This window comes from Salegentibacter sp. Hel_I_6 (genome assembly GCF_000745315.1).
Taxonomy (GTDB): Bacteria; Bacteroidota; Bacteroidia; order Flavobacteriales; family Flavobacteriaceae; genus Salegentibacter.
The window spans coordinates 1671929-1787271 of the sequence record NZ_JQNQ01000001.1; the positions used below are offsets into that span (position 1 = coordinate 1671929).

The 115343-nt window shown below is 37.2% G+C and carries 109 protein-coding genes and 1 riboswitch (2 of these 110 running past the window's edge); of the genes, 32 read left to right on the plus strand and 77 right to left on the minus strand.

What is annotated here, in order from left to right; translation table 11 throughout:
- The 6 genes from FG27_RS07355 to FG27_RS07380 form a co-directional block, all read right to left on the minus strand.
- Nucleotides 1–205: the 5' portion of an energy transducer TonB gene (locus FG27_RS07355; protein WP_037317470.1), read on the minus strand. Its footprint begins 518 nt before the window's first position; the window shows 205 of its 723 coding nt (coding positions 1–205); the start codon lies at nt 203–205; its stop codon lies off the left edge, out of view.
- Nucleotides 206–249: 44 nt separating this feature from the next.
- The gene (locus FG27_RS07360) at nt 250–678 is read right to left on the minus strand and encodes a VanZ family protein (protein WP_369794102.1); all 429 of its coding nucleotides are present in this window, start codon (nt 676–678) and stop codon (nt 250–252) included.
- Entirely contained in the window at nt 644–1024 is a 381-nt protein-coding gene (gene gcvH, locus FG27_RS07365) for a glycine cleavage system protein GcvH (protein WP_037317473.1), read from the minus strand. Before gcvH ends, FG27_RS07360 begins: the two co-directional genes overlap by 35 nt.
- 61 nt (nt 1025–1085) lie before the next feature.
- The gene (gene sprA, locus FG27_RS07370) at nt 1086–8204 is read right to left on the minus strand and encodes a cell surface protein SprA (protein ID WP_369794136.1); all 7119 of its coding nucleotides are present in this window, start codon (nt 8202–8204) and stop codon (nt 1086–1088) included.
- Nucleotides 8205–8268: 64 nt separating this feature from the next.
- On the minus strand, nt 8269–8850 hold the full coding sequence (ruvA, locus tag FG27_RS07375) for a Holliday junction branch migration protein RuvA (protein WP_037317479.1): 582 nt from the start codon (nt 8848–8850) through the stop codon (nt 8269–8271).
- 196 nt (nt 8851–9046) lie between these two features.
- Nucleotides 9047–11332: an NADP-dependent malic enzyme gene (locus FG27_RS07380; protein ID WP_037317482.1), complete on the minus strand. Its 2286-nt coding sequence runs from the start codon at nt 11330–11332 to the stop codon at nt 9047–9049.
- Nucleotides 11333–11502: 170 nt separating this feature from the next.
- Between FG27_RS07380 and FG27_RS07385 the strand changes: the two genes are divergently transcribed.
- Complete coding sequence (locus tag FG27_RS07385) at nt 11503–11964, plus strand: TonB family protein (RefSeq protein WP_037317484.1); 462 nt, start codon at nt 11503–11505, stop codon at nt 11962–11964.
- A 53-nt stretch (nt 11965–12017) separates the two neighbouring features.
- Here the strand turns inward: FG27_RS07385 and queG are convergent, their stop codons facing one another.
- The 12 genes from queG to FG27_RS07445 all read right to left on the minus strand — a co-directional run bounded on the left by queG (nt 12018) and on the right by FG27_RS07445 (nt 28259).
- The gene (gene queG, locus FG27_RS07390) at nt 12018–12947 is read right to left on the minus strand and encodes a tRNA epoxyqueuosine(34) reductase QueG (protein ID WP_037317487.1); all 930 of its coding nucleotides are present in this window, start codon (nt 12945–12947) and stop codon (nt 12018–12020) included.
- Nucleotides 12948–13045: 98 nt separating this feature from the next.
- On the minus strand, nt 13046–13531 hold the full coding sequence (locus tag FG27_RS07395) for a nuclear transport factor 2 family protein (RefSeq protein WP_231563297.1): 486 nt from the start codon (nt 13529–13531) through the stop codon (nt 13046–13048).
- Nucleotides 13532–13784: 253 nt separating this feature from the next.
- Nucleotides 13785–15119 carry a cytochrome P450 gene (locus FG27_RS07400; RefSeq protein ID WP_037317490.1) on the minus strand — a complete coding sequence of 445 codons (1335 nt, stop codon included), beginning with the start codon at nt 15117–15119 and terminating at the stop codon, nt 13785–13787.
- A 10-nt stretch (nt 15120–15129) separates the two neighbouring features.
- Nucleotides 15130–16152, minus strand: a complete 1023-nt coding sequence (gene ruvB, locus FG27_RS07405; RefSeq protein ID WP_037317493.1) for a Holliday junction branch migration DNA helicase RuvB — start codon at nt 16150–16152, stop codon at nt 15130–15132.
- A 149-nt stretch (nt 16153–16301) separates the two neighbouring features.
- A complete protein-coding gene (locus tag FG27_RS07410) occupies nt 16302–18128 on the minus strand; it encodes a cbb3-type cytochrome c oxidase subunit I (RefSeq protein ID WP_037317496.1) in 1827 nt (608 codons plus the stop codon).
- 29 nt (nt 18129–18157) lie between these two features.
- Complete coding sequence (locus FG27_RS07415; protein ID WP_037317499.1) at nt 18158–19225, minus strand: cytochrome c oxidase subunit II; 1068 nt, start codon at nt 19223–19225, stop codon at nt 18158–18160.
- Between the two features lie 35 nt (nt 19226–19260).
- On the minus strand, nt 19261–20643 hold the full coding sequence (locus FG27_RS07420) for a hypothetical protein (RefSeq protein ID WP_037317502.1): 1383 nt from the start codon (nt 20641–20643) through the stop codon (nt 19261–19263).
- Nucleotides 20644–20668: 25 nt separating this feature from the next.
- Nucleotides 20669–21382 (minus strand): cytochrome c, encoded by a 714-nt coding sequence (locus FG27_RS07425; RefSeq protein ID WP_081912604.1) that lies wholly within the window; start codon nt 21380–21382, stop codon nt 20669–20671.
- Between the two features lie 5 nt (nt 21383–21387).
- Nucleotides 21388–21915 (minus strand): DUF3341 domain-containing protein, encoded by a 528-nt coding sequence (locus tag FG27_RS07430; protein WP_037317506.1) that lies wholly within the window; start codon nt 21913–21915, stop codon nt 21388–21390.
- Between the two features lie 5 nt (nt 21916–21920).
- On the minus strand, nt 21921–23732 hold the full coding sequence (nrfD, locus tag FG27_RS07435) for an NrfD/PsrC family molybdoenzyme membrane anchor subunit (RefSeq protein WP_081912605.1): 1812 nt from the start codon (nt 23730–23732) through the stop codon (nt 21921–21923).
- Between the two features lie 33 nt (nt 23733–23765).
- Nucleotides 23766–26834, minus strand: a complete 3069-nt coding sequence (locus FG27_RS07440) for a TAT-variant-translocated molybdopterin oxidoreductase (RefSeq protein ID WP_037317509.1) — start codon at nt 26832–26834, stop codon at nt 23766–23768.
- Between the two features lie 54 nt (nt 26835–26888).
- The gene (locus tag FG27_RS07445) at nt 26889–28259 is read right to left on the minus strand and encodes a c-type cytochrome (RefSeq protein ID WP_037317512.1); all 1371 of its coding nucleotides are present in this window, start codon (nt 28257–28259) and stop codon (nt 26889–26891) included.
- 222 nt (nt 28260–28481) lie between these two features.
- On the opposite strand from FG27_RS07445, the gene FG27_RS07450 reads away from it, so the two are divergent.
- Nucleotides 28482–28871 (plus strand): SPOR domain-containing protein, encoded by a 390-nt coding sequence (locus FG27_RS07450; RefSeq protein ID WP_037317515.1) that lies wholly within the window; start codon nt 28482–28484, stop codon nt 28869–28871.
- An 83-nt stretch (nt 28872–28954) separates the two neighbouring features.
- Here FG27_RS07450 and infB read toward each other — a convergent pair whose 3' ends face one another.
- From infB to rimP, 3 genes are read right to left on the minus strand one after another with little or no spacing between them, the layout of a single operon-like run.
- Nucleotides 28955–31726, minus strand: coding sequence for a translation initiation factor IF-2 (gene infB / locus FG27_RS07455; protein WP_037317518.1), 2772 nt, complete (start codon nt 31724–31726; stop codon nt 28955–28957).
- 55 nt (nt 31727–31781) lie between these two features.
- A complete protein-coding gene (nusA, locus tag FG27_RS07460) occupies nt 31782–33014 on the minus strand; it encodes a transcription termination factor NusA (protein WP_037317521.1) in 1233 nt (410 codons plus the stop codon).
- A 12-nt stretch (nt 33015–33026) separates the two neighbouring features.
- Nucleotides 33027–33488 carry a ribosome assembly cofactor RimP gene (gene rimP / locus FG27_RS07465; RefSeq protein ID WP_037317524.1) on the minus strand — a complete coding sequence of 154 codons (462 nt, stop codon included), beginning with the start codon at nt 33486–33488 and terminating at the stop codon, nt 33027–33029.
- Nucleotides 33489–33647: 159 nt separating this feature from the next.
- Between rimP and FG27_RS07470 the strand changes: the two genes are divergently transcribed.
- Nucleotides 33648–34478, plus strand: a complete 831-nt coding sequence (locus FG27_RS07470) for a universal stress protein (protein ID WP_037317527.1) — start codon at nt 33648–33650, stop codon at nt 34476–34478.
- On the opposite strand, the gene FG27_RS07475 is transcribed toward FG27_RS07470, so the two are convergent.
- Nucleotides 34475–35992, minus strand: coding sequence for a hypothetical protein (locus FG27_RS07475; RefSeq protein ID WP_037317530.1), 1518 nt, complete (start codon nt 35990–35992; stop codon nt 34475–34477). The two genes, FG27_RS07470 and FG27_RS07475, sit on opposite strands and share 4 nt — an antisense overlap.
- 182 nt (nt 35993–36174) lie before the next feature.
- Here FG27_RS07475 and FG27_RS07480 point away from each other — a divergent pair, with 182 nt between their 5' ends.
- The 8 genes from FG27_RS07480 (at nt 36175) to FG27_RS07515 (ending at nt 40934) form a co-directional block, all read left to right on the plus strand.
- The gene (locus tag FG27_RS07480; protein ID WP_037317533.1) at nt 36175–36387 is read left to right on the plus strand and encodes a hypothetical protein; all 213 of its coding nucleotides are present in this window, start codon (nt 36175–36177) and stop codon (nt 36385–36387) included.
- A 69-nt stretch (nt 36388–36456) separates the two neighbouring features.
- Nucleotides 36457–37089, plus strand: coding sequence for a metallophosphatase domain-containing protein (locus tag FG27_RS07485; protein WP_037317536.1), 633 nt, complete (start codon nt 36457–36459; stop codon nt 37087–37089).
- Nucleotides 37090–37285: 196 nt separating this feature from the next.
- Nucleotides 37286–37621: a hypothetical protein gene (locus tag FG27_RS07490; protein ID WP_037317539.1), complete on the plus strand. Its 336-nt coding sequence runs from the start codon at nt 37286–37288 to the stop codon at nt 37619–37621.
- A gap of 158 nt (nt 37622–37779) precedes the next feature.
- Nucleotides 37780–38031, plus strand: a complete 252-nt coding sequence (locus tag FG27_RS07495) for a DUF3098 domain-containing protein (protein ID WP_037317543.1) — start codon at nt 37780–37782, stop codon at nt 38029–38031.
- Nucleotides 38032–38037: 6 nt separating this feature from the next.
- The gene (locus tag FG27_RS07500) at nt 38038–38832 is read left to right on the plus strand and encodes an undecaprenyl-diphosphate phosphatase (RefSeq protein WP_037317546.1); all 795 of its coding nucleotides are present in this window, start codon (nt 38038–38040) and stop codon (nt 38830–38832) included.
- A gap of 51 nt (nt 38833–38883) precedes the next feature.
- The gene (gene truB, locus FG27_RS07505) at nt 38884–39597 is read left to right on the plus strand and encodes a tRNA pseudouridine(55) synthase TruB (protein WP_037317550.1); all 714 of its coding nucleotides are present in this window, start codon (nt 38884–38886) and stop codon (nt 39595–39597) included.
- Nucleotides 39598–39627: 30 nt separating this feature from the next.
- The gene (locus FG27_RS07510) at nt 39628–40338 is read left to right on the plus strand and encodes an energy transducer TonB (RefSeq protein WP_037317553.1); all 711 of its coding nucleotides are present in this window, start codon (nt 39628–39630) and stop codon (nt 40336–40338) included.
- A 2-nt stretch (nt 40339–40340) separates the two neighbouring features.
- Complete coding sequence (locus FG27_RS07515) at nt 40341–40934, plus strand: DNA-3-methyladenine glycosylase I (RefSeq protein WP_037317555.1); 594 nt, start codon at nt 40341–40343, stop codon at nt 40932–40934.
- A 14-nt stretch (nt 40935–40948) separates the two neighbouring features.
- Here FG27_RS07515 and aat read toward each other — a convergent pair whose 3' ends face one another.
- The 3 genes from aat to FG27_RS07530 all read right to left on the minus strand — a co-directional run bounded on the left by aat (nt 40949) and on the right by FG27_RS07530 (nt 42962).
- Complete coding sequence (aat, locus tag FG27_RS07520) at nt 40949–41587, minus strand: leucyl/phenylalanyl-tRNA--protein transferase (protein ID WP_037317557.1); 639 nt, start codon at nt 41585–41587, stop codon at nt 40949–40951.
- A gap of 120 nt (nt 41588–41707) precedes the next feature.
- Nucleotides 41708–42082: a DUF3127 domain-containing protein gene (locus FG27_RS07525; RefSeq protein WP_037317559.1), complete on the minus strand. Its 375-nt coding sequence runs from the start codon at nt 42080–42082 to the stop codon at nt 41708–41710.
- Nucleotide 42083: 1 nt separating this feature from the next.
- Nucleotides 42084–42962 (minus strand): flavin reductase family protein, encoded by an 879-nt coding sequence (locus tag FG27_RS07530; protein WP_037317562.1) that lies wholly within the window; start codon nt 42960–42962, stop codon nt 42084–42086.
- 112 nt (nt 42963–43074) lie between these two features.
- Here FG27_RS07530 and FG27_RS07535 point away from each other — a divergent pair, with 112 nt between their 5' ends.
- On the plus strand, nt 43075–44229 hold the full coding sequence (locus FG27_RS07535; RefSeq protein WP_037317565.1) for a HAMP domain-containing sensor histidine kinase: 1155 nt from the start codon (nt 43075–43077) through the stop codon (nt 44227–44229).
- Here the strand turns inward: FG27_RS07535 and FG27_RS07540 are convergent.
- From FG27_RS07540 to greA, 3 genes are all read right to left on the minus strand, one after another.
- On the minus strand, nt 44226–44636 hold the full coding sequence (locus FG27_RS07540) for a thioesterase family protein (RefSeq protein WP_037317568.1): 411 nt from the start codon (nt 44634–44636) through the stop codon (nt 44226–44228). The two genes, FG27_RS07535 and FG27_RS07540, sit on opposite strands and share 4 nt — an antisense overlap.
- Nucleotides 44636–45025, minus strand: coding sequence for an HIT family protein (locus FG27_RS07545; protein ID WP_037322037.1), 390 nt, complete (start codon nt 45023–45025; stop codon nt 44636–44638). Before FG27_RS07545 ends, FG27_RS07540 begins: the two co-directional genes overlap by 1 nt.
- 102 nt (nt 45026–45127) lie before the next feature.
- A complete protein-coding gene (gene greA / locus FG27_RS07550) occupies nt 45128–45604 on the minus strand; it encodes a transcription elongation factor GreA (RefSeq protein WP_037317571.1) in 477 nt (158 codons plus the stop codon).
- Nucleotides 45605–45723: 119 nt separating this feature from the next.
- Between greA and FG27_RS07555 the strand changes: the two genes are divergently transcribed.
- Nucleotides 45724–46155 (plus strand): hypothetical protein, encoded by a 432-nt coding sequence (locus tag FG27_RS07555; RefSeq protein ID WP_037322038.1) that lies wholly within the window; start codon nt 45724–45726, stop codon nt 46153–46155.
- A 47-nt stretch (nt 46156–46202) separates the two neighbouring features.
- On the opposite strand, the gene FG27_RS07560 is transcribed toward FG27_RS07555, so the two are convergent.
- Entirely contained in the window at nt 46203–48584 is a 2382-nt protein-coding gene (locus FG27_RS07560; protein WP_037317574.1) for a TonB-dependent receptor domain-containing protein, read from the minus strand.
- 113 nt (nt 48585–48697) lie between these two features.
- A riboswitch (TPP riboswitch) is annotated at nt 48698–48792 on the minus strand.
- 84 nt (nt 48793–48876) lie between these two features.
- Here FG27_RS07560 and FG27_RS07565 point away from each other — a divergent pair.
- Nucleotides 48877–51294 carry an ATP-binding protein gene (locus FG27_RS07565; RefSeq protein WP_037317577.1) on the plus strand — a complete coding sequence of 806 codons (2418 nt, stop codon included), beginning with the start codon at nt 48877–48879 and terminating at the stop codon, nt 51292–51294.
- Here the strand turns inward: FG27_RS07565 and FG27_RS07570 are convergent.
- The 9 genes from FG27_RS07570 to FG27_RS07610 all read right to left on the minus strand — a co-directional run bounded on the left by FG27_RS07570 (nt 51284) and on the right by FG27_RS07610 (nt 58822).
- The gene (locus FG27_RS07570; RefSeq protein ID WP_037317580.1) at nt 51284–52636 is read right to left on the minus strand and encodes a sigma-54 dependent transcriptional regulator; all 1353 of its coding nucleotides are present in this window, start codon (nt 52634–52636) and stop codon (nt 51284–51286) included. The genes FG27_RS07565 and FG27_RS07570 overlap by 11 nt on opposite strands.
- A gap of 423 nt (nt 52637–53059) precedes the next feature.
- Nucleotides 53060–53398, minus strand: a complete 339-nt coding sequence (locus tag FG27_RS07575) for a hypothetical protein (RefSeq protein WP_037317583.1) — start codon at nt 53396–53398, stop codon at nt 53060–53062.
- Nucleotides 53399–53837: 439 nt separating this feature from the next.
- Nucleotides 53838–54239, minus strand: a complete 402-nt coding sequence (gene arfB / locus FG27_RS07580) for an alternative ribosome rescue aminoacyl-tRNA hydrolase ArfB (RefSeq protein WP_037317587.1) — start codon at nt 54237–54239, stop codon at nt 53838–53840.
- Nucleotides 54240–54245: 6 nt separating this feature from the next.
- Nucleotides 54246–55799, minus strand: a complete 1554-nt coding sequence (locus FG27_RS07585; protein WP_037317591.1) for a DUF4301 family protein — start codon at nt 55797–55799, stop codon at nt 54246–54248.
- 2 nt (nt 55800–55801) lie between these two features.
- Nucleotides 55802–56368, minus strand: a complete 567-nt coding sequence (locus tag FG27_RS07590) for an AAA family ATPase (RefSeq protein ID WP_037317593.1) — start codon at nt 56366–56368, stop codon at nt 55802–55804.
- Complete coding sequence (gene pnuC / locus FG27_RS07595; RefSeq protein WP_037317596.1) at nt 56329–56961, minus strand: nicotinamide riboside transporter PnuC; 633 nt, start codon at nt 56959–56961, stop codon at nt 56329–56331. Before pnuC ends, FG27_RS07590 begins: the two co-directional genes overlap by 40 nt.
- On the minus strand, nt 56945–57205 hold the full coding sequence (locus tag FG27_RS07600) for a YkoF family thiamine/hydroxymethylpyrimidine-binding protein (RefSeq protein ID WP_037317598.1): 261 nt from the start codon (nt 57203–57205) through the stop codon (nt 56945–56947). The genes pnuC and FG27_RS07600 overlap by 17 nt, the downstream gene beginning before the upstream one ends.
- A 277-nt stretch (nt 57206–57482) precedes the next feature.
- Nucleotides 57483–58175 carry a geranylgeranylglyceryl/heptaprenylglyceryl phosphate synthase gene (locus FG27_RS07605; RefSeq protein ID WP_037317605.1) on the minus strand — a complete coding sequence of 231 codons (693 nt, stop codon included), beginning with the start codon at nt 58173–58175 and terminating at the stop codon, nt 57483–57485.
- The gene (locus FG27_RS07610; protein WP_037317607.1) at nt 58175–58822 is read right to left on the minus strand and encodes a 4'-phosphopantetheinyl transferase superfamily protein; all 648 of its coding nucleotides are present in this window, start codon (nt 58820–58822) and stop codon (nt 58175–58177) included. Before FG27_RS07610 ends, FG27_RS07605 begins: the two co-directional genes overlap by 1 nt.
- Before the next feature lie 65 nt (nt 58823–58887).
- On the opposite strand from FG27_RS07610, the gene ahcY reads away from it, so the two are divergent.
- On the plus strand, nt 58888–60204 hold the full coding sequence (gene ahcY / locus FG27_RS07615; RefSeq protein ID WP_037317610.1) for an adenosylhomocysteinase: 1317 nt from the start codon (nt 58888–58890) through the stop codon (nt 60202–60204).
- 174 nt (nt 60205–60378) lie between these two features.
- Here the strand turns inward: ahcY and FG27_RS07620 are convergent, their stop codons facing one another.
- From FG27_RS07620 to FG27_RS07635, 4 genes are all read right to left on the minus strand, one after another.
- Nucleotides 60379–60726, minus strand: a complete 348-nt coding sequence (locus tag FG27_RS07620) for a DUF2007 domain-containing protein (protein WP_037317613.1) — start codon at nt 60724–60726, stop codon at nt 60379–60381.
- Nucleotides 60727–60836: 110 nt separating this feature from the next.
- Complete coding sequence (gene rpmA / locus FG27_RS07625; protein ID WP_037317616.1) at nt 60837–61097, minus strand: 50S ribosomal protein L27; 261 nt, start codon at nt 61095–61097, stop codon at nt 60837–60839.
- Nucleotides 61098–61125: 28 nt separating this feature from the next.
- Nucleotides 61126–61617: a 50S ribosomal protein L21 gene (rplU, locus tag FG27_RS07630; protein WP_037317619.1), complete on the minus strand. Its 492-nt coding sequence runs from the start codon at nt 61615–61617 to the stop codon at nt 61126–61128.
- 101 nt (nt 61618–61718) lie between these two features.
- On the minus strand, nt 61719–62183 hold the full coding sequence (locus FG27_RS07635) for a DUF4199 domain-containing protein (RefSeq protein WP_037317622.1): 465 nt from the start codon (nt 62181–62183) through the stop codon (nt 61719–61721).
- 282 nt (nt 62184–62465) lie between these two features.
- Between FG27_RS07635 and FG27_RS07640 the strand changes: the two genes are divergently transcribed.
- The 3 genes from FG27_RS07640 to FG27_RS07650 all read left to right on the plus strand — a co-directional run bounded on the left by FG27_RS07640 (nt 62466) and on the right by FG27_RS07650 (nt 66338).
- Nucleotides 62466–63794 carry a pitrilysin family protein gene (locus tag FG27_RS07640; protein ID WP_197051674.1) on the plus strand — a complete coding sequence of 443 codons (1329 nt, stop codon included), beginning with the start codon at nt 62466–62468 and terminating at the stop codon, nt 63792–63794.
- Nucleotides 63795–63806: 12 nt separating this feature from the next.
- A complete protein-coding gene (locus tag FG27_RS07645; protein WP_037317625.1) occupies nt 63807–65867 on the plus strand; it encodes a pitrilysin family protein in 2061 nt (686 codons plus the stop codon).
- Nucleotides 65868–65942: 75 nt separating this feature from the next.
- Complete coding sequence (locus tag FG27_RS07650) at nt 65943–66338, plus strand: hypothetical protein (protein ID WP_037317627.1); 396 nt, start codon at nt 65943–65945, stop codon at nt 66336–66338.
- A gap of 46 nt (nt 66339–66384) precedes the next feature.
- Here FG27_RS07650 and FG27_RS07655 read toward each other — a convergent pair whose 3' ends face one another.
- The 5 genes from FG27_RS07655 to mutY form a co-directional block, all read right to left on the minus strand.
- Complete coding sequence (locus tag FG27_RS07655; RefSeq protein ID WP_037317629.1) at nt 66385–67290, minus strand: DMT family transporter; 906 nt, start codon at nt 67288–67290, stop codon at nt 66385–66387.
- 103 nt (nt 67291–67393) lie between these two features.
- On the minus strand, nt 67394–67957 hold the full coding sequence (gene gldD, locus FG27_RS07660) for a gliding motility lipoprotein GldD (RefSeq protein WP_037317631.1): 564 nt from the start codon (nt 67955–67957) through the stop codon (nt 67394–67396).
- Between the two features lie 12 nt (nt 67958–67969).
- Nucleotides 67970–69298, minus strand: a complete 1329-nt coding sequence (locus tag FG27_RS07665; protein WP_037317634.1) for a gliding motility-associated protein GldE — start codon at nt 69296–69298, stop codon at nt 67970–67972.
- Between the two features lie 21 nt (nt 69299–69319).
- Nucleotides 69320–69790, minus strand: a complete 471-nt coding sequence (locus FG27_RS07670) for a single-stranded DNA-binding protein (RefSeq protein ID WP_037317636.1) — start codon at nt 69788–69790, stop codon at nt 69320–69322.
- Between the two features lie 102 nt (nt 69791–69892).
- The gene (gene mutY, locus FG27_RS07675; RefSeq protein ID WP_037317639.1) at nt 69893–70948 is read right to left on the minus strand and encodes an A/G-specific adenine glycosylase; all 1056 of its coding nucleotides are present in this window, start codon (nt 70946–70948) and stop codon (nt 69893–69895) included.
- Nucleotides 70949–71074: 126 nt separating this feature from the next.
- Between mutY and FG27_RS07680 the strand changes: the two genes are divergently transcribed.
- From FG27_RS07680 to FG27_RS07690, 3 genes are all read left to right on the plus strand, one after another.
- Complete coding sequence (locus tag FG27_RS07680) at nt 71075–71383, plus strand: HU family DNA-binding protein (RefSeq protein ID WP_255351554.1); 309 nt, start codon at nt 71075–71077, stop codon at nt 71381–71383.
- Between the two features lie 306 nt (nt 71384–71689).
- Nucleotides 71690–73228 (plus strand): ribonuclease E/G, encoded by a 1539-nt coding sequence (locus FG27_RS07685; RefSeq protein WP_037317645.1) that lies wholly within the window; start codon nt 71690–71692, stop codon nt 73226–73228.
- A gap of 171 nt (nt 73229–73399) precedes the next feature.
- The gene (locus FG27_RS07690) at nt 73400–73825 is read left to right on the plus strand and encodes a regulatory protein RecX (protein ID WP_051935950.1); all 426 of its coding nucleotides are present in this window, start codon (nt 73400–73402) and stop codon (nt 73823–73825) included.
- A gap of 241 nt (nt 73826–74066) precedes the next feature.
- Here FG27_RS07690 and FG27_RS07695 read toward each other — a convergent pair whose 3' ends face one another.
- From FG27_RS07695 to FG27_RS07770, 16 genes are all read right to left on the minus strand, one after another.
- The gene (locus FG27_RS07695) at nt 74067–74948 is read right to left on the minus strand and encodes a cupin-like domain-containing protein (RefSeq protein WP_156101215.1); all 882 of its coding nucleotides are present in this window, start codon (nt 74946–74948) and stop codon (nt 74067–74069) included.
- Nucleotides 74945–75814 carry a cupin-like domain-containing protein gene (locus tag FG27_RS07700; RefSeq protein WP_037317651.1) on the minus strand — a complete coding sequence of 290 codons (870 nt, stop codon included), beginning with the start codon at nt 75812–75814 and terminating at the stop codon, nt 74945–74947. The genes FG27_RS07695 and FG27_RS07700 overlap by 4 nt, the downstream gene beginning before the upstream one ends.
- 13 nt (nt 75815–75827) lie before the next feature.
- A complete protein-coding gene (gene bioB / locus FG27_RS07705) occupies nt 75828–76919 on the minus strand; it encodes a biotin synthase BioB (protein ID WP_037317654.1) in 1092 nt (363 codons plus the stop codon).
- Nucleotides 76920–76997: 78 nt separating this feature from the next.
- Entirely contained in the window at nt 76998–78164 is a 1167-nt protein-coding gene (locus FG27_RS07710; RefSeq protein WP_037317657.1) for a beta-ketoacyl synthase N-terminal-like domain-containing protein, read from the minus strand.
- A gap of 198 nt (nt 78165–78362) precedes the next feature.
- Nucleotides 78363–78947, minus strand: a complete 585-nt coding sequence (locus FG27_RS07715) for an SET domain-containing protein (RefSeq protein WP_037317659.1) — start codon at nt 78945–78947, stop codon at nt 78363–78365.
- A gap of 67 nt (nt 78948–79014) precedes the next feature.
- A complete protein-coding gene (gene bioA, locus FG27_RS07720; protein WP_037317662.1) occupies nt 79015–80280 on the minus strand; it encodes an adenosylmethionine--8-amino-7-oxononanoate transaminase in 1266 nt (421 codons plus the stop codon).
- Between the two features lie 161 nt (nt 80281–80441).
- A complete protein-coding gene (bioD, locus tag FG27_RS07725; protein ID WP_037317666.1) occupies nt 80442–81059 on the minus strand; it encodes a dethiobiotin synthase in 618 nt (205 codons plus the stop codon).
- Nucleotides 81060–81084: 25 nt separating this feature from the next.
- A complete protein-coding gene (locus tag FG27_RS07730; RefSeq protein WP_037317669.1) occupies nt 81085–81495 on the minus strand; it encodes a DUF2007 domain-containing protein in 411 nt (136 codons plus the stop codon).
- A gap of 92 nt (nt 81496–81587) precedes the next feature.
- Complete coding sequence (locus tag FG27_RS07735) at nt 81588–82736, minus strand: pyridoxal phosphate-dependent aminotransferase family protein (protein ID WP_037317672.1); 1149 nt, start codon at nt 82734–82736, stop codon at nt 81588–81590.
- A gap of 138 nt (nt 82737–82874) precedes the next feature.
- A complete protein-coding gene (gene mnhG, locus FG27_RS07740) occupies nt 82875–83285 on the minus strand; it encodes a monovalent cation/H(+) antiporter subunit G (RefSeq protein WP_037317674.1) in 411 nt (136 codons plus the stop codon).
- Nucleotides 83282–83557 (minus strand): cation:proton antiporter, encoded by a 276-nt coding sequence (locus FG27_RS07745; RefSeq protein WP_037317677.1) that lies wholly within the window; start codon nt 83555–83557, stop codon nt 83282–83284. The genes mnhG and FG27_RS07745 overlap by 4 nt, the downstream gene beginning before the upstream one ends.
- Nucleotides 83554–84030 carry a Na+/H+ antiporter subunit E gene (locus FG27_RS07750; protein ID WP_037317679.1) on the minus strand — a complete coding sequence of 159 codons (477 nt, stop codon included), beginning with the start codon at nt 84028–84030 and terminating at the stop codon, nt 83554–83556. The genes FG27_RS07745 and FG27_RS07750 overlap by 4 nt, the downstream gene beginning before the upstream one ends.
- Nucleotides 84030–85550 carry a proton-conducting transporter membrane subunit gene (locus FG27_RS07755; protein WP_037317681.1) on the minus strand — a complete coding sequence of 507 codons (1521 nt, stop codon included), beginning with the start codon at nt 85548–85550 and terminating at the stop codon, nt 84030–84032. The genes FG27_RS07750 and FG27_RS07755 overlap by 1 nt, the downstream gene beginning before the upstream one ends.
- A complete protein-coding gene (locus FG27_RS07760; protein WP_037317683.1) occupies nt 85547–85900 on the minus strand; it encodes a Na+/H+ antiporter subunit C in 354 nt (117 codons plus the stop codon). The genes FG27_RS07755 and FG27_RS07760 overlap by 4 nt, the downstream gene beginning before the upstream one ends.
- Nucleotides 85901–85903: 3 nt before the next feature.
- The gene (locus FG27_RS07765; protein WP_037317686.1) at nt 85904–86314 is read right to left on the minus strand and encodes a Na+/H+ antiporter subunit B; all 411 of its coding nucleotides are present in this window, start codon (nt 86312–86314) and stop codon (nt 85904–85906) included.
- Nucleotides 86315–86354: 40 nt separating this feature from the next.
- Nucleotides 86355–88664 carry a putative monovalent cation/H+ antiporter subunit A gene (locus FG27_RS07770; protein ID WP_037317689.1) on the minus strand — a complete coding sequence of 770 codons (2310 nt, stop codon included), beginning with the start codon at nt 88662–88664 and terminating at the stop codon, nt 86355–86357.
- 250 nt (nt 88665–88914) lie between these two features.
- On the opposite strand from FG27_RS07770, the gene FG27_RS07775 reads away from it, so the two are divergent.
- Both FG27_RS07775 and FG27_RS07780 read left to right on the plus strand, forming a co-directional pair.
- On the plus strand, nt 88915–89424 hold the full coding sequence (locus FG27_RS07775) for a DUF2975 domain-containing protein (protein ID WP_037317692.1): 510 nt from the start codon (nt 88915–88917) through the stop codon (nt 89422–89424).
- 2 nt (nt 89425–89426) lie between these two features.
- Nucleotides 89427–89633, plus strand: a complete 207-nt coding sequence (locus tag FG27_RS07780; RefSeq protein WP_037317695.1) for a helix-turn-helix transcriptional regulator — start codon at nt 89427–89429, stop codon at nt 89631–89633.
- Between the two features lie 47 nt (nt 89634–89680).
- Here the strand turns inward: FG27_RS07780 and FG27_RS07785 are convergent, their stop codons facing one another.
- The 5 genes from FG27_RS07785 to FG27_RS07805 form a co-directional block, all read right to left on the minus strand.
- Nucleotides 89681–89974 carry a F0F1 ATP synthase subunit epsilon gene (locus FG27_RS07785; protein ID WP_037317698.1) on the minus strand — a complete coding sequence of 98 codons (294 nt, stop codon included), beginning with the start codon at nt 89972–89974 and terminating at the stop codon, nt 89681–89683.
- Nucleotides 89975–90052: 78 nt separating this feature from the next.
- Complete coding sequence (atpD, locus tag FG27_RS07790) at nt 90053–91567, minus strand: F0F1 ATP synthase subunit beta (RefSeq protein ID WP_037317700.1); 1515 nt, start codon at nt 91565–91567, stop codon at nt 90053–90055.
- Between the two features lie 263 nt (nt 91568–91830).
- Entirely contained in the window at nt 91831–93678 is a 1848-nt protein-coding gene (glmS, locus tag FG27_RS07795; RefSeq protein WP_037317703.1) for a glutamine--fructose-6-phosphate transaminase (isomerizing), read from the minus strand.
- 16 nt (nt 93679–93694) lie between these two features.
- The gene (locus tag FG27_RS07800; RefSeq protein WP_037317706.1) at nt 93695–95260 is read right to left on the minus strand and encodes a DUF4270 domain-containing protein; all 1566 of its coding nucleotides are present in this window, start codon (nt 95258–95260) and stop codon (nt 93695–93697) included.
- 13 nt (nt 95261–95273) lie between these two features.
- Nucleotides 95274–96086 (minus strand): glycogen/starch synthase, encoded by an 813-nt coding sequence (locus tag FG27_RS07805; protein ID WP_037317708.1) that lies wholly within the window; start codon nt 96084–96086, stop codon nt 95274–95276.
- A gap of 109 nt (nt 96087–96195) precedes the next feature.
- Here FG27_RS07805 and panC point away from each other — a divergent pair, with 109 nt between their 5' ends.
- The 6 genes from panC to FG27_RS07835 all read left to right on the plus strand — a co-directional run bounded on the left by panC (nt 96196) and on the right by FG27_RS07835 (nt 102159).
- Nucleotides 96196–97053, plus strand: coding sequence for a pantoate--beta-alanine ligase (panC, locus tag FG27_RS07810; RefSeq protein WP_037317711.1), 858 nt, complete (start codon nt 96196–96198; stop codon nt 97051–97053).
- Nucleotides 97054–97056: 3 nt separating this feature from the next.
- Nucleotides 97057–97407 (plus strand): aspartate 1-decarboxylase, encoded by a 351-nt coding sequence (gene panD / locus FG27_RS07815; RefSeq protein WP_037317714.1) that lies wholly within the window; start codon nt 97057–97059, stop codon nt 97405–97407.
- Between the two features lie 4 nt (nt 97408–97411).
- The gene (locus tag FG27_RS07820; protein WP_037317717.1) at nt 97412–98377 is read left to right on the plus strand and encodes a lysylphosphatidylglycerol synthase transmembrane domain-containing protein; all 966 of its coding nucleotides are present in this window, start codon (nt 97412–97414) and stop codon (nt 98375–98377) included.
- A gap of 37 nt (nt 98378–98414) precedes the next feature.
- Entirely contained in the window at nt 98415–99563 is a 1149-nt protein-coding gene (locus FG27_RS07825; RefSeq protein WP_037317720.1) for an alpha/beta hydrolase, read from the plus strand.
- 19 nt (nt 99564–99582) lie between these two features.
- The gene (gene radA / locus FG27_RS07830) at nt 99583–100947 is read left to right on the plus strand and encodes a DNA repair protein RadA (protein WP_037317722.1); all 1365 of its coding nucleotides are present in this window, start codon (nt 99583–99585) and stop codon (nt 100945–100947) included.
- Between the two features lie 78 nt (nt 100948–101025).
- A complete protein-coding gene (locus FG27_RS07835) occupies nt 101026–102159 on the plus strand; it encodes a M23 family metallopeptidase (RefSeq protein WP_037317725.1) in 1134 nt (377 codons plus the stop codon).
- Between the two features lie 105 nt (nt 102160–102264).
- Here the strand turns inward: FG27_RS07835 and FG27_RS07840 are convergent, their stop codons facing one another.
- From FG27_RS07840 to FG27_RS07870, 7 genes are all read right to left on the minus strand, one after another.
- Nucleotides 102265–103302: an NADP(H)-dependent aldo-keto reductase gene (locus tag FG27_RS07840; RefSeq protein WP_037317728.1), complete on the minus strand. Its 1038-nt coding sequence runs from the start codon at nt 103300–103302 to the stop codon at nt 102265–102267.
- A gap of 25 nt (nt 103303–103327) precedes the next feature.
- Nucleotides 103328–104275 carry a flagellar motor protein MotB gene (locus tag FG27_RS07845; RefSeq protein WP_037317731.1) on the minus strand — a complete coding sequence of 316 codons (948 nt, stop codon included), beginning with the start codon at nt 104273–104275 and terminating at the stop codon, nt 103328–103330.
- A gap of 121 nt (nt 104276–104396) precedes the next feature.
- Nucleotides 104397–105167, minus strand: coding sequence for an exodeoxyribonuclease III (locus FG27_RS07850; protein ID WP_037317734.1), 771 nt, complete (start codon nt 105165–105167; stop codon nt 104397–104399).
- A 52-nt stretch (nt 105168–105219) separates the two neighbouring features.
- Nucleotides 105220–105759 (minus strand): DinB family protein, encoded by a 540-nt coding sequence (locus FG27_RS07855; RefSeq protein WP_037317737.1) that lies wholly within the window; start codon nt 105757–105759, stop codon nt 105220–105222.
- 26 nt (nt 105760–105785) lie between these two features.
- Nucleotides 105786–108764 carry a GEVED domain-containing protein gene (locus FG27_RS07860; RefSeq protein WP_037317740.1) on the minus strand — a complete coding sequence of 993 codons (2979 nt, stop codon included), beginning with the start codon at nt 108762–108764 and terminating at the stop codon, nt 105786–105788.
- Nucleotides 108765–108881: 117 nt separating this feature from the next.
- Nucleotides 108882–110420, minus strand: coding sequence for a glycine--tRNA ligase (locus FG27_RS07865; protein ID WP_037317743.1), 1539 nt, complete (start codon nt 110418–110420; stop codon nt 108882–108884).
- A gap of 63 nt (nt 110421–110483) precedes the next feature.
- A complete protein-coding gene (locus FG27_RS07870; protein ID WP_051935787.1) occupies nt 110484–111368 on the minus strand; it encodes a hypothetical protein in 885 nt (294 codons plus the stop codon).
- Between the two features lie 61 nt (nt 111369–111429).
- Between FG27_RS07870 and FG27_RS07875 the strand changes: the two genes are divergently transcribed.
- A complete protein-coding gene (locus FG27_RS07875) occupies nt 111430–112110 on the plus strand; it encodes a ComF family protein (RefSeq protein WP_037317749.1) in 681 nt (226 codons plus the stop codon).
- A gap of 58 nt (nt 112111–112168) precedes the next feature.
- Nucleotides 112169–113782 (plus strand): Ig-like domain-containing protein, encoded by a 1614-nt coding sequence (locus FG27_RS07880; RefSeq protein ID WP_037317752.1) that lies wholly within the window; start codon nt 112169–112171, stop codon nt 113780–113782.
- On the opposite strand, the gene FG27_RS07885 is transcribed toward FG27_RS07880, so the two are convergent.
- On the minus strand, nt 113769–114548 hold the full coding sequence (locus tag FG27_RS07885) for an amidohydrolase (protein WP_037317754.1): 780 nt from the start codon (nt 114546–114548) through the stop codon (nt 113769–113771). The two genes, FG27_RS07880 and FG27_RS07885, sit on opposite strands and share 14 nt — an antisense overlap.
- A 101-nt stretch (nt 114549–114649) precedes the next feature.
- Here FG27_RS07885 and FG27_RS07890 point away from each other — a divergent pair, with 101 nt between their 5' ends.
- The gene (locus FG27_RS07890; RefSeq protein ID WP_037317757.1) at nt 114650–115159 is read left to right on the plus strand and encodes a DUF1440 domain-containing protein; all 510 of its coding nucleotides are present in this window, start codon (nt 114650–114652) and stop codon (nt 115157–115159) included.
- Here FG27_RS07890 and FG27_RS07895 read toward each other — a convergent pair.
- Nucleotides 115156–115343 carry the end of a ligase-associated DNA damage response DEXH box helicase gene (locus tag FG27_RS07895; protein WP_037317758.1) on the minus strand. The gene runs 2287 nt beyond the window's last position, so the window shows 188 of its 2475 coding nt (coding positions 2288–2475); the start codon falls outside the window, past its right edge; it ends in the stop codon at nt 115156–115158. The genes FG27_RS07890 and FG27_RS07895 overlap by 4 nt on opposite strands.

Consider the following 115343-nt stretch of genomic DNA (forward strand, 5'->3'; position numbering starts at 1 on the left):
GAGGAGTATTCTGCATCTCAGTAATTGGGATTTCTTCATCATCTAAGTCATCCATATTTAACTGCCCGGTATCAATGGCATCCTTGTCATAAGTCTTCCATTCAATAGCACGCCAGGTGATTAGCAGGACCAGGATAAGCCCCAGTTGAAGAAACAGTACGCTCTTTCTCTTCAAATCGGCTTTTGGATTTTTCTTTGGTTCCATAATAAGTTATTGATTAATAAGGATTGCTAAATTAAAATTTTTTTCTAAAAAATTAAATTAATCTTACTATTTAACCTTTTTAGACTCTTTTCAAAGACGAGAAAGATAATAACAGCAAGTAAAACTCCAGTAGAATTGGCTAAAACATCATACCAATCTGGCTTTCGGTAACTGGTGAGAACACCCTGTAAAACCTCAATTAACATACCAAACAGTATTGCGAGGCCTGCTAATTTAAGCAAATTACTTTTATATTGGCTTTCAGGTTTACTTTTTAATATAAAATATACCTTCCACAATAGTAGCAATCCGAAATAGGCAACAAAATGTAAAAGCTTATCTGTAGGGTTAAAACTGCCAACACTAATTTTGCCGAGTTTCACTAGAGAGGAAACTGCAAGTAAAACAGTATAAAAACCAGCTACGAATAATGCTATTCTAGCTACCAAGAATTTCTTTGTAGGATTCGGCACTTAAAAGATCTTCCAGTTGAGATTCGTCAGAAAATTTTATTTTTATCATCCAGCCTTCTCCATAAGGATCTGAATTCACTTTTTCCGGCTCGTCTTCAAGACTTTCATTAAATTCAATTATTTCGCCAGAAAGGGGCAGGTATAGGTCTGAAACTGTTTTTACAGCTTCTACCGTTCCAAAAACTTCTTCTTTGTCTAGAGTTTCATCTACGGTTTCTACTTCTACATATACGATATCTCCCAATTCGCCCTGGGCGAAATCTGTAATACCTATTGTAGCTGTATCACCTTCTACCCTAATCCATTCGTGGTCTTTGGTGTACTTTAAATCTTGTGGAATGTTCATTAGTTCTATTTTATGTTTGGCAAAGTTAATTTTTTAAAGCAATACTTCAAATAAGCCTCAATTAATTTCCGAAATTATATCTAAGGGTTATTCCTGATCTTATGGTTGTTTGTGGAAACGCAGTAGAAACCGCATATTCAGAGAAATTATGTTCATAATAGAGGATCGCGGTTAAATTACTGGAAATTGCATAATCAGTTGTGAAATTTATTCGCCATATATCCTGTCCCGCAATTACCTGGCTGGTTTCTAAATCTAAATATCTAATAATGCTTTTATTTCTTCTAAAAGAAATATCTGCTTTAAAATTAAGGTCACTACTTAATATTCGATTAGTTCCTCCAAGGCCAGTGGCGATTCTTAAATCCCTGATCCTGTAACCGGTCCCAAGAATATATTCATTCCCAGTGTTTTCAGTTAAAAGGTTATTATCGAAGCTTAAAGAAAGCATTCTATCTTTTCTAATTTCAGCTAAAAGTTGAATCGCATTTTTTGTTTCCAGGTCTAATCTAAATAAAGGTGTGAATAATTCAGTTAGCACAATATTAGAATACAACATCTGGTTTTTAAAATCCCCGGCCTGGTTGGTTTCAAACTCGTTTTCAGGATCGTAATCCAGGTTGGTTTGAAATTGATTGATGGTATAATTAGACTGATATCCGTGATTTATGGAAATTCTTCTGAATTTATCCCTAAACCAACCTATTCGCATTAAACCGGTATATTTTATATTCCAGTTGGGCAAAGGCATATCTCTAAAAGCACCCAGTTTAACATTATCACTATCCTTTCCTCCGTAAGCCGAAACAAACGCAGGCAATAAAACAGCCTGGTTGGTTTTACCAATTCCTACGGGATACCCATCTTCATCGGTATTATTAGGATCCAGACCACGTTCCCGTGCAATTCGCTGTGCTATGCCCAAACGATTCTCTCTAAAACTTTCAAAAGTTTCTGACGACTGCTCGTTAGATTGACTAAAAGCGGTTTTAATTAGTATAGTAGAAATATTAAAGTTACCGTAGTTATACGGAGTTAAAGAAACATATTCAAGAGTATTAGGGTCTACTCTAAAATTTTCTGAAAAGTTTTCAGAATAATTACGATTTGCACTTATATCTATAGTTAAGTCTGGAACAATATCTAAAGAAGCCTGCACGTCTAATTGTTCATTTTTTAGAGTAGAATACTGCTGATTAAAATTTTGGAATAAAGTTAACCAACCTCGTCTAGCGGCAGTATACCTTACCTCATCCTGCCATCCAAAGGTGAATGCCGTGCTAGGTTGTAAAGTTCCCATAAAACCTACACTTCGTGTATAACCGGGAAGAAAAGTTCCTTCATTTTGGCGATAGTTTATTTGTAATCTACTCAAGATGGTTACAAAATCTACAAAGGTATTAAAGGTTTTACTCGTTTTTTCAACCGCTTGTGTGTTTTGAGTTTGTTGCCCATCTTGCTCTGTCCCGTCTAAAGTAGGCACACCCGCACTACGTTGTTTTATAGTTTGCCCTCCTCTACCTTCCTTCTTTTCGAGGCCCAGGTAGGAATAGAGACTTTCCATATCTAAACTGGCGTTTATCTGATGAGAACTGGAGTTTTGCACGCTATTTCCAATATCAGGAATACCTTCGAGGTTTTCGTAAATCCTGGAGCCACGTTGCCATTGGAAGTCCCCTGTGTAAGAATAAGTCGCTTTTATGAATTCTAATACCGGAATTTTATCAAAAGGAAGGTCATAATTTACCTGTAGATTTTGAAAGTGTAAATCTGGAGTACCTATACTAAAGAAGTTATCCCAAACACCAATACTATTATTAGCAAACCCATCTTCATCTATATAATTTCTAATAATTCGATTATTAGATGCATTAAAAGCAAAACTCAACGAATTCGTTAGGTTATAATTCACACCATATTCCCAATTAAATAAATAGTTTCGCTGATATAAAGTTGGGATACCCAAATCATCTTCTGAAAGCTCCAGCGATCTAAATTTTTGCTCGTTGTATTGCCTTAAAATAGTAGAGCTTGCATTTATATTTGAAGGAAGCAAATTCACATTAAAATCTCTTACCAGCGAATAATAATCACTGCTATCCAGGGCTGAAATATTTTTAAAAGGCTCTACTTGTTTAGGTTCAAAATTAAACTCGTAAGTAGCCCCTGCACGCACATTTTGATTTAAAGATTCTTCAATTTCGAAATCGCGATGATCCACCTGATTATACGAAGTGGTGAATACGAAATTCTCGATATCATATGGCATAGGTTTCACTTCCCCCGTACGTTCCTTCCGCAAACCTATAATATTTACACTTTGCCGCTTCGTATAAGACTGCGATTGTCTTTTAACTCGTTCGCGCTCTATAGGATCTACTATATCTGCCAATCTCGTCTCCAGCTCCAGGTCCAGGAATTCCTGATCAAATTTAGGGGTGATTAGTTCTTCCCCCCTACTGTAATTAAAAGGAATTTTCACACCCCATTTCTGCGGAAGCACCTGCCCTACATTCACGTTAGTAACCACATCATATTGTTGAGAATTCTCTCTACTACGCTGATTTGGACCCTGTTCTAATGTTCCAAATCCTACGGTACTTTTTCTCCCGGTAGCTGCTACTGTTGCAAAATCGGCTAAATTGGTATCCATATTAATGATGCTTGCCCAGCCTCCTTCATTATCCAATTCTGAAAGTCGCAGCTCATTAAACCAAACTTCCCCGCATAAATCCTGAACTCCATTGGTAGGGGTTCCGTTTTTTAGCCCTAACATTAACACCCGAACATTTCCAAAACTAGGATTCCCTTTTATCCCAAGCCTTAATTGATCCATCTCATAGGAATCTTCCTCATCAATTACATCTAGGTTTTCTGTAAAGAAATTAAGTTCTCCAGAGTTTAAAGAAGGATCTCCTAACACGCTTGTTTTTATTCTTTGCAATAATTCCAGCGGAAGCTCCATACTGTTCACAGCCGGCCAAATTTCATCTGCGCTCATCGCACCAAAAGCGGTTGGGGTTAAAGGCACTTCAACCTGATAATAATTATCGGTAAAATCGGTTCCTATTCTTAGAAAAGCAACTAATTGTCCTTCCTTCAACGGCGTTCTATTAGGTAAGGATTCGGCGTGTAAAAACATTTCCAATTTCTTATACTGCCGCATATCTATCTGGAAATTTTTATAAACGGCCCTTGCATCCTGTGGCTCTAAATCGCAAACTCTTAAAGATAAAGATTGTTCATTTTGCCTAATATTAGTATTATTTTCAAAAAGCTCTTCCCTAATTACTCCGGGCGGCAATACATAGGGTATCGGTTGGCGGTTTTCGTTTTCCTCAATATTCACTGCGGAAACTTCAAAAAGAGTATTTTGATTTTCCGGAAGTATATTTCTATCTCTTAAGCCACGATTATACCTTCGGTAATCTCCCCTTACGAGCTCCATAGTTCCAAATCTCAACAGGGTTTCGTCTTCAAAATCACTAAGGAACATTCGCATAAAGCGTATCGATCTATAATCTGCAATTCCTCCTTTTGTATCTGTGGGCTCAAAAATTGGAATTTTAAACTGAAGCCAACGTACCGGCAACTCATTTCCATTTCTTAAGGTGGTGTTTAGCTCCTTCTCATCAGTAATATACTGATTGTTTTCTACGCCCATTCCAGGAAAAAATGGTATTTCGTATTCAAAATAGCTATCTATAGTATTCATCGTGTTGTCACGATTAATATCTTCTGTAGTTGGTAAAGTGGTATTTCCCCTATTGGTATCTCCAACTTCTGGAGGCGAATTCCCATCTACGCCATTATAGTTTTTATAGCGATTAACAATACCTCCATCGGTATTTAGAAAATACTGATAATTATCCGCGGCTGGATCATTTAAATTACCGAAATCAGGAAATTTAACAGCTTCCTGTGCGTCTGAAAGGCCATCGTACCCCACATCCTGACTTCTACGTTCATCTCCTTCTGAATCAAAAGCATAAATCAGAGATTGATCTGCCGGAACTCTTGCTACCTGGGTTTCTATAGTGTTTTCAATGCCACCGGTGCGAGGCAGGCCATTTTCGTATTGCTTACGACCATCCTTTAAAACGTCTTCTGAAATATTCCCTAAGTTAAAATTGATAGTTCCCGCCGAGTTACCGCTGTTTTCCGAATAGATATAGGGATCCATCACCCAAAACTCTATAAATTCTACATTGCTTTGTTCAAAATTGGTAGTATTAATTCCCCGCATAATTCCGCCAAAATTACCTGAAGGATTTGGCAATGTTCCAGATGTAGCCGCCGGGTTAAAATTGTAAGGACCTCGTTCTTCCGGAAAATAAGCCACATCCATGGTATAAACCACCTGCGGCTGCCCCTGAACTACATCGGTATTCGGAAAAATCTCATTAAGCGCTACCCTTCTCGTAGCATATGTTGAAATATCATTATCTGAAATTCCATCGGGACGATTGCTACTGTAAAATATTGGATCTATCGTGTACCAGGACATCTTTGCCCGCTTATCTCCCACTTTAATATCTCCGTTAGAAAGCTCTCCTCCATAACCTAATGGTACACTACTTAATTCCCAACTAAGCGGCGAACTGATATCTATAGTAGTTTGTGCTGCTTCAAAATCGTCTATATAAGTTGTAGCCTCCCCCTGAAAATCATTAACTGCGGGAGCTCCAGGCTGGAGATAAGCAAATTCCCCCGTTACTGAAAAGTTAGAAGGCACATCGGTATCTACATTTGGAAGTTTGTTTACCAACCTTGTGAAGAAGGGAACCTCGGTAGAGTAATTTAAATTAAAGCCAATTATAGAATTGTTTATTGGCTCATAACTATAATTAGCTTTTTGAGTAAGTGGGCGTTCCCTAAGATTAAGATAAGTAGCTCCAACTAAAAAGTTTTCACTAAACTGATGCTCTACATTTAAACCGGTAAAGCGCTTGGTTTGCTGTCCAAATAAAGCGTTATTCTCAGTATTTACCTGAATAGGAATGTCTGAGGCAAGCAGGGCCTCGTCTATAATTTGCACCCTTCCAAGTTCGTAATTCACCACGTAATCTACGCCTTCTTGTAGCAGTCTACCTCCCGCCGTAACGGTTACCGAGCCTGGCGGAAGATTAAACCCGATTGGAATTCCCTCAACTTCACCTGATTTATATCTTCCTTTTAACTGAAATTTATTTTTATCGGTATCCTCCTGCTCGGCCTGAATTTTAGTGGTTCGGTATAAAGACTTAAAGACATATTTCTCCTGATTGGCATTCCAGGTTTCAGGATTATCGTAATCCTCAGTACCAGTATTTGGAGTATTATCCAATTGTTCAAACAAATAACGTCCAAAAGGTTCTACGCTTGTAAAAATAATATTCCCATTTTCGGGGTCTATGGTAATGCCGGGAACGTAATCAAAAAAGCCATCTCCGCCATTTATGGGGTCGTTATTATTGTTTAGCTTATCTAGATTAAATACCCTCAGTAAAGGTGTTTCAGCTATATCTTCCGGCAAAGGCACCGATCCATCTCCCGAAGGTTTTATATAATTTAAAGGCTGGGGATCTGTATATAAAATATTCATTCTAAAGTCTTCCCGCTCTAATTGATAGGCTCCAAGACTATAAATATTCTTCATCATTAAATCCCAAACAGGCTCATCTACATTGGTAATAGTGCTTTTAAGCATTTTGACCACAAGATTTTGGTTAACCCTTAAATTGGCGTTTGGCTCCTGATTTGGGTTTTGCCCGGGATTTTGACCCGGGTTAGCATCTCCGGTAGCATTAACCCCATCGTTAGCAAACTCTCCAACCTGGTAGACTTCCCCATTTACAGTATATTGAAAAGCTACTGCAAGAATCTCATCATTACTTAGCCTTTGATTTAAAGAAATATAACCAAGCTGGGTATTTAATTTATATTCGTTAGGCTGTAATTGCCTGGCGTTTTCCAATTTCACATAATCTAAACCTTCAGAAACCTGAACTCCTCCAAAACCATTATCAACGGTAGCGACATCGCGTATAGCAGATGATAAAACAGATTCAGCTGTGCCATTTATACCAAACGGGTTAAAATCGTTATTGGCATTATCTGGAAAACTTCCGGCAGGCTGATTAAAAAAACCGGCAGGAACGTTATCCAAACCTATATTTCCGGGGTTATTGGTCTCTCCAAGATCCTGGATCCCTACTATATTCCTTGTATCGGTAAGGTTTTGCACATTGTTAGTACGGTTGGTTACCCAAACCTGTATCCTTTTAACCTGAATATTAGTGTTTATAAACGGGTAATCTCTTAGGGCATCGTCATAATTATCCCTAAAATAATGGGCAAGGAAAAAGTGCCTGTCCTGATCATAATCAATAGCAAATTTCTCAAATTCTTCAACGGTAGAACCGCCTTCCACGTTTACGGTTCGTCGCTCAGATTTTTGTTCAGAGAAAACCCCGGTAATCCGGGTTTTTCCAAATTGCAGCTCGGTTTTAAATCCGAATAAGCTTTGAGCCCCCTGCATAAGTGCATTATTAAGGGGCATATTTACATTACCCACTTCAATTTTTCGAACAATATCATCCTCAGTAGGAGTGTATTCCAGTTTTAACTGGTTTTGAAAATCGAAAGTAGATTCTGTATCGTAGTTGGCCGTTATTTGCAGGCGCTCCCCTATTTGCCCAAGCAAACTAAGACTTATTCGCTGATCAAAATCAAAGGTTAGATTTCGCCTATTCCGGGGTGAAAAAGCGGGATTATCCTGTTTAGTGTAAAGCAAACCAAGATCCATCTCTACTGTTCCCTGCGGAACAATATTGATTTCTGAACCTCCAAAAATACTTTCAAAGAAATTATTGTTTACATAAAAATCTGGAAGTAAATCACGCTGAATCTCCTCTGTTCCTTCTTTACGTCCAGCTTGAGCATCAGCTTTCAGCTTAAAATAATTACGCATTTCTTCATCTAAAACCAGGTTTTCGTATTCTTCTGGTGTTAAAATCAAAGGGATAGCAAGATCTAAATCGCCTAATTTTTCGCGATAAAAATAGCGGTCTAAAATAGGATCGTATTCATAAAAGGAAGAGATTAATTGAGAATCTGGCAGGGAAATTTCACCCAAAGCATACCCCGTTTGGGTGGTATCCTGAGGGGTTTCCTGTGCAGTGGAACTCAATGAAATTATCAGTGACAACAACAAGCTGAGCCTAACCGAAGTTGACAATTTCCAGTAATTGTGCCTCAATTCTTTACAAATTTTTAAGAGCCATTTTTATAATAGATTCTACTGTAGGGTTAGCTGAATCTTTCATTATTTTATCTACCACCCTGGTAGCTTGCTTTCTTGCGAAGCCGAGTGTCTCTAATGCAGATAACGCTTCTTCCTTCATTGTATTGTCCTGAGGAACAAAAACTTCATCATCTCCATAGACTTTCAATATTTTGTCTTTTAAGTCTAAAATTACTCGTTGGGCTGTTTTAGCTCCAATGCCTTTTACACTTTGTATTGTAGGCACATCAGCATTAGCAATGGCTTCCCTAACCTGGCCAGGCTCTAAAGAAGACAGCATTGTTCGCGCTGTGCTGGTTCCCACACCTGAAACTGATATCAATAACCTAAAAATATCCCGTTCAGACTTTTGGTAGAATCCATAGAGGGTATGGGAATCTTCCTTCACGTGCAAATGGGTATAAATACTTATATTTTCTGAATCTGGAATGAGGGAAAAGGTGTGCAGCGAAATATTAACCATATACCCAACGCCATTGCAGGCGATTACTAAGTATGTTGGATTCTTCTCTATTAATTGCCCCTTAAGATGATGAATCATAAAATTTTAACTTAATGAGCCAAATGTAACAAATAAAAGTTAAGCCCGAAATCTTTGTCCCGGGCTTAACTACTGTATATGCAACTTATTTTAATTCTAATCGAGATTTACATTCATTAACCCAATACTTTAGAGAATTTTCAATATGAGAACGCTGATTTGTTATGAATTCACCCCGAGCTATCGCGAGAGAAATTTACTTCTTTTGCTTCTTTTCTTTTTCCTGGGCATCTACTACAGTTACTGCTGCCATATTCACAATTTCTTCTACACTGGCTCCAAGCTGAAGTATGTGTACAGGCCTGCGCATTCCCATCATTATCGGCCCAATAGAGTCCACCTTATTCAGCTCCTTTATTAGTTTGTAAGTACTGTTTGCTGAATCAAGATTAGGATAAATTAAAGTATTCACTTTTTTACCGGCAAGCTTTGAGAAAGGAAATTTATTTTGAAGCATTTCCCGATTTAAAGCAAAATCTGCCTGTAACTCCCCATCAACATTTAGATCTGGATGGTAACGATGTAAATAAGAAACCGCATCTTTTACTTTTGTGGCATGCGGATTTTTGGAAGAACCAAAATTTGCATAAGACATCATGGCAATTACTGGTTCCAAACCAAATAATTTTACCGTTCTAGCCGTCATTTGGGCAATTTTAGCAAGATCTTTTGCCGGCGGATCTATATTGATAGAGGTATCACTTATAAAAAGTGGTCCTCGAGATGTATTCATAAGATTGGTAGCTGCTACACGGGTAACTCCTGGCGCCATTCCAATAAGTTCCAACATGGGTTTCACCACCGCCGGGTATGCTCTTGAATACCCCGAAAGCAAGCCATCGGCATCACCCTCATTTACCATCATCGCTGCGAAATAGTTACGTTCGCGCATCAGTTTTTCAGCATCATATAAGGTTACACCGCTTCTATTTCTTGTATCCCAATAAACCTGCGCATAAGCTTTTCTATGTTCTTCTTCCTCATCAGATTTAGGATCGATGATAGGCACGTCTTCATTAAAGTCTATTTCGGCCATCAATTCTTTAATCACTTCTCTGCGACCAAGCAAAATAGGAATTGCAACACCTTCATCATGTACAATTTGCGCTGCTTTGAGCACGTCAAGATGATCGGCTTCAGCAAAAACAATTCGCTTAGGATTCATTTTTGCGCGGTTAAGCAATAACCTAGTAATTTTGTTATCGCTTCCCATTCTCTCCAGCAACTCTTCTTCATATTTATCCCAATCCTGGATAGGCTGTCTTGCGACCCCACTTTCCATAGCAGCTTTAGCTACTGCAGGCGGTACCTTAGCAATTAGCCGCGGATCAAAAGGCTTCGGAATTATATAGTCTGAACCAAAATTAAGCCTGGTTTCACCATATGCGATATTTACCTGTTCTGGCACGGGTTCTTTAGCCATTTCAGCCAGGGCCTTTACCGCTGCCATTTTCATTTCTTCATTAATCTTCGTTGCCCTAACATCTAGAGCGCCGCGAAAAATAAATGGGAAACCAAGCACATTGTTCACCTGGTTAGGATGGTCACTTCTTCCTGTAGCCATAATCACATCCTTTCGGGTATCCATGGCCAACTGATAATCAATCTCGGGATTTGGATTAGCCATGGCAAAAACGATAGGGCGTTTGGCCATACTTTTCAGCATTTCAGGGGAAACAATATCTGCAATGGAGAGACCCACAAAAACATCGGCATCTTTCATGGCTTCCTCTAGCGTGTCTATTTTTCTGGAAGTAGCAAATTCTACTTTCTCTCCAGAAAGGTTTGGACGATCTTTTCTTATAACGCCCTTACTATCGGTCATTACTATATTTTCGGCCTTTGCACCAAAAGCTTTGTAAAGTTTAGTACAAGAAACTGCAGCAGCACCAGCACCACTTACTACAATTTTCACCTTAGACATCTTCTTTTTGGCAAGTTCCAGGGCATTTAAAAGCGCAGCAGCCGAAATAATGGCCGTCCCGTGCTGGTCATCATGCATTACGGGAATATCTAGCTCAGCTTTTAGTCTTTTTTCAATCTCAAAAGCTTCGGGAGCCTTGATGTCTTCAAGGTTAATTCCACCGAAGGTAGGTGCAATATTTTTTACGGTTTCAATAAATTTTTCTACGTCTTTGGTATCTACTTCAATATCAAAAACATCTATATCTGCAAAAATTTTAAAAAGCAAACCTTTACCTTCCATCACCGGTTTCGAGGCTTCAGGACCTATATCTCCCAGCCCCAAAACAGCTGTCCCATTAGAGATCACGGCAACTAAATTTCCTTTGGTAGTATATTTATAAGCGTTTTCCTTATCTTTTTCTATCTCCAGGCAAGGTTCTGCAACCCCGGGGGAATATGCGAGGGAAAGATCCCTTTGAGTTGCATATTTTTTAGTGGGTACTACTGCTATTTTGCCTGGTTTGGGTTTAGCGTGGTAAACCAGTGCTTCTCTTCTCTTTCTAGGATTATTGCTCATAACTTAATTTTTCTACTAAACACAAAGGTAGCAAGCTTAGCTGCAATATTGAACTTCTACAGTTAAAAGAAAGTTTAAAATTTTGAAATTGAAAGCTTTTAAAAGTATTCATTAAATAGTTCTATTTTTTTGAAATATGTATATATTGGAGGCCAAAAAAATTATAATTCTTGAAACATTCTATCTTCACCACCTGTTTTTTCCTTCTATTTACTATCCACATACAAGCTCAATCTGAAATATTTAGCCTGGCAGAAGTTGATAACGCTCCTATTATCTCTAAATGCACAAACAGTCTTAGCTCTAAAGATTGTTTTATTGAAAAACTGAATAACTATATCAAATCGAATATTGATATAATGAAGCTGGTTAAAAGAAAGGATTTACCCGGGAAAGCTTATGTGCAATTTGAAGTTAACGCAACAGGGGAAATAGAACAGGTAAAAGTTAGAACAAGAAATAAGTTTTTAGAAAAGGAAGCTTTGAGATTGTTTGCTCAATTAAAAATTAAAGAGCCTGCTACTAAAAATTCTAAAAAAGTAGCTATAAAACATACCATTCCGATTACTTTTAATTTATTAAAATTTGAAAGTTATGAGGAATTCGGGAGAGAAATTAAAAACAAAAATTAACTTTTAATCAATTAAAGAACCTGGAGATTTACTCCTGAAAAATGCAAGGGCATTCATTTCTCCAGAAATTTTATGTTTCGTTTTAAACCTTCGAATTTGGTTCTTTTTACGGCAGATTTTCTAAAGATTTCATTAAAAGTTTCTTTGGTAAGTTCTTCCCAACCTTGCTTGTCTTTTTCCAGTAATTCCGGATGCGGGTTAAACAAAGGTTCATTATGCGGTTTTGAAAATCGATTCCAGGGGCAAACATCCTGACAAATATCACAACCAAACATCCAATCTTCAAACTGGTTTTTATAGGAGTTAGGCAGTTCATCTTTTAACTCTATCGTGAAATACGAGATACATTTGCTACCATCTACTTTGTAAGGATCTACAATCGCATCAGTTGGGCAGGCGTCTATGCAGGCAGTACAACTTCCGCAGTGATCGGTTACGGGAGTATCGTATTCGAGATCCAGATCTACTATTAATTCGGCAATAAAATAGAAGGAACCGGTTTGTTTAGAGAGCAAATTAGAGTGTTTTCCAATCCAACCAAGTCCGCTTTTTGCAGCCCAGGCTTTATCCATTACCGGTGCTGAATCTACAAAAGCACGGCCCTGAATTTCCCCAATTTCATCTTGCATAAATTGTAATAGTTGCTTCAATTTGTCTTTAATCACAAAATGATAATCCCTACCATAAGCGTATTTGCTGATTTTATAAGAATCTTCCCTTTGAGTTTCTCCGGGATAATAATTCAGTAATAAGGAAATCACACTTTTTGAACCTTCTACCAGTTTGGTAGGATCCAGCCGCTTATCGAAGTTATTTTCCATCCACCGCATTTCGCCGTGATGGTTTTTCTTGAGAAATTCTTCTACACGCGGTGCTTCCTTCTCAAGAAATTCTGCTTTAGAAATTCCACAAGATAAAAATCCGAGGCGTTTGGCTTCGGATTTTATCATATTTGTGTAAACTTCCTTCAGAGTATCCTTCATAGTTTTACAAAGATGCGATTTTTAAAACATTTGAAGAATTTAAAAACCAAGAGCTCTGTCAACAATAGTATAGCTCTGAGAACATACGGCATATATGGCTATGGAGTATTTTCCGCTAGTGGAGCCATATGCTCATGAGTGATTTTCCAGCCATCACTGGTTTTAATAAAAAGTAAAGTTCCTTGCATCTTAAAATCATAAGCTTCTTCGCCCCTTTCAAATTTGAAATTGGCATGAAAAGTCACATTAGCTACGTCACCACCATATATATGGATTTCCAGGTCTTCCCAATCCCACTTTTCAACTTCAGTAATGCTACCAAGAAAATTTCGTTCGAATTCTTCATTTTCTTCAGGACCCTGTCTTTCTCCGCCATCCTGGAATTCGGTAAATTTTGGCCCGTAAGCGTGCATAGAGATTAATTTATCGGTCTCATTATTTCTTATGCTTTGCTCAATCTCCTCAAGAGCCTCCTTCACTTCCTCCTTTTCTTGCGCGTATTCCTTATTCAGATCAATTTGGCAGTGAGCCGAGCTGAATCCAAAAAGTAAGGCAATTAGAATAAACATTTTAGCTTTCATCATACTTAGTTTTAAGGTTACTTTTTTTTCAAACACGTGAATACTTAATATACAACTAATTGATTCACAAAACAATAAGGGTTTACAGGGGTTTTCAAAATGTTCACTGAGCGATCTTTTGGAAGAATAGTTTTTTTAGAAAACTTAAGTGTACTCAGTAATAATTAAATGGAGAAAATGACTATTTATTGATCTGAAGTCAGAGCAATATAATGGTAATCAGTTATAAAGTAGATGGCTTTAGCGGAATATGAAATTAGGGTCTTGATTGAAATTTTAGAATAGCATTTTTTGGTTTAAGCGTAATTAAAGGCTTGATATCGATCTCATCAAAACCAGGAACTATTTTATACTGGCTTACCAATTCGGTAACTGCAATGATCATCTCGAACATAGCGAAGTTATTGCCTATACATTTCCGGGGACCGGCGCCAAACGGAAAATATTGCGAAGAAAATTTTCTTCCTCCTTCAGCGAAGCGTTCCGGTTTAAAAGCATCGGGATCTTCCCAGAGGTCAGGATGACGATGAACCTCATGAATGGAGAACAATAAATTTGAACCAGGTTCGAAATATTTCCCTTCAAATTCATCTTCTTCCAGGTTAACCCGGTCTATAAAATATGCCGGCGGATATAGTCTCATAGACTCTTCAATCACCTGTTGAGTAATCTGGCATTTGGTCACATAGCTCATTAAATCCAGGTCCTGTTCCTTTAAAGAAAAAATTTCTTCATAGATTTTCTCCTGCCATTCCGGATTTAGCGCCAATAATTGAGCCGTAAAGGTTAGTGCATTGGACGTAGTCTCGTGCCCGGCCGTAAAAAGGATCAGGATCTCATCGATTAGCTGCTCCTCATCCATAAAATTCCCGTCATCATACTTCGCATCCAGCAGCATATCCAAAAGATCATCATATCTCTCTTTTGAATCCCTTCTTTCCTGAACTATCTTTCTTAGAATGTTCCGGGCTTCGGCAGTAAGCTTAAGATAGCTATCAATTTTTCCGCTTGCTTTAAACCACCATCCCAGGTAAGGCTGTCGCAGTTCCTTAACAAGCATTTTCTGGGTCTCCTCCGTAATATATTGCAACCTGTTGATCTCCTCTTGATTCGCAGCACTGCTAAACAAAGATTTCACCACGGTTTGAAAGGCAAGGTCATTGTAAATAGGAAAAATATCCAGTTCCTCATTTACTGCGATCTTTTTATATTCCAGCGATATTGCCTGCTTTATGGAATCAAGCAGATTAGCAAGTTGTTTTTTATGAAATGCCGGCTGAATTAGCTTTCGCTGTTTTTTCCAGTGTTCACCTTCTGAAGTAAGCAATCCTTTTCCAACATATTTAACCAGATCCTTAGTTTGGATCTCAGACTTCACGAAATTCTTCTGATTCTTTTGAAGTACATATTCCACTAGTCCGGCATCCCTGGAAAATATCACCGATTTATTAAATCCAATATTCAATCGAAAGGTATCTCCTTTCTTCTGAAAATTATCATGATGAAAAGGCAGAGGATTTTTTAAAATATTGGCAGAATGCTTTAGGAATTTCAGTAAAGATACTTCAGGTATTTTGCCAGATTCAGTCATAAATTATTGCTTAAAATAGTCCGCCCTGAATATTTCCTTTTACCCGGCCCAGATGCTTATAAGCAGCATCCGTTACCTCACGCCCACGCGGAGTTCTATAAATAAAGCCTTGTTGAATTAGAAAAGGTTCGTAAACCTCTTCTATGGTTTCAGCGCTTTCGCTTACCGCCGTAGATAGCGTAGTTAATCCTACCGGACCACCTTTAAATTTATCTATAATGGTTTCTAAAATTTTATTATCCATTTCATCTAAACCGTGAGCATCTACGTTTAAAGCTTTAAGCCCGTATTTAGCGATCTCTATATCTATTTTACCATTCCCTTTAATTTGAGCAAAGTCCCGTACTCTACGCAGTAAAGCATTAGCAATCCTGGGAGTTCCACGGCTTCTTCCTGCAACTTCTATCGCAGCATCAAGACTAATAGGAACTCTAAGAATCTCAGAACTACGTTGCACGATGTCTGAGAGCAATTCTGTTGAATAATATTGTAGACGGCTGGATATACCAAATCTAGCTCGCATAGGCGCTGTAAGCAAACCTGAGCGCGTGGTAGCACCAATAAGAGTAAATGGGTTAAGATTAATTTGAACGGTCCTGGCATTGGGACCACTTTCAATCATTATATCAATACGATAGTCTTCCATTGCTGAATAAAGATATTCTTCAACAACGGGGCTTAACCTATGTATTTCGTCTATAAATAGGATATCCCTTTCGTCAAGATTTGTAAGTAAACCTGCAAGATCACCCGGTTTATCAAGAACGGGACCTGAAGTAACTTTTATTCCTACACCCAGCTCGTTAGCTAGAATATGAGCTAATGTAGTTTTTCCTAAACCAGGAGGACCATGGAAAAGGGTATGATCTAAAGCCTCCTCACGTTGGTTTGCTGCTTCAACAAAAACTTTAAGATTCTCCAACACCTGATCCTGACCGGCAAAATCATCAAAACTTAAAGGACGCAACGCCCTTTCTATATCAAATTCTTCAGGAGAGAAATTATCTCCAGTAGGATCAAGGTTTTCATTCATAATTTTAAAAGCTCTTTAAGCAAAGATAAGTAAAATACCTTGGGAGAATTCTATTGGAAATGGAGCAATTAGTAATGAATAGAATAAATATTAAAAGCAAAAACCTCTTCGTTTCCGAAGAGGTTTTTTTATAAAATTATCAATTAGCTTTAGTGATTGAGTTCTTCTTCGTGATCCTGAAGCGGAACATTCTGCGGAACAAAATCCTGACCAGGAATAACATAATCTGTACCTTCCATATTCATTTTACTATAATCGTAAGACCAACGGTAAACTGAAGGGATTGCACCAGGCCAGTTTCCGTGAATGTGTTCTACCGGGGTAGTCCATTCTAAAGTCGTAGCGTTCCACGGGTTTTGCGTTGCCTTTTTTCCGAAGAAAATAGAGCTAAAGAAATTATATAGGAATACTACCTGTACTGCCGCAGTAATAATTGCGAAAATAGTAATCAACACATTTACATCGGCAAGATCATCAAAATATGGGAATGCAGTGTTGGTATAATAACGTCTTGGAAGTCCTGCCAAACCGATAAAGTGCATAGGGAAAAATACTCCATAAGCTCCTACAGCGGTAATCCAGAAGTGAACATACCCAAGGTTTTTATTCATCATACGCCCAAACATTTTTGGGAACCAGTGGTAAACACCAGCAAGTAATCCATAGATCGCAGAGATACCCATTACCAGGTGGAAGTGGGCAATTACGAAATAAGTATCGTGAACATTTATATCCAATGTTGAATCTCCAAGGATAATTCCTGTAAGACCCCCTGTAATAAAGGTAGAAACAAACCCAATAGAGAAAAGCATCGCAGGGTTCATTTGCAGGTTACCTTTCCAGAGTGTCGTGATCCAGTTAAAGGCTTTTACTGCAGACGGAATAGCGATTAATAATGTTGTAAATGTAAATACAGAACCAAGGAATGGATTCATCCCTGAAACGAACATATGGTGACCCCATACGATTGTTGAAAGGAATGCAATTGCAAGAATTGAAGCAACCATCGCACGGTAACCAAAAACCGGTTTACGTGAATTAGTGGCTAAAACCTCAGATACAATACCCATAGCAGGTAGAATTACAATATAAACTTCAGGGTGACCAAGAAACCAGAATAAGTGTTCAAATAAAACAGGAGAACCTCCCTGGTGACTTAATACTTCTCCCTCAAGATAAATATCACTAAGGAAGAAAGAAGTTCCAAAACTTCTATCCATTATAAGTAGTAGTGCTGCAGATAATAATACTGGGAAAGAAACCACACCAATAACGGCCGTAATGAAAAACGCCCAAATGGTAAGTGGAAGTCTCATCATAGACATCCCTTTGGTTCTAAGGTTAAGCACAGTCACAATATAGTTTAGTGAACCTAGAAGAGAGGATGCGATAAAAATAGCCATAGAAATTAACCAAAGCGTCATTCCCATTCCTGAACCTCCAATTGCCTGTGGCAATGCACTAAGCGGAGGATAAATTGTCCAACCTGCAGAGGCCGGTCCAGATTCGATAAATAATGAACTAAGCATAATTGTACAGGAAATGAAAAACAACCAGTATGAAAGCATGTTCATAAAACCGGAAGCCATATCTCGAGCACCAATTTGTAATGGAATAAGTAGGTTACTAAAAGTACCACTCAACCCGGCAGTTAATACAAAGAATACCATGATGGTACCGTGAATAGTAACCAAAGCCAAGTAAATTGAAGGCGTCATGACACCATCCGGTGCCCATCTATCGCCTAGAAGCCATTCAAAAATCATAAAAGATTCTTCTGGCCATGCTAATTGAAGACGGAAAAGTACGGACATCATAATCCCTACAATACCCATCAAGATACCTGTAATAAGGTATTGCTTGGCAATCATCTTATGGTCTGTACTAAATATGTATTTAGTAATAAAAGTTTGTTTATGATGATGTCCGTGATCTTCGTGGTGATCGTGAGCCGGTGCTGTTGCTATTGCTGACATATCTTAGATATATATTCTTTTAAAATCAATTATTGTTGTGACTCGATAGTGGTTTTAAACGTATCCTGTTCGCTTAACCATTCGTTGTAATCTTCTTCGCTTTCAACAACTATCTTCATCTGCATATTGTAGTGAGCATCACCACAAATCTTGTTACAAAGAAGGAAGTAATCAAATTCGTAAGAATCTAATGGGGAATCTCCTTCCGCCATTAAAATCTGGCTATTCTCCTTTCTAATTTCATTAATGGTTTTCACTTTATCAACCATATATTCTGAATTTCTCATTTCTTCAGTAGTAATATCCGGAGTAAAGGCGAATTGTGTTACCATACCCGGTACTACGTTCATTTGCGCTCTAAAATGGGGAAAATACGCTGAGTGAAGAACATCCTGAGATCTGAATTTAAATAATACCTGCTTTCCAACCGGAAGGTGAAGTTCTGTAGTTATTTTATCGTCTTCTGCATAAGAATCATTCTCATTAAGTCCAACAGTATTCACACCTTCAATAAAACGCACGTTAGCTTCTCCAAGGGTATTGTCTTCCCCTGCATATCTAGCCTGCCAGCTAAACTGTTTGGCATAGATTTCAATTACAATAGGATCATCATCTTCGCTAATATTCATAATATCACTCCAGGTAAATAAGCCATAAATAATTAAACCTGCAAGGGTTATTACCGGGATAATAGTCCAAATAAATTCCAGTTTATCGTTATCGGCAAAGAAAAGGGCTCTTTGTCCTTTCTTTCCCTGGTATTTATATGCGAACCAGTGAAGTAGTGCTTGTGTAATTACCTGTACCACCATAATAAGCCCAATAGAGATAAACATCAAGGTATCTACTTCGTTCCCATGCTCTGAAGCGGCTTCGGGAAGGTAGAACTTACTCCAATGCCAAAAGCTATAAGCCATCCCCACGTAAATGAAGATCATAAACCAAAGCATTAGTTTGGCTTGTTGCCTGTTATCATTATCATTAGCTATTTCAGAACTGTCGGCACTTGGGCCCTGGGACAGCTCAAAAATTTTAGACATTTGCCAACCGGTAACGGCCAAAAGGGCTAATACTATTATTACTAAAAATACGGTCATTTTATACGTTCTTCTTTAAACAATCAAATCTTTTATTAATAGTGGAAATGTTCACTTTCCTTTATAAATGGATTGCGTTTAGCAAGCAGTGGGGCTTTAGTAAGCGCATTAAAGACCACAAAAGTAAACAATCCTCCAAAGAAAAGTACTGCACTTATCTCAGGAATTCCTATAAACCATGATTCTCCTACAGTTGCAGGCATCACCATATTAAATACATCTAAATAATGGCCTACAAGAATAACTATACCCGTCATAACCACAAACCAGTTTACACGCTTGTAGTCGCTATTCATTAGCACTAATAACGGGAATACAAAATTTAATACTACCATACCAAAGAATGGTAAACCATAATTTTCAATTCGACTAATAAAGTATACTACCTCTTCTGGAATATTTGAATACCAGATAAGCATAAACTGTGAAAACCAAAGGTAGGTCCAGAATATACTAATCCCGAACATAAACTTTGCCAAATCGTGTATATGGCTGTTATTAACAAAAGGTAAATGTCCTCTTGATTTTAAGTAAATACTAACCAGAGCGATTACCGTAATCCCAGAAACGAACATACTTGAGAATACATACCATCCAAACAAAGTACTAAACCAGTGAGGATCTAAGCTCATAATCCAGTCCCAGCTCATCATAGATTCTGAAACAAGGAAGAATACTAAAAATCCTGCCGCAAGTTTAAAGTTCTTTTTGAAATAATAATTATCTGTAGCCTCGTCAAGTCTTCTTGAATTTCTAACCAGAAAATGTCTAAAAATAAACCAACCGGCTAAAAATATAGCCGCTCTAATTAAGAAAAATGGTACATTTAAGTAAGCGGTTTTCTTCTGAATAATCTCATCGTGTGCTACCACTTCAGGATCCATCCATACAAATAGGTGGTTTAGGTGTAACCCAGATAGCACAAGAAGCACAAACATAATTATCCCACCAGGAACAATGTAGGCTGATATAGCTTCCATAACTCTAAACAATACCGGAGACCAACCTGATTGGGATGCATACTGCACCGCATAAAAGGCTAATACCCCTAAAGAGATCATAAAGAAAAAGAACGCTGCAACGTATATTGCTGCCCAGGGTTTATTTTGTAATTGATGTAAAGTATGCTCGAGGTGCTCATCATCGTGTGCTCCTGCTTCAGCAGCATGAGCTTCATCTTCATCAGCGTTTCTGCTAGGTTCATCATCTAATAAAACCCCGTGTTCGGCCTCTGCAAAATTAGCATCAGCTTCCTCTTCTGCATGGGATGTTTCACCGTGATGTTCTTCTGCAGCCATCATTTCTCTAACATCATCCAAATTTGATGGCGCCTGAATAAACCCAATTACGAGCCCAATGGCACCAACAATCATAAATATAATTGCTGTTAATTTTAATTTACTGGATAGCGTGTACATATATATAGATCTAAATGCTTTATTCTTAATTATTGTTTTCTTCCTCCTCTGATAGGCTTGTACTTTCACCCTGTCCTTCATCGGCATCTTCCTGAGCACGTTCTACCCTGGTAGGGTTTGCTTCAGAAATTTTAGGCTCCTCTCCATCTTCCGGCTCTTCCTCGTAATCTCTTTCTTCGTTACCAGCTAATTCATCTTTAAGACTCATTACATAGTGAGTAATCTTCCAACGTTCTTCTTCGCTTGTTTGCGCTGCATAAGAGCCCATAGAGTTTAATCCGTAATAAATTACATGATAAACACTACCCTCGGTAATAGCACGACCAGCATCATCATAGGCAGGTACACCAAGTATTTTTTCACGTTCAGCAAGAATTCCCTGACCATCACCATTATCTCCGTGACAAACTGCACAGTATATAGTATATAGCTGTTTACCTTCGATAAGGTTATCTTCAGTATACGCAAGAGGATTAGTAAGTTCTTGCTTAGCTGTTGCCATTCCTTCCTGGCTATCTTCATAATCATAAGGCTTCCATCCTCTTGGAATAGATCCCTCTACCGGAAGCTTGGCTTCCTGCCCATTTTCAAAAATATCATATTCACCATAAGCTTCGTATCCTACAGGCTCATACATATCTGGCATATATTGATAATTAGGACTGTCCTTATCTGAACAGGACATAACCACGCCCCCAACAAGGAACAAAACTATCGCTTTATAGAACAAATTTTTCATTCTGTCTATTTATTATCTATTAAATTAATTTCTGCTGCACCGGTATTGTAAAGAAAATCTGTAAGATCTTCTACATTATGGTTAGCTACATCAACCTCCATAAGAAACATATCATCTGTAGTTCTTACATCAGGATTTTCAGCTTGTTTAAAAGGCCATAATTTACTTCTCATATAAAAAGTAATTACCATAAGGTGAGCTGCAAAAAACACCGTAAGTTCAAAAATAATAGGAACAAAAGCCGGTAAATTTTCGAGAAAACTAAAACTTGGTTTTCCACCTATATCCTGCGGCCAATCTTCTATCATGATAAAGTTCATCATTGCAACTGCAACACCAAGTCCAACAAGACCGTAAAGAAATGAAGTAATTGCCAAACGAGTAGGTTCTAAGCCCATGGCTTTATCCAAACCGTGTACCGGCATTGGTGTATAAATTTCACCAATATGATAACGAGCCTCCCTAACCTGCTTTACAGCTTGCAGAAGCAAATCGTCATCATTATAAAGAGCGTGTATAACTTTTGATGCCATCTTGATTACTTATTTTTTAGTTCTGTTGCCTGCGCAACCCAATCTTCACGTTGTGCTGAATTAGGGAAGTTTTCTATCACTTCATCAAGCAATTCAAAATCATCCTGAGTAAGCTTACTCACCTGTACATAGGTATAAAGACCTACCTGGTGTAAACGCTGCTCAAGGAAAGGACCTACTGCCTTAAGTTTTTGTAAATTATCTGCTGTTTGATTTTCCGGGTTATAAGAACCGGTTCCCTCTAGCATTTCATCAATTCTATCTTTTTGAACTTCAGAAAGCATTAAAGCATCAGCATTAACAGTGTCGTTATGCCCATCATCTCCACCTACTTCCTTGTAAGCGTTTTCATCGCCAATTTTCTTATCAACCTTAGTTGAAATGTTTTTCTTAGGCTCTCCTATATTTACAGGGGTATAATGTTTCACATCATCCCCGTGCTCTGCTCTAAGCTTTTTATATTTTGCTCCAGAAGATTTAAGAATTGTTTTTACTTCGGCCTGTGCAATTACAGGGAAAGATCTCGCATACAGTAAGAACAATACAAAAAAGAATCCTATAGTTCCTATAAAGATACCTATATCAACAAAAGTTGGAGAAAACATAGTCCAAGAAGATGGAAGGTAATCACGGTGCAACGAAGTAACAATAATTACAAATCGCTCAAACCACATCCCAATATTTACGATAATTGAGATAAAGAAAGAGAACATAATACTTGTTCGCAATTTCTTAAACCACATAAACTGTGGAGAAAACACGTTACAGGTCATCATTGCCCAATATGCCCAGGCATAAGGACCGGTTGCCCTGTTAAGGAATGCATACTGCTCATACTCTACCCCAGAATACCAGGCTATAACAAGTTCAGTAATATAAGCCACCCCAACAATAGAACCCGTAATCATAATTACGATGTTCATCAATTCTATATGTTGTATGGTAATATAATTCTCAAGATTAGATACCTTTCTCATAATGATAAGAAGGGTATTTACCATGGCAAAACCAGAAAATACCGCTCCAGCAACGAAATAAGGAGGGAAAATCGTGGTGTGCCATCCCGGTATAACCGATGTAGCAAAGTCAAAAGATACAATGGTGTGTACAGAAAGCACCAATGGTGTTGCTAGACCTGCAAGTACCAAAGAAACTTCCTCGAAACGTTGCCAATCTTTTGCACGTCCACTCCAACCGAAACTTAAAATTCCGTAGATTTTTTTATTAAAAGGAGTAATTGCCCGGTCACGAATCATCGCAAAATCTGGTAATAAACCTGTCCACCAGAATACAAGAGAAACTGATAAATATGTTGAAATTGCAAATACATCCCAAAGCAATGGTGAGTTAAAGTTTACCCATAACGAACCAAATTGATTTGGTATAGGCAATACCCAATAAGCTAACCAGGGTCGACCCATGTGAATTAAAGGGAATAAACCTGCCTGCATTACAGAGAAGATAGTCATCGCCTCTGCCGAGCGGTTAATCGCCATTCTCCATTTTTGCCTGAACAATAATAGTACAGCCGAAATAAGAGTACCTGCGTGACCAATACCTACCCACCAAACAAAGTTGGTGATATCCCAGGCCCAGCCTACTGTTTTATTAAGTCCCCAGGTTCCAATACCTGTAGAGATAGTGTAAATTATACAACCTACACCCCAAAGAAAGGCAACAAGGGCAATTGAAAAGACAATCCACCAGGATTTATTCGCCCTTCCTTCTACCGGCGCGGCCACATCCACGGTAATATCGTGGTAGGTCTTATCCCCGGTAACTAAAGGCTTTCGTATAGGTGCTTCGTAATGAGACATATCCTTTTTTAATTGATTTCTTTATTAGTTTTATTAAGCTTCTGTTGTATTCCTAATTTTTGTTTGGTACATAACATTTGGTTTAGTACCTACATACTCCAACAGGTGATACATTCTGTCATCCTCTTTTTTATCGCGAATTACAGCATCTTCTTTATTTATATCACCAAAGGTCATTGCACCTTTATCACAGGCTGCAGAACAAGCAGTTTGGAATTCACCATCTTCAATTTCTCTTCCATCACGCTTGGCATCAAGAATAGTCTTTTGTGTTTTTTGAATACACATAGAACACTTCTCCATAACCCCTCTAGAACGTACAGTTACATCTGGATTAATAACCATTCTACCAAGGTCGTTATTCATATGATAATCGAACTCTTCGTTTTGAGCATAATTAAACCAGTTGAAACGACGTACTTTGTAAGGACAGTTGTTAGCACAATACCTTGTACCTACACAACGGTTATAAATCATTTGGTTTTGACCCTGTCTTCCGTGAGAAGTTGCAGCTACTGGACATACGGTCTCACAAGGAGCGTGATTGCAGTGCTGACACATAACAGGCTGAAATACTACCTGAGGATTATCTGCAGGCTCTTCCAATTCTCCAAATTCAGAAAGCGAACTTCCTAAACCTGAAATATTTTCTTTCTTATCAAGATCTTCTATAAAGTTATCTTCAGAAGAATAATACCTATCAATACGCAACCAGTGCATATCACGAGAACGTCTCACTTCACTTTTACCTACTACAGGAACATTATTCTCAGCATGACAGGCCACAACACACGCACCACAACCGGTACAAGCGTTAAGATCTATAGAAAGATTGAAATGATGACCAATACTTCTGTCAAAACCATCCCACATATCAACTTCTGGAGAAGTTACAGGCTTTTCTACGTGATCTAAAGACACATTAGGAACTGAATTCCATTCTTTAGCATCTTGAGTGTTAAAAATCTCTAGCGTAGTTTCTTTTATAATATCTCCACGCCCCATTAAGGTATTGTGAAGCTGAACGCAAGCAAATTCGTGCATTCCCGGAGCCTTTTCAATGGTAACAGACTGAACAGCACTTAAATTTTTATACAATGGGTAAGCATTTACACCTACCTGCATTTCCTTTTGCATTCCCTCCATCTTACCATAACCAAGCGCAAGCCCCACAGAACCTTTTGCCTGACCAGGCTGGATGATCACAGGAACATTCTTAACTACAGTATCATCTATAGTTAGATTAGCATAGCTTCCATTTAAAGCTCCATTAGAAACATTTTCATTTTCCAAACCTAATTCCTCAGCATCAGCTTTAGAAACAGTAAGATAGTTATCCCAGGAAGCCCTTGTTAAAGGATCTGGCATTTCTTGTAACCATGGGTTATTAGCCTGTTGACCATCACCCATAGAAGGTTTAGTATATAGCGTTAACTCCAGGCCTTCATTTTCAGAAGTTTGAGATAGTTCTCTTGCTGCCGTAGCAACATTACCCATATTTGAAACTTCAGACGAAGCAGATTCTACGGGCGAACTCGCTTTAAAGATTCCATCGTGCAATGCAGTATTCCAGGAAGGAATATTTCCACTCCAGGTTTCTTTTATATAATCGTGATAAGCCTGATCATTATCTGTCCATTTCAACAAACAATCCTGAAACTGTCTTGTATCAAACAAAGGTCTAATGGTAGGCTGCATCAAACTAAAGTCTGAAACAGTATATTGAATATCGCCCCAGCTCTCTAAATAATGAGGAGTTGCAGCTACAAATTTACAAAGCTTAGCCGTTTCATCAGGCTTCATAGTAAAGGTTAGCGAAACATCAACATTTGATAAAGCTTCAGCAAATTCTAATCCGTTTGGTAAAGAATAAACCGGGTTCACACCAGCCATTAAAACTGCACCTACAGATCCAGATTTCATATCTTCAACCGCTTGCATTACCTCTTGAGCATTACCCTGGCGAATCATTCTTGCGTTTTCCGTATCAATTACGTCACTACCAAGAGCTTCGTTAATCGCCAACACTAAAGCCTGAGCATTATCATCTGGAATTCCAGAAACAACTACAGCGCCACTTCCAGATCTTCTTAACTGAGTAGCAGCTTTAGCAACTGCATCATCTACAGCATCAGGTAGATTGGTAGAGGAAGATCCCCCAACCAACTGCCCATACAACGCAGCTAAAACTGCTTTTTGTTGAGATGGAGTAGTAGGAATACGCTTATCTGCATTAGCTCCAGATAAGCTCATATTAGATTCAAACTGAATATGACGTGACATTTTGCCCTCCTGAGGCACACGCCCCTTAGCGTAGCCAGCATCATAGCCACCACCCTGCCAGTCACCAAGAAAATCAGCTCCTACAGATACGATAGTTTCAGCTTTTGAAAAATCGTAATTTGGCAAGGCACGTTTTCCGTATTTTGACTGAAAAGCATTTAATGCAGCGTCTTCAGAAACTGTATCGTAAACTACGTGACGCACATTAGGATACTTTTCTGAAAATTCATTGATCAATTTCGTAGTAGAGGGGCTGGCAAAAGTTTGAGTCATCAAAACAATATCACCTGAAACATTTTCAAGGGCATCTCCAACCTCACGGTCAAATTCTTCCCAGGAAACATTTCTTCCCTCAATTATAGGGCGCTTAACCCTATTTGCATCATACATTGACAATACCGAAGCGTGAACTCGAGAATTAACCCCACCTTTAGACTTCGATAATTCGTTGTTTTCAATTTTAATAGGTCTTCCTTCCCTGGTTTTCACCAATACACTTGCAAAATCAAAACCATCGGCAATTGTTGATGCGTAATAATTAGCTACACCGGGAACAATACGCTCCGGCTGTACCACGTAAGGAATAGATTTAATAACCGGCCCTTCACAAGCAGCCAAAGAGGCCGCAGCCGTACTAAACCCAACATATTTTAAGAAATCCCTTCTTGAAGTTTTTGAGTTTTCAAGGGAATCTTTATCCCCAAGAAATTCATTAACCGGAATTTCTTCAGCAAATTCTTTCTGTTGGAGCGTCTCAACAACAGAGCTGTTTTCACTTAGCTCTTCAACACTTTTCCAGTATTTTTTGTTTGATGACATATATATCTAAATATTAACTTCTTTTATTAAATCCCGAATTCCGGGAACCAAATTTTAATAGTGGCACTTTGCACATTCAAGCCCACCCATTTGAGCTACGGTAAGTTCTTCAACCCCGTACTTCTTAGATAATTCTTCGTGAATTTTCTCGTAATATTCGTTTCCTTCCATTCTCACTTTAGTATCGCGGTGACAGTTAATACACCATCCCATAGTAAGCGGAGCATCTTGATAAACGATTTCCATCTCTTCAATTGGTCCGTGACATTTTTGACATTGTACCCCACCAACCGAAACGTGTTGCGAGTGATTAAAGTAAGCAAAGTCTGGCAGATTATGAAGACGAACCCATTTAACCGGCTTCTGCTCTCCAGTGTAATCCTGCTCTCCTACATCCCAACCAACTGCATCGTACAATTTAGCGATCTCACCATCATAAAATTCTTTAGAATACTCATCAGTAGCAGTTTCAGGCGCTACTTCAGAAATTGTTTTATGACAGTTCATACAAACATTAAGAGAAGGTATCCCCGCCTGCTTAGATGTTCTGGCTGAAGAGTGACAGTATTTACAATCTATTTGATTATCTCCAGCGTGAATTCTATGTGAATAATGAATTGGTTGAATTGGCTCATAACCCTGATCTATTCCTACCTGCATAAAAAAGCCGTAAGCAAAGTATCCAACTACAAGTAGTCCAAAAACAGCACTTACCAAGACAAGGAATTGATTTTCAACAAAAGATTTCCAAATTGGTTTTCTCTTAGGTTTCTCTGGAATAACAACACCGCTTGCCTGAGCAAAATTGCGAAGTGTTTTATTCACAAGGAACAATACCGCAAGCAGCATCACCAGGACAAAAAGCAGAATACCTAAAACAACATTTATTGAAACTCCTCCTCCTGAAGAATCACCACCCCCAGATCCTTCTCCGGCTTGCGCCTGTTGCGGCTCTGGTTTTGGCTGCTCTACATAAGCAAGGATATCGTCAATATCTTCATTAGACAATTGAGGAAAAGCCGGCATCGCCGTTTGATTGTACTCCTCGTAAATAGCAACAGCCTCATCATCTCCAGAAGAGATTAAGTCCTGGCTATTTTTGATCCAACGATACAGCCAATCCATATCTCTTCTCTCTGTAACGCCATTTAAAGCCGGACCAATACCATCAGAATATGGTTTGTGACAGGCAGCACATTGAGAATTGAAGATAGACTTTCCATTACTGGCATCACCCAAGGCAGACGCCTCTGCCGCGGCAGATGCTTCTGAGTCTCCAGATTCTTCAGTTTGTTCTTGCTGCTCACCTTCATCTCCCTGAGAAGAATCGTCTTGAGCAAATCCCAAAACGCTAAATGAAAGAAAAAATGCTACACCTAAGAGCAATAGTCGCGAAGTTGAGTGGCGGTATTTCACCTTTTTCATATTATAAGTTGAATTAACGTCTAAACTTTGGTACGGTTTTTAAAGCTTGAAGCCTTAGAAATATTAACATTCTGTACCTTTAAATTCGGCAACAAAAGTAATACTTAAAGTCGATTTTAGGAATGTTACAGAAGTGTTAATCGGTAATTTATACCAGTTCTAAATAATAAAACCAGTCTTGTTTAAGTTATTAAATTATACTTTTGCCATAAATGAATAATTATGAGAAAATTAAGCATAAACAAAATATTATTTAGCTGTTTGATCTCAGGATTCTCTTTTCTGAATTTAACAGCCCAGGAAGCCCAGGTTAATATTAGTGAAAATAATAAGCTATCTAAACTTTTGGAGCTTAAAGCTGATATGAATAAAAATGATGAAATTGGAGATCGCTTTAAAATTCAACTTTTTTACGGAAATAACGGCGAAGCTAATGAGGTAATTAAAGACTACCGAAGCAAATTCGACTATCCTTCTTTAATAGCTTACGAGGCGCCAAATTATAAGGTATGGGTAGGAAAATTCAGAAGTAGATTAGAAGCAGACAGGGCACTTTTAAAAATAAAAGAAAGCTTCCCTTCTGCATTTATTCCAAAACCCAGGAGAAAATAATTTTTCATTTTTTCCAAAATCTGGAAAAATAGAACACAAAAAAAGCGGCTAAAGAGCCGCTTTTTTATTGAGTATAAACTTGATTATTTAAGTTTCTTCTTAACCTCTACTTCACGGAAAGATTCTATCACATCTCCTTCTTTAATATCATTGTAATTCTTCACCTGTATACCACAGTCGTAACCTTTTGCTACTTCCTTCACATCGTCTTTGAAACGTTTTAATGAAGCAAGCTCTCCAGTATAAACCACAACTCCGTCGCGAATTAAACGAATCCCGGCACTTCTATAAATCTTACCAGAAGTCACCATACAACCCGCAATAGTTCCAACTTTAGAAATCTTAAATGTTTCTCTGATTTCTGCAGTACCTGTGATCTCTTCTTTAAGCTCTGGAGAAAGCATTCCCTCCATCGCATCTTTAAGATCGTTGATCGCGTCATAGATAATTGAGTAAGTTCTAATATCAATTTCCTCCTTATCGGCTACCTGTCTTGCATTTCCAGCAGGACGAACGTTAAACCCGATAATTACCGCATCTGAAGCCGAAGCAAGCAATACATCACTTTCTGTAATAGCACCTACACCTTTATGAATAATATTCACCTGAATTTCTTCAGTAGATAATTTCAGGAAGCTATCTGTTAAGGCTTCTACAGAACCATCAACATCTCCTTTAAGGATAATATTAAGCTCTTTAAAGTCACCTAAAGCAATTCTACGTCCAATTTCATCAAGTGTAATATGACGTTGAGTTCTAACACTCTGCTCACGTTGCAACTGAGTTCGCTTAGCCGCGATATCTTTTGCTTCACGTTCATCTGCCATCACTTTAAACTTGTCACCAGCTTGTGGAGCCCCATCAAGACCTAGAATGGAAACCGGCGTTGCTGGCCCAGCTTCTTTCACTTCATGCCCTCTCTCATCGTGCATTGCTTTCACCTTACCACTATGGCGACCCGCTAAAACGTAATCTCCAATTTTCAAGGTTCCGCCCTGCACAAGAATAGTTGCAACATAACCTCTACCTTTATCAAGGAAAGCTTCTACAACTGTACCTGTAGCAGGCTTAGAAGGATTAGCTTTTAATTCAAGAATCTCAGATTCTAATAAAACTTTCTCCAGGAGCTCTTCAACTCCCAATCCAGTTTTTGCAGAAATATCATGAGACTGAACTTTACCACCCCAGTCTTCAACCAACAGGTTCATACCTGCCAGTTTTTCTTTAATTTTCTCTGGATTCGCCGTTGGCAAATCAGATTTATTGATCGCAAATACAATTGGAACACCGGCAGCCTGGGCGTGAGAAATGGCCTCTTTGGTTTGCGGCATCACATCATCATCAGCAGCGATCACAATAATCGCAATATCTGTTACCTGAGCACCACGAGCACGCATTGCCGTAAAGGCTTCGTGACCTGGTGTATCCAGGAAAGTCATTCTTTGACCGTTTTTAAGCTCTACCCCGTAAGCTCCAATATGCTGTGTAATACCACCGCTTTCCCCAGCAATCACATTTTCTTTACGAATGTAATCCAGCAAAGAAGTTTTACCGTGGTCTACGTGACCCATTACCGTTACAATTGGCGCTCTATCCTCAAGATCTTCGGGATTTTCGGGAACCTCCTCTACTGTTTCTTCAATATCTGCAGTTACAAAGTCTACTTCATAACCAAACTCATCCGCAACAATAGAAAGTGTTTCAGCATCTAAACGCTGATTCATCGTTACCATCATTCCAAGAGACATACAGGCCGAAATAACTTTCGTTACTGGAACATCCATCATCGTGGCAACCTCACTTACAGTTACAAACTCTGTAACTTTAAGCACTTTACTATCAGTTTCTTGTTGAGCCAAATCGTCTTCTGAACGTTGACGGTGTTGGTCTCTTTTATCTCTTCTATATTTAGCTCCTTTACCTTTACCAGATTTACCCTGAAGTTTCTCAAGGGTCTCACGAACCTGCTTTTGAACTTCTTCTTCGCTAGGCTCTTCTTTAGTAATAGGTTTTGCTCTTTTTCTTGGCGCACCTTTTTTGCCGCCGCCCTGATTTGAAGCACCAGGCTTCACATCTTTACTAATTCTACGACGACGCTTTTTACGCTTTTCCTTCTCCTTCTTCTCTTCGGCAGCTTTCTTTTCGTCTTTTTTCTTTTCAGGTTTTTTGAACTGAGAAAGATCAATTTTCTTACCGGTAAAATTTGGGCCGTTAAGTTTGGTATAATTTGTTTTGTGAGTCATTGACTCAGGCTCCTTAGTCTCTTCTTCAGCTGCAGGGGTTTCTTCTTTAGGAGCTTCTTCAGCTTTGGGTTCTTCTTTAGAAGGCGTTTCTTCCTTAGGTTCAGAATCCTTAGTTTCTTTAGGTTCCGGCTTTTCTTCTTTGGTTTCAGGCTTCTTGGCTTCTGCGGGCTGTTCAGGTTGCGCTGGCTCTGGTTTTTCCTCTTCTTTTTCTTTTTCGGCTTTTTTCTCTGGCTTTTTATCCAAATCAATTTTACCTACTTTTTTAGGACCGGCTAATTTGGCCCTGGAAGAGATTGCTTCTTCTTCTTTACGACGATCGTCCTCTTTCTTCTCCTCAACTTTACGCTTGTCTTCAAGTTCTCTTTCCCTTGCTAAACGTAATTCTTCCTTCTCCTTTCTCTTTTCTTCACCAACTTCTTTAGACTCGACTTTTTTAGATTTGTCGGTTTCAAATTCATCAGAAAGTACCTGATAAACATCTGGTGAGATTTTAGTAGTAGGACGCGCCTCAATATCGTGACCCTTAGAATTTAAAAATTCTACAGCCCGATCTAACGAAATATTGAATTCACGTAATACTTTGTTTAGTCGCATTGTTTTTGCTTCAGCCATAAATTGCCCTCTAAATTAACCTCTTTAATTATTATATATTCTAATGAGTATTTGACTACTCTTCAAATTCTTCATTTAAAACTTTAAGTACTTCCTTAATGGTTTCCTCTTCCAAATCAGTGATTCTAATCAAATCTTCCAAATCCTGTTCCAAAACACTTTTTGCAGTGTCAAGACCAACCCTGGAAAATTCCTTAATCACCCAATCTTCAATTTCGTCAGAGAATTCTTTTAATTCCACATCTTCTTCTACTCCTTCTCTGAAAACATCTATTTCGTAACCAGTCAACTGCCCGGCCAGTCTAATATTATGACCTCCACGGCCAATTGCTTTAGAAACTTCCTCCGGCTTCAGCATTACCTCAGCCGTTTTGTTTTCTTCATCTAATTTGATAGATGTAATTTTTGCAGGACTTAAAGCCCTTGTAATATAAAGTTGATCATTATTGGTGAAATTGATCACATCTATATTTTCATTCCCCAATTCACGAACAATACTGTGAATTCTAGAACCCTTCATACCTACACAGGCACCAACGGGATCAATTCTATCATCATAAGTATCGACTGCTACTTTTGCTTTCTCGCCAGGAACACGAACCACATTTTGAATAGTTATTAAACCATCAAAAACTTCAGGAATCTCCTGTTCGAATAGTTTTTCAAGAAAAACCGGAGCGGTACGGGAAAGTATAATTGTAGGCTTGTTTCCTTTAAGCTCTACACTTTCAATAATTCCTTTTACATTATCTCCTTTTCTAAAAAAGTCTGAAGGGATTTGGCGATCTTTTGGCAAAACGATCTCGTTCCCTTCGTCGTCTAACAAAATAATTGCTCTGTGTCTAATGTGATGAACTTCTGCCGTATAAATCTCACCTTCAAGCTCCTTAAAGTGCTTGAAAATATTTGTATTATCGTGTTCATGAATCTTAGAAATAAGATTTTGCCTCAAAGCCAAAATCGCCCTTCGTCCAAGATCTACAAGTTTCACTTCTTCTGATACGTCTTCACCAACCTCGAAATCTGGCTCAATTTTTCTAGCTTCAGTAAGCGAAATTTCCTGGTTAGGATCTTCAACTTCCCCATCTGCAACAACAACCCTGTTTCTCCATATTTCAAGATCACCCTTATCTGGGTTCACGATAATATCAAAATTATCGTCTTCACCATACTTTTTCTTCAAAGCACTTCTGAACACATCTTCAAGGATGGCCATAAGCGTTACACGATCTATCAATTTGTCATCCTTAAATTCTGAAAATGACTCAATCAAGGCGATATTTTCCATATCAATTTGAGGTTAAAATGTTATGATAACTTTAGCGTCTATAATCTCAGAATATGGCAATACCGCTTCTTTTTCTACGGTATGCTTTCCTTTTCCTACCGGTTTTGGCTCTCTGGCTTTCCAGTTAAGCTTAATACCTTCCTGATCTACATCGGTTAAAGTTGCTTCAATTTTTTCGTTATTGGTAGTCACCTGCAGTTTCCTGCCAAGGTTTTTCCGGTATTGCCGTTCCAGGCGTAAAGGTTCTGAAACTCCTGCCGAGCTAACTTCCAAAGAAAAATCCTCTTCCTCCCTGTCTAGATTGTGTTCAATTTTACGGCTAACCGCAATACAATCATTAACAGAAACCCCATGATCACCATCTATCACAACAGAAATTTTGTTGTCGTTGGTAATGTTTAGGTCTATTAAAAATAGTGAATTATTTTCCTGGAAAGCTTCCTTCAACAAATTTTCTACTTTATCCTGCAACATAGCTTATAAAAAGAGGGGACTTTTTGTCCCCTCGCTGTACTTTTTTAGTTTCAACGCTGCAAATATAATAATAATTTCAGAGAAAGAAAACCAGACTTTAAATGAAATTTTATTCTTAACTTTAATAAAGCAATCATTTTTAATCTTTTAGAAGAATTCATGAAAAAGATACTCGTTCCCACCGACTTTTCTGACACCGCTGAACATGCGCTGAAAATTGCTGCAAAACTAGCTAAAAAGCACGATAGCGAGATCTACCTTCTACATATGTTAGAATTGCCTTTACAGCTAATAGACCCGGTTGGAGGAAGCAGTAGCCAGAATTTACCAGAATCTATTTTTTTTATGAAACTGGCACATCAGCGCTTCGCAAAGCTTATGGCAAGACCTTTTTTAAAAGATATTAAAGTTCACGAAACGGTAATGTTTCACCAGGCTTTTGAAGGGATAATGGAAGTTAGCGCAGAGTATAAATGTGACATAATTATCATGGGCTCTCATGGTGCCAGTGGCTTTAAAGAAATGTTTATTGGAAGTAACACAGAGAAAGTAGTTCGCACTTCCAAGATACCTGTGCTCGTAATTAAAAATGAACACGAGAATTTTGAAGTTAATAATTTTATCTTCGCTACAGATGCAGATGCCAGTAATAAGCACACCCTTACCAATGCCTACAATTTTGCGAAATTAATAGAAGCAAAATTTCATCTACTTTTTATAAATACTCCAAACAATTTCATTACCAGTACAGAAGTTAGAGAGCGTATAGATAATTTTGTTTCTGGTACCGAAGTAAAAGATTATAAAATTCATATCTGCAACGACGTAAGTGTAGAAAAAGGGGTTTTAAACTTCGCTATGAAAAAAGAAAAAGCGCTTATTGGAATCAGCACACACGGGCGTAAAGGTTTAGCACATTTTTTTAATGGAAGTATTAGCGAGGATTTAGTAAATCACGCGCAAATGCCGGTAGTAACTTTTAAAATCTAAAGGAAAGATTTTAAGGCGCCGTTCCTTATATTTTTCCAAAGATAGTTCCAAAAGGATTTTGTTTGAGTTCGCTTGGTTTTTATATTCTTCTGCTCCTTCTCTTCTGAAGTAGCATTGTTATTCACAATAAGATTAGCTAAAGCTGAAAGAAACTTATTCTTTTCTTCGCCGTCTTCCCGAAGCACCTCAACTTTAAAGTCATTGTAAACCAATTTCATATTACCGGTAGAGTTTATATTATTCCCGGTAAAATTAAATCGCATATCCCTAATTCCTCCTTCGGCCTTTACATTTAAGGCAGGCTCCATAAATAGGTTAATCCCCGCGCTGGAAATCCTATCCATTTGCCCTGAAATTGCAAATGCATCAGCTTTATTCGAAATATCGAAATTCCAGTTTACATTCAATTTGGCCTCCCCCTGAAATTGAGCTTGAACATCAATATCGGTTCTAGGGAAATCTTCGCTATCCATTCCTACATTACTAATATTGTAAATACTCGCATTAAGATTCTTAAAGGTCACTTTCCCGGGACCTCTTTTTGGCTTCACCAGCTCTTCATATTGAATAGCAAGATTTTCAACTTTTAAAGTATCCAACTTTAGTTTAAATGGCAATTCCCTAATCATTTTACTATACATAGGTTTTTGACGGGTATCCTCTTTTACCTGCTTATCCCGATAGATTTTTATATCACCATTTGCTATTCTGGTAATATTACTTTCCAGGCTTAGCGAATCATTTTTAAAATCCCAATTAAATCGCTCAAAAGCTAACTCTCTTAAATCTAATTCAAAGCGATCTTTTTCATAGGGAATATGTCGTTGAAATACCTGTTTATCATACAAAGGCCTAATACTAATTTCATTGAATTTTAGAGAACCGCTATTCATTTCCATCTTCCCAACATATAAATCGTGTTGATCGTTAAGCTTGAAAAATAAACTATCGGAATTTATCTGAAAATCTTCATATTTAAATGGAATACCAGAGGCCAGAGATTTTTCGTCTACCCGAACCTGGTCTATGTCAATCTTTGGAAATCTTGCAAAAAGCTGTTCTTTAACTGAATCATTTTTAGCCATTTTGAAACTGCCATCAAGAATCTCTACAGATTTAATCAACAAATCTATTTTCTTGGAATCCCCATTTTCAGAATTTTTATCTTCTTTCTGTTTTTCAGAATAAATTATCACTTCAGGCTTTGTAATCTTTAGTGTAGAAATCTCAATATTATTATTGGTAAGGTATTCCAGGATATTTATTCCATCCAGCTTTATTTCTTCGGTAGCAAATTGCAATCCATTCTTTTTATAAATTGCATTGCTTAAGGATGCGCTTTGGCCTAAAATGCTCACATTAATTTTGTCATATTCAATTTCTGACTTGCTTAAATTCTCCTCCAGAGCAGATTTCAATTTATTTTCGGCAAATATATTTCCCAGGATAACAGCTACAGCCAGAACTACAAAAACGACAATAAAACTAAGAGATAGTTTAGATTTTTTCTTCAAAATAGATTTTTTTACAACGGAAATTTACAATTTCAAAATACTAACATTCACTGTTTAAGAGTTTTTAACTTAAAAATTTAACCCCAAAGTTTTGTTTGCGTTAAATTTTAGCAAAAGACTATAAGTACCGAATTTTCAATGGTTTTTGATTGTATATTTGTCTCATCAACCTAACAGAAATTATGATTTTTAAACTTAGTATAAAAATAGTGTTCATTGCCGCAGAAATATTTTTGGCGGTTTACAGTTTTGCGCTAAGTGACAGCTTACTAGTCAAGTTTCTGTTTTTTGCATTAACAGCCGTTATTGTTGCATTCTCTGTAACTAAAATTACCAATAAACTATTACCAATAGATAAAGATTATATCTCTTCAGAAGAAGAAGCAGAAGATTAATATAACTAAATCTGAAAATTATAATCCGGGGAATTCTTTCTTCGGATTTTTTTATATTGTAAAATGCCCATGAAATTGATTTGCATTTCAGATACTCATAATAAACACAGGGAAATTCCAATTCCCGATGGCGATGTATTAATACATGCAGGTGATATTACCGAAGGTGGCACAAAAAGAGAAGTTGTAGATTTTCTAAATTGGTTTTCTTCACAACCGCACGAGCAAAAAATTTTTATTGCTGGAAATCACGATTTCTATTTTGAAAAAACCAGCGAAAAAGAGGTTCAGGAAATTATTCCTGGCAATATTCATTATTTAGAGAATAATGGCGTTAATATTAATGGAATTAATTTTTGGGGTTCCCCGGTAACTCCTGGGGATGGCACCTGGGCTTTTAATAAAAAACAGGAAATAGACAATCACTGGGAACAAATTCCAAAAGACACTCAAGTACTTATAACCCATACCCCGCCCTACAAAATTAAAGATGTTCTAAATAACGGCCGGCATATTGGATGCGCTTCGTTATTGAAGGCTATACAAAATCGAGAAATTAATTTTCACGTTTTTGGCCATGTTCACGATTCTTATGGAATTACGAATATATCAGGAACAAAATTTATAAATGCATCCTGCCTGGATAATAAGTATAGATATCTTCACAAACCTTTAGAGGTTCTTACAAAAAACATCTTTTAATCGCCATAAGGGAAAACCCTATTTATGACAGTAGGAATTCACTTTCATGTGGATCCTAAAAAGTTTAATTAAAACCAAAAAAGGTTATTTAGTCGTTAAATATTTGCTAATCATAGGTTTATTAAAACTTTTTTAACACAGAAAAAGATATCAAAGCGTAATTTAGCTGCCACTAACACCTATAATACCAACACCTATGAATATCAATACTAACCCAAACGCTACACTTGATGAAGTTAAAAGCTTAATTTCTTATAGTATTTTTCACTTAAACTCAGAAGAAGATTCAAACTATAACATTATGCATCGAGCTATAATCAAAAAGTATTTTGATGCTAAAAATGTTACTATTAACTACAAAGATCAAACGGTAGATTTAAAAATACCGGTTGGAAAAAGAAAATACACAGGAATCACTTTTGAATGCCAGGATTTAGAACGTTTTCTAAAGTCCTGTCTAAAAAAAGATGAAAAAAGTTTAGATTTCTATCAGGAAATCTTAAGCCATTACAATATTTACCACGCAGCTTAATAATTTAAGTTTACACAAGTTAAAGCCATACGCCCTACCGTATGGCTTTTTTATTCTTTAATATTTAACGACTATCCTTACTTCCATTTTAACTTAAATTGGTTAATTTTGAGCCTTTAAGCTGAATTTTTTTAACCAGTTTCTAAGTCTTAAATCCGATGAGTAAAAAACAGCAACCTACAGATCACAAAAAATATTTCATTTTCAAAAAAAAGAACTACCAGTTTATGTTTATTGGGCTGGCAGTAATAACCCTGGGTTTCATCCTTATGGCCGGTGGCGGCAGTGATGATCCAAACACTTTTAATCCAGACATTTATAATTTCCAGCGTATTCGCCTGGCTCCCACCCTCGTACTTCTTGGATTTGCAATAGAAGTATATGCCATTTTATTAAATCCTAAAAAATAAACTACATTGAACGAACTAGATGCCGTAATTCTTGGAATTATTCAGGGGCTTACCGAATTTCTTCCTGTTTCATCCAGCGGGCACCTCGAACTTGGTAAAGCATTATTAGGTGATAATAGTATCCCTAGCGAATCTTTACTCTTCACGGTAATTCTTCACGCGGCAACCGCACTTAGTACACTGGTAGTTTTCTGGAAAGATGTTGTTGAAATTTTTAAAGGACTTTTTCAATTTAAATGGAACGAAGAATTTAAATTCTCCTTGAAAATTATTGTTTCTATGATTCCAGCGGCTGTTATCGGAGTTTTCTTCGAAGAACAATTAGAGAGTCTTTTTGGTGGAAACATCATCTTTGTTGGGTTTATGCTTATCGTCACAGCACTCCTATTATGGCTGGCAGATAAAGCGAAAAACACCGACAAACCTGTAAGCTACAGCAACGCTTTTGTGATAGGTGTTTCCCAGGCTATAGCAATATTACCCGGTATTTCCCGAAGCGGCGCTACAATTTCTACTTCTGTGCTTCTTGGCAACGACAAAACAAAAGCAGCACGATTTTCCTTCTTAATGGTAGTACCTTTAATTTTGGGGAAAATTGCTAAAGATCTTTTAGATGGCAATTTAATGGAAAGCACCACTTCTTTTTCGGTTCTTGCTATTGGCTTTGTTTCAGCTTTTATCGCGGGACTGGCAGCTTGTACCTGGATGATTAGTATAGTAAAAAAGAGTAAACTTTCTTATTTTGCTATTTACTGTTTTATCGCTGGAATTGTTTCCATAGCTGTTTCCTATTACAATTAAAAATCATGAATTTTGAGAGTGATTATACTCTCAAAACATAAGCCCTACTTTATGACCACAGAAATTGAAAAATTCACTCCCGAAGATTTTAAAAATGGCCAGATCCTGGTTTTCGATAAACCTTTGGAATGGACCTCTTTTCAATTAGTTAACAAGGTGCGCTGGTTAATTAGAAAAAGTTGTGGGATAAAAAAAATAAAAGTAGGCCATGCAGGCACTTTAGATCCTTTGGCAACCGGTGTTTTAGTAATTTGTACGGGAAAGTTTACCAAAAAAATAACCGAGTTACAGGGAACTGAGAAAGAATACACCGGCACCTTTACATTGGGAGCAACTACACCATCTTACGATTTGGAAACCGAAATTGATAAAACCTTTGAGACCGAGCATATTTCAGAAGAAAATTTAGAAGAGGCCTCCTTACAACTTACAGGAGAGATTGAACAAACACCACCCGTTTATTCAGCTTTAAAAAAAGATGGAAAACGTTTATATGAATATGCCAGAAAAGGAGAGAAAATAGAAATAAAAAGTAGGCCGGTAACTATTAAGGAATTTGAAGTTGATGCACCACGGTTTCCGGAAGTAGATTTTAGAATAGTTTGTAGCAAAGGCACCTATATTAGAAGTATGGCCAACGACTATGGCATCGCCCTGGGTTCTGGAGCTTACCTCTCTGCCCTAAAACGCACCCGCGTTGGAGAATTTGTTATAGAAGATGCTTTAGACCTCTCATCTTTTGAAAAATTACTACCTTCAGCATAAAATAAAACATGACAGGTTTTGTTTTATAGCATGGATTTTTTCGATAAACATAAAGCCCTCATCATTACCGTACTTTTCTGTTCGGTTTTAATACTTGGCCTTTATAATTTTAGCCTATCTCAAAAACAAAAAATTCAGCAGGAAATGTTGGTAGATTTGGAAGAATACACCTCTCCTGAAGAGGAAGAAGAAATCCCCGAAGAAGAACCTGAACCCCGAACCACCCCAAATAGCCGGGAGACCCATAGGGCGTTTAATGAAAATCAAGAAGCAAGAGCTGAAAATTTTAATAGGGAATTAGATGAAATCTTAGAGCAGAATAGCGCTCAACAGGAGGAAAATTCAGAAAACGAAAGTGAAACTTCCAGCCTTGGAACTTTCCCTACTGGTAACAAATCAGAATCTAAAAAGAGATCTGATGGTGATAATTCCTCAGAAGATATTTCTACACAATCTGGAAGTTTAAGAAATAGCTCAATCTCTTTTTCGCTTCGCGGAAGAAATGCCGTCGCTATCCCAAACCCCATTTACACCTGTGATTTACGGGGTAAAATCGTAGTTAATATTCGCGTAAATGCTGAAGGAAGAGTTATAAATACCAGTATTAATAAAGGGAGTTCAAGCTCAAATAACGAATGCTTAACAGAAAAAGCGCTCGAATATGCGGCAAACGCAAGGTTTTCCCGCTTAGCTGGTAGAGATGAGCAACCTGGAACAATTACTTATAATTTTAAACCTTAAGAATGGAAAAAATAAACCGCTGTGGATGGTGCGAAGGTGATTCTCTCTATGAAGCTTATCACGATAACGAATGGGGTGTTCCTGTTTATGATGATGCCACGATATTTGAATTTCTAATTTTGGAAACCTTTCAGGCAGGTTTAAGTTGGATTACCGTTTTAAAGAAACGCGAAAATTTTAGAAAAGCTTTGGATGATTTTGATTATAAAAAGATCGCAAAATATTCTGAAGATAAAATTCAGGAATTACTTAAAAACCCCGGAATTATTAGAAACAAATTGAAAGTTAGGGCTACGGTAACCAATGCACAAGCCTTTATGGAAGTTCAAAAAGAACACGATAGTTTTAGTAAATATATTTGGAGTTTTGTAGATGGAGAACCTGTACATAACCGAATAAAAAATTACAAAGAAGCTGCCGCAACTACCAGTATTAGCGATAAACTTAGTAAAGATCTCAAAAAGAAAGGCTTTAAATTTGTTGGGTCAACAGTAATGTATGCGCATATGCAGGCCACCGGTATGGTTAACGATCACGAGGTATCTTGTTTTAGACACGCTGAAATAAAGAATATTTCAAAGGAGGAAAACCGATAAACCGTTCAGTTTATTTAACTGAGGTAATTTAAAAATTCTGCTCTTGAGATTTCTTCGGCGCCTAAACTTTCTAAATGTTTGGTATAAACCTGACAATCTATTAGCTGAACTCCCTGGTTTCGAAGTCTTTCCACCAGGATAATAAAACCGTATTTTGAAGCATTACTGGCTTTTGTGAACATACTTTCTCCACAAAACACTTTTTTATCCTTTAAATAGATTCCATAAAGTCCGCCAACCAAATTACCATCCTGCCATACTTCTACCGAGTGCGCCATATTAAACTCGTGTAATTCTTCATAGCATTTAATCATTTCCTCAGTAATCCAGGTGCCGTGCTGGCCCTCTCTTCTTATTTCGGCACAAGCTTCTATCACCTCCTTGAAATTTTCATTAAAAGTGACTTGAAATGCCTCTTTTTTTATTAGCTGTCTCATACTTTTTGAGACTTTTAATTTATCTGGAAAAAGCACCATTCTGGGGTCTGGACTCCACCACAGTAAAGGTTGGGAAGCATCATACCAGGGAAATATTCCGTGGTTATATGCATAAATTAATCGCGAAATACTTAAATCACCGCCTATAGCTAAAAGTCCCTGTTCATCGGCTTCAGAGATGGGCGGAAATTTCTCGTTCTGTTGTAAAAAGTGCAAATTTCAAAGATTTTCGGTACGATAGAAAAGTACAAAAAGAAAAAGCTTAGCCATCTTAATATGATGCTAAGCTTTTTATAATTTGAATCTAATTTATGCTATATATGAAATTGCGCTTTCCTAAAAAGGAAGATCATCGTAATCTTCTTCATTGAGATTGCTTGCAGGCTCAAAATTATCTGGTGGCGGCACATTTTGCCCACCTGAAGACTGATCGGTCTGTAGGTTTTCTATCCTCCATCCCTGAACAGAGTTAAAGTATTTGGTTTCACCTTGCGGGCTTACCCATTCTCTTCCTCTAAGGTTAATTCCCACCTTTACCGGTTGCCCTACCTGAAAATTGTTAAGCAAATCTGTTTTATCCTGAACAAATTCTATCATAATATGCTGCGGATATTGCTCCTCGGTAGTTACAACCATTTCTCTCTTTCTAAAACCATTATTTCCAAAGGTCTTGGTTTCTCCAATTAATTTAATCTTGCCTTGTACTTCCATCTTAATCTGTTTTTGCTAATAATAATTTCCAGGCCGCATCGGTATTGTTTTTCTCTAAAAACAATTGTGCCCGGGTATGAATATCTTTCTTGTTATTTTTCTCAATCAATTCAGCTAAATCTTTATTTTCAGCTAAAAAGACAGCAATTTCTTTCTCTTGGGGGAGGTTTTCAACATTGCCAAGTTTCCCTAAATCGTTACCGGTTAGAATTTTACTTTCCCTAATTTCAGTAGGTATAGCATCTACTCCAATCCCTAAACTGGAAAGTGGTTTTGGTACTTCAAACATTCCAAGATTAGCACGGCTGTACCAATTGCCACCCATTCTGGCTACAAGATCTATTTTATGTTGATCTATGAATCCGTCTTCGTCAAGAATGCTTTCATTAATATGCATTTTAAGAACCTCACAAATTACCAGGTTCCCGGCACCACCTTCCTGGCCGGTTTCAATAACCTGTTTTACTTTGCATTCAAACTGAACAGGAGATTCTGCCACACGAAATGGCCTCACAAGTTCCGATTTTAGCATTGAAAATCCTGCTTTTTCAAACTCGTTAACGCCTTCACCATATTCAGTGCTGGATAGTGACATTTGTTGTACAATGTCGTAATTAACTATATTGATCACTACCTCATCTATGTTTTTGACATTGGTATAGGTATGCTTTACCGTATTATCCCTACCTCTCCTTGCAGGAGAAAAAATTAAAGTAGGTGGATTAGAACCAAATACATTAAAAAAGCTAAAAGGCGATAAATTTGGCCGGCCTTCAGCATCAATGGTGCTGGCGAAAGCAATGGGCCTTGGGCCAATGGCACCAAGCAAATACCGGTGAAGCTTGCCAGTACTCACCTTCTTAGGTTCTATTGTAAGCATACTTATTTTTAGGCAAAGGTAACGAAACCAATAGGGAATGAAAAGCCAGAGCACGCAATAAAATTCGTTTAAAAACGCTTATCTTTAAATCCTTTAAAGCTCAGAGGCCTGTATGAACTTCACAGACGAACGCACTTTTAACCGCTGGTTTATTATTATTTCATGTTTCATTGTAGTAGGTCTTGTACTATGGAATACCAGCATTTTCTTTCAACGCTTAAAACAAGATGAACGGGCTAAAATGAGTGTTTGGGCAAAAGCTCAGGAAGCTTTAGATAGAGATCCCGCTCCTGCAGATGCCGATTTGGATCTTATTCTCGAAATATTAAATAACAATACCACAATTCCTATAATTCATACAGATGCCGAGGGGGAAATAGCCTATACCACCAATATTGACCCCGACAAATTAGAAAATACAAAACAGGCTGAGCAATTTCTTGCTGATTTGAAAGCTGAAAATGCTCCTATTATTATCGATTTGGGAAATGGTGAAAAACAATATATCTATTACGGGAATTCCCCTGTTTTAAACAGTTTAAAATATTATCCAGTAGGTTTGGTGCTAATTGGGTTCCTATTTATTGGGGTGGTTTATTTTTTCTATACCACAACTAAAAATAGTGAACAAAATAAGCTGTGGGCAGGTATGGCCAAAGAAACTGCACACCAAATTGGAACCCCGCTATCTTCTTTAATTGGCTGGACTGAAATATTAAAACAGGAAAATGTAAACGAGTCTTATATAAAGGAAATGGAAAAAGATATAGATCGTTTGGAAACCATTACCGAGCGTTTTTCAAAAATAGGTTCCTCCCCCATCCTGGAAAAGACTAATATCCTTGAAGCCACCCGGGAAACTTTTGATTATTTAAAATCAAGAAGCTCCCGACTTATAGATTTTTCCATCAATGCGCCAGATGGCTATATTCCAGTAATGTTAAACCAGCAACTTTATAGCTGGACTATAGAAAATTTGGTGAAAAATGCAATAGATGCAATGCGAGGAAAAGGAAAGCTAAATCTTAGTATTGAGGAAGATCAAAAATGGGCTCATATTCTTATTAAAGACACTGGGAAAGGACTGGATAAGAATAAATTTAAACTGATTTTTGAACCTGGACATACCACCAAAAAAAGAGGCTGGGGTCTTGGATTATCTCTCGCAAAACGTATTGTTGAAGGCTATCACCACGGAAAGATTAAAGTAGCCGAAAGTGAAATTAATAAAGGCACTACTTTTAAAATATCTCTTAGAAAGGTTTAAAATTGAGAGAGCTTTGTTCTTAGATCTTCAGGTATTTTAAAAGTTTCATCTTTTTCAAAATCATAACAAACCACTATATCTTTTCCTTCAGCACAAATTTCCAGGGCTTCATTCAAAATAAGGTGCTTTAAGCCGAAACTGGAATTTTTTATAAAATCCAGTTTGGTTTTTACTATAGTTTTTCCAGGATAATATAGCGACTTTTTAAAATCGCAGTGCGTAGAAACCAACATTGTGCCCATATTGCTGTCTTCATACATTTCGTAAATTCCTGAAGCTTCCCAAAAATTCACTCGGCCAGATTGCATATAACGCATAAAGGAGATATTGTTTACGTGCTTATACATATCCAGATCACTCCAGTCTATTCTAAGATCCAGCTTTAACTTATAACTTTCGGTTTCCATCAAAGATTAACGTGAATTGATTCTGCGAGTTTTTTGAATTCCTCTTCCTCCATTTTCACGCTTTTTGAAAAATCCATATCGCTCATAGAATTCAAGGGAATAAGATGAACGTGAACGTGTGGCACCTCGAGACCTACTACAGCCATACCAACTCTTTTACATTCAACTGTTTTTTCTAAAGCAATAGCTACTTTTCTAGAAAAACGCATGAGTTCCTGGTACATTTCTTCTTCCAGATCAAAGATCTTATTGACTTCCTTTTTGGGAATGCAAAGCGTGTGTCCCTTAGCATTTGGATTAACATCTAAAAAAGCTAAAAACTGACTGTCTTCAGCAATTTTGTATGCAGGCACTTCTCCTCTTACGATTTTAGTGAATAAACTGGCCATAATATTTTTGAATTGGTTAGTATAATAAAAGTAAAATCCTTTTACCAGAACCTTAGTTAAAAGAATGGGAAAAGGATTTTGCAAACTGTTAAAACCGGAAACTTACTCTCTCCAGATCTCTAATATTTCAAATTTCATCTTACCACTGGGAACATCAATTTCTGCTGTATCTCCAACTTTTTTACCAAGTAAACCCTTGCCAATAGGAGAATCTACCGAGATCTTTCCTGTTTTTAGATCGGCTTCACTTTGGGCTACCAATTTATATTTTACCTCAACCCCATTGGTTTGGTTTTTTATTCTCACGTGAGAATGTACTAGAACCTTGTCTGTATCTAATTGAGATTCGTCTATTACTCTTGCATTTGCAACCACTTCTTCTAATTTCGAAATTTTCATTTCTAAAAGCCCCTGTGCTTCTTTAGCAGCATCATACTCGGCATTCTCACTTAAATCTCCTTTATCCCGGGCTTCGGCAATAGCTTCAGAAGCTCTTGGTCGTTCTACGTCACGTAGCTGATTTAGTTCATTCTTCAACTTTTTTAGCCCCTCTTCAGTATAATAAGATACTTTGCTCATAACTTCATCGTTTATATAAATAGAAAAAATCCCATAGCACGACGGGATTTGTTTAACAAATATAATAAATTTACATCTTGAAAACAATAATATTATTTAGCGAAAAAATTGCTAATCTTATGAAAAAAATGCTCTTTTTGCTTCTATTTGCTACATTTTTTAGTGCTTGCTCCGGTAATGATGACAACCTTCTTAACAATCCTAATCTTATTAATTTGAATTTCAGGGTACAACTAAATTTAGATTTCCCTGAATATAATGATCTACAATTTCCAGGAAACAGTTTTGTAACTTATAGAGAGGGAATAAGAGGTGTTGTTGTGTATAACATAAACAATTCGCAATACACCGCTTTTGAACTTAGCGATCCTAATCACCCACCAAACAATTGTTCAGCCATGACGGTTGAAGGTGTAGTTGCTACTTGTAATTGTGAAGATGGGAACTCTTATAATATTATTACCGGGGAATTACTGCAAGGCGAAGGCCAGTACGCAATGAGACCTTACCGAATTGAACGCCGCGGAAATATAATTGAAGTTTATAATTAAAAACCTTCCCCCTCTTAAAAATCAAGAGGAGAAAGGTGACAAACAAATTAAAATTTTAAAGTAATTCCGGCTAAAAAGTTTGTGGTAGCCTGCGGATAATAACCCGCACCATCTAATGTTTGTAAACCTGTTGAAGTATCAGGATTTTCTACATTAAAAGTGTAGTAATAACCATTAGAAACATATTCTTCACCAAAAATGTTATTCACCAAACCGGTAAATACGACTTCTTTAAATAAAGGTGCATTTCTCCAGGTATATTGAATATTAAAATCGTTTACAAAATAAGCATCAAGCTTAGAGGTTTCAGCTTCAATATTACTCATATACTGTTCGCCCACATATTTTGAAAGTATGCTTAATTCCAATCCGTTTACCGGTAGATAGGTAATACTGTTCGCTCCTACTATAGATGGAGAAAATGAAATTTCGGTATTACCAAAATCAACCAGCTCACCATTCCAGGTAGAGATGAAATCTACATTCCTGTTTCTGCTTAAAGCAAGATTTGGCCTCACAAATAATTTTTCTGAAAGTCTTATAACCGCATCTATTTCCAAACCTAAACGATAACTATTCCCGCTGTTTTCACGAATAAAAGCACCAACATCGTCTATCCCTCCTGTTAACACCAATTGGTTTTGATAATCCATAAAGTATAGGTTGGTATTTAATTGAACTGAGGGTGTATTATGTCTCCAGCCTAATTCAAAATCGTTTAATTCTTCGTGCTCTGGCTCTCCATTTTCATAATCACTACGTCTTGGCTCCCTATTGGCGCGCGCATAAGAAAAATAGAATTGGTTTTCATTATTTAGCGCATAGGTTAATCCCGCTTTGGGATTAAAAAAAGTAAAATGATCATCTACCAGAAATTCATTTCCTTCTGATAAAATTCCTTCAGTCTCATAATCTATTGTTCTAACTTGCAAATCTAAATACCCGGCCAGTTTATCTGAAATTGCATAGGTGGCTTTTCCGTAAAGATTGAAATCGGTTTTGATTCCTACATTTTCATAATAAGGTTCATAGGGATCGTTATTTCTGGCGAATCGTGTATAAATCACCTCTCCAAAGTGATCGCCGATATAACGGTTCCAGCCTCCACCAAATATAACATCCCAGTTTTCATCTTGGTAATTCAGGTTAAAAACACTTCCATAGAAATGGTTATCCAACCATTTGGTACCAACCAGGTCTGAGGTGGTAATTTCTTCTCCTTCTGCCTGAAAATTATCAAGCCCGAATTCATTTAAAGTTGCATCTTCCTCATATTCCTCATAATATCCGCGACCATAAGTATAATGAAAGGCAATGTTAGAAGACCAGTTCTTATTATACTCTTCGTTCCATAATAATTGATAATGGTCCTGCTTATAATTATCGGTTTGATTTTCATAAAATTTAGTATTTCCTTCTTCATCGGTATAAACTCCGGCAGGATTATATCTTCTGTCATTTTCCAGAGTTTCCGCATCAATTCCGTACCAGGCCTGGTAGGTTCTCTCGCTCCCGCCAAAAGTAATAGCTTTAATTAGTGTATTATCATCTACATAAGTTCCCTGTAGAAAGTAAGACTTAAGATCACTACTGGCCCTATCTATATAGCCATCACTTTTAATTTGCGAAGCACGTCCGGCAAATTCCCAATGATCGTCTACAAGACCTGTACTAAATTTAACCGTATGCTTATGGGTATTAAAAGAACCATAACTATTGGCTACCTCGGCATTTGCTTCTTCGCTGTAACCATCGGTTAGAATGTTTAAACTGGCGCCAAAGGCTCCTCCCCCATTTGTAGAAGTTCCCACACCACGTTGCAATTGCAGGTTTTCTACCGAAGAAGCAAAATCACCAAGATTTACCCAAAAAGTTCCAAGGCTTTCTGCATCATTATAAGGAATTCCGTTTATGGTAACATTTGTACTGGTGGGGCCGCTCCCTCTAACCCTAATCCCGGTATAACCAACGCCGGCGCCCGCATCACTAGTAGTAACCACGTTTGGCATATAATTCATAAGCACTGGGATATCCTGGCCCAGATTACGGTTTTCAATTTCCTCATTCGTAAGATTGCTGTAAGTTATTGGCGATTTTGCGTTTACCCTTACCGAGGAAAGAAAAACCTCATCAAGCACCTCCTGGGCATCAGTAAGGTCTACATTTAAGGTTTTATCCTGATCAAGATTTAAGCTAAGACTTTTTTGATTTCCGTAGGAGAAAACAAGATTATACTCTCCCTCTTCCAGCTGAAGGCTATACATTCCATTCTCGTCGGTTGCAGTGCCTTCTCCAGATTCTACAGCATAAACGGCCACTCCTTCAACGGGCGTTTGACCACGGGTTACTTTACCCTTTAAAACATGCGTTTGAGCTACGGCTTGCAAAGAAATTAGGCAGAGGCCGGTAAAAAATAATAAAGATTTCATTCGTAAGAAATTATTTACGAATAAAAGGGGCTATTATTCTTTGGTTAAAAATTAGATAAAAAAATTCCTGAAATTGCCCACCGGTGTTTTGGCATTTTCAGGAGTACATACGTTTGCGCTTTTGGCGCGTGTCCCTTGGCAGCATTACCTGCCCAGGTTCTTTGGGTATGATCTCAGCCACACTTAAGCGGCACCCCTTTGAGATTTGCTGCAAATGTATAAAACTTTTATGGAAATTCCATAATTTTATTTCAAATCATTTAAATGGTGTAATTTTGGTATTTATAAACCTATGCGAAATACAAAACGCTCTATAACTTATAAAGTAATAGGCGGATATCTTTTGATAGCCGCCCTGGCTGCTATTGCTGTTTGGTTTGTATGGAAACAGGTAGTTGCTTTTAGCCAGGTTTCAGAAAATAATAACAATAATAACGAACAGCTTTTTATGCTGAGCGATATTACTACCAGCCTTTATGAAACTGAAAATTTAAGCAGGCAGCTTATTCAAACGGGAAATGAAGCCGATCTTGAGAAATATCAAAACCAGATAGACAGCATTCAGCTTGATATACAAAGTTTAAAAACAGGCTATTCAGATAGTTCCATTAAGGAAGAACTGGATAGTATTAGCGAATTACTTTCAGATAAAACTACCAATTTACAGGAACTCTATGAACTCCGGGAGCAGCAACGCAACCAAAATTATTATTCCCAGGTTTTAAATGAACTAAAAAAAATAGATCCTTCTTTTGATGATTATAACTACAACCGGCGTTTCGCAAATCTTGAACCCCACCAACGTAGGCTCCTAATTAGATGGCTGGAATATTCGCGGGAAGACAATGCCGAAAAGTTAACTAACCGTACTGCAGATTCTATAATTGGTTCGGTTAGAAATGTTTTAAGCGAACTGGAAGTTGCTAACCGGAGATTTCAAGATACCGTAGACAAAAAGGAAAAGGAATTTCTGGAAAACGATAAGATTATTAACCAGCAACTAAGAGGTTTGCTGGGAAAAATTGAACTGGAAGAACGAGAAGCTTCTGTACAGCGAGCAAAAGTTTCGCAAACTATGGTAGAAGAAAGCTCTCAAATATTCTTGGTTGCTGGAATTGTTAGCTTCATTATTATATTATTGTCTCTTGTTTTTATAATTAAAGACATCGCAAAAAGCCAGAAATACCGAATGCAGTTAGAAGACGCCAAGGATTTCGCTGAAAGTTTACTAATTAAGCGAGAGAAATTTATGGCAGCTATAACCCATGATTTGCGATCACCGTTAAACACGCTTATTGGTTATACAGATCTCATTGAAAAATCTTCTTTAAACAATAAGCAAATTCACTATTTAGACCAGGTAAAAAAGTCGTCTAATTTTATCCTGCATTTAGTAAATGACTTACTAGATCTTTCTAAACTTGAAGCAGGAAAAATGACCGTTGAAAAATTACCTTTTAATCCTGCAAAACTTATAAAAGATACAGTTTATAATGCTTTACCCGCAACAAAAAACGAAAATGTTGAGGTGATTTTTGAAGCTTCAGAAGAAACCGACACCCGTGTACTTAGCGACCCCTTTAGAATAAAACAAATTATCACGAACCTTATTACTAACGCCAGTAAATTTACCAAAGAGGGAGAAATTAAGGTCAATATTCATTTAAAGAAAGAAATTGAAGATAGCTACTGTTTAATTATTTCTGTAAAAGATACCGGGATTGGAATTTCCGAAGAGAAACAAGAGGAGATCTTTGAAGAATTTTCACAGGAAAATACTAGCATTGAAAAAGTTTACGGCGGTACAGGATTGGGACTTGCTATTACTAAAAGCCTTACTGAATTACTAAAAGGCGATTTAAAACTGAAAAGCAAACAAGGAGAAGGGAGTGAATTTACCGTCTTTATACCGGTCAGAAAACTACCCGTGGAAACCATAAAAACTTCAGACAAACCTGCAACTCCAGAATTACCTGATCTCACCGGGAAAACCGCACTTATTGTTGACGATGAACCATCACAGCTTTCCCTTACGCGAGAACTTCTAAAATCTATGGGAATGCAATGTGACACAGCTTTGAATGGCCGTGATGCCCTTAAAAAGTTGGAAACCGAAAAATACTCACTGGTACTTACAGATATACAAATGCCGGAAATGGATGGTTTTGACCTCATTAAAAATATAAGGAAAAGCCACAAAATTGAGGATCTACCGGTTATCGCGTTATCTGGGCGTACCAATATTGATGCTGAAACATACCAGCTTGCAGGTTTCAACAACAGCCTATTAAAACCTTATAAACCAGCACGGCTTCAAAAAAGTATTGCTGAAATTTTTAAACTCGATCTCAAGGAAAAGCTGAATAATAACCTACAGCATTCCAAAAACAATAACTACGACCTCCAGGATATCTATGATTTTTCAGCCGGAGATCAGAAAGCCGTGCAAACTATTCTAGAAGCTTTTATAGAAAGCACAAGGTCGCAAATAGAATTGATAGCAATTGCGCGGAATAAAAATGACCAAAAAGAAGTAGCTCGGCTTGCTCATAAAATGGTGCCTATGTTAAAGCAAATAAATGCTACAAACCAGGCCAAACAATTAGAAAGGCTTGAGCAGCACGAAGTTTTTTCCGAAATTGAATTTCAGGATCTTAAGAGTGATATTCTAAACTTAATGGAAGAGCTGGAACAGGAAATTAAAGTTTAATATCATACTGTTTAAGCTTGTTGTAAAGTGTTTTACGATCTATAGAAAGTAACCTTGCCGCTTTACTTTTATTACCACCGGCTTTCTCCAACGCGTCTAAAATAAGCTGTTCTTCATTCTTATTTTTAAACAAACCGTATTCGGTCTCAGTATTAGTTTGGGTTGCAGTGGCTATTTCATGAGGCAGCACTTTCAGAGGAATCAAGTCATCCTGAGTTAAAAGTACGGCTCGTTTAACCATATTTTTTAATTCCCTCAAATTACCAGGCCAATTATATCTTTTAAAAGCATTTAAAGCTTCTTCAGTAAAACCAATTACATTCTTTTCTAATTCGGCATTAGCTTCTTCTAAAAAATATTCAGCAAAAAGCATTAAGTCTTCTTTTCTATCTTTAAGCGCTGGCACCTTTATAGAAAATTCATTTAATCTATGATATAAATCTTCTCTAAACTCCCCATCCTTTACCGCCTGGGCAAGATCCTCGTTGGTGGCAGTTATTACGCGAATATCTACCTGGATCTCGTTATTACTGCCTACCGGTTTTATTTTTCTTTCCTGAAGCGCCCTTAAAAGTTGCACCTGAAGCTCATAACTTAAGTTTCCAATCTCGTCTAAGAAGAGTGTCCCGCCATTGGCCGCTTCAAAATGTCCTGTTTTATCATTTATTGCACCGGTAAAAGACCCCTTCAAATGACCAAAAAATTCACTGGAAGCTAATTCCCTTGGGATTGCACCACAATCTACAGCGATAAAAGGAGCACCGGCTCGTTTACTTTGTTCGTGAATACTTTTTGCCACCTGCTCTTTACCAGTTCCACTTTCACCCATAATTAAAACTGACATATTTGTAGGTGCAACAAGTTCTATATAATCGCTTAACTTAATTGCAGCTTCACTTACGCCTTTTACAAAACTGGTATCTTGCGATTGGTTGGATCTTTGCTGTTTTTCTGGTTTCGTTGGTGCAGCGGTTTGTACCTGGGTGTGTGTTAAAGCATTTTCTATAGTTTGTAATATAGATTCTGGTCTAAAAGGTTTGGAAACATAATCAAAAGCTCCATTTTTCATGGCTTCAACTGCCATGCTAATTTCCGCATAGCCGGTCATGATAATAACCCGTGTTTCAGAATTTTCTGCTTTAACCTGTTTTAAAATATCAAGACCACTGGTGTCTGGTAATCTCACATCTGAAAGAATAAGATGAAAGATGTCTTCTTTAAGTTTCTTAAAAGCCTCTACTCCAGAAAAAACCAATTCAACCTCATAGTCGCGTTTGATTAAAAATGTTTTAAGCATAGTTCCAAAAGGAACATCATCTTCAACTATAAGAATTTTCGTCATTGATATTTAATTTAAACCGTCTTGCAAATTTAACAATCTAAAATTCATTGGGTTTAAAAATAAGTATAAAAAAAGAGACCTCGTAAAAGGTCTCTCTTCAATGACAATCTAAATTATTTATTAATCTGTCATTGGGTGGTATCCATTTTCCAGTACTTATAAAATAAAATCATCTAAATCCCTCAATTTGCTTATTCGATAGTTAGTGTTAGTTAATAGACCAAAAGGTCTGCTCTCCGATTAAGCATTTCATCTTTCGATAAATATACAGAATTCTACGCTACTTTACACATTTATTAACTGGTGCCGAAGGAGTTGGTTTCTCTTAAATTCCGGCTGTTTATTTTAAAAATTTCCGTTGAAGGTTTTGGTAGGGCAAAAAGCAATCAACGGAAATTTATTTGTTGGTTAGATTTTTAAAAACTATTTATCTTTTTCGATCCAGTTTCCTTCTTTATCGATATAAGCCTTAGTTTTTTCACCTTCAGTATTAAGCGATAATTTATAAACTGTCTTACCGTCTTTTTCTTTCACCCAGGCTTCTTCAGCCACAGCTCCGTTTAAGTCGGTCATTATCGCGTCTTTCACAGATTGTGGAAGCGCTACAACATCTATTTGTTTGTAATCATCTTTCTTTTCCTGAGCTTCTTCCATAGCTTCAGTTTGTTCCATTTCTTCTGGTTCTTCTCCCTGTGCTTGCGCATTTTGAGTAAACAAGAACATTCCGGCCGCAGCCATTAAGGTTAATCCTAACTTTTTCATAGTAATAAGGTTTTAAATTATGTGGTTTAAATATGGTAAGCTATATGGAAGAATTATACCAAATCGGAATTATAATCTTATAATACTGATTATTAAGTAATTATATTTTTGCTTAAAAATATTTGGGAATTTGTTATGTAGAAAATATGCCTTTTTAAGAAAAAATTATGTAGAAATGCAGTTTTCTACTAACACACAACAAAAAAAGAGACCCTAAGGCCTCTTTTTCTCCGAAAATCTAAATTATATAACAGTATCTTAAGCTGCTATATTTAATATTAATTTAGCAATAAGAGTATATTAAAAATTATACCAGTTAAAACCCTTATTTTTAACCATCTGAAAATAAATAATTTAAAAATATCTGAAGTACAGATTAAGAAAAATAGGTGTTTAACGTAGGTGAATTATTCTACACAACTGTAGAGAAATGCCTCAATTATTTTAAAGGATTGTTCCTTCTCTCCTTCTTCTCGGCATTTATCTTTTTAGCTTTTAAGCGTTTTAACTTTGCTGCTTTACTGGGTTTGGTTTTTTTTCGAGGTTTTGGCTTTCGAATATTCTCCCGAAGCAATTCTAAAAACTTTTTTATAACAAGCTCCTTGTTTTTATGCTGACTTCTGCTTTCTTCACTATAAAGAATTAAAAGATTTTCTTTCGTTAATCGGGTAGCCAGTTTATTAATTAATCGCGCTTTCTCATCTTCTGAAAGTCCCCCGGAAGCTTCTAAATGAAAATAAAGTTCAACCTTAGAAGAAGTTTTGTTTACGTGCTGCCCACCGGCGCCAGAACTGCGTACGGCTTTAAAATTAAGCTCCCGTATTATTTGCTCTTCATCCAAAACTAATTATTTTGCCTGGTGAGAAGGCTTTAAAAGACCAGCTACGGTTTTAACCGGGTTAAAAGTTTCTACAGGGACTTCTACGAAAACAGTATTCCAATAAGCCATACCACCATTCCACAAGCCAGGACGCTCCAGCGCTTTTAGAGGTTTACCATCTTTGGTTTTATTGGCAATAAAACTCATATTCTCGTCTACATAGTTATGTAAATCGAAATTCTCTCCTTTGTGATTCTTGAGGCTACAAACAATGTCTACTGGATTAAAGTGGGTAGAATTATTTAGTATTCTAAGTTGTTCTTCGTTATCCTGATCTATTTGTGCGCCTTCAATAATTTGTAGAGAGATTTCTCCATCTTCATTTTTAACCAAAAAAGGGCCGCCACCTGGTTCTCCTTCGTTTTTAACCATTCCGCAAACTCTTAGGGGTCTATCTAATTTTCTACATAAGTACTGTGTTTTCTCCTCTCCTGTGAACTTAGCAAATGTAGAAGTAACTTTTACAAAGAGTTCGCTTTCCAGAAAATCTGCTATCTCGTCTAATTTTGCTTCAGAATTATTCCCGCCATCCAGATTTTGCATATATTCAAAAACCTGTTCTTGTAGTGCGATTAATTTTCCACCAAGCATTTCTTTCATCTCCACTACCTTTGGCAGATTGGTAGCTACTACAACATTATCGATATTCTTAATAAAAATAAGATCGGCTTCCTGCTGATTTAGATTTTCAATTAAAGCCCCGTGACCACCGGGTCTAAAAAACATTTTATTGTCTTCGTCTCTAAAAGGATTATTTTCCCTGTCTACCGCAATAGTATCGGTTTTTGGATCCTGATAAGAATAAGATATTTCGAATTTTGTTTGAGTAACTTCTTCTACTCTTTCCTTAATCTTCTCAAACTCATCTTCAAACTTTTCTTTATCACCCTCGGCAACAGTAAAATGCAACTTTGTTACTCCGTTTACCGAAAGATATTTTGCTGCGCTATGTAAATGTTCTTCAAAAGCAGTAGCGGTAAAATCATTATAAGAATGAAAAGGAACCAATCCTTTTGGCAAATCGCTTAAACCAAGGCCATTTTCATATAACATGGTTTTTACTAGAACTAAGTTTTGCTGATCATTAGATTTTTCTGAAAAATCTGAGTGGTTTTCTTTTGCCTTTTTATAAGCTGCATCATAGAAAGGAAGCTTTTCAATTTTCTCGAAAAATAACTGGAGGCTTTTATCTTCTTTCCTATCCAAATAATCTCTTAAGCTCTCACTTTCAGGATCAAAATCATTAGCAAAATTATGGAATGCTTTAAACATTCGGGTAGCTGCACCTGAAGCGGGCACGAATTTCAAGAGGCCAAGCTTATCTTTTTTATCCTCAAAAGTTTGAATAAGCTTTTTTTGTTCTTCAACATTATAAGCAAATATGCCGTTACCCAGCGTTGCTGCCTGTTGAATATCTACTTTTATATTTCCCCGTTCAAATATTTGAATTTGTCTTTCAACTTCCTGAGTTGACAATCCTTTTTCTTCAATCTGCAAAATGTCTATTTCGCTAAACTCCACGTCTATTTATTTTTTAAAAGTTCGTCTATTTTCTTTACCGCGGTCTCAAAACGCTGTTCTAAATTTCCTTTCAGAATAACGTAATGTTTTTGACTTTTAATAAGTTCAGCTTCAAACCTATTGAACATTCCAATACGATCTCCGGGTTTATCCCGAAGGTCATCAGGAGTCCACGGTACGTCAATATACGTTAAAAAGTAGAGATCATAAATGTTGTTTAACGCATGTTTAAGAAGTTGAGGATCGCAAAACCCTTTGTAATAGGCTTCAGAATATACTTTTAATTCTAATAAATCGGTATCGCTAAAAAGAATTTCATTAGCTTTTTTTGCCAGCTCATTTTCCCTCTTCATTTGCCCTTCAGCAATAGGAATCATGTCTTTTGGTTCGCAAACTTTTTTCTCTTTATCCCATTTTTCCTGAAGGTATTCCCGCATAAATTCTCCTACCCATAACGTATTATAATGGTTAGCCAACATCTTTGCCAGTGTGGTTTTCCCGGTAGATTCAGGTCCAAAAAGAACCACTTTTAAGACGGACGTAGGTCGTTGCGTAAGTTTTTCTGCCATGCTTTATAGCCGTAAATAGCGATTATAGTAAATACAAAATATTGAAGTGCCGTTAGGGTAAGGCCTTTATAGAAATAGAGCGGCACAGAAATTATATCTCCAATTATCCAGAAAATCCAGTTTTCAATCTTTCTTTTTGCCATTTGCCACATTCCCACGAAAAAGATCGCGGTTGTAAATGTATCTACATAAGCGGTCCAATTAGTCCACTTATCAAAATACTCGTAAACTGCAAAAACAAAGATCAATGTGGCAATAAAAATAAACAGGCTTTGCCAGTTTTCTTTTCTGGTTGTGTTTGTAATAGGTGTAAAATGCTCGGCGTCTACTTTCTGTGTCCAAATATACCAACCGTAAATACTCATAGAAAAATAGTAGACATTTATCATCATATCCCCCAGTAATTCCCATTGCCAAAGCAGGTAAACAAAAATCATGGTACTAATTATCCCGGTAGGATAGACCAGTATATTATTTTGTTTGGAATAGAGTACCGAAAGAAAACCGAAGATTACCGCAATTACCTCCAAAATGATAAATAAAGTAGGATACCCGTAATACTGATCAAAGAAAAAATCAAAAATCGGCTGCATAGTCGCTTCGGTCAGATTTTACAATTTTCATATAAAGGAGTCCACGGTCTATAACTTCAAAGGCATCTTTTATTTCTGAATTCAATAATTTCATCACCTCATCATAATCTCCATAAACCTGGGTACTTAGCGGATTTTCTTTTACCGTTAAGCCTGAAGCTCGCAATTTTTTAATGAAATCGATGATTTTTGGTTCAAAATCATCCTGCAAAGGACTTAATGTAAGTTCTACTGAAATTTTCATTTTTATATAATTTAGGCCACGAATAATAATTCAAACCATCGGGAAGCCAAATTTAAAGTTTTGAATTTAGTATTGCAGAGACTCAAGATAAGAATTTAGGAACTTTTATTTTTGCTCCCCTCCTTTTGAAGGAGGGGAATGAATTCCGATTAATCGGAAGAAAGGGGTGTTAAAAAACAATAGCTAAATGAAATACCCCTCCGACTTTCCTCTAAAAAAAGCGTCAAAGCCACCTCCCCTTAAAAAAGGGAAGAGCTTTTATTCAATGGTTTTTACATCAATTTTCAAATTGCGTTCCCATCACGATCATATCGGCGCCGGCATTGTATGCTTTTTTTTGTTGTTCTAAACTTCGAATTCCACCACCCACTATCAAAGGAATATTTATTGCCTTTTTTACTTCGGAAATAATCTCTTCAGAAACCGGAAAATCAGCGCCGCTACCGGCTTCGAGATAAATAAGTTTTTTTCCTAGAAATTGACCGGCAAGTGCGGTATTTACAACTGAAATTACTTCAGATTGCGAAATTGGTTTTGTCCCACTTACCCGCTGCACTGCACATTCTTTCCCGCCATCAATTAGAATATAGGCCGTTGGAATAATTTCCAGTTTGCTATGTTTTAATTTTTCTACAGATTTTACCTGCTGCTCTATCAAGTATTCAGGGTTTCTTCCAGAAAGCAAACTTAAAAACAGTAAAGCATCCGCAGTTTCGGTGATTTGGGAATAATCGCCGGGAAACAAAATTACCGGTAAATCGGTTTTAGCTTTTATAGCGTCTACCGTTTCTTCGGTCTTAAAATTTTCAACGGTACTGCCGCCTACAAAAATATGTGTTGTGTATTTTGGTATTTTTCTTAAATAAGATTCCGTTTTAGTTTTATCAAATTTATCGGGATCTATTAAAATGGCGAGCAGCTTTTTCCCATTGGTTGTAGCCTGGGAAATTTCAGCATAAAAATTCCGCATTAATTTTCTGCTTTTTTAGGATCAGCCCAGCCGTAAACGCAGGTAAAACCTTCAAATTCCAGGAATTTCATTTCATAAAAAGATTCCCTGCCTTTAAAATTGACTTTAGCTGTAGTTTCAGCATCGTCAAAATCAAAATCGGTTACATTTATATGTTGTAAAAACCCAAGTCCCGGTTCAGCATACATTTTATAAATAGACTCTTTAGCGCCCCAAACAATAGTAAGTTTTCTTATTAAAGCTTCTTCGTTTGCTACAGTATGATATTCGCTTAAAGGCGTAAATTTATTAGCAATTTTTAGAATTTTATCACGTCTTTTTTCAATATCTATCCCAACTTTTTCATCACTTACAATAATTGCGGTAAAGTGAAAAGAATGCGTAATAGAAATGTTCTTACCATCTTGCAGATGCGGTTTTCCTAAGTTATCGTAATAGAGATCGTAATCTACATATCCTGCTTCAGCCATTAAATGGCGAATACTCATAAAACCGCGACGGTGAATTTCAGATTTCATCCCATCTACACGATTTTGACAATGTTGGGTAAGATTAATCCCTTCGCTTAAATCTGCAAAAGCTTCTTCTACCTTCCAAATGAAGACTTTAGTATGCGGGTTTACTGTTATTGTTTTGTAAAGTGGCATATAGATTTGTTATAGATTCCTTATTTTTGCGAGACAAGAAATTGCTAATATTCAAATATAATAATATGTCGACTAAAACAGTGCCGTATACCGCTTATAAAGTTAAGGATATTTCCCTGGCCGATTGGGGAAGAAAAGAAATTGAACTTGCCGAAGCTGAAATGCCGGGACTTATGTCTCTTCGTGAAGAATATAAAGATGAACAGCCTTTAAAAGGTGCCAGGATTGCAGGATGTCTTCACATGACCGTGCAAACTGCTGTGCTAATTGAAACTTTGGTTTCGCTTGGCGCTGATGTTACCTGGAGTTCTTGTAATATTTTCTCTACACAAGATCACGCCGCTGCTGCAATTGCTGCTGCGGGAATACCTGTTTATGCCTGGAAAGGAATGACCGAAGAGGAATTTAACTGGTGTATTGAACAAACCTTATTTTTTGGCGAAGAACGCGAGCCATTGAATATGATTCTTGATGATGGTGGTGATCTTACCAATATGGTTTTTGATCAATATCCTGAGCTTGCTAAAGGAATTCGTGGCCTTTCAGAAGAAACCACTACCGGAGTTCACCGTCTTTATGAAAGAATGAAAAACGGCACTTTGGTTATGCCGGCAATTAACGTAAACGATTCGGTTACAAAATCTAAGTTCGATAATAAATACGGATGTCGCGAAAGTGCAGTTGATGCAATTCGCCGTGCTACCGATGTGATGCTTGCCGGAAAACGTGTTGTGGTTTGTGGCTATGGTGATGTTGGTAAAGGTACTGCCGCTTCGTTTAAAGGCGCTGGATCTATTGTGACCGTTACTGAAATTGACCCAATTTGTGCTTTACAAGCTGCAATGGACGGCTTTGAAGTGAAAAAATTAGAAAACGTATTATCAAAAGCTGATATCGTAATTACCACCACCGGTAATAAAGATATTGTACGTGGAGAACATTTTGAAGCGATGAAAGACAAAACCATCGTTTGTAATATTGGCCATTTTGACAACGAAATTGATGTTGCTTGGTTAAATAATAATCACGGCGATACTAAAAATGAGATCAAACCACAAGTTGATAAATACACGATTGACGGAAAAGACATTATTCTTTTAGCTGAAGGTCGCTTGGTGAACCTTGGTTGCGCTACAGGCCACCCAAGTTTTGTAATGAGTAACTCGTTTACCAACCAAACATTGGCACAAATCGAACTTTGGAAGAATTCTGATAAATATGAAAATGAAGTTTATATGCTTCCAAAGCATTTAGATGAAAAAGTCGCCAAACTTCACCTAGAAAAAATTGGGGTAGAATTAACTGAACTTAAAGATTACCAGGCGAAATATATTGGTGTGGAAGTACAAGGCCCATATAAGCCTGAGTATTACAGATATTAACATGGTCATTTCCGCACTTCGACTATGCTCAGCATAAACTACGGCGGAAATCTATATATAAAGTAAAAGACCTCACAGGTTTCCAAAATCTGTGAGGTCTTTTTGTTATATCGTCATCCTGAATTTATTTCAGAGCCTGCTCCGAAATTTATTCGGAGATCTAAACATTTCCCTCTAATTCCCACTCATAAACCAAACAAAAAATATAATAGCCACAAACACTACCAAAGCGGCAAGTATAAAAATGACCCATTTTCCTACTTGTGGTCGTGTACGCGAGGAATTTGCCAGGTTGGTTCTTTCCCCAAGAAATCCGGTTCTTTTAATTATCTGGGCAGCTTTATCTTTTTGCGATTCTTCTACTTCAATTCGCATTCCGTCATTACCAAGACCGGCTAATCCCGCTGCGTTATCTGTAGCTTCCCCGTGAGATCTATATGCAATATTTTCTTCATCAAAGAGATTTTTGATAATAGATAACTCATTACGATCTGTAGTTCGAAAAATATCAATGTACCTCATAACTATTGGTTTTAAAGCCTTACCTAAAGATACAAAAAAACCCTTTCCGAAATTCGGAAAGGGTTTTTATATAATTCTAAGAAGTTTTTTTCTTGTTAAGAATGAAAACTCTATGCTTCAAACGGTTCAATAGAAACGTAAGATTTATTGTTCTTTGTCTTAGAAAATTTTACAAGACCATCAACTTTAGCGTGTAAAGTATGATCTTTCCCTGCATACACATTCTCACCTGGATTGTGTGCAGTACCTCTTTGTCTAACAATGATGTTTCCGGCTACGGCTGCCTGACCGCCAAAAATCTTCACACCTAAGCGTTTTGATTCTGACTCTCTACCGTTCTTGGAACTACCGACTCCTTTTTTGTGTGCCATTTTACTTTAGTTTTAAGTAGATTAATTATTAACTTAAAGCTTCAATTAATTCAGCTTTCTTCATAGAAGAGTAGCCTTCAAGACCTTTCTCCTTAGCCATCTCTTTTAATTCAGCCACGGTGTACTGATTTAAATCTTCCGATTTTTTATCAGATTTGGTTTCTTTAGGTGCTTCCTCTTTTTTAGCTGAAGCAGCTTTTTTTCCACCTTTTACATCGATGCTTTCAATAACGATCTCGGTTAAAGATTGACGGTGACCGTTTTTCTTTCTGTAACCTTTACGTCTTTTCTTTTTGAAGACAATTACTTTATCTCCTTTAAGGTGACGGGTGATTTTTGCTCCTACTAGAGCACCATCTATAGCCGGGGCGCCAAGGTTTATGCTGTCCCCGTCTCCAGTAAGAAGTACTTTGTCAAAAGAAACGCTGTCTCCTTCTTCTCCGCTTAGACGGTTAACAAACACCTTCTGGTCTTTCGCAACTTTAAATTGCTGCCCTGCTATCTCTACAATTGCATACATAGTGTTGTGATTAATTAATTTATGCTATAATTAGGCTTACTTTTTTCGCAAGCGGGTGCAAATATACTTCTAATTAATTAATTCACAAAGCATAAAAATCATTAATAGGTATGCTCCTTCCCTTCTTTGGTATTCCAGGATTTTTTAAATAATTGCATATAAGCTAAAGTTAAAACTAAACTGGTTGCAAATCCCATTACAGAAACTACAAAAAGTACTATTCCTATATTAGTACCATAATCTGTTCTCCACATATTTATAAGGTTACTCAAAAAATCAGGATTGATCTCTGAAGCATATAAAGCGAAGAATAAGGAAAAGATTATTGTCGCGTTAAAACCGGTAAGCAAACAGGCCATAAAGCCTTTTTGATACTTGAACTTAGCACCTTTAGAACTGCGATAAGCCTTTAGAGCCAACCACATCCCTACGGCCATTATAACCCCATTAAATAAACTAAACAGGGGATAAATATGTACATTTAAAACCGATAGGATTAAAAAATAAACAATAAGTCCTGCTCCAATTGCAAAACCATATTTAATAGGAATACTTAAATTCTTCATAGCGTTGGTTGATATTTTTATTTGGTAAATTCTAGGAATGCGAGCTAGCAAAAATTAAAATACTTTGCAAAAAAATATCATAAGCGCCAGCATCGGGGCATTCTAATAATAAACTTAAGAAGTAAATTTCTAAAAAAACTGTCGGTTTTTAGCTTAATAGCTTGTTAATTTTGACAGTTTTCGCACAATTAAAGAAATTTGATCATTATTCTTAATGCTTATTGTAACAAAATACAACATTCAAACACTAATCCCATGCATTAATGAAAAATCTATTAAAAAATGATTAGAAACTTAAAGATGGCTGCCCTTGCATTAGTTTGCAGTGCAGCAGGAATTGCCCAGGAGGTAGAATTTACCGAATATGACCTGGACAACGGATTACACGTTATTTTACACCAGGATAACACGGCTCCTGTGGTTACCGTTGGTGTTATGTACAAAGTAGGCGCAAAAGATGAAGAAGAAGGCCGTTCTGGCTTTGCCCATTTCTTTGAACATCTTTTATTTGAAGGTACAGAAAACATTGAACGCGGAAAATGGTTTGATATCGTTGCCGCAAATGGTGGCAGCAACAATGCTAACACCACGCAAGATCGTACTTACTATTACGAAACTTTCCCTTCTAACAATCTTGAACTTGGATTATGGATGGAATCTGAAAGAATGCTTCACCCGGTAATCAACGAAATTGGTGTAGAAACTCAAAACGAGGTGGTGAAAGAAGAGAAACGTTCTCGTATAGACAATGCGCCTTACGGCAAGATTATTTATGCTACCGGAATCAACAAGTATGTTTTTGACAAACATCCTTATAAAAACTCGGTAATTGGCACAATGGAAGACCTGGATGCTGCCGAGCTTGATGAATTCAAAGCTTTTTTCGATAAATATTATGGTCCAAACAACGCTACTTTAGTTGTGGCCGGTAATATAGAAATCGATGAAACAAAAGAAATGATCAAGAAGTATTTTGCTGAAATTCCTAAAGGAAATGAAGTGGAACCTGTTTCAATTAAAGAAGATCCTATTACCGAAACTATAACCGCTACAGAATACGATAGCAACATCCAAATTCCTGCGAAGCTTTATGTTTTTAGAACACCTTCTATGAAAGAGAAAGATGCTTATATCCTTGATATGATCTCCTCAATACTAACTGATGGTAAAAGCTCAAGAATGTACAAAAAGATGGTTGACGAAGATAAAACCGCATTACAGGTATTAGCTTTTCCAAGGTCTCAGGAAGATTATGGAACTTACGTAATGGGAGCTCTTGCTTTAGGCGAAACCCCATTAGATACTCTTGCCGCTTCTATGGATGAAGAAATTGCAAAACTTCAAAATGAATTAATTTCTGAAAAAGAATATCAAAAACTTCAGAATAAGTTTGAGAACCGCTTTGTAAACTCTAATAGCAGCATTCAGGGTATCGCTTCTTCACTTGCTACTTATAATGTATTATATGGAGATACCGATCTCATTAATGAAGAGATTGAAATCTACAGAAATATTACAAGAGAAGATATTAAAAGAGTAGCTAATGAGTATCTAAACGAAAACCAACGTTTGGAATTAGACTACCTTCCAGAGAGCGAAAACGAACAATAAAAAACATTCAGAATGAAATTTAATATACTTACATTATTTATTGCCTGTTTTTTGACCACTGCGTCAATCGCCCAGGTAGACCGTTCTAAACAACCGGAACCGGGACCGGCACCAAAGATAAATCTTGGCCAGCCAGATGAATTTACTCTAAGCAACGGATTAAAAGTTTTGGTTGTAGAGAACCACAAACTTCCAAGAGTATCTGCTTCTTTGATTATAGACAATAAACCACACGCCGAAGAAAATCCGGCAACAGCTTCTCTTGTTTCTTCCTTAATGGGTACAGGATCTGAAAATATGTCTAAAGATGATTTTAACGAAGAAATCGACTTTTTAGGAGCCAATGTTAGTTTTGGATCAGAAAGCGTTTATGCTAGTTCACTTTCTAAGTTTTTCCCTAGAGTTATGGAACTTATGGCTGAAGGAGCCTTAAGGCCAAAATTCACCCAGGAAGAATTTGAATCTGAAAAGAATAAACAAATTGAAGGATTAAAATCTATAGATAAAGATGTAAGCTCTATCGCTGGCAGAGTAAGTGCTGCTTTGGCTTATGGAGCTAACCACCCTTATGGAGAATTCGCTACAGTAGAAAATACCGAAAACGTAACTTTAGAGAATATCGAAAAATTCTATAACAGTTATTTCAAACCCAACAATGCTTACCTTGTTGTAGTTGGTGACGTAAAGACTGCTGAAGTAAAAAAGCTTGCCAAGAAGAATTTTGGAGACTGGAAAGCCGGTGCTCCAAAAGAGCAAGAGTTACCTAAAGTAGCTAACGTAAACGAGACACAAATCAACCTGGTTGATATGCCAAACGCAGTACAAAGCGAATTAAGACTTCAAAATACCATCGATTTAAAAATGGCAGATGAAGATTACTTCCCTGTATTGGTAGCAAACCAAATTCTTGGTGGTAGTTTTGGAAGTTACTTGAATATGAACCTTCGTGAAGACAAAGGTTATACTTACGGAGCCAGAACAAGCACAGGAGCAGACAAGTATGCTTCAAGATTTGTTGCACAAGCAAGCGTTAGAAATGCGGTAACCGATAGCGCAATTGTAGAATCTTTGAAAGAGATTAGAAGAATTAAAACCGAGCCTGTAGATGCTGAAATGTTAGAAAACGCTAAAAGCAAATTCGCCGGTGACTTCGTATTAAGATTAGAACAACCTTCTACCATCGCTAATTACGCGCTTAATATCAAGACGAATGATCTAGAAGATGATTTTTATGAAACTTTCCTTGAGAAGATAAATGCAGTTACTGCAGATGATATTCAACGTGTAGCCAATAAATATTATCAAACCGATAATATGAGAATTGTGGTTGCAGGTAAAGCTTCAGAAATTGCTGAAAACCTTGAAAAAGTTGAATTTAACGGAAAAACAATTCCGGTTAAATATTATAACAAACTTGGTGAGGAAGTTGAAAAACCAAAAGCCAAAGAAGTTGACGCTTCAGTAACCGTAGAAAAAGTTTACGCAAATTACATTGAAGCTGTTGGTGGACGTGATGCTGTAGAAGAGATAGAAAGTGTAGTCCTTAAAGCTGAAGCCAGTGTACAGGGAACGACTTTAAACTTAACCATGAAAAGAACTATGGAGGGTAAGTTAAACCAGGAAGTTTCTGTTGGCGGTAACGTTATGAGCAAACAGATTTTTGATGGTGAAGCTGGATTTGTAATGGCGCAAGGTCAAAAAATCCCTTACAACGAAGACCAGATTAAAACTGCTAAAATAGATGCTAATCCATTCCCGGAACTACAGGTTGGAGACGCAACTTTAGAAGGAATTGAGACTGTTGAAGGAACAGATGCATATGTTGTTGCACTTAGCGATAACTACAAAGCTTACTACAATGTAAAAAGTGGTTTAAAAATGCAAACTGTACAAACAATGTCTCAAGCTGGACAAACAATGTCTATTCCTACAGGATATAGCGATTACCAGGAAGTAGAAGGAGTTAAATTTCCTTTTAAAATGACTCAGGCTGCAGGCCCACAAACATTTGAATTTGATATTACTGAGATCCTTGTTAACGAAGGAGTTTCGGCTGAAGATTTTGAAGAATAGTGTTTTTTATTAATGTTAGAAAGCACCGGCCAGCAATGGTCGGTGTTTTTATTTTAAACCAGATCGAATCTTTTTATGAAAAACAAACCTGAAGTTTCGCTACTACCAAATTACTTTAAAATTATCGCGCTTGCGATCACTGGCTTAGCTATAACACTTGCGCTATTAAGTTTTAATGAATTATTAAACTTAGATCCGAACATATTTATTCCATTTGGAAAATACATATTCTTAATGGCCGTAATATTCTTTGCTTTTTCAAAGGAGAAAGATGAAGAGAAATCGTTTACTGAACTTAGATTAAAATGCCTTCCGTCAGCCATAATTTTTGTTAGTATCATCTATATATTCGAAGCTTTTATTGAATTATTCAAATCGGTTGAGCAACGCGAATTAAAGACAGCCTATGAGGTCTTATTGATATTTCACATTTACTATTTAGTTTCCTTTTACTATTATAAAAACAAGTAATTACATTGTGAAATTTACCAGGATATTTTACACTTAAAGTTTAAAACTAAGTAGCCTGCTTTCTAAACTTAGAAAACACTTTTTTAGATCGGTTTACAATAAAAACACCTATTAAAATTACAAAAGCTGAAAGAAACTGCCAGGCACTAAAAACCTCTCCATCTAAAATTCCCCAACCTAAAGCTACCACAGGGATTGTATAAGTGACAGAGGTAGTAAATACAGGATCTGAGATCTGCACCAGTTTATTAAAAATTATCATCGCAACTCCAGTACCTATTACTCCCAAAATAGCAACATAGCCTATAGAATGCTGAATAACGATCTCGGAAACATTCTTTTCGAAGAATCCTGAGAAATACAAAATCACCAGAGAAGGTAGCAATAAGACTGTAAAACTTCCCGCTGCAATCCCCAACGGACTAACGTTACTCATATGAGTTTTTAGAATATTTACATTCATCGCGTAACAGGAGGCTGCAATAATTACCAAAAGCGAATAGAGGTAGTTCTGATCTGGATTTATACTGGCGCCGCTTAAAATAAGTCCTGCAGTTCCTAATAAGCCAATGACCACACCCAATATTTTATTCTGATTAAATGCCGCTTTAAAAAACATTGCGCCAAAAATAAGTGTCATTAAAGGGGTGGCCGCATTTAGAATAGAAGCTACAGCGCTATCTATTTCGGTTTCTGCAAAAGAGAACAGGTACACAGGAAAGAAGTTTCCTAAAAAACCTATGAGTAACATCCATTTCCACTGGCCTTTCTTAATTTTCATTATGGATTTAAAACCGATAAGAATAAGAAAAACAGCAGCAAAAATAATTCGAAAAGATCCAACCTCAATAGCCGATAAACCTACCAGGCCTTTTTTAATAAGAATAAAGGAACTCCCCCAAACTATTGAAAGAATAACCAGGTAAACCCACTTTAATTTTTCTAAAGGCATATTTTTCGATTTCTAAGCTGCAAAAATCGGCATTCCTTTAGAGCTGAAAAGAAAAGAAACAATTAATTTCAAATGATTTTTTAACCACTTTATTTTTTCCTGCCTAATCCTGCCAACGGAAGGTTTCAATTACATGCTTCATATCCTTTTTTAGATAATCGGCAGCGGGCACAATGGAGTCGTAATTGGGTTTGGTTCTAAAATAAGCTGAAGCCGTCACAAAATGTTCTATACTATCGGTAAGGTAAAATTGCGCCTGTGAAGCGGCATCGCCAGTAACTTCATAAAACATTCCATAAACATTCTGAATTTTATTGGTATAAACATCACCTTCAATGGCATCAGCTTTAATTGTATGCTGCAACGGAAGATTCTGTGCATCAGCTAAAAGGGAATCGAGATTATTATTAATCTTCTGGTAGGTAATAAATATAGTCCCGTTAAGATCTTTATACTCTAAATCTATCCAACAGGGCACATTGTTTCGAGAAGCTTTAATTTTTGCCAAGCTATTCATTTCAAAAGCGTATTCACAATTAAACCCGGTAGCTTCATACCTGGCTTCAGGATAATTAAGGGAAAGAAATGCACGCGGTTTAGGTGTTGTATTTTCTTCACCGCAACCAATAAGCATCAAAACCGCTAATATTAATAAAAACCTTTTCATACTGCCAAGCTTCTAAACTTCAACCGGTGAAATATTCACTTTAATTTGTTTAAGGCGTTTGTTATCTAGCACCTCTACCTTGAAACTATAATTTAAAAAATAGATCACGTCGTTTTTCTTCGGAAAACCTCCTGAAATCTCCAATAAAAATCCTGCCAGGGTATCTGCCTCTCCTTTCCGCTCTTCAAAAGCAACCGGATCTTCTATTTTCACTATTCTATAGAAATCTTTTAAAGGCGTTTTTCCTTCAAAAACGTAGGTGTTTTCATCCAATTTTGAATACACCAAATCTTCATCATCAAACTCGTCGCTAATATCCCCTACAATTTCTTCAATAATATCTTCAAGAGAAATAAGTCCGCTGGTGCCGCCATATTCATCAACCACAATAGCCAAATGATTTTTTTTAGTTTTAAAATCATTCAATAGATCATCTAACTTTTTATTCTCTGGAACAAAATAGGGTTCGCGCAATAAGCTGGTCCATTCAAAGGCTTCATCATCAATATGAGGCAGCAAATCTTTAACGTATAGAATTCCAATTACATTATCTATGTTCTCCCGATAAACAGGAATTCTGGAATAACCTCTATCTATAATTTCAGGAATAACCTCTGTATAACTTTGGCTTTCATTTAAAGCAAAGATATCCATCCTGGGGCGCATTACCTGTTTAGTATCGGTATTCCCAAAAGAAACAATCCCTTTTAATATCTTGTGTTCTTCCTGGGTGGTATCTTCTTCACTGGTAAGTTCCAGAGCCTGTGATAAATGGTCTATACTAATAAAAGAACGTTGCTTTCCAAGACGATTATGCATAAATATAGTTACTGCGCGCATAGGGCCGCTCAAGGGCGTAAATAATGTATCCAGAAAATTCAATGGGCGCGCCATGAAATTTGAAAACAGCACATTATTTCTACTCGCGTAAACTTTTGGCAGAATTTCCCCGAATAATAGAATGATAAATGTTATTACTCCAACTTCAATAACAAACTTGAAATTAATACCGTAAAGCACCGTATTCATATTTCCGAAAAGCGCATCGGCAAGATTATCGAATAGCAGTACTATTGCTATATTAATAAAGTTATTAGCAACCAGGATGGTAGCCAGCAATTTCTTGGGTTTATCTAATAGATTCACCACAATTTGCTGCGCTTTGCCACGCTTACCGTCTTCAGTAATTACATCGGCAGGAGTTAAAGAAAAGAAAGCAACTTCAGCCCCAGAAATCAAGGCTGAACAAATTAGAAGCAGCAATAAAACTAAATAGCTAAATAGCTGCGTAAAATCAAAAGCGGCCCAAAACAAAATCAAACTGGGAGGTTCTGAATCCAAATGACTGGGTTTAAATTAAACTTAGAAAGGCAAATCGTCTTCCTCTTCTTCTTTTGCCATAGATTGATTGGCAAAATTATCATTTTTAGGCGTGTTTTGTTGATTTTGAGCAGGAGAATTTTGCTGTTGCATATTTCCGCTACTCTCACCCTCTCCTTTTGGAGTTAAAAAGGTAAACTCTGTACACTGTATTTCGGTAGAATAACGGTCGTTTCCCTGGTCGTCCTGCCATTTACGGGTTTTAATTCGCCCTTCTATATAAACCTTATCCCCTTTTTTAAGGTATTTCTCGCAGACTTCTGCAGCTTTATTTCTCACCACCACATTATGCCACTCGGTATTAGTGACACGCTCATTAGTGGTGCGGTTGGTATAAGTCTCGTTGGTAGCCAGCGGAAAACGCCCAATAGCGCCACCGCCTTCAAAATAATGCATTTTCACGTCGTCTCCCGTATGCCCAATTAGCATTACCTTGTTTAATGTACCTGTCATCTCTATTTAATATTTAACGCCCAAAAGGCTATTTATTTACACCCTAAAATACTGAAAAATTTATTGCTAATTAAAGCCAATCTGAATAAAACTTTAAACAATTTATAGGGAATAGGTTTCTAACGCGGTTTCCTCAAGGAAATTAGCAATTAAAACCGGCACCGGATAATCTTTTACATTTTTTACAGGAATACCCGCTTCTCCAACTTTTTCAGCTTTAACCCACCAAAAATGAGTATAAATATGTTGGTGTGAAAGTTTATGCACCACTGGTTTTTTATTATGTAATTGCAGGGAAAGTTCCTGTTCACCAAGAAGTTCATTTATCTTTTCTTCTGAAGGAAAAGCGCCTTTACCAACCGGTTTTTCGGTTTCTATTAATGGAAATTCATATAATCCGTTCCAAATTCCCTTTCCGGTTCTTTGTTGAAGCAGGGTTTTATTTTCTTTAGAATAAACCACCAAATAATTAAAGTAGCGTTTTTTAACTTTAGCCTTTTTAAGCTTAACCGGTAAGTCTTTAATCTTATTCTTTTGTAAAGCCAAACAACCTGAACTTAAAGGACAACTATCACAAAGCGGATTCCGCGGTTTACACTGCAACGCACCAAATTCCATTAAAGCCTGGTTAAAAGCAGAAGGATCTTTTTCATCTAACAACTTAGAAGCCAGGGCTTTGAATTCCTTAATTCCGGCAGCAGAATTTATTGGATTTTCAATATCAAAAAAACGCGCCAAAACTCTATAAACATTACCATCTACTACCGCAACCGGTTCATTATAACAAATGGAAGCAATAGCTGCGGCGGTGTAATCGCCAACACCTTTCAATTTTTTAAGCTCTGCATAAGAACCTGGAAAATTACCATTTAATTCTTCAGCTACGTATTTAGCGGTTTCATGAAGGTTTCTTGCACGAGAATAATACCCTAATCCCTGCCATAGTTTTAGTACCTTTTCTTGCGTAGCATTAGCAAGATCGAACACGGTAGGAAAAGTGTCTGTAAATTGGTGATAATAGGGCAAACCCTGTTCAATTCTGGTTTGCTGCAGCATAATTTCACTTAACCAAATGTGGTAGGGATCACTGGTTTTACGCCACGGCAATTCGCGTTTATTTTTTAAATACCAATTAATCAATACTTTAGAAAAAACCATAGCTTAAATAGACTTGCTGCAATATTAAAAGTTTATTCCGTTATTATTTAATGAATTAGGCTTGAAATATTGTAGATTTAATTCTTATATTTGCGCCCTTGAAAAATATAGAAACCCCAATTTATAATATTAAATAGTACGAAAATGACGAAAGCAGATATTGTAGCAAACATTTCAGAAAAATTAGGAATGGAAAAAGGTGATGTCCAGGCTACTATTGAAACCTTCATGGATGAGGTGAAAACTTCATTAGAAAGTGGAGACAACGTATATTTAAGAGGATTTGGAAGCTTTGTAGTTAAAACAAGAGCAGAAAAAACCGGAAGAAATATCTCTAAGAATACAACAATTAAAATTCCAGCACACAATATCCCTGCTTTTAAACCGGCAAAGATTTTTGTAGAAGGAGTAAAGACTAACGTTGAAGTTAAGTAATTTGAAACTGCACAACAGTTTCTTTAGAAAATAATTTATTAATTAAAAAGTAACACTATGCCAAGTGGTAAAAAAAGAAAAAGACATAAGGTAGCTACGCACAAGCGTAAAAAAAGAAACAGAGCTAACCGCCACAAGAAAAAGTAGTTTTCAACTACTTTTTTTGTTTAAATCGTTCATTGAAATTGAAACCCGGCTTATTACCTAACAAGTTTTAGGGTTTCTTCAGGATTAAAAACCCTGTGATAAAATAATGTTTAATCCATCTGTAACTGCTTTGGCAGCTATAGATATAAATCTAATAGAGTGGACAAAGAATTAATTATCCGGTCCGGAACCTCTGCTGTAGATTTTGCCTTACAAAAAGATGGAAAACTTATTGAACTCAACAAGGAAGAAGACAGCAACAAATTTAATGTTGGTGATATTTTTATCGCAAAAATTAGAAAAGCTGTACCCGGGTTAAATGCCGCATTTGTTAATGTTGGCTACGAGAAAGATGGTTTTTTACACTATCACGATCTCGGCCCCCAGGTTTCTTCTATGCTTAAGTTCATAAAACGTGTAAGCACAGGTAAATTAAAAGATTATTCCTTAAAGAATTTTACATTCGAAAAGGACATTGACAAAGACGGAGTGATTACCGATGTCTTAAAGTCAAATCAGTCGCTATTGGTTCAGGTTGTAAAAGAACCTATTTCTACCAAAGGCCCCAGGATAAGTTCAGAACTTTCCATTGCGGGTCGTTATATCGTACTGGTCCCTTTTTCCAATCGTATTTCGGTTTCACAAAAAATTGAGAGCAAAGAAGAAAAAGACCGGTTAAAAAGATTGGTAAAAAGCATTAAACCCAAAGGTTTTGGGATTATTGTTAGAACCGTAGCCGAAGGCAAAAAAGTAGCAGAACTGGATAGAGATCTTCAAAATTTGATGGGTCGCTGGACAGGAATGTGCAAAAAGATGTATAAACCACATCATCCTTCTAAAGTACTGGGAGAATTAAACAGGGCATCTTCCCTTTTAAGAGACATTTTCAATGACTCTTTTACTTCCATTACTGTAGACGATGAGACGCTTTATACACAAATTAAAGACTATGTGGGCGAGATCGCCCCGAGTAAAGAATCGATTGTTAAGTTATATCAATCTAATGTTCCAATTTTTGAAAAATACGGTATCGAAAGACAAATAAAAACTTCATTTGGGCGCACCGTCTCTATGAGCAAAGGCGCCTACCTGGTAATAGAACACACAGAGGCTATGCACGTTATAGACGTAAATAGCGGTAACCGTTCTAACAAATCCAGAAACCAGGAAGATACTGCATTAGAGGTGAATATGATTAGTGCCACAGAAATAGCCCGGCAATTAAGATTGCGTGATATGGGCGGTATTATCGTGGTAGACTTCATAGACATGGGAAAAGCCGAAAACCGCAAAACCCTGTTTGATCACCTTAGAAACGAAATGAGTGACGACCGTGCAAAACATAAGATTTTGCCACCGAGTAAATTCGGGTTGATACAAATTACAAGACAACGCGTAAGGCCGGAAATGAATATTAAAACCCGTGAGGAAAATCCAAATGGGACTGGTGAAATTGAAGCACCAATACTTTTAATAAACAAAATGAAAACCGACCTGGAAAAACTCATTAAGAAAGATCATAAAAAGATCACTTTGAGTGCGCATCCATTTATTGCAGCCTTTTTAACAAAGGGCTTTCCATCTCCCCGCTCGCAATGGTATTTAGACCATAAACGATGGGTGAAAATTTTACCAAGAGACGCTTACACGTACATGGAATATCATTTTCACGATAAAGAAGGAAATGAAATCCTTTAAATTAAACGCCTTTCGTTAATTCGGAAGGCGTTTTTTTATGCGTTATTCTGAAATTTACATTTTGATATTTTCTACCTGAAAAAGTTTTAATTTTGAATCTTAATTCTTGAATTTTCACTCTTGAAAGAACCCCAGAAATCCTATACCGTCAAAGAAGCCACCATAAAATTGATGCAATTCTGTGCATATCGCGACCGCTGCCATAAAGAAGTTGAAGAAAAACTTCGGGAAATGAATATGATTACAGCCGCCCAGGAGCAGATTATTATGGAATTAATGCAGGAAGATTTTTTGAATGAAGAACGTTACGCGCGTAGTTTTGTAAGAGGGAAATTCAGGATAAAAAAATGGGGAAAAATAAAGATCAAACAGGAATTGAAATTTAAAGAGATTTCTACTCCAATAATCAACCTCGCCCTTACCGAAATAGATGAGCAGAAATATATCGCTACAATTTACGAGATAGCTGAAAAGAAACTGAAGCTCTTAAAAGAACCCGATAAATTTAAGAAGAAAAAGAAATTAGCCGATTTCCTGCTTCGGAAGGGCTATGAGAGTAGTTTGGTATACGAAGCAACAAACGAGTTCTTAGAGTGATTCTTAAAAGCCTACAAACCGTTCAGACTCTCCATCGCTAATGAAGGAACGAGCGCGGCGATCTTTTGTGGGGAAGGTGAAGAGTGAAAAGTTAACGCTCCATCACTTCGAGTGGCTCGACGTGAGTCGGATGACACTTAAAATATTCGTGAATTCGTGGCTACTAGGCACACAACCATAAATGCTACATAGAAAAAGAGATTTTCACCTCGCTTAAAACTGGAAATGAACTCTAATTTACTTAAACCTTATTCTTCTTATGCGTACGTTCAATTGCCTGTGCATTTTTATAATCTATCCACTTCTGTCCCTTTAGTTTACGCATATAGTTATCAAAATTACGCATCACCACCAGGTTATAAACTGCTTTAGAAAAATTGGTAAGCGTTCTAGGCGTAGCCCTTAAGCTCATAGAAAAACCTGGAGTTAAGTAGGTCATTTGGTGCCAGTAACCTTCGGGCATATATAAAGCTTCCCCGTGGTTTAATTCAGTTGCATAACCTTTTGCCTTTTTAAGTACCGGGAATTTTTCAAAATCGGGATTATTAAAATCTATATCTTCCCGGGAAATAAGAGCGTGTGGCACCTTATATAAGTATTTACTTTCTGAAGGCGGATAAATTATACAACGTTTTTTTCCGTGGAAATGAAAATGAAGAATATTAGCAAAATCAATATCGTAATGCATAAAGACTTTAGAATTCTCCCCGCCAAAAAATAAAGTTGGCAACTGTTTTATAAATCTAAGCCCAAGATTTGGAAACCTGAAATCCTTCTGCAAAACCGGCACTTCTTTAAGTAAATGATAAAGAAAAATTCTATAATTAGTAGGTTTAGATTTTAGCAAATCTATATAATCTGCCATTTTCATCTCTGTATGGGGCTCGTTGAATTTCTGCTTTGAAGTGATAGGCCTATCGTCATAAAGCGGCACAACCTTCTCTCCTGCCACTGTTTTAATATAATCTAAATCCCATTTTTGCGTAGCCGGCCAATCGTCTATCAAATGCTCAATAACCACAGGCTTCTGTGGCCGAACATACTGCTCCAAAAAATCTTTTTTAGAAACATTTTTAAGCCTTGGTATAGACTCTAAGTGTAATCTTTCTCCGTTCTCCATCATTCAATTCCAGCACTTCTATGCGTATTTTCAATTGCTTTTTTGTTCTTGTAATCTATCCAATCCTGCCCCTTAATCTTGCGCATTAGATTATCGTAATTCCGTGTAATAATAAGGCTTTTTAGCACCTCTGCAATGCGCCCGGGCTTTTGCGGCAGCGACCTTAACGTCATTGATAAACTCGCGGTTTCATATTTAATAAAATGCCACCATTTACTGGGAATATATAAAGCCTCCCCATGTTTCAACCTTGTTTCAAAGCCTTTTGCTTTGGCCAGTGCTGGATATTTCTCAAAATTTGGATTATCCATATTAATTATCTCCATACTCACTATGGAATGCGGCACATGATACAAAAATTTAGTTTCTGAAGGCGGATAAAGAATCACTCTTTTTTCGCCTACAAAATTGAAATGAAAATTATTAGCAAGATCCATATCATAATGCATCACCACGCTACTACCCTCACCCCCAACAAATAAAACTGGTAACTTTTTAAAGAATTTTACACCAAGATCGGGATACTTAAAATCATCTATTAACTCCGGACAGTTTTGCAGTAGGTTAAAGAAAAACATCCTAAGATCTGTAGGTCCTTTTTCAAGAATATCTATGTATTCCCGCATAGGAATTTTCTTTGCCGGGCCATGAGAACTCTGCCTGCCTTTTGCCGGTTTCCCATCATAAAGCGGCACTACAACATCCCCGGCTTTTTTCCTGAAATAATCAAAATCCCATTTTTTTGTTGCTGGCCAGTCGGCAGAAAGTTCTTCAAAAACAACCGGTTTTTCAGGCATAAAATAGTCTTTCAAAAAGTCTTCTTTTGAAAGGTTTTTAACCCGCGGTATGTCTTGCAGATCCAGTTTCAATATTTTTAAATTTTTAAGCCTTGGCTTTCGATTTTTGTTGCGCTTCTAAATTACGCTCTATCTTATGCCCGGGTCTTGACCATTTTGGTTTTTCTCCTAAATTCTGATATTGAGATTCTTCAGCTGAAACACTTTTAGGCTGCTCTTTTTTCTCAAATGCTTTTTGTGGATTCAAACCTAAAGATCTAAATAATTCCATATCCTCGTTTACATCGGGATTTGGAGTGGTTAGTAATTTATCACCGGCAAAGATAGAATTTGCTCCGGCAAAGAAACACATCGCCTGCCCTTCCCTACTCATTTGAGTTCTTCCGGCAGAAAGTCTCACCTGGGTTTCAGGCATTACAATTCTGGCAGTAGCAACCATTCTTACCATTTCCCAGATAGAAACCGGTTCTTGCTCTTCCATTGGCGTTCCTTCAACAGGAACCAAAGCATTAATTGGCACCGATTCCGGCTGCGGACTCAAAGTAGACAAAGCTACAAGCATTCCTGCCCTGTCATCTGCACTTTCTCCCATTCCTATAATTCCTCCGCTACAAACCGTAACATTGGTTTTTCTCACGTTACCGATGGTATCCAGTCTATCCTGGTAACCGCGGGTAGAAATTACTTCTTTATAATATTCTTCTGAAGAATCTAAATTATGGTTGTAAGCATACAAACCGGCTTCAGCTAGTCGCTGTGCCTGGTTTTCGGTAATCATTCCCAGCGTACAGCAAACTTCCATATCCAGTTTATTAATGGTTCTTACCATTTCCAAAACCGAATCGAACTCTTTACCGTCCTTTACGTTTCTCCAGGCTGCACCCATACACACTCGTGAACTTCCCGACTCTTTAGCACGTAGCGCCTGGGCTTTCACTTGGTTTACGCTCATAAGGTCGTTTCCTTCAACATTGGTATGATATCTTGCTGCCTGTGGGCAATATCCGCAATCTTCCGGGCAACCGCCGGTTTTAATAGAAAGTAAAGTTGAAACCTGAACGGTGTTAGGATCGTGATTTTTCCTATGCACAGTGGCCGCTTCGTAAAGCAACTCCATTAAAGGTTTATTATATATCTCGAGAATTTCTTCTTTTGTCCAGTTATGTCTTGTGGCCATAAAAAATAGATTTGAAATCAAAAATAAATAAAACTGCGCTTTAATAGGCCTTCCGCTAGGAAAGTTTTCAAAGCTTTCTTAATTATATTGTTTTCGGCTTATTAAAATAGAAACTGCGTTCCCACCAAAGCCTACGGCATTTACCAATATATTTTCCAATTTTGAAGGTGATTTACTAATTTCTGAAAAAGGCACTTCAATAAATTCCTGATGCTGAAGCATTAAAATCGCCAGTTCTAAATTTAGAATTCCTGAAGCTGCAAACGTATGTCCCAGTTTCCATTTATTACTGGTCATTGCGGGAGTATTTTTACCGAATACAGCTTTTATCGCGTTTACTTCAGAAAGGTCTCCTTTTAGGGTTCCCGGCGCGTGCATCACTACCGCATCAATTTCTGAAAGTTCCTTCTCTCCAATTGCCATTTTCATCGCCTTCTGTAAAGATTCTCCTTTTTCTGAAATTGACACACTATGTTTTAAAGTTTCGGTCGCGTAGCCAAATCCTGTAATTTTAGCAATTGCTTTTTCTGAATTTTCTTTTTGAAGCGCCAATATTCCGGAAGCTTCTCCAAGAATCATCGAATTTCTCTTTTTCTCCATATCCAAAGCGCGACACGGAAAATCAAGATCTTCTGAAGCATAGATCTTCATCGCTTTCATTTGGGCAATCGTAAAGGGGGTTAATGCAGCTTCACTTCCACCGGCAAGAAACTTATCAGCAAAGCCGGCCTGCATCCAGGCAATTGCATTTATTACTGAATGTAAACCTGTAGAACAGGTTACGCTATGAGAAAATTCCGGTCCTTCTGTTTGGAGATCTTGCGAAACCCAGGAAGAAATATTTCCTAAAGTAGTAGAAGGCGAAGCCTGTGTAGCGGCTTTTCCGGTTTCTACAAACTCTTTATGGTATTGTTCAAACAATCCGGTGGCACCACGAGAGCTGCCAATATTTATTCCGATATTTTTCTCGCTTTTCCAGCCGGCTTCTTTTATAGCTTTTTTGGCTGAAAAAATTGCAAATAAAACCGAATCATCAAGTTTTCTATAATTGGAGTTTTCCTTGCGCAGTGACTCTATAGCAGCTCGAACTTTCTTTGGCAAAAAAGCAGCAAAAGCTTCGGTTTCATCAAACTGATGTTTGGAAATAAAATGTTTCGGATTTCTATAATTTTCCCATATTTCTGCAGAAGATTGGCCAATTGCAGAAATAGAACCAAGTGAAGATATAAATACCGGTGATTTCAAAAGCGATTAATTTTTCCGCAAAAATACGGTCTGCTGAATCAACCGCTAAATATTTTTAATAAAAAAGAAATGAAGATAATGAATCAGAAATCCTGCAAGGTTTGAACAACCTTGCAGGTATTTTATTATTTTTCAAACCTACGAGGTATAAAAAAACCTCGCAGGAAGGATAATGGCCTAAACATAGAGACAACAAGCTTACCGCTGGTAATAAAGATTTAAAATAGAATCCATTTCTTTTTCACCTAATAGGATCTTTTGTAATTCTAATTGAATTCCTTCAGAAACAAGATCAATAAGTGGTTGATAAACTTTTTCGAATTTCTGAATAGATTTTTGCAAAATCCCGTCCCATTCTTTGTGATAATTTACCAAATCGTCTGGATAAACCTTGGTTCTGGATGTTTTTTCCTTGTGCGGTTCAAAAGCTTCATCAAGATTCAAGTATCCATAATCATCGGTTAGCTCTTCGCCAACTTGAATATCCCTTACCGCAATTTCAAAACCGTAGGCTGTGGAAAAGCAGTTAGAATTAAAACTATGGTTTACATATTTCGCCAAATCCCAACAAAGCACCAGGTCCCCAAACCGATTTCGAAAAGCATACTTTTCTAACATCTGCGCACTTTTAGGATGTAATTTTTCTACCTGGGACGTATAAAAAACGTGATCTAAATCATCCTGCACCCAGGTAATAGTACCTTCAGGAATAAACTTGGTGGCAACAACGCCATATCCCACCTTTTCGTTAATAAAGCGCAACTCAGTATCTGGATGCATCATAATCGCAAAATTTTAATTCTAATGTAAACAATTAAAGCTTTGCTTTTAAGCTGTTTATAGGTTATGCCTAAAATTTATTAAGTAAATCTTCAATTACCTGGTAGATTTTATCCAATTCTGGTTTGGAAATAGTAAAAGGTGCTAAAATATAAATGGTGTTTCCGAGTGGTCTAAGAAAAACGCCATGGTCCATAAAATGTTTAAAAAGCTGGTTTCTAAGATTACCGTAGCGCTCCATTTTCACATTGAGATCAAAAGCATAAATAACGCCCAGCTGCCGGCGATTGGTAACTTTTGGATGATCTTTTATTCTTTCATCAAAAGCCTGGTGATATTTAATTATCGCTTTTATTTTTTGCTGAATTTCTTTGGAAACCAATAATTCTATTCCCGCGATTGCCGCAACACAAGCAGGTGGGTTTGCAGAATAGGTATGCCCGTGGAACAGGCCTTTAGAAATATCTTCGTCATAAAAGGCATCGTAGATTTTTTGCGAACAGGTAGTTAAACCCATAGGTAGCAAACCGGCAGTTAAGGCTTTAGAAAGGCACATCACATCTGGTTTGGTTTTTATGTAATCTGAAGCAAAATTTTTCCCGGTTTTTCCAAAGCCGGTCATTACTTCATCGGCCACGCAAACAATGTCATGCTCTTTGCAAACTTTCAGGATTTCATTCAAGCCAGCAGCATCGTGCATTTTCATTGCCGCAGCGCCCTGCACTAAGGGCTCGTATATAAATCCTGCAATATTGTTTCCTGAAATTAACCTTTTGAGTTGCGAAATTACTTCTGAATTATTCTCACCAAGTGGCACCGGAATTCGTAAAACTTCAATAAAATGTTCTTCAAAAGCGCCATTATAAACTGAAAGCCCGGAAACCGACATGGCGCCAAAAGTATCACCGTGAAAACCTTCTTCAAAAGCTAACATCACATTACGATTATTGCCCTGGTTGTGATGATACTGCAAAGCCATTTTTATTCCAATCTCGGTGGCCGTGGAACCATTATCATTAAAGAACAATTTCTGCTGATTTTCCGGTAAAATCTTAATTAATTCTTCAGAAAGTTTTACCGCAGGTTCGTGGGTAAATCCGCTAAAAACCACCTGGTCCAGGTTTTGCATTTGAGCTGCGACTTTGCCGGTAATATATTCATTGCAGTGCCCATACATTGCCGTGTACCAGGAAGCGATTCCGTCTATATATTCACTGCCATCTTCAGCGTAAAGAATACTGCCTTTTGCTTTTACAATAGGTAAAGCTTCCGGAGAAATTTTGTGCTGGGTTAGCGGATGCCAAAGGTGTTTTTGATCTCGGGTAACTAAGTTCATAATTTATATACTCAGAAGGTTGTCTCGAAAATTTTTTAAAACGTCATTCTGAATTTAATTCAGAATCTAAGATTTGGATATACAAAATATGTTAGAAGCTGAAACAAGTTCAGCTTGACTAAAGATTTAAAAACAGCCTCAACGTTTAATTGATTTTTATTCTATTTCAGTTTTTCTCTAAATAGTTCAGCGTATTCTTTGATCACGTTTTGATCAAAATAAGGTTCCTGTTCTATTCTTCCAAGAACCGTCACACCGCCCATTTTTTGAATAATCGATTCAGTAGATTTGTTTTCTTCGCCCGAAAAAATTATTCCGAAGCAATTTAAGCCGCGAGATTTTAAAGCTTCTATAGTTAATAAAGTATGATTGATGCTTCCCAAATAATGGCGGGAAACCAGGATGATGCGATCTTCGGGCTGCATTAAATCGGCTATAGTTTCTTTATCGCTAATAGGAACCAGTAAACCACCGGCGCCTTCAATTACCAAACTATTTTCGCCCTTTGGACGTTTTATTTTTTTTGAAGTAATTTTTACTTCATCAATTTCAGCCGCTGCGTGCGGGCTCATGGGCGTTTTTAAGGCAAAGCTATTTTTATGAAAAACAGTTTTATCGTTAGAAACTAATCTTTCTACTTTATGGCTATCAGAATTATCAAGATCGCCGGCCTGGATAGGTTTCCAGTAATCTGCCTCTAAGGCTTCCGTTAAGATTGCTGAAGCTACTGTTTTTCCAACTTCAGTACCAATACCGGTAATAAAATAAGTATTTTTCATTTATTTATAAATTCTTCTATGCTGGTCATTTTAAAGTAAATTTCTCCTCACAATTTTCACAATGATAATCGTACTTGTAATGAATTGGTAGGGCGAAGGTGAGAAATGAAAACAAAAAAGCAAAGAAAGAACGCACATCTTTAATATGCGTGTAAACTTTTACGCGAGTACTGTCACAGTTGGGACAAACTACTCTTTCACCTTTGTCATCAAGAGAATAATCGTGAATTTCACTTAAAATTGCACGGGCTCTTTCCTCATCATCAGCATAAACGTTTAATTTTATGCCACCAATCGCCTGACTTACCAAAGGATCGGTATCAATAAGAACCTGGTCTGCTAGAAATACCTCTATACCTTCAGATTGTAATTTCCCTTTTACAATTTGAGCTTCAGAAGAATACTGAAACCTGGCTATGTTTACAAAAGTGCTCATGTGTTTATATATTTTTATCCCAAACCGAAAATTAATCAATGTCTTACCTACTCCTGTTACAGCCAATTTTTGGGTCAGGTATCACCCCGGTTTTATGCCAGTAATTTAGCCAGTATTTTTAATACCTGGCTTATTTCTTCTTCTGAATTAAAAGCATGCAGGCAAAACCTTAACCTTTCCCGGCCTTTGTGCACGGTTGGCGAAAGTATTGGCTTTACTTCAAAACCTTCTCTTCTGAGATTTTCAGCTATATTCTTTACTTGTTCGTTCCCCGGAATAATACAACTTTGAATCCCAGACTTACTAAAAATGAAATGCTTTTCAAGTCTCAATTTTTCAATTTGATTTCTAAAAAATATAATGTTTTGATGCAACTGTTGAATTTGCGGAATCCCTTTTTCAAACTCATGGTAAACCGCTAAAATAGTCGCAACCGAATGAGGCGGTAGCGCGGTGGTATAAATAAAACTTCTCGAAAAATTAACCAGGTAATCTTTTAGGCTTTTGCTTCCCAAAATTACTGCGCCGTGGCATCCAGGCGCCTTTCCAAAAGTATTCAACCGGGCGAAAACCTTATCCTGGATTTCCAATTCCTGCACTAAACCCTCACCTTTATCGCTAAAAATACCGGTAGCGTGGGCTTCATCCACAATTAAAAAAGCACCAAATTCTTCTGAAATTTTAGTGAAGTCTTTCAATGGCGCCATATCACCATCCATAGAAAAAACAGATTCGGTTACGATATAAAGCTCTAAATCATCGGTTTTTTCAATTTTCGAGAGTTTATTTTGAAGACTTTCGGGATTATTATGATCGAATTTATAAGCTTTGGCGCGACTTATGGCGATCCCGTCTCTTATGGAAGCATGCACAAGTTCGTCGTAAAGAATAAGATCACCTCTTTTTGGGACCGAAGCAAAAAAACCAATATTCGCATCGTAACCTGAATTATAAATTAATGCAGCTTCAGTTTGATGAAATTCTGCAAGAAAATTTTCGGTTAAATCATATAGAATATGGTTTCCGGAAAGCAACCTGGAACCAGTGGCACCATTTTGCAGCAGGTTATTCTCTTTTAAAATTAGATGTGATTGCTGATATATTTTTTTGGAAGAAGCTAATCCCAAATAATCATTAGAAGAAAAATCTATAAGTGAAGAGGTTTTTTTTAAGCTTCGGAATGCATTTTCCTGCTTTCGCTTTTTTAAACTTTCCGCTAATTTTGAAGGTATGGTTGGCATAAACCAAAATTACGACTTTAGCCTTCAATAAAAATAAAACTCCAAAAATTTCCTGCTATTGTTGGCCTGAATACTAATTGAATTTTATTGAAAAAAATGCTATTCAGTAATTCCAGGATAATCTTGAAAATTCAAGACTTACTTTACGAGGTCGTCGCTATCCTGCTTTTTATTTTTTTCAGAAGAATTATCTGCTAAATCGCTCTTTAGAACGTGCGTGCCTTTTTGGTATTTCCCCTCAAGATCATCTAATACCGAATTTTTCCACATTTTAACCCCCATAAAATAAGATGCTCTCCCAATTAAATGGGCACTTACCGGCGCTGTTAGAAAGACAAAAAGGATAATGACAAGAGACCTGGAAGTGGTAGAAAGATCATTAAAAAAGACTGCTGTTCCTACTAAAATTAAACCTACCCCAAGCGTAGCTGCCTTGGTATTTACCGAAATTCGCATATAGGTATCTGGCATTCTTACCAAACCTATTGCAGAGAGTAGTACAAACAAAGTTCCTAAAGTGACTAATATTACTATAATTATTGAACTCATTTCTTTTTATTTCGTTTTTCAAGATAATAGGAAAAAGCAACCGTACTTAAAAAAGCAATTAAAGCAAGGATCATGGCTGTATCTAAAAAAGTAGACCTCCCATTTATAATACTGTAAACTCCTATAATTCCAATACCTGTAGTGATTAAAACGTCTAGCGCAATAATTTTATCTGCAATGCTGGGCCCTTTCAAGAAACGATAAACAATTAGGAGTACCGAAAAGGCCAGAATTGGTAAAATAATATAATATAAATAGTCTATTAGCGTCATGACAAAATTTCCAAAATACGTTTTTCAAATCCGTTTTTAATACCATTTATAAACTCATCCCTATCGGTTATATACATGGAATGTACATAGAGCACTTTTTTATCGTTAGAAACATCAAGGCTAAGTGTCCCGGGGGTAAGTGAGATCATATTGGCAAGGAATGTTATTCCAAGGTCACTTTTAATAGTGAGTGGCACTTTTACAATTCCAGGTTTCATTCTAAATTTAGGGGTAACTATCTCATAAGCAACCTCTAGGTTTGCTTTAAAAAGTTCCCATAAAAAAAAGAAAAAGAAAGCTATTATTCGGGGGATAATAGTGAAATAACGAGCATCCTTATCACCTCTTGTAATTACCCATAAGATGAAGAAATTAAGGACAAAACCAAAAATATAGTTTTGGAAACCAAAATCTCCTGTAAGGGCTACCCATACAAAGGTGAGTAATAAATTAGATACAAACCTGCTCTTCATTATTCAGATATTTGTGTGTTAAGCACCGCGTCTATATATTGCTGATTATCCATTAATTCTGATGCAATTCTTGTAGAAAGGGTTTGAATGTGTTCTGCGCCAAAACCTATGTATAATGACACTATACTTAAGAATACTATAGGTACAATTATTTGAACCCTTTTTATGTTCTTAATTTTATGAAAGTACCTAAACTTAGGCCTTTTCGGAATTTCAGTGGCATCTTTCCAAAAAACTTCTGCCCATAGTTTCGCAATTACTACCAAGGTAATAAAACTCGCAAAAATAATGGCGGCAAGGCTCCAATAACTTTCAGAATCAAAACTCGCGGTTATAAGTGATATCTTTGGCCAGAATCCCGATAAAGGAGGAATGCCCACCAATGAAAATAACGGGATAAACATTAATAAACTCAGTTTAGGATAATTGGCATAAAAACCTCCCAGGGCCCGCATACTATTAGATCCTTTAATTCGATAAACTAACCCGCTAATCATAAATAAATTGGTCTTCACCACGATATCGTGAACCAAATAAAAGATTGTTCCGGCAATGGCCACCTCTGTAAACATTCCTAAACCAACAATCATATAACCAATATGGCAAATAATCAAATATGAAAAAACCTTCCTGATATTATTTTGAACCAAGGCTCCTAAAGCCCCGCTAAAAAGTGTAAAAATGGCCAGAACCAGTAAAATTTGATCCAGGAAAACATCGTCAACAAAGATTAGTGTAAAAACTCTTACTAAGGCATAAACCCCAACCTTAGTTAACAATCCGCCAAAAATAGCTGAAACTGCCGAGGGCGGTGTATGATATGAAGCCGGCAACCAAAAATATAAAGGAAAAATAGCCGATTTAATTCCGAAGCCAATTAGAAACAAAATCGCGGTAATTTCTACTAAAGCCCGGTTCTCTACAGCAGCAACTTTATTAGCGAGATCTGCCATATTTAGGCTTCCGGTTAAACCATAAAGCACGGCAATGGCGGTTAAGAAAATCATGGAAGCGAGGAAATTCAATGTAAAATATTTAACGGCACCTTCCAATTGTGCTTTTTCCCCACCTATAGTGATTAATACGAACGAACTAATAATTATAATTTCAAACCAAACATAAAGGTTAAAAATATCCCCGGTTAGAAAGGCACCGGTGAGACCTAAGAGTAAAAAATGAAATATTGGAAAATACCCAAATCTCAATCGGTCTCCAATTACGGATCCCGAGGAAAATATAGAAACTGCCAACCCGGCAATAGAGGTAAGTAAAACCATGGTTATCGCAAAGGTATCAGCAATAAAGGTGATACCAAAAGGAGCCTCCCAACTCCCGGCCTGTACTGTTTGCGTACCGTTTTCCCAAATATATGCAAAAACACCTATACTCACTGCGAGGTGAACGATGCTACCAACCATACTTATTACGCGCTGTGCATTGATCTTTCTCCAAAAAAACATAAGGAGAATGGCCAATAACAGTTGCAGCAGTAAAGGGTATAATATTAATTGTTGTGTCATGAATCTTCGTCTGTTGCGTTCATTTCGTCCAGATCATCGGTTTTTACTACTTTATGCGCCCTTTTTACAAGGATAATTGCAAAAGATTGTAAACCGAAACTAATTACGATAGCGGTTAATATTAAGGCCTGCGGAACAGGATCGGCATAAGCCTCTAAAAATACCTTGGATTCTTCGGGGATAATTGGTGGCGCTCCTTTGGTAATTCTCCCAAGGAGAAAAATGAGGAGATTGGCTCCATTCCCCAAAAGAATAATTCCTATTATAAGTTTCACCAAACTCCTTCGCAGCATCATATAAATACCCGCGGCATACAGAATTCCAATAATTATCGCTAATAGAATTTCCATATATTAAGCTGATTCTGAAATTGTAAAAATTATTGTTAGGGTAACACCAACAACTACAAGGTAAACCCCAATATCAAAAAATAAAGCCGATCCCACATTTCCTATTACAGGAAATGGTTCAGGAAACCAGAGGCCGGTCATAAATGCCTGGTCTAAAATTAACGGAGCCATCCCACTAAAAAAGGCGAGTGCTAAACCTATAGGCATCAAAAACCCGGGATGAAATCTTAATAATCCCTTGGTGTTTTCGAGTCCGTTGGCAAATGCGTGCAATACAAATGCAATTGCAGCAATTAATCCACCTACAAATCCTCCGCCCGGCAAATAATGCCCGCGCAAAAGAATGAATACGGAGAACACCAACAGTACCGGTAACAGGTAATTAGAAGCTGTTCTTAATATTAAGGTTTTCATCTATATTCTTTTTACTAACCCATTATAAGGGCTAATTTTTTTATTGTGACCTATCGGTGCTTTTTAATCTTAATTTCAACAAACCGAAAACTCCTATAGCTGCAATAGCCAGTACCGAAATTTCCATAAAAGTATCTGTTCCCCTAAAATCTACAAGGATAACATTTACAACATTTTTTCCTTTAGCTAAAACATAGGCATTCTTTGCATAAAAGTCACCAAGTTCGGTATTAGTTGGTTCAGCCAGCACCTGCAATGCTAATAAACATATTACAGTACCTAAAGCCAGAGACAAAATACCATCTCTAATCCTCATTTTATAATCTGAAAGCGTGAGATATTTAGGCAGACGATACAACACTAATACAAATAATATTACGGTTAATGTATCTATGGAAAATTGCGTCATTGCCAAATCTGGAGCACTATAAAAAACGAAAATCAAACAAATAGCAAGACCAACAACCCCCATTGCGGCCACAGCTGCGAGCCTGGATTTTGTAAAAACAGTATATAAAACTCCCGCAACTAGTATGAGAACCACTACCACCTCATAAGATGTTACTTCAGACAGTTGATTATGATCTATTATCACCCTTGGGTTTCCAAACATTACATACCCAACCAGGGCAACCAAAAACAACACGATCGTTGTCACATAATTCCTTAAATATCCATTCTGAAAAACATTGGTCCAAAATGCCGAAAATAAGCCGAAATAATGCGTCCCTTTTTCTAATATGCTTTTTGGAGAAATAAACTCCAGTTTACCAATTCGGTTCTCCAGTTTTGCTGAAGGTTTTAAAAAGAAATACAATAGAATTCCCACTGCTATGGTAATACCACTTAAAAGTAAAACGGTATTAAACCCATGCCATAAAGCAAGGTGATATTCTGAAGCATCAGCACCTAGAGCTGATACAACCGGTTTCACCAACGACGATTCAATTAGCATTGGGAATATTCCAAAGAGAATTCCTAAAACTGCCAGGATAATTGCCGGTCCCCACATTAAAAAATCAGGGGCTTTTACATCTTTATGCGCTTCTGGAAGTTTCCCAACAAAAGGTTTAATTCCTGCGACAAAACCTGCCCAAAGCAATAATATTTTTGTCAGTACAATCGCAATCACGATTATGATGGTAAAAGTTTCAGCGTGTGTACTGGCCTCGTAAGTAAGTTCTTTTCCAAGGAAACCTATAGAAGGCGGAATCCCCGCACTGGAAATCGCTGCTAAAATACCAGCGATGGCCACCGGCATCATAATTTTTCGCAGTCCTGCTAATTTTGTCACATCCCGAGTTCCGGTTTGGTGATCTATAATTCCTGTTACAAGAAACAAAGTAGCTTTATATAAAGCGTGCACTATAATAAAAACCGAAGCAGCAAGAAAAGCATATTTGGTCCCCAACCCGATTAAAAAAACTAAAATCCCTAGGGCCGAAATAGTAGAATAAGCTAAAACCCCTTTAAGATCGGTTCTAAAAAGGGCGTGTACCGCAGAATAAACCATGGTAATCCCACCTACAATTATTAAAGTGGTATTCCAGAATTCCTGGTCTCCCAAAACCGGTGTAAAACGCATAAGAAGGTAAATCCCCGCTTTTACCATCGTGGCAGAGTGTAAATAAGTAGAAACCGGAGTTGGTGCTTTCATCGCACCGGGCAACCAGAAATGAAAAGGAAATTGCGCCGACTTGGTAAATGCAGCCACAAAAATAAAGATCACCGCCAGGATGTAATATTCACTGCCAGCAATAGCTTCTTTCATACTTAGCATTTCAGAAATGCTGTAAGTGCCGGTAATACTACCCAGCAACAAAGCTCCTGCTAATAAGAAAAACCCTCCAAAACCGGTAATTCCTAAAGCGGTTAAAGCCGATTTTCGGGAAGCCGGGTTGGTATTATTAAACCCGATTAAGAAGAATGAACTTATACTGGTTAATTCCCAAAAAACAAAAAGTGAGATAAGATTGTCTGAAAGCACCAAACCAAGCATGGCTGCCATAAACAAGCTCAGATATCCGTAGAAACGGTCAAGATACTTATGCCCTCTAAGGTACGATGCGGTATATGCAAAAACCAGGAAACCAATCCCGGTGATCATCAATGAAAAAAGAAGGGAAAGCCCGTCTAACTTAAAACTAAGGTCTACTCCAAAAGCAGGAACCCATTGGTAAGTTTTAGAAATTATTTCTCCAGAACTTATCTGCGGAATAAAACTTGCAAAATATGCAAAAAGCCCACCCGGAATAAGTGCGGAAAGAACGGCTAATTTCCCCCTGAAGAACTTTCCTGCGAAAACCAGGAATATTGCGAATAAAAAACCTAATAGTATTGCTGTTAGCATATATTTCCTCTCAAAAAGTCCGTTCCCCGCAAATATAAGAGTTATTATTTAAGTTTTACAGTCAAAGCGGCGTTTAACCTCCATAAGGATTCCGATTTAATAGCTTCTTATTTTAAATCATTATAAAAACCCTGTTTCTCAACAAATTTCTTAAAATGCTGAAATTAATTTATCATTTTTAATTTATAAAATTATTGTTTTTCGATAATTTAATGTAGGTTTGTTATTGTTAAACGATAATTGTAGAGGAATGGAATCTTCAGAATGGCTTAAAAACATTTTTAGTGTTGCTTATTATTTATTGATTATAGGTTGGATACTTTTATTCGGCTTTTTACTTTATGCAATCTTTATTAGTCCAGGCGATATCCTGGAAATATTACACGATGCTGAAGAATTTAAAATCAAATCTAAAAATGCACTATACTCCTCTTTAACATATGAATTATTATCAAGTGCAGTTTGGATCTATATTCTGTATTTATTCAAGAATTTAATGAAAGATCTAATTTCTGGGCCGTTATTCACGAAGCTTCAAATTGCAAGTTTTAAATTAATTGGTCAATTAATCATTTTAATAACTATTGTTGACGCAATATCCATATTTGTTTTCAAAGTAATATTTAATGGTCGTTTGGAGTTAAATTTTGATCTTTTCGATTTCTGGTTTGTGATAGGTATAGGCTTATTTCTAATATTTCTATCCCAAATTTTTAATCAAGCCAGGGTTATGAAAGAAGAAAACGAGTTAACCGTTTAGTTATGCCTATTATTATAAACCTGGATAAAATCCTGGAAGAACGCGGTATGAAAAGCAATGAACTTGCTGAAAAAATAGGGATTACCACAGCTAATCTATCTATTTTAAAAACAGGGAAGGCAAAAGCGGTTCGATTTTCTACTTTAGATGCTATTTGTGAGGTTTTAGAATGCCAGCCGGGAGATATTTTAGAATACACCAAAAACTAAAAAAGCCGGGCAATTGCCCGGCTCTTCTTATTTTAAATTTCCTGAAATTAATCAGCCAGTATAATGGCTTTATTGTCTTTCATTTCTAACACACCACCTTTAATGGTATAATAAAGAATGTTGCTGTTTGCAGAGTCTTTTCTAAAATCTTCAGAAAGCTCATCGTCTAATTCTTTATTAGAGGCCGCAAGTTGAATTTTAACTTCCCCTTCAACCAATGTAGAAACTATAGGCGCGTGATTGTTAAGCATTTGAAATTCCCCGTCGTGACCGGGAACCTTTAACGCATCAACATCAGCTTTAAAAACTACAGCTTCAGGAGTTACTATTTCTAAGTACATATTTTTTAGTTTGTGTTTACAACATTCAGCAAAAAATATTTACTGAATACTGCTCACTGACCATTGTTTACTTTTTAATTAGTCTTCTTCAGCCAACATTTTCTCACCGGCCTCGATCGCTTCTTCAATGGTTCCTTTAAGGTTAAAGGCAGATTCCGGAAGGTGATCTAATTCTCCATCCATAATCATATTAAATCCTTTAATAGTTTCTTTAATATCAACCAAAACTCCTTTTAAACCGGTAAATTGTTCGGCCACGTGGAAAGGTTGAGAAAGGAAACGTTGTACACGTCTTGCACGAGATACGGCAAGCTTATCTTCTTCAGAAAGCTCTTCCATACCAAGAATAGCAATAATATCCTGCAATTCTTTATAACGCTGTAAAAGCTCTTTTACACGTTGTGCACATTTATAATGATCGTCACCTAAAATATCAGCAGTAAGAATTCTTGAAGTAGATTCTAAAGGATCTACCGCAGGATAAATACCAAGCTCGGCAATTTTACGTGAAAGTACCGTTGTTGCATCCAGGTGGGCAAAGGTTGTTGCCGGCGCCGGGTCAGTAAGGTCATCCGCAGGTACGTAAACCGCCTGTACAGAAGTAATAGATCCGTTTTTAGTTGAAGTAATACGCTCTTGCATCGCACCCATCTCTGTCGCCAAAGTTGGTTGATAACCTACCGCAGATGGCATACGCCCAAGAAGTGCAGACACCTCTGAACCAGCTTGTGTAAAACGGAAAATGTTATCTACGAAGAAAAGAACGTCTTTCCCCTGGCCTTCTCCGGCTCCATCACGGAAATATTCCGCAATTGTAAGTCCAGAAAGTGCTACACGAGCACGTGCTCCAGGTGGTTCGTTCATCTGTCCGAATACGAAAGTTGCCTTAGAATCTAACATAGCAGTTTTATCTACTTTTTTAAGATCCCAACCGCCTTCTTCCATAGATTCAGAGAAAGCGTCACCATATTTTATAATACCAGATTCAAGCATTTCTCGAAGAAGGTCATTCCCTTCACGAGTACGCTCTCCTACTCCGGCAAATACCGAAAGACCACCGTGGCCTTTGGCGATATTATTAATTAATTCCTGTATAAGTACTGTTTTACCTACACCGGCACCACCAAAAAGACCAATTTTACCACCTTTTGCATAAGGCTCAATAAGGTCAATTACTTTAATCCCGGTAAATAAAACTTCTGTAGAAACAGATAAGTCTTCAAATTTTGGCGCTTCCCTGTGGATAGACATTCCATCATTTCCGGCCTTTGGCAAATTCCCAAGCCCGTCAATAGCATCACCTACCACGTTAAACAAACGGCCATAAACTTCTTTACCAACCGGCATTTGAATAGGCGCTCCAGTTGCTACTACTTCAACTCCTCGGCTTAAACCATCGGTAGAATCCATAGATACTGTTCTCACTGTTTCTTCACCAATGTGAGATTGCACTTCTAAAATTAGAAGGGAACCATCTTTTCTGGTGATTTCCAAAGAATCGTAGATTTTTGGCAATTCAGCATTCTCTGAGTCGAACACAACATCAACTACAGGGCCAATAATTTGGGCAACTTTACCTGTTACTTTAGACATTATTTAATTCTTTAATGTTTTCGTATTTAAAATATCTGAAAAACTCAATGTAATAATTCATAATGTGTTAAAATAAAACAAGGGTGTTTTCAGGCTGCAAAGATAGTTTTTTCTAAATAAAATCATACCTCTCTTAAAATAACTTTTTTGAAGCTTATTAAAGCCGTCAAAAATTCAACTAAAAGTATTATTCTAAAAGAAAAATCCCTCCTGAAAAAACTTCAGAAGGGATCTTTATACTCTTAATAATTTACTCTGAAAGTTTATTCAACTGTAACAGATTTGGCCAAATTCCTTGGCTGATCTACATTCTTTCCAAGCAATACCGCAATATGGTATGACAATAACTGAAGTGGAATAGTTGTAAGAAGCGGTGTTAACGGCTCCAAAGTTTCTGGCACTTCGATCACGTGATCGGCAAGATCCCTCACTTCTTCGTCACCTTCAGTCACAATCGCTATAATTTTACCGCTTCTGGATTTAATTTCCTGGATATTGCTTACTACTTTTTCGTAATGTCCTTTTTTGGTTGCAATAACCACTACAGGCATTTCTTCATCGATAAGCGCAATTGGGCCGTGTTTCATCTCGGCAGCAGGATAACCTTCAGCATGAATATAGGAAATTTCCTTAAGTTTAAGGGCTCCTTCTAAAGCCACCGGGAAGTTAAATCCTCTACCTAAATAAAGGCAGTTCCTGGCATCTTTATAAATATTGGCGATCATTTTTATATGTTCATCACCTTTTAATGCTTTCTCTATTTTTGAAGGAATACGCTCCATTTCCTGCAAATAGGTCATAAACTCTGTATGAGAGATCGTCCCATTTTGTTTTGCAAGTTTAAGCGCCATTAAAGTAAGCACCGTAATTTGAGTAGTAAAGGCTTTTGTTGAAGCTACCCCAATCTCTGGCCCGGCGTGTGTATAAGCACCGGCATGGGTTTCCCTTGAGATTGAAGAACCAACCACATTACAAACTCCAAAAGCAAAAGCACCTTTTTCTTTAGCAAGTTTTATGGCCGCCATAGTATCGGCAGTTTCCCCACTTTGAGAGATTGCTATAATTACATCTTTTTCTGAAATGATAGGATTACGATACCTGAATTCTGAAGCATATTCAACTTCTACAGGAATTCTCGCAAGCTCTTCAAAAATGTATTCCGCTACCAAACCGGCGTGCCAGCTGGTTCCACAGGCAACGATAAGAATTCGTTTTGCATTGGCAATACGCTCCAGGTTATCATCTACCCCGGCCATTCTTATCAATCCTTCATCTGCTAACATTCTACCACGGTAGGTATCTTTAATTGCAGTAGGTTGCTCATGAATTTCCTTAAGCATAAAATGCTCGTATCCACCTTTTTCAATTTGCTCAAGATTAAGCTGAAGCTCCTGAATATAAGGATCTACCAAAGTATCGTCCTTAATTTTTCTAACCTTAACTTCTTTACCTCTTCGCACCACTGCCATTTCCCCATCTTCCAGGTAAATTGCATTGTTGGTATATTCTATAAATGGAGAGGCATCTGAAGCGATAAAGAATTCATCTTCCCCAACGCCAATAGCTAAAGGACTACCTAAACGCGCAACGACAATCTCGTCTGGCTTGGATTTATTATAAACTGCGATCGCATAAGCTCCAACAGTTTGATTTAAAGCAATTTGAACTGCTTTACCAAGTTTAACACCTTCATTTATAATTACATCTTCTATAAGATTTACTAAAACTTCGGTATCGGTATCACTTTCAAAAGTATAACCACGAGTTTTTAATTCCTTCTTAAGTGCATCGTAATTCTCAATAATTCCGTTATGAATTATTACAATATCTCCAGAGTTTGAGTAATGAGGATGACTATTCACATCGTTAGGAACTCCATGGGTAGCCCAGCGTGTATGCCCAATTGCAACATTACCATTGGTGGTAATAGTATTTTCTAGCTTTTCTTTTAGATCAGCAACTTTACCTTTTGTTTTACACATTTTAAGCTCTTCCCCATCATAAAGGGCGATCCCCGCACTATCATATCCACGATATTCAAGTCTTTGGAGTCCTTTAAGGACAACGGGATACGCATCCCTATGCCCAATATATCCTACAATTCCGCACATAGTATATTGGTATTATTTAATTAATTTCAGTATAATAAATTCTAAGTTTCAATCTCTTTTCTTCATCGTCTGAAAGGTTGCCGTGAAGAACAGTTCCTTTAGGTGTTATTATGCCAGCCGCAGGAAATGTATTTATAGCTTCAGTATTTCTAACTACTGAATTATTAGTAATATTAATGTTTTGTGTAATTACAAGACCTAATCTCGCATTATCAGCATCACCCTCCAGAATATTGGTTACGTGCTGCGTAAGGTTGATCTTATATACCACTCCGTTCTCGTCCTCATCTATTTCTAGAGGTGAAGAAAATGAAGATAACGAGGTAGCCGGGTTGTTATCATTTCCATCCTGAACAAAATTTTCCGAAAAACTATAATCAGCAATTATTCTATTTTCATCTAAATTGTATAAATAAATTCGCATTGGCTCATCAATCCCGTTTACAAAATCCTTATCTACATAAAATTGAAGATTAGCTTCGTTAATTAACCATTCATTCTCGCGTAACTCATCTATTTGCTCTTCGTTTTCAAAAAGCTCAACAACAGCCATACTACCTTCGCCGCCGTGAAGAAATAATTTCTCTGCTCCAGTTTCTTCATCAGCTCCCTGAATTGCCTGTAATATATCTCCCGGATATTCTCCTTCAAATGTATTAACTATCGTACTTCCAAAGTTCAATTTATAATTTCGCGGGCTTCTCACCATTTCAGTATCACCGTCTTCAGTAGCAGTCTCAACTTCTGTAGTATAGAAAAGGTCTATTCCTGCGTTTGAACTCTGCAGGTTAAACAAAATCATTGTCCCATCTTCTGCAACAGCTTCTGCTTTAATAAACATTCCACGTAAATAATTTTTAAAATTATTATTATTACTCAGAACGCCAGAACCTTCTCTATCAATTATCTTTTCCTTAAAATAATCTACCGGAAGTTTAATTCTTAAAGCAGGCCCTGAAGATATTGTATCCTGTTCTCCTTCTTCATTTAACTCGTATGAAACGATAGCCCGGTTTGAGGGTAGAAAATTATCATTTTCATAAATCACTTCACCTACAAGATTCTGTTCAAATAAATCCTGTTGATCAGAATAATAACGTTGTCTTTCCTGAAGATCTGCTTCGGGATTAAAATCGTTTAAAAAATAATTAGATTCCTGAATGGAGATTTTTATTGGAGAATTCCCGTATACCGAATCTAAAGCATATTGAATATTGCCGCTCTCATCAGAATCTCCTTCGGTATTAAAATAAGGAATTGTTAGCACCACACTATCCAGCTCTGGCTCTGTTCCAAACGAAGGATTATTGGTAGGTAAAGAAATTTGACTAAGTATACTAGCGGTAGATTGCCCATATATTTCGTGATTATATACACCAAATAAATTGACCCCAAGATTATTAGTTTGTACAGAGTTAATTTTCTTGCTATAGGCCCTCACTTCAACTTCTTCAAGCTCAAGATTACTCGGGTTTTCTATAATTTCACCACCAACAGTACTATATTCATCATCACAAGCCACAAAAGCAAAAACAACAACAAGTATGGTTGCTGTTTTATACATCAATTTCATTAAATTCATTCGATAATAATTTCTATTCAGATAAAACTTTGGTTGTATAAAAATCTTGATAAGCCTGGCTAAATTCTTCTCTATTCTTGTAAGGCAATACAGGCTTATTCAACTTGCTAACGTATTTAGAAAGATCTTCAGGAACATTTTCACCAGCGGTAATTATTGCATCTGAATGATCTGCAGCAAGCTTCATTAAATTAACAAAGTTTGGGGTTTTTAAATGTTTTATATCTTCTTTTTCCATTCCATCATACAAGACTTTCTCCTGCATATCTTCATCTAACGTGCCATCAAAGTCTTGATTGTATATTGAGGTAACAATTTTCGCGCCACTAAACAAAGGCTCATTACCATAATAACGTCTTAGGTAAAGCGGGAGTAAGGATGCCAACCAGCCGTGCACATGAATAATATCTGGAGACCAGTTTAATTTCTTAACGGTTTCTATTACTCCTTTAGCAAAAAAGATGGCGCGCTCATCATTATCTTCGAATAAGTTGCCTTCTTCATCGGTTAATGTAGCTTTTCTTTTAAAATAATCTTCATTATCAATAAAGTAAACCTGCATTCTTTCTTTTGGAATAGACGCCACTTTTATTATTAATGGCATATCCAGGTCATTAATTACCAAATTCATCCCCGACAGTCTTATCACTTCGTGCAACTGGTGGCGACGCTCATTGATATTACCAAACCGGGGCATAAAAATTCTAATTTGCCCTCCAATATTATTTACCATTTTTGCGGCTTCAAAAGACGTGGATGATATTTCGGTTTCAGGCAGGTAAGGAATAACTTCAGATGATACGTACAATATCCTCTTATCTTTCATAAATTGATTGCTTTAATGCGATTGCGAACAAAAAACACGCAAAATTACAAAAATTTATGCAGATTGCTGGTAATATATTAAGTTTGCACGCTGTTAATTTTATAATAAAATGCAGGTTTTCAAAGAAAAAACCATTTTAAAAGCGGCTATTGATGCCGAAAAATCTAAAGGTAAAACCATAGGTTTAGTACCCACCATGGGTGCTTTACACCAGGGCCATTTATCTCTGGTTAAACAAGCGCTACAAACTTGCGAACAGGTGATTATCAGTATTTTTGTGAACCCAACGCAATTTAATAATCCAGCCGATCTTGAGAAGTATCCACGCACTTTAGACGAAGACATAAAACTCCTTCAAGAAGCCAGTAAAAACCTTTGGGTTTTTGCTCCTACCGCCAACGAATTATACGGCGATAATATAAGTTCTGAGCAGTTTAATTTCGACGGTTTAGAGCAAGTTATGGAAGGAAAATATAGAAACGGACATTTTGACGGGGTAGGAACTATCGTAAAAAGATTATTTAATATCGTAGAGCCACATAAAGCTTTTTTTGGTGAAAAAGATTTTCAACAACTTCAAATTGTTAGAAAATTAACCGAAAAGTCCGAACTTCCGGTAGAAATAATAGGCTGCCCAATTCTAAGGGAAGATAATGGCCTGGCAAGAAGCTCCAGAAATGAGAGACTGGATAAAAACCAGCGAGAAAAAGCTTCTTTCATTTATCAAACACTCCTAAAAACCAGGCAACTATTTGGCCTAAAAAGTGCAGAATATATCCACAACTGGGTAAAAGAGCAATTTAAAAATCATCCCGTCCTTGAACTGGAATATTTTGAAATTGCAAACACCCAAACTTTAAAAAAAATAAATCGAAAAAGAAAAGGCAATTCCTACCGTGCATTTATCGCAGCCTATGCAGGCGATATTAGACTTATAGACAACATTGCCCTAAACAATCAAGAATAAACTATGCAAGTTCACGTAGTAAAATCTAAAATACATCGCGTAAAAGTTACCGGAGCCGACCTAAATTATATTGGGAGCATTACCATAGATGAAGATCTAATGGAAGCTGCTAATATTATTGAAGGTGAAAAAGTTCAAATTGTAAATAACAATAATGGCGAACGTTTAGAGACTTATGTTATCCCTGGACCAAGAAATTCTGGGGAGATCACTTTAAACGGGGCTGCCGCAAGAAAAGTAGCAAAAGGTGACGTTTTAATTCTTATCGCCTATGCAATTATGGATTTCGAAGAAGCAAAAGCCTTTAAACCTTCCCTGGTTTTTCCTAATGAAGAAACCAATCTATTGAGCTAATCATTTGAAAAAAAAGATAATCAAAATACTTAAAATTATACTCCCACTATTACTGGGAGTTTTTTTAGTTTGGTATTCTTTAAAAAGTGCCACTCCCCAGGAACGCGAAGAATTATGGCAAAATATTTTAAATGCTAATCCCTGGTTCTTGCTGTTATCAATGCTTTTTGGTGGGCTTTCACATCTCTCAAGAGCCTATCGTTGGAACTATCTTTTAGAACCTATGGGTTACAAACCAAGATTAGCCAATAATTTTATGGCAGTTATGGCGGGTTATTTAGCAAACTTCGGAATTCCCCGTTCGGGAGAAGTTTTGCGCGCAGCAAGCCTTAGCAGTTATGAGAAAATTCCCTTTGAAAAAGCTTTCGGCACCATAATTTCTGAAAGAATTGCCGATGTAATTGTAATGTTAAGCATAACAGCGCTCACCCTATTCCTCCAAACTGAACATCTCCTGGCATACTTTGAGGCTAATGAAATTAACCCATTAATAAGTGTGGGAATTTTATTGGTTCTAGTTCTAATAGGAGTTTTAGCGCTCCAATTAATCAAAAAATCTAAACTTCCATTTTTGATTCGAATAAAAAAAATGGCAAAAGGCTTATTAGAAGGGATGCGTAGCATTTTAAAAATGAAGCAGAAATGGGCATTTATATTTCATACCCTTTTTATTTGGATTATGTATATTCTCATGTTTTATGTGGTTATATTTTCTGTCCCAGGACTTGGTAATACTGATTTTTCCATAATCATGGCGGCCTTTGTAGTCGGTTCTTTTGCGATTTCCGCAACAAATGGCGGAATTGGAGTTTATCCAGTTGCCATTGGAGCAATATTGGTGCTTTTTGACATTTCTAAGCAAAATGGCGAAGCTTTTGGCTGGATCACCTGGGGCACGCAAACCTTACTGGTGCTCATCTTAGGCGGACTTTCCTTCATATTTCTTCCTATTTTCAACCGTCGAAAATAATATATATCTTGTGTTGGTTAAACAAAACCCAACACCTATGATTAAAAAATTACTAATTTTTGTGCTGATAGTGGCGCCGCTACTCAGTTCAGCACAAACTCTTTATGAAACGATTTCTTCCAAAAAACTTGGTGAAACAAGAGAAATCAAGATTCAACTCCCAAGAAATTACGAGGAAAATACCGAAAAAACCTATCCAGTTATCCTGGTTCTCGATGGGGATTACCTATTTGAACCAATGGCAGGAAATGTAGATTATTACTCATACTGGGAAGATGCTCCTGAAATGATTGTGGTTGGTATCAACCAGAGCAAATCGCGAATGGATGACGCCTATTATGATGAGCGAAATTTTCTTCCGGCAGATAAAGGTGCAGCCTTTTTTGAATTTCTGGGAATGGAACTTATGCAACATTTAGATAATAAGTATCGTACCGCAGATTTTCGAGTAATTGCCGGGCATGATTACACCGCAAATTTCATTAATTATTATTTATTGAAATCTGATCCTATTTTTGATGGTTACATCAACCTTAGTCCAGATCTTGCCCCACCAATGGCAGACCGCATTAGTAATGCCCTGGCAAAGTCTGAAACTAAAAAGTGGCTTTATCTAGCCACCGGAACAGAGGATATTCCACAGCTTAAAAAGGGAATTGAAGATTTAAACTCGCAGCTTTCAGCAATAGAGAACAAACTGGTGAGCTACAATTTTGATAATTTTGAAAATGCCACGCACTATTCGCTGGTAGGCAAAGCTATTCCTGCCGCATTAGAAAGTTTATTTAATGTTTATCGCCCAATTAGCAAGAAAGATTATAATGAGCTTTTGCTACAAACTTCAGTTTCTTCAGTTCAATTTTTAACCGATAAATATGAAAGTATAAATCAACTTTACGGTATTCAGAAAAAAATCAGGTTAGAAGATTTCATGGCAGTTCACAACGCAATTGAAAAAACCAGACGCTGGGATGATTATAAAGGATTAAGTGAATTAGCCTATGACAGTTATCCGGGAACTATGTTGGGAACTTTCTTTGAAGCCCGATATGAAGAGGAAACCGGAAATCCTAAAAAAGCGATGCGTACTTATCAAAATGCTTACGGCCAGGAAAAGATCGCATTCCTAGATACCGATTTTATGCTTGCTAAAGCCGATGCAATTAAAAAAGATTTCGGTTATTAGCGGGAAAAATCAAAGCTAAATGGCCAAGGTTAAATCAACTTTTTACTGCCAAAATTGTGGCAGCCAATATGCAAAATGGCAAGGCAAATGCAGCGCTTGTGGAGAATGGAATACTATTGCGGAAGAAATTGTAGAAAAACCCGATGCAAAAGATTGGAAATCTCCCAGCGAGCGCGAAGCTAAACGCACTGCCAAACCATTAAAAATAGCTGAAATTGAAAATAGCCCTCAAAACCGATGGCATACCGGCAATAATGAGCTGGATCGTGTTTTAGGTGGCGGACTTGTACCGGGATCGCTCACCCTACTGGGCGGAGAACCGGGCATAGGAAAAAGCACACTTCTACTCCAAATTTCGCTTCAATTAAACTACAAAGTTTTATATGTTTCCGGTGAAGAAAGTCAGCAGCAAATAAAAATGCGTGCAGAACGTATTAATCCTGTAGCTGCTAATTGCTACATTTTAACCGAAACCAAAACCCAAAATATCTTCAGGCAAATTGAAGCTATTGAGCCGGAAGTAATTATTATAGACTCTATACAAACCCTACATAGCGATTATATTGAAAGCGCGCCGGGAAGTATTTCTCAAATAAGAGAATGTACGGCAGAACTTATAAAATTCGCGAAAGAAACCAACACTCCGGTTATTTTAATTGGGCATATTACCAAAGAAGGTAGCATTGCCGGCCCCAAAGTTTTAGAGCACATGGTAGATACCGTTTTGCAATTTGAAGGCGATAGAAATCATGTATATCGAATTCTAAGAGCTCATAAAAACCGCTTTGGCTCTACCCACGAACTCGGCATTTACGAAATGCAGGGCAGCGGCTTACGAGAAGTTTCTAATCCTTCAGAAATTCTTATCTCCAAAAACGATGAAGATCTTAGCGGAACAGCGATTTCAGCCACGCTGGAAGGCATGCGCCCACTTATGATAGAAATCCAGGCGCTGGTAAGCACTGCGGTTTATGGCACTCCGCAACGTTCTGCCACCGGTTATAATGTAAAAAGATTAAATATGCTACTGGCGGTTTTAGAAAAACGAGCCGGTTTTAGGCTTGGTGCAAAAGATGTTTTCCTGAATATCACCGGCGGAATTAGCGTAGATGATCCGGCTATAGATCTTGCAGTAATCGCTGCCATATTATCTTCAAATGAAGATATTTCAATCCCAAAAGATATTTGTTTTGCAGCTGAAGTTGGCCTGGCAGGAGAAATTAGGCCCGTTACCCGCGTAGAACAGCGCATTATGGAAGCTGAAAAACTCGGTTTTTCCGGAATTATGGTTTCCAAACAAAGTAAGATCCCAAAAAATAACTTCAGCATAAATATTATAAAAGTGGCTAAAATTGAAGATGTGGTAAGTCATTTGTTTGGCTAATAAGAAGCTAGAGATTGAAAAAAACCAATTTTTAATCTGGCACAATTACTGCTTTAAATTGCCTGGAAACGAAAGACTATGAAGCAGATTACAATTTTAAGCCTATTCCTTATTCTAATTATTTCTGGATGTTCCCAGGTAAATAAAGCAGCTGATTTTATAACAAATCCAACCGCTAAAGAAAAATATAAACGCGATTTTAATATTTCAGATGAATTGTTCTCCCTTTGGGAAAATTCCGCCGAAACCGCTTTTCAGGATAGTGTAGCTATAAATTTGCCCTACGCCGAAACCGGTAAATTCTTCCCTAAAAGTTTTCCTGTATATTCGTATGAAATCGAACTCCGCCCCGGCGAAGTTTTTAGTTTAGAAATTAAAACCGATTCTACAAAACAGCTGGTTTTCGCAGAGCTTTTCAAAAAAATTGATGATACAATTCCAAAATTTGAGAAAATAGAATCTGCAGATTTTCAAAAGAAAAATTTCAGTTTTGAAGCAGAAAAAAGCGCGACCTATAAAATAGTGATCCAGCCCGAAATTGAAGCGCATACAGCTTTTAGCTTTAAATTAGAGAAAAACCCTGCTTATTTATTTCCAGTGGCTTCCGGGGCAAATACCAACGTGCAAAGTTACTGGGGAGATAATCGTGACGGGGGCGCAAGAAGCCACGAGGGTATTGATATTTTTGCGAAACGAGGTACTCCTGTAGTCGCTGCTACTAACGGTAGTATTGGTTATACCGGTGAAAAGGGTTTGGGTGGCAAACAGGTTTGGCTACGAGATCGTAAGCGCGGTCAGTCGCTTTATTATGCCCATTTAGATAGTATTGCTAATGTTTCAGGAAATGTAAACCGAGGCGATACTTTGGGGTTTGTAGGTAATACGGGAAATGCCAGGACCACGCCACCACATCTACACTTTGGAATTTATAAGAGTTATAGAGGTGCGATAAATCCGTTACATTTTGTCTATCAAATTGACCCAATGGAAACCGATCCTGAAATCCTGGATAGTATTCCTCGTAGCTTAATCGTTAATAGTAGCAAAGCTAATCTTAGAAATAAACCAACAACTTCAAATTCTAAAATTCTTAGCACTTTAAAAGCCCAGGATACGCTTCGGTTTTTAGGAAAAACAAACGAATGGTTTCATGTAAGAACCTCAGCGAATAAAGCATCTTTTATTCACCAGAGTTTGGTGAAATCAATTTAATAACTCACGCCAAGCTAAACTTGCTTCAGCTTCTAATAGGTTTTAGTTTTCAACAGCTTAGATCCTGAAACAAGTTCAGGATGACGTTCAAAAAATGAATTCAATCTAAGGCGCAGGATTTGGATAAGTTTCGTGAACTTTATTTATTTCCTCCAAAACTTCTTCTGATAGCTCTAGATCTATACTCCCTATATTTTCTTCAAGTTGTTTTATAGAGGTTGCACCAATAATATTACTGCTTACAAATGGCCGTGTATTTACAAAAGCGAGCGACATTTGTGCAAAATTAAGGTTGAACTTTTCTGCGATCTCTTTGTAAGCCCGCGTAGCTTTTACCGCCTGCTCTCCCGAATATCTTTTATACTGCGGAAAAAGATCTAATCTCGAATTTTTGGCGATTCCGTCTAAATGTTTTCCGCTTAGAGTTCCCATTCCTAAAGGCGAATAAGGAAACAAGCCTAAGTTTTCACGGTGAAGCACTTCGGTAAGCCCTATTTCATCTTTTCGGTTAAGTAAATTATAAGGATTTTGTACAGTGATCATTTTTGGAAGATTATGCTTTCTGCTTTCTTCCAAAAAGCGCATTACCCCGTAAGGAGTTTCATTAGACAGGCCAACCTGCCGTATTTTACCTTCTTTTACAAAACCACTTAAAGTCTCCAGAACTTCCTGAAAATTCTCCTCCCAGGCTTCCTCTTCATCACGTTCATAACCTCTTTTGCCGAAGAAGTTAGTATTTCTCTCCGGCCAGTGTAACTGGTAAAGATCTATATAATCGGTTTGTAATCTTTTTAAACTTTTATGCAGGGCTTCGGTGACTGCTTCTTTAGAAAAACCTAGATTTTCCCTAATATGCTTCATCGCTTCTCCCGGCCCAACTACTTTTGAAGCCAGTACCACATCTTCCCTTTTTCCCGATTTTTTGAACCAGGTTCCTATAATTTCTTCAGTTTTTCCTTGCGTTTCGGCTCTTCCAGGTACCGCATACATTTCAGCCGTATCCAAAAAATTTACTCCTTTATCCAGTGCAAATTCTATTTGTTCGTGACCTTCAGCTTCAGTGTTCTGTTCGCCCCAGGTCATGGTACCCAGGCAAATTTTACTAACTTTTATATCGGTATTGGGGAGTGTGGTATATTTCATTAATTTTTCTTCAGCAATGTTTATATTACTCTTCGTTCAGCAATTTAGTAACCTCATCTAACTTTGGTGTTAAAATCACCTCAATTCTTCGGTTTTTTGCTTTTCCTTCAGCTGTTTCATTAGTTGCAATTGGAGCATATTCCCCACGTCCAGCAGCGGTTAAATTCTGCGGATCTATATTATTATTCTCTTTCAAAATTTGAACAATAGAGGTCGCTCTTTTTGTTGAAAGATCCCAGTTATCGTTTAAAGGTCCGCTTCCTCCATAAGGTACATTATCGGTATGCCCTTCAATCAACACTGCGATATCGGGATTTTCAGCCAAAACCTGACCTAATTGTTGTACAGCCTGTCTTCCTTCAGTATTTACCGCCCAACTTCCCGAACTGAACAATAATTTACTTTCCATGGAAACATATACTTTTCCATCGCGCTGTTCCACGGTTAATCCTTTACCTTCAAAATTGGTAAGCGCCTTAGAGATCGCATCTTTTAGGCTATTCATTTTAGCATCTTTCGCAGCGATTAATTCTTCAAGTTCATTTACCCTTCTGGAGCGGGCATCAAGATCTCTTTGCAATTTGTCTAAACGAGACTTTTCTGCCACCAAAGCTTGTTCCTTTTCCTCCAACTCAGCTAAAAGTTGACGGTTTTGCCTAGAGTTTTCTGAAATTGCCGCTGAGCTATTCTCTTCTAAGGCATCATAAGAATTTTTAAGCGTAGTGTAGTTTTTTCGGGAACTTTCCAACTCATCTCTTAAACGATCTCTCTCAGCCGTAGCTTTAGCATAATCTTCTTTTACTGCGGAAAACTCTTCATCTAAATTCCGGTATTTATCCAGTTCAGCCTTCGTGTTTCGATTTTCGCGTTTTAAATCGGCGTGTCTACTTTCCAGTTCTTTGTAATTTTTCGAAGAAACACAGGATGTCAGCATAAAAACAGCTGAAATTGTAAGAATAAGTATTTTTTTCATTTTTATAATTTTAAATTCAAATATCTTCTAATTTACCGTCATTGCGAGCCCAATAATTATCGTGAGAAGCAATCTGCCAATTGGTAGAGATTACTTCACTCCGTTCGTAATAACGTTCTTTCTAAAAGTCTGATTCTAATTCTACCAAAATAGGACAATGATCGCTGTGTTTGGCTTCAGGTAATATAACGGCCCGTTTTAGCTTTTCTTGCAAGGGCTCTGCAACTAAATTATAATCTATACGCCAGCCTTTATTATTGGCGCGTGCATTTGCGCGATAACTCCACCATGAATATTGATCGCCTTCTTCATTAAAATGCCTGAATGAATCTATAAAACCACTTTTCATAAAATTATCGATCCACTTACGCTCTACCGGTAAAAAACCTGAAACATTTTTGAGCCTCACAGGATCGTGAATATCTATAGCTTCGTGGCAAATATTATAATCACCACAAATCACCAAATTGGGAAAATCCTGTTTTAAATTATCTACATATTTATGAAAATCGTCCATAAACTGGAGTTTATGTTCCAAACGGGCAATATTGGTTCCAGATGGTAAATACAAACTTATTATCGAGAAATCTTCAAAATCGGCACGAATAGTTCTTCCTTCGAAATCCATATAATCTATCCCCGTGCCGTACTCTATATGTATGGGTTTATGCTTACTTAAAATCGCTACGCCACTGTAACCTTTCTTTTGTGCAGGATACCAGTAATGATAAGGATAGCCGGCTTCTTCAAAATCTTCTAAATTCAACTGCTCTGGCTGGGCCTTTATTTCCTGTAAACAAACCACATCTGGATTTGCCTGTTGTACCCAATCTAAAAAGCCTTTTCTTACGGCAGCTCTAATTCCGTTTACGTTATAGGAAATAATTTTCATTTAAGTGAATTTTCCTCAAAAATAAGGCTAAAACTAAGATTTACAAGTTGGATTATTGATTTTCCAATAGCTTTTTAGCTTGCCGAAAATGCCGTTCTTCATGAGCAAGAATAATTTTAAAAGCTGCATCAATTTTATACACGATTTTAGGATTAGCAGGTGAAGAAATTACTGCATTTTGTTCCAGCAGGTCTTCAGAATCAATAATTTTCTTTTTTAATTCCTCCTGATGTTCAAAAAACCTGGATAAGATATCTTCAGAATTATTGCTTTCTGAAGGTTTCCAAATAGAAAATGTTTTGGTTCTTTTAATGTTTTCAGGCTGTACCGATTTTAAGATCACTCTTCCAAAGAAATTAACCAAAAACCCAAATTTTGCGGTAAAAGGTTTTTTATGATCTTTATTACGAAGCCGGTCTATCATTGGAAAATAAGACTGGTTAATCAAAATAAGATGATCTAAATTTTGAGCGATACTCCAGGTATCGGCATTTGGTTTCCAATGAAGTTGAGATTCGCTCAAGCTTCCAAATGTTTTTTCAAACTTTATGGTAATTTCCTCAAGCCTGGATATAAAATCTTTTGTGTACATTTCATAAAAGCTATAAGTTCAGAAAATTATTTTACGATAAAACGTTGCACTTTTCCAACTTTTCGGGTTCCCACCCGCACCAGGTAAACACCACGAGCAGCAAAGCTCATATCCAAATTGTCAACATATCCGGTACCTGTCTCATTACGCAGTTCATTTTCTATCATTTTCTGCCCTAAAATATTATGTACGGTAATGCGCAACGGCTCATCATAATTGGTTTCCAAACCAACCCTGAACTGATTGTTTTCTTCGGAAACCACTACAAGTTCAGCTTCGTTTAAAATAAAATCTTCAATATCTAAAGTAGAATCTATAATATTTACCGAATAATCGTGAGTAGTACCATACTTCATTACCTGGCAGGGATTATTTAAGTCGCCATCAAAATCCACATCGCCGGCCCTAATCCTTAATAAATGCTGGCCCAGGGACGCATCTCTCGGAATACTAAAATTATACGAATGCCATTCTCTAGCCGTAGGAATTATTTCTGAAGTTAATAAGCGCTCTTCATCATCAAATACGGCATCATCATTTAGATCTATCCATAAAGAAAAGCGTTCTGAATTCTCATCTGTTAAATCTCCAAAAAGAGACTGCACCGATAATGTAAATTCACTTTTCGAACGATCTAAAGTAGCGGTAGAGCCAATAAAATCAGCATAACCATTGCCACAGGGAATACGTTCATTTAAGACATCCTCCAATTCGAAAAAGGAAATTCCATCTCCAAAACTACAATCTGAACCTTCAGGAATACAGTCTAAGTTCGCCACCGTTCTTACGGTGGTGTCGTTGCCGGGTTCAAAATCGTTTTCAAGCCTCGTACCCGCGGTAATTCTATAGCTACCGGAAGGTGAAATATCTGCCGTTTGATTAAAGGAATAAACCTCAAGACCGCCTACTTCTAACCTGCCATTAAAAACTTCTCTAACGGGAGTATTATTCCCTATTTGATAAAAAACCGGAATATCCTGCTGGGGCTCTCCACCGAAGTTTTCAATACTCACCGTAATTTCTTCTGAAGTTCCTAAGTTTTCCCCTGTACCTGGCGCATCAATTGAAGTTACTCCCACATCATCTGGAGGCAAATTCCTAACCGATTCTACCAAAGTATCATTTTCAATATCTTCATCATTTTCCAAATTAGTACTGAAAATAAATTCATAGGTTTCCCCTACCTCAGAAAGATCGGCAGTTTGTGAAAATGTAAATTCAGCAATACCGGTTGCCGGAATACTTTCAGTAAAAGTTTCGGTTACTTCCGGTCCACCATTTATGCTGTAACTCACTTCAAAATCAGATTGCGCATTACGCCCAAAATTTCTAATTCTTATGGTAATTTCTTCGTTTTCATTCAAACTGGCGTCTTGAGGGGTAATTAAGGAAACTACTCCAAGATCGTTATCAAAATCTGGAGCGATTTTAAATACGCCCACGTGGTTTTTTCTTTCCTGGCCTACAAAATATTCGCCATTATGCCAAAAGGTAAGCCCATCGGCAGCATCAACACTTAAGTGTGCATAGTCTCCATATCTCGAGTTAGGATTTGGACTCGCACCCTCAATAATGCTTTGCTCTTCTACCGTCATTATTCCAGGAGCATCGTTTTGATACCTCCCGGTATAACGGATAGATGGAAAAATGGGACTCTGTGGATTATCATTTAAAACTGTATAACCAAGAGCAATATTTCCCTCGGCATCTATACCAATACTTCCGCTAAAACGATCACTATTATCTGGCGCATAAGTTCCTTCCTGATAAACACTCCAGGGGCCGCCATCATTTTGTTGGCGCAATTCATACCATCTTATCCCGGCGTGCTCTGCAGCAGTAGGATCTACATCTACTACAAAGTTCATTACCACCGCATTATAATTTGGAAATCGTCTATAGGTGGTCATATACATCATTGTGGCTTGTAGCGCATCAATTTCTGCGGTGTCATTACCCGGTTGAGATAGATTTGAAAAAGAGCCGCCATCAAAAGTGGCAATAAAAGGCGAAACACCCTCACCTGCGCCCAGCTCCTGTGATTCTGAAATTGTTGATTGAGAGGGATTATTCCAATTCACATTAATTAGCCAGAGCTTTAAATGATCTTCATTCACCCCTGCCCAGGCATCGTCCTGGAGATAAATTATAGGTGAATTTCCCCGTGGAGGTAATTCCTCACCAATTCCTGAAAAACCCGCCGGACTGTAAAATCCGTTTGTTCTTATTCCCGGTAATGGAAAAGACATAATTTGAGCTGTTTCACCATTAAGCATCTGGTCTCTTTCCAAAGCATACACCACCTGACTCGTAGCAGCAGATCTCGAATTCTTATTGGTAGTAATATAATACCCATCACCCCATACCGAAATCTTAGGATAATCTGGCAAAACGCCGTTTGTAGTGAAACGGTAAGTGTACCAACCATCATTTATGGGATCAGGACCTTGAGATACGGCAATCAAAAAACTTTCTGGCGTATCGCTGAATTGAGAAATTATAAATCGGTCTGCAAATTCATCATATAAAATAATAGGATCTCCCAGGGTCTCATTGGTAAACTCCCCTCCAATGCTTGCCAGCGAGGCGGGTTCCATAATTTGATTTCCAGATTTATCGAAAATTGAAAAAGCCGAATTCCATCCATTTAAATAATGATTTGGACCAGCAGCTCCCGTAGGATCTGTAGGTGTCGCCTGTGTGGAGGCTCCTTCAAAAGTAAATCTTGGCGCCTTTACAGGGATTTCACCCATTTTTTGTTGAAGAGCTTTATCCTTTGTATTTGGAAGTCCTTTTCCAGGTACAATTTTATTTATTCCTCTATTTCGCGGATTATATATTTTAAAATCTGTAGTTGGGGGAATTAGTTTCCTTTTAGACATTGCTGAAGAAGGTACTGCCTGAGCTGAATCTATATACACAGGGCCTGAGGTTTCCCTATCCTGCCCCAAAAGCATTGTTTGAAAACTAAAAATTAAAACTAAAACTAATATTATTTTTTTCATTTTTAACCAACTTCTTCTTTTACTTTCTAAAAATAATCAAACTATGCTTATCTAAAACAAAAGGAGCGATTAAGTTCCTTAACCGCTCCTTTTTATAATTTAAAAAATACTTCAAAATTATTTTTTCATCCAGGTCTTAAAGTCAACTTCTTGCTGAATGATCTCTTTTAAATCTGTAATGGCAACACGTTTTTGTTCCATAGAATCTCTAAAACGTACGGTCACTTTTTTATCCTCCAAAGAATCGTGATCTACCGTGATACAAAGGGGAGTTCCTGCAGCATCCTGTCTTCTGTATCTTCGCCCAATCGCATCTTTTTCATCATATTGAACTCTAAAATCCCATTTTAATTCTTCGATAATTTCGTGGGCAAGCTCTGGCAAACCATCTTTTTTAACCAACGGAAGGACAGCAGCTTTAGTTGGTGCAAGAACAGCCGGTAATTTTAAAACCGTTCTGGTTGTTCCACCTTCCAGTTCTTCTTCTTTTAATGAAGCTGAAAAAACTGCTAAAAACATTCTGTCTAAACCAATAGAAGTTTCAATTACATAAGGCACATAATTTTCTTTCATTTCGGGATCGTAGAAACGCAATTTCTTTCCTGAATGTTCTTCGTGTGCTTTAAGGTCAAAATCTGTTCTGGAGTGAATTCCTTCCAATTCTTTAAAGCCGAAAGGAAAATTAAATTCTATATCGGTAGCCGCATTAGCATAATGCGCCATTTTTTCGTGATCGTGGAAACGGTAATTTTCTTCACCTAAACCAAGGGAAGCATGCCATTTTTGGCGGGTTTCTTTCCAGTGCTCAAACCATTTTAGTTCTTCGCCGGGACGCACAAAAAACTGCATTTCCATTTGTTCAAATTCCCGTTGACGAAATATAAACTGTCTGGCAACAATTTCATTCCTGAAAGCTTTTCCTATTTGCGCAATTCCGAATGGAATTTTCATTCTTCCAGTTTTTTGTACGTTGGAAAAATTTACAAAAATACCCTGAGCAGTTTCAGGGCGCAAATATAGATCTGTAGCAGAATCGGCTGATGCTCCTAATTTAGTACCAAACATCAGGTTAAACTGTTTTACATCAGTCCAGTTTTTAGAACCGGTTTCAGGGCAGGCAATTTCCAACTCTTCAATTAGCGCTTTTACATCGGCTAAATTTTCTTCGGTAAGTGATTTCGCAAGGCGTTCAAGAATTGCTTTTTCTTCCTCTTTATAACGAATCACCCGGGGATTAGTTGTTACAAATTCTTCCTCATTAAACTTATCTCCAAAACGTTTCTTAGCTTTTACTATTTCCTTCTGCGCTTTTTGATTGATCTTTTCAGCATAGTCTTCAACCAAAACATCGGCGCGATAACGCTTTTTAGAATCTTTATTATCAATTAAAGGATCGTTAAACGCATCTACGTGGCCGGAAGCTTTCCAGGTGGTTGGGTGCATTAAAATAGCCGCATCCAAACCAACGATGTTCTGGTGTAACTGCACCATACTTTTCCACCAGTACTCTTTGATGTTTTTCTTTAATTCGGCTCCATTTTGCCCGTAATCGTAAACAGCGCTAAGTCCGTCGTATATTTCACTCGATGCAAAAATATACCCATACTCCTTAGCATGGGATATTACATTTTTAAAAAAGTCTTCTTGTTTTGCCATGGCACAAAAATAAAAAAACCGCCCTGATAAACAGCAGGGCGGCCTTTGAATTTTAGGTTTTAATTATCTTAGACTAAAAGAGGCCGTTCCCAGCAGAGTGGCATCAGCATAAACATATACTTTATAAGTACCTTCCAGTAATTTATCTTCATTGGTATTAGCCAGCAAGCAAACATCAAGTTCATTATTTTCGTAATAAACCTTTGAAGCTGCACTATAAACCATAGCGCCACCATCGTGCTCTACCACAATTTCATCGCCTACCAGTTCATTTTCAGGATTGTAAACCTGCACATACATATTACGCTCTCCCGGCCCGGCAAGGTCGTTGGCAGTTATCGTAAAGCAAGTTCTAACCTGGTCTATCCTCCTGGTTCGCTCATTTTCTACCAATTTTCCGCTATTTCTAACAATAACACCTTCCCCACGTAAACTGGTGATTTTAAGTTGCGATGCACGATCTACTTTGTTAGAAAGATCCTGGTTAGTTGTTTGAAGGGAATCAGAAACACGGGTTCTTTGTTCAAGAATAACATTGGTACTATCCAAAGTTTGTGTCATCATTTGGTTTTGACGATTTAAACTGTCAACCACTCTAAACAAACGATCCTTTTCTGATTTTAGATTACTAATCTCCCTACGGTAGCGGGAAATTAAAACCAGGTTCGCTTCATTATCCTCTACAGAATCAAGCAAACGCTCAATTCTATTTCGGGCATCTACCAGGTTTTGATCCATAATTTCATTCTCATCTATGGCTTCATCATACTTAATGATCAAATCATTAAGCTCGTCTTCAATTACCTCTTTTTCTTTGGTAAGAATGGCCTTATTTTCTTTCTCCTCGTTATAGAATTTAATTGTATAGATACCTAAGGCCAATAAGGCCACAGCTAAAACTCCGGTTAAAATTTTAAGCGCGGTGTTGTTTTTCTTTTCGGTCATCATATTAATAAATTTTGTTTGTAAATTTAGGAGTTTATTAAGGTAACCCGCAAGGTCTTAACAAATGTTTCACGATTTAGCAAATTTGTTCTATCCTAAAATATGCAATTGCTGCGACAGCTTATTGTTAAAGGCTGAAAAAGTGATTTGTACCACCTGTTTACATCAATTACCCACAACAGGCTACCATTTTGATAACGAGAATGCCACTAAAAAAGTATTTGACGCTCGCTTAAGGATTGAAAATGCAACTTCTTTACTTTATTTTAAAAAGAAGGGAATAGTTCAAAATCTAATTCATAACCTTAAATATCGAAAACAGGAGGAAGTTGGAAGTTTCCTTGGAAAATGGCTTGGTGAAGAAATTTCTTCCCACCCAGGTTTCAAAGACATTGATTGTGTAATCCCTGTTCCACTTCACCGCAAAAAGTTAAAAAAAAGAGGTTTTAATCAGGTAACAGAATTTGGGCAGGAACTCGCAAAAATCCTAGACGCTGACTTTGTAGAAGATGTTTTAGTAAAGAAATCAGGTTCAAGAACACAAACCTTGAAAAAGAGACTTGGTAGATGGGGCCATATTGACGCTACTTTCATGCTAGAAAATGCTGAAAAAATTCAAAATAAACATATTTTACTGGTAGACGATCTGGTCACCACGGGTGCAACCCTTGAAGCCTGCGGAAATAAACTTCTTAAAATTAAAAACACCAAATTAAGTATTGCCACGATGGCAATTACAGATTGATACCCGCGTTAAAACCTAAAATAATTGTTTCTTTGTCTTAAGATTTCATTTTTTAATTATGTTGAAACGAATTCCAGGAATTTTACTTGTTGCTGCCTTACTTTTGCTTTGTGTGCAATGCGCAAAAAAAGGAATGCCTCAAGGCGGCCCCGAAGACGAAGAGCCACCAAAATTTATTAGGGCAAATCCTGAAAATTATAATACTAATTTTAAAGCAGAGGAAATTAGAATATTCTTTAATGAATATGTAAAATTAGAAAATGCCCGACAACAAATAGTAATTTCACCACCAATAAATCCTCGCCCAAACATTATTCCTATGGGGAATGCGCGCAAAGATGTGCGTATTCAAAACCTGGATTCTCTTCAGGAAAACACTACCTACACCGTTAATTTTGGAAAAAGTATTGTAGATAATAATGAGGGCAATCCACTACCCTATTTTAAATATGTTTTTTCAACCGGGGATTATCTTGATTCATTGAAGATTTCAGGAACAATCAAAGATGCTAATTTGAAAGCACCGGCAGAATTCATTTCGATATTCTTATACGCTGTAGATTCTACTTTTTCAGATTCCCTGGTTTATAAAGAGATTCCAAGATATATCACTTATACCTTAGATAGTAGTGTGAATTTTGAATTAGAAAATCTTAAGGAAGGTACTTACCAAATCCTTGCTGTAGAAGATAAAAATGATAATTATAACTTTAATCCTAAAAATGAAAAAATAGGCTTTATTGAAAATTATATTACACTACCTACTGATTCTACTTACAATATTACGATTTTCAAAGAAGAATTGGAATTTCAAGCCCAGCGACCAAAATTTCTAAAAGGCAATCAAATTTTATTTGGTTACCAGGGAAAAAAAGGACTTGATAGCCTTAAAATAAATTTATTGACTCCCTCACCAGCTGGTTACGAATCTCGAATTGTTAAAGATAGGCAAACCGATACTCTATATTACTGGTATAACATAAGGCCGGAAAATGATAGCCTTTCTTTTGAAGTAGTTACCCCAAAAAAGCGAGACACTCTATTTACAAAAATTTCTGAAGCCCCACGAGACTCTCTCACTATTTCTTCGGAGCCTGCAGGTGGAATAGAATTCGCCCAGAACTTTAAGCTTCGTGCCAATACCCCAATTACAGATTTCAATCAGGATTTAATAAGCATTAGAGACGGGGACTCTGCATTGGTTCCTTTTAATACCGAAATGAGACGCCTTGAAAACGAAATCGTAATCTCGTTTGAAAAAGAAGAAAGCTCAAAATATCAAATCTTGACCTTACCCGGCGCGGTAACTGATATTTTTGGAGATACCAACGATACTATTCGCAATACCCTAAGCACCAAATCTTATGCAGATTATGGCAGCATTATTTTAACCCTGCAAAATGTAAAACGTTATCCGGTGCTGGTTCAGCTTACTAACGTGAAAGGTGAAGTTCAACACGAAAAATATTCTAATGGCGATAACAGTTTTCATTTTCGATTCTTAAAACCGGAAAAATACCTCATCAGGGTAATTTTTGATGATAATGAAAATGGAAAATGGGATACCGGAAATTATCTAAATAGAATCCAACCTGAAGAAATTCAATATTATAGAGATACTATCCCCGTAAGGGCTAATTGGGATATGCCCGAGACTTTTACTTTAGAGTAAATTCATCTCTATCCTGTAAGAACTTTAAATGGCTTCGAGTTTCTTCTAAATGCTTCTTATCAAGTGTAATTTCTTTTACAAAGACTTCTTCACGATCCAATTCGGTTAAATTTGCACCTAAACAATCGTACGCCGCGGTGTGCCCATTATAGACATATCCATCGCCATCTTTTCCGGTTCGGTTTAAGCCAATGCAGTAACTCATATTTTCTATTGCTCGTGCTTTTAAAAGCGTATCCCACGCAAAAACGCGCTTACTGGGCCAATTTGCAACGTAAATCAAAAGATCATAATCTTCAGTATTTCTTGCAAAAACGGGAAAACGAAGATCATAACAAACCAACGGGCAAATCTTCCATCCTTTATATTCAACTATTAATCTATCTTTTCCCGCGGTATAGGTTTGATCTTCTTTAGCCAGTGTAAACGTATGTCGCTTGTCGTAGATTTTATAATTTCCGTCAGGAAAAACGAAGAAAAGCCGGTTATAATAGTCCTCGTTTTCAGTAATAATTACACTTCCGGTTACCGCTGCGTCTTTTAATTTTGCCATTTCTCGCATCCATTGCAGCGTTAAACCATCGGTTTTTTCAGCTAATTGCTCAGCGTTCATACTAAATCCCGTAGTAAACATTTCAGGAAGTACAATTAAATCAACGCCTTCTGAAAGTGCTTTAATCTCTTTTGAGAAGAAACTGCGGTTAGCCTGTGGGTCTTCCCATTTTAAATTTGCCTGAATTAAGGCGGTGTTTAGTTTTTGTGCCATATTCAAAATTACCAAATTTTAAATTTCTGCTGCTAAATCCTTGTTAAACAATTGTAGAAAACTCGCATAATGGATAGTTTTAATCTATAAATAACTTTGATATGAAAGTAGATACATTGCTTAAAAAAGATTCTTTTTCTTCAGCTGCCGGTCGCGGGCTCATGGCCGGAATTATTGGAGGACTCGCCGGAACAGCCGTAAAAAGTCTTGTGGAACATTTTCTGCCAGTTAGAAAAATAGAGCAACGATCTGCACAAATCAAAATCGTAGATGACCTCTCTACTAAAATTACCGGTTCTCCTATAAGTGTCCAAAATGAAGAATTAGCTGAACAATTAGTTAATTTCCCAATTGGCGCCAGTGTGGGTGCCGCTTATGGATACGGAAAAAGAGATAATGATGAATTGAATTTGAAAGATGGAATTATCCTTGGAAGTTCTACCTGGATCACTACCCACGAAACTTCCCTGCCAATGATGGGGCTTGAACCCAAACCCACAGATGTCCCTATTAGAATGCAAATGAACGAGCTTTTCGCGCATGTACTTTTTGGGATTACTACTGAAGTTGTTCGAAGCACGATGCTCAAAAAATTAAACGAAAGAAATTAATTTTCCAGGCTTTTTAGCATTTTTCTAATCCTGTCTTCCAATTTTTCTGAAGATAATTTTTCGCGTAACCTATCAGTAATGATCGGGAATGAAAACGGCGTGGGTTTTTCACAATTCTTCCAAACGATTTTTTGATGATGAATTCGTTCTAAAGCCTGTCGTAAACGGCCTTCCTCCAACTGAT

What these genes read in the sequence shown, in the direction of transcription:
- FG27_RS07730 (WP_037317669.1), bottom strand. Translation starts at nt 81,495, where the DNA reads ATGAGCACTTTTGTAAACATAGCCAGGTTTCAGTATTCTTCTGAAGCT.
- mnhG (WP_037317674.1), bottom strand. Translation starts at nt 83,285, where the DNA reads ATGAGTTCAATAATTATAGTAATATTAGTCACTTTAGGAACTTTGTTT.
- FG27_RS07755 (WP_037317681.1), bottom strand. Translation starts at nt 85,550, where the DNA reads ATGACACAACAATTAATATTATACCCTTTACTGCTGCAACTGTTATTG.
- FG27_RS07765 (WP_037317686.1), bottom strand. Translation starts at nt 86,314, where the DNA reads ATGAAAACCTTAATATTAAGAACAGCTTCTAATTACCTGTTACCGGTA.
- nusA (WP_037317521.1), bottom strand. Translation starts at nt 33,014, where the DNA reads ATGGAAAATATCGCCTTGATTGAGTCATTTTCAGAATTTAAGGATGAC.
- FG27_RS07570 (WP_037317580.1), bottom strand. Translation starts at nt 52,636, where the DNA reads ATGACGAAAATTCTTATAGTTGAAGATGATGTTCCTTTTGGAACTATG.
- FG27_RS07840 (WP_037317728.1), bottom strand. Translation starts at nt 103,302, where the DNA reads ATGAAATATACCACACTCCCCAATACCGATATAAAAGTTAGTAAAATT.
- FG27_RS07890 (WP_037317757.1), top strand. Translation starts at nt 114,650, where the DNA reads ATGAAAGTAGATACATTGCTTAAAAAAGATTCTTTTTCTTCAGCTGCC.
- FG27_RS07825 (WP_037317720.1), top strand. Translation starts at nt 98,415, where the DNA reads ATGATTAAAAAATTACTAATTTTTGTGCTGATAGTGGCGCCGCTACTC.
- FG27_RS07640 (WP_197051674.1), top strand. Translation starts at nt 62,466, where the DNA reads ATGATTAGAAACTTAAAGATGGCTGCCCTTGCATTAGTTTGCAGTGCA.
- FG27_RS07650 (WP_037317627.1), top strand. Translation starts at nt 65,943, where the DNA reads ATGAAAAACAAACCTGAAGTTTCGCTACTACCAAATTACTTTAAAATT.
- FG27_RS07865 (WP_037317743.1), bottom strand. Translation starts at nt 110,420, where the DNA reads ATGGCAAAACAAGAAGACTTTTTTAAAAATGTAATATCCCATGCTAAG.
- FG27_RS07380 (WP_037317482.1), bottom strand. Translation starts at nt 11,332, where the DNA reads ATGAGCAATAATCCTAGAAAGAGAAGAGAAGCACTGGTTTACCACGCT.
- FG27_RS07670 (WP_037317636.1), bottom strand. Translation starts at nt 69,790, where the DNA reads ATGACAGGTACATTAAACAAGGTAATGCTAATTGGGCATACGGGAGAC.
- FG27_RS07860 (WP_037317740.1), bottom strand. Translation starts at nt 108,764, where the DNA reads ATGAAAAAAATAATATTAGTTTTAGTTTTAATTTTTAGTTTTCAAACA.
- queG (WP_037317487.1), bottom strand. Translation starts at nt 12,947, where the DNA reads ATGAAGGATACTCTGAAGGAAGTTTACACAAATATGATAAAATCCGAA.
- atpD (WP_037317700.1), bottom strand. Translation starts at nt 91,567, where the DNA reads ATGTCTAAAGTAACAGGTAAAGTTGCCCAAATTATTGGCCCTGTAGTT.
- FG27_RS07760 (WP_037317683.1), bottom strand. Translation starts at nt 85,900, where the DNA reads ATGGAAATTCTATTAGCGATAATTATTGGAATTCTGTATGCCGCGGGT.
- ruvA (WP_037317479.1), bottom strand. Translation starts at nt 8,850, where the DNA reads ATGATTCATCATCTTAAGGGGCAATTAATAGAGAAGAATCCAACATAC.
- FG27_RS07415 (WP_037317499.1), bottom strand. Translation starts at nt 19,225, where the DNA reads ATGACCGTATTTTTAGTAATAATAGTATTAGCCCTTTTGGCCGTTACC.
- FG27_RS07775 (WP_037317692.1), top strand. Translation starts at nt 88,915, where the DNA reads ATGGAATCTTCAGAATGGCTTAAAAACATTTTTAGTGTTGCTTATTAT.
- bioA (WP_037317662.1), bottom strand. Translation starts at nt 80,280, where the DNA reads ATGAACTTAGTTACCCGAGATCAAAAACACCTTTGGCATCCGCTAACC.
- radA (WP_037317722.1), top strand. Translation starts at nt 99,583, where the DNA reads ATGGCCAAGGTTAAATCAACTTTTTACTGCCAAAATTGTGGCAGCCAA.
- FG27_RS07835 (WP_037317725.1), top strand. Translation starts at nt 101,026, where the DNA reads ATGAAGCAGATTACAATTTTAAGCCTATTCCTTATTCTAATTATTTCT.
- FG27_RS07485 (WP_037317536.1), top strand. Translation starts at nt 36,457, where the DNA reads ATGAAATTGATTTGCATTTCAGATACTCATAATAAACACAGGGAAATT.
- FG27_RS07470 (WP_037317527.1), top strand. Translation starts at nt 33,648, where the DNA reads ATGAAAAAGATACTCGTTCCCACCGACTTTTCTGACACCGCTGAACAT.
- FG27_RS07510 (WP_037317553.1), top strand. Translation starts at nt 39,628, where the DNA reads ATGGATTTTTTCGATAAACATAAAGCCCTCATCATTACCGTACTTTTC.
- FG27_RS07445 (WP_037317512.1), bottom strand. Translation starts at nt 28,259, where the DNA reads ATGAAAAAGGTGAAATACCGCCACTCAACTTCGCGACTATTGCTCTTA.
- FG27_RS07440 (WP_037317509.1), bottom strand. Translation starts at nt 26,834, where the DNA reads ATGTCATCAAACAAAAAATACTGGAAAAGTGTTGAAGAGCTAAGTGAA.
- FG27_RS07800 (WP_037317706.1), bottom strand. Translation starts at nt 95,260, where the DNA reads ATGAATTTAATGAAATTGATGTATAAAACAGCAACCATACTTGTTGTT.
- FG27_RS07600 (WP_037317598.1), bottom strand. Translation starts at nt 57,205, where the DNA reads ATGAAAATTTCAGTAGAACTTACATTAAGTCCTTTGCAGGATGATTTT.
- ahcY (WP_037317610.1), top strand. Translation starts at nt 58,888, where the DNA reads ATGTCGACTAAAACAGTGCCGTATACCGCTTATAAAGTTAAGGATATT.
- gcvH (WP_037317473.1), bottom strand. Translation starts at nt 1,024, where the DNA reads ATGAACATTCCACAAGATTTAAAGTACACCAAAGACCACGAATGGATT.
- glmS (WP_037317703.1), bottom strand. Translation starts at nt 93,678, where the DNA reads ATGTGCGGAATTGTAGGATATATTGGGCATAGGGATGCGTATCCCGTT.
- panC (WP_037317711.1), top strand. Translation starts at nt 96,196, where the DNA reads ATGCAGGTTTTCAAAGAAAAAACCATTTTAAAAGCGGCTATTGATGCC.
- FG27_RS07535 (WP_037317565.1), top strand. Translation starts at nt 43,075, where the DNA reads ATGAACTTCACAGACGAACGCACTTTTAACCGCTGGTTTATTATTATT.
- pnuC (WP_037317596.1), bottom strand. Translation starts at nt 56,961, where the DNA reads ATGCAGCCGATTTTTGATTTTTTCTTTGATCAGTATTACGGGTATCCT.
- mutY (WP_037317639.1), bottom strand. Translation starts at nt 70,948, where the DNA reads ATGGTTTTTTCTAAAGTATTGATTAATTGGTATTTAAAAAATAAACGC.
- FG27_RS07525 (WP_037317559.1), bottom strand. Translation starts at nt 42,082, where the DNA reads ATGGAAGTACAAGGCAAGATTAAATTAATTGGAGAAACCAAGACCTTT.
- FG27_RS07555 (WP_037322038.1), top strand. Translation starts at nt 45,724, where the DNA reads ATGAAAAAAATGCTCTTTTTGCTTCTATTTGCTACATTTTTTAGTGCT.
- FG27_RS07395 (WP_231563297.1), bottom strand. Translation starts at nt 13,531, where the DNA reads ATGATGAAAGCTAAAATGTTTATTCTAATTGCCTTACTTTTTGGATTC.
- FG27_RS07620 (WP_037317613.1), bottom strand. Translation starts at nt 60,726, where the DNA reads ATGAGGTACATTGATATTTTTCGAACTACAGATCGTAATGAGTTATCT.
- FG27_RS07645 (WP_037317625.1), top strand. Translation starts at nt 63,807, where the DNA reads ATGAAATTTAATATACTTACATTATTTATTGCCTGTTTTTTGACCACT.
- FG27_RS07545 (WP_037322037.1), bottom strand. Translation starts at nt 45,025, where the DNA reads ATGGCCAGTTTATTCACTAAAATCGTAAGAGGAGAAGTGCCTGCATAC.
- panD (WP_037317714.1), top strand. Translation starts at nt 97,057, where the DNA reads ATGCAAGTTCACGTAGTAAAATCTAAAATACATCGCGTAAAAGTTACC.
- FG27_RS07565 (WP_037317577.1), top strand. Translation starts at nt 48,877, where the DNA reads ATGCGAAATACAAAACGCTCTATAACTTATAAAGTAATAGGCGGATAT.
- FG27_RS07575 (WP_037317583.1), bottom strand. Translation starts at nt 53,398, where the DNA reads ATGAAAAAGTTAGGATTAACCTTAATGGCTGCGGCCGGAATGTTCTTG.
- FG27_RS07425 (WP_081912604.1), bottom strand. Translation starts at nt 21,382, where the DNA reads ATGAAAAATTTGTTCTATAAAGCGATAGTTTTGTTCCTTGTTGGGGGC.
- rplU (WP_037317619.1), bottom strand. Translation starts at nt 61,617, where the DNA reads ATGTATGCAATTGTAGAGATAGCAGGGCAGCAATTTAAAGTTGCGAAA.
- FG27_RS07540 (WP_037317568.1), bottom strand. Translation starts at nt 44,636, where the DNA reads ATGGAAACCGAAAGTTATAAGTTAAAGCTGGATCTTAGAATAGACTGG.
- FG27_RS07480 (WP_037317533.1), top strand. Translation starts at nt 36,175, where the DNA reads ATGATTTTTAAACTTAGTATAAAAATAGTGTTCATTGCCGCAGAAATA.
- FG27_RS07605 (WP_037317605.1), bottom strand. Translation starts at nt 58,175, where the DNA reads ATGCGGAATTTTTATGCTGAAATTTCCCAGGCTACAACCAATGGGAAA.
- greA (WP_037317571.1), bottom strand. Translation starts at nt 45,604, where the DNA reads ATGAGCAAAGTATCTTATTATACTGAAGAGGGGCTAAAAAAGTTGAAG.
- nrfD (WP_081912605.1), bottom strand. Translation starts at nt 23,732, where the DNA reads ATGTCTCATTACGAAGCACCTATACGAAAGCCTTTAGTTACCGGGGAT.
- FG27_RS07780 (WP_037317695.1), top strand. Translation starts at nt 89,427, where the DNA reads ATGCCTATTATTATAAACCTGGATAAAATCCTGGAAGAACGCGGTATG.
- FG27_RS07655 (WP_037317629.1), bottom strand. Translation starts at nt 67,290, where the DNA reads ATGCCTTTAGAAAAATTAAAGTGGGTTTACCTGGTTATTCTTTCAATA.
- bioD (WP_037317666.1), bottom strand. Translation starts at nt 81,059, where the DNA reads ATGAAAAATACTTATTTTATTACCGGTATTGGTACTGAAGTTGGAAAA.
- FG27_RS07850 (WP_037317734.1), bottom strand. Translation starts at nt 105,167, where the DNA reads ATGAAAATTATTTCCTATAACGTAAACGGAATTAGAGCTGCCGTAAGA.
- FG27_RS07845 (WP_037317731.1), bottom strand. Translation starts at nt 104,275, where the DNA reads ATGAAAAAAATACTTATTCTTACAATTTCAGCTGTTTTTATGCTGACA.
- FG27_RS07495 (WP_037317543.1), top strand. Translation starts at nt 37,780, where the DNA reads ATGAGTAAAAAACAGCAACCTACAGATCACAAAAAATATTTCATTTTC.
- FG27_RS07530 (WP_037317562.1), bottom strand. Translation starts at nt 42,962, where the DNA reads ATGCTTACAATAGAACCTAAGAAGGTGAGTACTGGCAAGCTTCACCGG.
- bioB (WP_037317654.1), bottom strand. Translation starts at nt 76,919, where the DNA reads ATGGCCACAAGACATAACTGGACAAAAGAAGAAATTCTCGAGATATAT.
- infB (WP_037317518.1), bottom strand. Translation starts at nt 31,726, where the DNA reads ATGGCTGAAGCAAAAACAATGCGACTAAACAAAGTATTACGTGAATTC.
- FG27_RS07400 (WP_037317490.1), bottom strand. Translation starts at nt 15,119, where the DNA reads ATGACTGAATCTGGCAAAATACCTGAAGTATCTTTACTGAAATTCCTA.
- ruvB (WP_037317493.1), bottom strand. Translation starts at nt 16,152, where the DNA reads ATGAATGAAAACCTTGATCCTACTGGAGATAATTTCTCTCCTGAAGAA.
- FG27_RS07875 (WP_037317749.1), top strand. Translation starts at nt 111,430, where the DNA reads ATGTTTCACGATTTAGCAAATTTGTTCTATCCTAAAATATGCAATTGC.
- FG27_RS07855 (WP_037317737.1), bottom strand. Translation starts at nt 105,759, where the DNA reads ATGTACACAAAAGATTTTATATCCAGGCTTGAGGAAATTACCATAAAG.
- FG27_RS07610 (WP_037317607.1), bottom strand. Translation starts at nt 58,822, where the DNA reads ATGCCACTTTACAAAACAATAACAGTAAACCCGCATACTAAAGTCTTC.
- FG27_RS07560 (WP_037317574.1), bottom strand. Translation starts at nt 48,584, where the DNA reads ATGAAATCTTTATTATTTTTTACCGGCCTCTGCCTAATTTCTTTGCAA.
- rimP (WP_037317524.1), bottom strand. Translation starts at nt 33,488, where the DNA reads ATGTTGCAGGATAAAGTAGAAAATTTGTTGAAGGAAGCTTTCCAGGAA.
- FG27_RS07750 (WP_037317679.1), bottom strand. Translation starts at nt 84,030, where the DNA reads ATGAAGAGCAGGTTTGTATCTAATTTATTACTCACCTTTGTATGGGTA.
- FG27_RS07410 (WP_037317496.1), bottom strand. Translation starts at nt 18,128, where the DNA reads ATGTCAGCAATAGCAACAGCACCGGCTCACGATCACCACGAAGATCAC.
- FG27_RS07745 (WP_037317677.1), bottom strand. Translation starts at nt 83,557, where the DNA reads ATGACGCTAATAGACTATTTATATTATATTATTTTACCAATTCTGGCC.
- FG27_RS07635 (WP_037317622.1), bottom strand. Translation starts at nt 62,183, where the DNA reads ATGAAGAATTTAAGTATTCCTATTAAATATGGTTTTGCAATTGGAGCA.
- FG27_RS07690 (WP_051935950.1), top strand. Translation starts at nt 73,400, where the DNA reads ATGCAATTCTGTGCATATCGCGACCGCTGCCATAAAGAAGTTGAAGAA.
- FG27_RS07490 (WP_037317539.1), top strand. Translation starts at nt 37,286, where the DNA reads ATGAATATCAATACTAACCCAAACGCTACACTTGATGAAGTTAAAAGC.
- FG27_RS07695 (WP_156101215.1), bottom strand. Translation starts at nt 74,948, where the DNA reads ATGATGGAGAACGGAGAAAGATTACACTTAGAGTCTATACCAAGGCTT.
- FG27_RS07430 (WP_037317506.1), bottom strand. Translation starts at nt 21,915, where the DNA reads ATGGCATCAAAAGTTATACACGCTCTTTATAATGATGACGATTTGCTT.
- rpmA (WP_037317616.1), bottom strand. Translation starts at nt 61,097, where the DNA reads ATGGCACACAAAAAAGGAGTCGGTAGTTCCAAGAACGGTAGAGAGTCA.
- FG27_RS07785 (WP_037317698.1), bottom strand. Translation starts at nt 89,974, where the DNA reads ATGTACTTAGAAATAGTAACTCCTGAAGCTGTAGTTTTTAAAGCTGAT.
- FG27_RS07805 (WP_037317708.1), bottom strand. Translation starts at nt 96,086, where the DNA reads ATGAAAGATAAGAGGATATTGTACGTATCATCTGAAGTTATTCCTTAC.
- FG27_RS07715 (WP_037317659.1), bottom strand. Translation starts at nt 78,947, where the DNA reads ATGATGCATCCAGATACTGAGTTGCGCTTTATTAACGAAAAGGTGGGA.
- FG27_RS07885 (WP_037317754.1), bottom strand. Translation starts at nt 114,548, where the DNA reads ATGGCACAAAAACTAAACACCGCCTTAATTCAGGCAAATTTAAAATGG.
- truB (WP_037317550.1), top strand. Translation starts at nt 38,884, where the DNA reads ATGACCACAGAAATTGAAAAATTCACTCCCGAAGATTTTAAAAATGGC.
- FG27_RS07450 (WP_037317515.1), top strand. Translation starts at nt 28,482, where the DNA reads ATGAGAAAATTAAGCATAAACAAAATATTATTTAGCTGTTTGATCTCA.
- FG27_RS07590 (WP_037317593.1), bottom strand. Translation starts at nt 56,368, where the DNA reads ATGGCAGAAAAACTTACGCAACGACCTACGTCCGTCTTAAAAGTGGTT.
- FG27_RS07420 (WP_037317502.1), bottom strand. Translation starts at nt 20,643, where the DNA reads ATGTACACGCTATCCAGTAAATTAAAATTAACAGCAATTATATTTATG.
- FG27_RS07735 (WP_037317672.1), bottom strand. Translation starts at nt 82,736, where the DNA reads ATGCCAACCATACCTTCAAAATTAGCGGAAAGTTTAAAAAAGCGAAAG.
- FG27_RS07880 (WP_037317752.1), top strand. Translation starts at nt 112,169, where the DNA reads ATGTTGAAACGAATTCCAGGAATTTTACTTGTTGCTGCCTTACTTTTG.
- gldD (WP_037317631.1), bottom strand. Translation starts at nt 67,957, where the DNA reads ATGAAAAGGTTTTTATTAATATTAGCGGTTTTGATGCTTATTGGTTGC.
- FG27_RS07515 (WP_037317555.1), top strand. Translation starts at nt 40,341, where the DNA reads ATGGAAAAAATAAACCGCTGTGGATGGTGCGAAGGTGATTCTCTCTAT.
- FG27_RS07770 (WP_037317689.1), bottom strand. Translation starts at nt 88,664, where the DNA reads ATGCTAACAGCAATACTATTAGGTTTTTTATTCGCAATATTCCTGGTT.
- FG27_RS07870 (WP_051935787.1), bottom strand. Translation starts at nt 111,368, where the DNA reads ATGATGACCGAAAAGAAAAACAACACCGCGCTTAAAATTTTAACCGGA.